The sequence below is a fragment of the Rhodococcus sp. ACS1 genome, from assembly GCF_002300155.1.
Lineage (GTDB): Bacteria > Actinomycetota > Actinomycetes > Mycobacteriales > Mycobacteriaceae > Rhodococcus_F > Rhodococcus_F koreensis.
Map to the genome: position 1 here is coordinate 1260217 of NZ_NSDZ01000005.1, position 114356 is coordinate 1374572.

A 114356-nucleotide genomic window follows, 5' to 3' on the forward strand; every position below is an offset into this window, starting at 1 on the left:
GGAACAGGTGGCGGACGAACTGCAGACGTGGTTCGAGCAGGGCGCGGCCGACGGTTTCAACATCATGCCGCCGTACCTGCCCGGCGGACTCGACGACTTCGTCGACCGGGTCGTCCCGATCCTGCAGCAGCGGGGACTGTTCCGCACGGAGTACACGGCGACCACCCTGCGTGGTCACTACGGTCTCGCGGACGTCGACAACCGGTTCGCGGGTGCGGTCGACGAAGCGAGCGCATGAGCGGCGAGACCGGTCTGAAGCCTCTCGTCACCACCGTCTTCGTCCCAGCAGCGATCTTCGGCATCGGCCAGGGGGCCGCCGCCCCGGTCATGGCGCTGACGGCCCGCGAACTGGGTGCGTCGGTTGCCGTGTCCGGGCTGATCGTCGCGGTCGTCGGGCTCGGCGCCGTCCTCGGCGACCTGCCCGCGGGCCGGATCGTGGCGAGGTTCGGGGAACGGCGGTCCATCATCGGCGGCAGTGCCGTCGGCGCCACCGGAGTGCTGGTCTGTCTCCTCGCGCAGTCACCCTGGATGCTCGGTGTGGGCGCACTGCTGACCGGGCTCGCGAACGCCGTGTGGGGGCTGGCCCGCCAGAGCTATCTGGCCGATGCCGTGCCGATCGGGTTGCGGGCCCGGGCGATGTCGTCGTTCGCGGCGATGTGGCGGCTCGGCTTCTTCGTGGGCCCGCTGCTTGGTGCCGCCGTGATCCTGGTGGTCGGCGCGCGGGGCGGGTTCATGGTGCAGTTCGTCGGCGTCGTGCTGTCCGGGTGGCTGATGTCGCGGGTCCCCGACCCGCCGCGCCGCAGTGCAGCCGCCGTGGGCGGGCACGCGACGCTGCCGTCGATCCTGCGTCGCCACCGGAAACTGCTGGCCACACTCGGAGCCGGGTCGCTCATGATGGGCGCGGCCCGCGCCTCCCGGGAGGCGGTGCTCCCGCTGTGGGCCGCCCACCTCGGACTCGACGCCGCCCAGGTCAGCCTCGTCTTCGGTGTCGGTGCCGCCGTGGACCTGCTGTGCTCGTATCCGGCCGGACATTTCATGGACCGCTACGGCCGCAGGTTCATCGCGGTGCCGTCGCTGCTGGTGATCGGCGCGTCCTACCTGGCGTTGCCGTTCTCGCACGACCTGTGGTCGATCGGGACCGTCGCCGTCGTGATGGGAATCGGCAACGGCCTCGGCAACGGCGTCATCATGACGCTCGGCGCCGACATCGCGCCACCGGCCACCCGCGCCGAATTCCTCGCAGCGTGGCGGCTCACCCACGACACCGGGATGTTCGCAGGACCGTTCGGGGTCGGCGCGCTCGCCGCGGTGGTCCCGCTCGGCGCCGCCGTCGCCGCGATCGGGGGAGCGGCGCTGGTCGGCGCCGGACTCCTGTTCCGGTTCATCCCGATCTATTCCCCCTGGCCACCGCCGCCCGCGGCGGAGCCGGATTCCTCACCGCTCGAAAAACAGGAAGCATAGGTACATTCGTTTCATGCGCTTCGGATTGTTCGTTCCTCAAGGTTGGCGTCTGGATCTCGTCGGAATCGATCCCGCGGATCAATGGTCGGTGATGCGCGACTTCGCGTTGCGCGCCGACCAGGGTTCCTCCTGGGATTCACTGTGGGTCTACGACCACTTCCACACCGTCCCGGCACCGACCGAGGAGGCCACGCACGAGGCGTGGACCCTCATGTCCGCGTTCGCGGCCGTCACGTCGCGGGTGCGTCTCGGCCAGATGTGTACGGCGATGAGCTACCGCAACCCCGCCTACCTCGCCAAGGTCGCCGCCACCACCGACCTCATCTCCGGCGGACGCATCGAGATGGGCATCGGAGGCGGCTGGTACGAGCACGAATGGCAGGCATACGGGTACGGATTCCCCTCCGCCGGTACGCGTCTCGGCCGCCTCGACGAGGGCGTGCAGATCATGCGCCAGGCCTGGACCAGCGGCACCGCGACCCTCGAAGGCAAGCACTACCAGGTCGACGGCGCCATCGTCCGCCCACTTCCGCTGCAGGACGGCGGCATTCCGCTGTGGATCGCCGGCGGCGGCGAGAAGGTGACGTTGAAGATCGCGGCAAAGTACGCGCAATACACCAACTTCGACGGCACACCCGACGGATTCGCACAGAAGTCCGAGATCCTGCGCAAGCACTGCGACACCGTCGGCACCGACTTCGACGCCATCACCCGCTCGGCCAACTACAACGTCGCGATCGGCACCACCGAGGCGGAGGTCGAGCAGCGGTTGCTCACCCTGAAGGACCGGCTCACCCCCCACGTCGGCGCCGACGCCGCCGAGGGTGCGCTCGGAGCATTCCGCGGCATGCCCGGCGTGGGAACGCCGGAACAGATCGTCGAGAAACTGTCGGCGCTGAAGGAACTCGGCATGTCCTACGGCATCTTCTACTTCCCCGAAGCCGCCTACGACACCTCGGGCATCGAACTCTTCGAGAAGGAGGTCCTGCCGGCGCTGCGCTGATGGCCGGCCCGTCGGCCGGACGTGCTGATGGCCGGCCCGTCGGCCGGACGTGTTGATCAGCAGACCGCCGCACCGGGCATAGAGTGGCGGGCATGCTCGTCGTCACCCTCGCCGCCGACAACGTGTGGCTGACCCCGCCGGTCGTCACCGACATCGACGCGATCTGCTCGGCGTGCGGCGACGCGTCGATCGCCGAGTGGACGACGATGCCCGCCCCGTACGCACGCTCGGACGCCGAGCAGTTCGTCCGGCAGACGGTGCCGACCGGCTGGGCCGACCGCAGCCCCACCTGGGCGCTGCGCGAACGCGAGAACGGCCCGGTGCTGGGGATGATCGGCCTGATGGCGCGGGACATGACGGCAGCGGAGATCGGATACTGGCTGTCACCGTCCGCCCGCTCGCGGGGACTGATGACGACCGCGGTGAACCTGGTGTGCGATTTCGCGTTTCGGACGGACGGGATGGGCCTCGAACGCATCGAATGGCGTGCCTTCGTCGGCAACCTGGATTCGGCGGCCGTCGCCCGCCGGGTGGGCTTCCGGTTCGAGGGACTCCAGCGCGCAGGACTGGTGCAGCGCGGCGTCCGGCGCGATTCGTGGGCGGCCGCCCTGCTGGCCGGCGACCCGCGACAACCGGCAGACGACTGGCCCGGCTAGCGGCCGGTCAGCGCAAACTCTCCGGAAGGTCGTGCTCGGACACCGTGACCCGCTGGTCGGGGCTGGTCCGGATCTGCTCCGACTCGGCGATCCGGCTCTGCAGGAAATCCCACTCGACCTGATCGATCGCGTCCTCCGCGCGGGACCGCACGGCCGCGTCGCGGGTGCCCCACGCGATCGGCATCGGGCTGACCATCTCCCAGGTGTCGGACATGCTGTGCGTGCTGCGGTCGTTCAGCAGTGCGACGGACGGCACCCGGTCACCCACCCGCTGCTTCTGGCCGGTGCGGATCGGAACGTTGCGGGTGACGAGCGCGTACGACGGGTGGACCGCGGACGGCTTCGCGACGTCGATCAGCGACAGCAGGGTCAGCGCGCGGGGGTGGACCTCCGAGACGACGGCGGGCACCAGCGGGCTCTTCGCGTACAGGTCCTCGATGCTGCCGACCTTCTTCGGCACCCAGAACGCCACCCACACGGACGTCAGCGCGGCGATCGCCACGACGGCCCCCAGGATGATCGACCAGGGGTGGGCGAGCAGGATCAGACCGACAGCGGCGGCCGCGAACAGCAGCGCCACCACGATCGCCGACACCTGCAGGCGTCGCATGTCGGCGAACGTCTGATTGACGGACTTCGCGTAGGGCCGATCGACGGTGAACTCGAAATGTCGCACGGCCCCAGCTTAGAGGCCCGGCTCCGGCGGCAGGCGGTTACCCGATGGCCGGGCCCAGCAGGTCGTCGGCGTCGGTGATCCGGTACGCGTAACCCTGCTCGGCGAGGAACCGCTGCCGGTGGGCGGCGTACTCGGCGTCGAGCGTGTCCCGCGCCACCACCGAGTAGAAGTGGGCCTGGCCGCCGTCGTGCTTCGGTCGCAGCAGGCGGCCCAGCCGCTGAGCCTCCTCTTGACGGGACCCGAACGTACCCGAAACCTGCACGGCGACAGACGCTTCCGGAAGGTCGATCGAGAAGTTCGCGACCTTGCTGACGACCAGCGTCTGGATTTCGCCCGCCCGGAAACGGTCGAACAGTTCCTCCCGCTCCTTGTTCTTGGTCGACCCCTTGATGACCGGGGCGTTCAACGCCTCACCCAGTTCGTCGAGCTGGTCGAGGTACGCGCCGATGATCAACGTCGGTGCGTCGGTGTGCCGCTCCAGGATCGACTTCACCACCGCGATCTTGGTGTGCGCGGTGGAACACAGCTTGTACCGCTCGTCCGGTTCGGCGACGGCGTAGGACATCCGTTCGGCGTCCGTCAGTGTCACCCGCACCTCGACGCAGTCGGCGGGAGCGATCCACCCCTGCGCCTCGATGTCCTTCCACGGCGCGTCGTACCGCTTGGGCCCGATCAGCGAGAACACGTCGCCCTCGCGGCCGTCCTCGCGCACCAGGGTGGCGGTGAGGCCGAGGCGCCGGCGGGACTGCAGGTCGGCGGTCATGCGGAACACCGGGGCGGGTAGCAGGTGCACCTCGTCGTAGATCACGAGACCCCAGTCGCGGGAATCGAAGAGTTCGAGATGCTTGTATTCGCCCTTGGTGCGCCGGGTGATCACCTGGTACGTGGCGATGGTGACCGGACGGATCTCCTTGCGCTCGCCGGAGTACTCGCCGATTTCCTCCTCGGTGAGTGACGTGCGCGCGATCAGCTCACGCTTCCACTGCCGTCCCGCGACTGTGTTCGTCACCAGGATCAACGTGGTCGCCTTCGCCTTGGCCATCGCCGCCGCACCGACCATCGTCTTACCCGCACCGCAGGGCAGGACGACGACGCCGGACCCGCCGGCCCAGAACGAGTCGGCGGCCATCTCCTGATAGTCGCGCAGGTGCCACTGGCCGTCCGCGGACCCGGGGGAGGTGCCGTCGAAGTCCAGATCGATGGCGTGCGCCTCGCCGTCGACGTATCCGGCGAGGTCCTCCGCCGGCCAGCCGACCTTGAGCAGCAACTGCTTGAGGCGGCCGCGCTCGCTCGGGTGCACCACCACCGTGTCGTCGTCGACGCGGGCGCCGAGCATCGGGGCGATCTTCTTGTGCCGGGTCACCTCGGTGAGGACCGCGCGGTCCAGGCTGACCAGCGTCAGACCGTGGGCCGGGTTCTTCACCAGCTGCAGGCGCCCGTACCGGGCCATCGTGTCGACGATGTCGACCAGCAGCGGCTGCGGCACCGCGTACCGGGAGAAGTTGACGAGGGCATCGACCACCTGCTCGGCGTCGTGCCCGGCGGCGCGCGCGTTCCACAGCGCCAGCGGCGTGATGCGGTACGTGTGGACGTGTTCGGGCGCGCGCTCGAGTTCCGCGAACGGCGCGATCGCCTGGCGGGCGTCGTTCGCGCGTTCGTGATCGACCTCCAACAGCAGGGTCTTGTCGGATTGGACGATCAACGGTCCGTCGGTCACGGAAGCCTCCTCGAAAATGCGGTGCCGGATGTAGCCAGCCTGTCCATTGTCCTGATCCGGGCGGCGGCGCGCCACGTCGCGGCCCCCGGCAGGGCCGATACCTGCACATCCGGGGCGGTCGGGGCCTAAATTGAGGGGCAGCCGGATGGATCGACCCAGAGACGAGGCTCGCGATGACCCAGCCCCCCGACGACCCGAACCGCCCCGATCCGAGCGTCCCCGGCGAACCGCCGAACAACCCGCAGCAACCGTACCCGCAGGGTGGGCCGCAGCAGCCGTACCCGCAGGGTCAGTACCCGCAGCAGCCCTATCAGCAGGGGCAGTACGCCCAGCAGCCCGGCCAGTATCCGCCGGGCCAGTACGGGCAGCAGCCCGGCCAGTACCCGCCCGGTCAGTACCCACCGCAGCCGAAGAAGTCGCGGAAAGGGTTGTTCATCACTCTCGGCGTCCTCGCCGTCGTGATCCTCGCCGCCGTCGCCGCGTTCGGTGTGTACGCGGTGAAGAGCGCCGACGAGAACGCCCTCGACGTCGGCGACTGCCTGTTCTTCGAGTCCGCGTCGACCACCGCGGCCGACACCTCGCACGAGAAGCGGGACTGCTCCGACAGCGAGGCCACGTACGAGGTGGCGCAGAAGAACGACGGCGACGTCCAGTGCGGGGAGGACTACTTCTCCTACACCCTCGTCGGCGAGGACAAGGACGTGCAGACCACGCTGTGCCTCGTCCCGAACATGATCGAGGACTCCTGCTACCTGCTCGAGGACGACGGCCGGATCGTGCCGTCCGACTGCTCCGACATGCAGACCGTCAAGGTCGTGAGACGCGCGGACGGCCAGGACGACGAAACCCTGTGCAACGAGTTCGACACCGCATTTCCCATCGCCTTCTCCGAACCCCAGCGCACGTACTGCATCGAGGTCAATCTGGGTGGCTAGCGCCCCGTGAGTACTTGTTGACCGCGGGACGTTGAGAAGTACTCACGGGGAGTTAAATTCACGGGAATCGAGTCCGTTGAACTGCACGTTCCCCTTCGCTAGCGTTCGAGGTCAGGCCACATCACTGCGCGCGGCGAAGGGGGAACGATGGCGCGAACGCAGCCCGTCACCCGGCGCGGCGCCGGACGTTCCGGCGCCAGCGCGGGCACGGTGCTGCGCACGGTCCTCGACAGCGGGCCGATCGCACGCAGCACCATCGCCCGCGTCACCGGGCTCTCACCCGCGACGGTGACCACGGCCAGCGCGCAGCTCGTCGACCACGGCCTGTTGCGGGAACTGCCGGAGATCGCCGGTCCCACCGGACTGGGACGGCCACACGTGCCGGTGGACGTCGACGACAGCCGGTACGTCGTGTACGGCATCCATCTGGCCATCACGCACGTGACCACCGCGTTGCTCGACCTGCGCGGGCGGGTGCTGGCACGGTCCCGCGATCCGCACTACGGGCTGGGACCGGCCGAGATCCTGCGGAACGCCGTGACGACCCTGGAGGCGCTGGCCGTCCAGCACGGTGAGTCTTCGGTTCCGATCGGTGTCGGTTTCGCGGCGGGCGGCTGGATCGACTCCGAATCGGGTGTGGTGCGCGAGCATCCGATCCCGGGATGGAACGGGTACCCGGTCCGCGCGGATCTCGAGCACCGCACGGGTCTGGACGTCCGGATGGATTCGCACGCGCGCGCTCTCATCGACGCGGAGGTGTTGTTCGGGGAGCCGAGGGCGCGGGAGAGTGTGGTGCAACTCTTCGTCGGGAACGTGGTGGACGCCGCGTTCGCGACCGGCGGCGTGGTCCACCACGGCCCTCGCGCGGCGGCGGGCGCGGTGGCGCACGTGCCCGTCGAGAACAGTGTCGAGGAGTGCGCCTGCGGGCGCACCGGATGTGTGCAGGCCACCCTGTCGGATCTGGTGCTGGTGCGCAGGGCGATGGAGCTGGGCATCATCGAGCGGCCGATCTTCCGCGATCTCCTCGACGCGGGCCGTAACAGGCACCCGGAGGCGCTGGCACTGTTCACGGAACGCGCGCACGGCGTCGGGGTGGTGGCGGCGCGTCTGCTGGATCTGTTCAATCCGGAGGTCCTCATCGTCTGCGACCAGAGTGTGAGCGGGATTCCCGGGTGTCTGGACACGGTCCGGCGTGCGGTCGCGGAGTCGTCGGCGACGTGTGACGATCCGTCGTGGTCCGTGCTGTCCACCAGCTTTCCGGGACGGGCGCTGCCGGTGTCCGCCGGTGCCGTGATCCTCGCGGAGCTCTACCGCGCGCCGCTCACCAGCTTCGTGCGCCCACTGGCCGGAATTTCGTGACGTGTATCACAGCATCGGAGTTAATTCGGTGGGAAGCAATGTTGACGGGGATTGCGCTGGATCGCAAGGATATTGGTGTGAACACCTCTACGGCGGACAGCGTGCGTACCACCTCGTGTCGCCCCGGGTCCTGTTGTCGCCGCACGCGACCGGGTCGCGTCTGACGTTTCCGGCCTGACACCGGCGGACGCCCCGAAACACCGTTCCGTTCTTCCTTTCTCGCTCCTGCACGGCACCCGACCTTCTGCGTCCGGGGTGCCCATCGGAGACCACATCCTTCGAAGGATCAATCATGTCCAGTTCACTCGTGTCTTCCGCCGGGTACCGGCGCCTCGCGCGCGCCGCCTTCGCCGGCGTCGTGGCGCTCGGGCTCGCGTCCTGCTCCTCCGGTTCCTCCGGCGGGCTCGCGCTCGATGATGCTGTGCCCGATCAGGTTCCGGAGGGAACCTCGCTCAGTGTGTCGATCAAGACCACCCGGCTGCAGCTCGAGGCGACCGACCAGATCGCCGATCTCCCGTTCACCGTGTCGGACTGGCCGGACGTCAGTGCCGGTCCCGACGTGATCCAGGCCTTCCGCGGCAACGCGGTCGACCTGGCCACCAACGCCGCGATCCCGCCGATCCAGGCGCACGCCACGGGGCTGGACGCGAAGATCGTCGCGGTCCGGGAGAAGGAACAGCCGCAGTACGTGCTGGCCACCGCCCCCGGCTCGGACATCGCGGCACTGCCGGACCTGCGGGGCAAGAAGATCGCGTTCTCGCCCGGGCAGGCGCAGGGTGTGGTGATCCTGCGAACGCTGAAGGCGCAGGGCCTGACCACGAAAGACGTCCAGCTCGTCGAGCTGCCCAGCCCGCAGTTCCTCACCGCGCTGCAGTCGAAGCAGGTGGACGTCGCGCCGCTGTCGGAGCCGACGGTGACGAAGTACCTGAACCAGTACGGTCCGGACGGAGCGAAGGCGTTGCAGACCGACGCCGTGGACGCGCTCACCGTGCTCTGGGCGCCGGTGGAGGTCCTGCAGGATCCGGCCAAGGCTGCGGCGATCAAGGCGTTCATTCCGTTCTGGGCGCGCGGGGAGATCTGGGCGTGGGAGAACCAGGACGCGTGGATCCAGAAGTACTACGTGGAGAGCGAACAGGTGTCGGCCGAGGACGGCAAGCGCATCGTCGCCTCCGTCGGGCAGCGGCCGTCGTACCCGGTCAACTGGGACGCGGCCGTCGAGTGGACGCAGGACACCGTCCAATTGCTCTCCGACGCCGGGTACTTCAGCGAGTTCGACGCCAACGAGCTGTTCGACCGCCGATTCGAAAACATCGCCGCCGACGCCGTGCCGGCCGAGTACCGAGGCGGTGTGCAGCGATGACCAGTATTCTCTCCGCGCCCGCAGCAGCACCGGCGCGCACGACCGCCGCCGGTGCCGACAGGTCCGGGTCCGGCGCCGCCGAGCGGCCGATCCGGCGACTCGGCCTGCGCAAGGGTTTCCCGTTCTCCAGGCTGGCCGGGGTGCTGCTCCTCCTCGCGGTGTGGGCGGTGGGCAGCGTGGCGGGCCTCATCGACCCGCGGAAGCTGTCCGCGCCGTGGACGGTGGTGACCACGGCCGTCGACCTGATCTCCACCGGCATCCTGCAGGAGCACATCGCCGCGTCGTTGAGTCGCGCCGCCGTCGGGTTCGCGTTCGGCGTGGTGATCGGGACTGCGCTGGCCGTCGTCGCCGGACTGACGCGTTCCGGTGACGCCCTGATCGACGGGCCGATCCAGCTCAAACGGGCCATCCCGACGCTCGGCCTGATCCCGCTGCTGATCCTCTGGCTCGGCATCGGCGAGACGTTCAAGATCGTGATCATCGCGCTCGGTGTCGTCGTCCACATGTACATCCAGACCCACAACTCGCTGACGTCGATCGACAACCGGTACGTCGAACTCGCCGAGGTCCTCGGGCTGTCCCGGGCCACGTTCATCCGCAAGGTGGTGCTGCCGGGTGCGATGCCGGGATTCTTTCTCGGACTGCGTCTCTCGGTGACCGGTGCCTGGCTCACCCTCATCGTCGTCGAGGGAATCAACGCGGTGACCGGTCTGGGGAAGATGATGTACAACGCGCAGAACTACGGCCAGTCCGACGTGATTCTGGTGGGGCTCGCCGTCTACGGCATCTTCGGTCTGCTGTCCGACGCCGTCCTCCGCTACATCGAAAGGCGGTCGCTGTCATGGCGCAAGACGCTCGCAGGCTAGAACCCGCCGCCGTGCAGGTGCGGTCCCTCGTTCGCGGATTCGGCGACAAGACCGTCCTCGACCACCTGGACCTCGACATTCCCGAAGGCCAGTTCGTGGCCCTGCTCGGCAAGAGCGGGTCCGGCAAGAGCACACTGCTGCGCGCGCTCGCGGGCCTCGACTACGACGTCGAGGGCCGCGGCGGAACGCTCACCGTGCCCGCGGAAGTGTCGGTGGCTTTCCAGGACTCACGGCTGCTGCCGTGGCTGCGGGTGCTCGACAACGTGACGCTCGGGCTGGGCCGCACCGGCACGAGCAGGGGCGCCTCCGCCCTCGCGGAGGTGGGGCTCGCCGGCCGCGAGAAGGCATGGCCCAGTGAATTGTCCGGCGGTGAACAGCAGCGGGTGGCGCTGGCGCGGGCGCTGGTCCGCGAGCCTCAGCTGTTCCTCGCGGACGAGCCGTTCGGCGCCCTCGACGCGCTGACCCGGATCAAGATGCACGCGCTGCTGCAGGAGTTGATCCGCCGCCACCGCCCGACCGTCCTGCTCGTCACCCACGACGTCGACGAGGCGATCGCGCTCGCCGACCGGGTGCTCGTCCTCGACCGCGGGCAGATCGTCGTCGACGAGATCGTCGACATTCCGAGGCCGAGAGCGCTCGGCGACAGCAAGTTCCACGAGTTTCGCAATACGCTGCTCGGCGCCCTCGGCGTCGAGGTAGCGGCACAGTGAGGAGTTACACCATGAGTTCGTCACCACAGCGCCGGCTGCATCTCAACGCATTCCTGATGGCGATCGGGCACCACGAGGCGTCCTGGCGCCTGCCCGAGAGCGACCCGAACGCCAACCTCGACATCAAGCACTACATCTCGCTGGCGCAGACTGCCGAACGCGGAAAGTTCGACTCGGTGTTCCTCGCCGACAGCCCGGTGCTGTTCAGCAATCCGGAACGCAGGCCGAGCGGCAAGCTGGAGCCGACCATCATCCTCACCGCGATCTCCGCGGCCACCGAGAAGATCGGCCTGATCGCGACCGCGTCGACCAGTTACAACGAGCCGTACAACCTGGCGCGGCGGTTCGCGTCCCTCGACTTCGTCAGCAGCGGCCGCGCCGGCTGGAACATCGTCACCACCGCCGGCGCCGACGCCGCGCAGAACTTCGGGCTCGACGACACCCCCGCACACCGCAGCCGCTACGAGCGGGCCGCGGAATTCGTCGAGGTGTCCACCAAGTTGTGGGACAGCTGGGAGGACGACGCCATCGTCGCGGACAAGGACGTCGCGATCCACGCCGACTCCGCCAAGGTCCACGTCATCGAGCATGAGGGCCGGTTCTTCAAGGTGCGGGGACCGCTCAACGTGCCGCGGTCGCCGCAGGGATACCCGCTGCTCGTGCAGGCGGGATCGTCCGAGGACGGAAAGGATTTCGCCGCCCGCTACTCGGAGGCCATCTTCACCGCCCAGCCCACCCTGGACGAAGGGAAGGCGTTCTACGCCGACGTCAAGGACCGCGTCGCGGCAGTGGGAAGGGATCCGGAGCAGGTGCTGATCCTGCCCGGCATCGTGCCGGTCATCGCGGACACCGAAGAGGAGGCCCGTGAACTCGAGGCCGAGCTGGAGCGGCTGATCTCGCCGGAATACGCCCGGAAGCAGTTGGCGCAGCGGTTCAATCTCGAACCCGAGCAACTCCCGCTCGACGAGGAACTGCCCGACAACCTGCCGTCCGAGGACGAGATCGAGGGCGCGAAGAGCCGGTACACGCTGATCGTGGACCTTGCCCGCCGGGAGAAGCTCACCGTCAGGCAACTGATCGGGCGACTCGGTGGCGGTCGCGGTCACCGCACGTTCGCGGGCACCCCACTCCAGGTGGCCGACACGATCGAGCACTGGTTCCGCAACGGCGCCGCCGACGGGTTCAACATCATGCCCGCCGTCCTGCCGTCCGGGCTGGAGAAGTTCGTCGACTCCGTGGTCCCGATCCTGCAGGAACGCGGACTGTTCCGCACGGACTACACCGAGACCACGCTGCGGGGGCACTACGGTCTGCCGCGGCCCGCGAATCAGTTTGCGGTCGAGAAGGATTCCACGCTGGTGTCTGCGCAGTGACGACGGGAGCTCCGGAGAACACCGGCTGGCTGCGGTATCTGTTCGGTTACTGTCTGCGCCAGCGCCGCAATCTCGTTCTCGCGTACGGCGCGGCGGCGGTGGCGGCCGCGGCCACCGCCACCATCCCGCTGGCCGTCCGGCACGTGGTCGACAACGCCGCGGTCGACACGAATCACGCGCTGGCGCCCTGGATCGCGGTGCTCGTCGTCCTCGCGGCCATCCGCTTCGCCGCCGCCTACACGCGGCGGTACCGCTCCGGGCAGCTGTCCCTCGGCGTGCAGTACGACCTGCGGGGCGACGCCTTCCGATCCCTGCTGCGGCTGGACGGCGTCAAACAGGACGGGCTGCAGACGGGGCAGGTGGTGAGCCGGTCGATCTCGGACATCACGCTGATCCAGATGCTCCTGCAGTTGCTGCCGCACATGGCGGGGAACCTGCTGATGTTCGTGATCTCGCTGGCCGTGATGGCCGTGCTGTCGCCGATCCTCACCCTCGTCGCCCTCGCCGTGCTGCCCGCGCTGTGGTTCATCTCCCTGCGCAGCCGCGTCGACCTGTTCCCCGCCAACTGGCATGCGCAGGAACAGGCGGCCGTCGTGGCGGGCGGGGTGGAAGCCGCCGTCACCGGGGTGCGCGTCGTCAAGGGATTCGGCCAGGAAGATCGCGAACTCGAAGACCTCGAGAAGCGGGCGGGTGAGCTGTTCCGGTCCCGGCTGCGTGTCGCTCGGCTGACCAGCCGGTACAACCCGGCACTGCAGGCGGTCCCGATGCTCGGGCAGGCCCTGGTGCTTGCCCTCGGTGGGTGGCTGGCTCTGCACGGCACACTGTCGCTGGGCACGTTCGTCGCCTTCACCACGTACCTGGCGGCGTTCGCTTCGCCCGTCCGTCAACTCGCCACCCTGCTGACCGTGAGCCAGCAGGGGCGCGCGAGCGTCGAACGCGTCCGCGAGGTGATCGACAACGCGCCGGCCGTGACCACCGCGCCCGGCGCCGTGGACCTGCCGGACGGGCCTCTCGCGGTGGAATTCGACGACGTCGCTTTCGGCTACGACCCGTCGAACCGGCTGCTCGACGGACTGTCGCTGCGAATCGCACCCGGCGAAACCGTGGCGGTGGTCGGAGCCGCCGGATCGGGCAAATCGACTCTGGCCATGCTCGTTCCGCGGCTCTACGACGTCGATGCGGGTGCGGTCTCCGTCGGGGGGATCGACACCCGCAGGCTGTCGCTCGAATCGCTGCGCTCCGCGCTCGGCGTCGTCTTCGAAGACAGCTACCTGATGTCCGAGACCATTCGCGCGAACGTCTCGTACGGCAGGCCGGACGTCGACGAGGCAACGGTGCGTGAGGCACTGCGCGTGGTGCAGGCGGAGGAATTCGTCGACGCGCTGCCGGACGGCCTCGACACCGTCGTGGGGGAGCAGGGGGTGACGTTGTCGGGTGGTCAGCGGCAGCGCATCGCGCTCGCCCGGGCACTGGTCACCGATCCGCGGATCCTGGTGCTCGACGACGCGACCTCGGCGGTCGACGCCCGGGTCGAGGCCGCCGTCCATCACGAACTGCGCGTCGCCACCCGGGAGCGGACCACACTGATCATCGCGCACCGCCGGTCGACGCTCGCCCTGGCCGACCGCATCGCGGTGCTGGCGGACGGCCGCATCGTCGACGTGGGGACGAGCGCCGAACTCGACGAACGCTGCCCGCTGTTCCGTGCGCTGCTGTCGAGTGCGGACGACGTCGCCACCCCGGACCCGTCGCCGCCGCTGCCGGACGTCGACGGCGTCACCGCCGAACTGTGGCGCCGGGAGGACGGAGACGAGGCGTCCGGGGTGTTCGACGCCAGGGCCGCAGCGGCTTTCGCGACCGCGGCGGCCGGTGCCAGTGGACCCTCGCGCGGCGGCGCGGCAGGGGGAATCCTGTCGTCGGCACCACCCGGACCCGACGTGATGGCCCGGCTCGACGACCTGCCACCGCTCACCGGAGACCCGGACGTCGCCGCTGACGAGGCCCGGGCCGCCGACCCCGCGTTCGGGCTCGGCTCACTGCTGCGGCCCCTCCTGCTGCCACTGGTCGCGGGACTGGTGCTGGTCGGATTGGACGCCGTCGCGCAGATCGCGGTGCCGGTCCTGGTCCGTACCGGCGTGGATCGGGGAGTGCTGCAGGGCGCCCGCGACCTGCTGCTGCTCGCGGCGGCCGCGACCGTGGTCGTGGTGCTGCTCGACTGGGCCGTCAACGTCGCCCAGACCCGGGTGACCGGACGTACCGGTGAACGGCTGCTGTACACGTTGCGGGTCAAGACGTTCGCACAACTGCAGCGGCTCGGTCTGCAGTACTACGAGCGGGAACTGGCCGGCCGGATCATGACCCGCATGACCACCGACGTCGACAGCCTGTCCAACTTCCTGCAGACGGGTCTGGCCACCGCGGTCGTCAGCGGGCTGACCATCTCCGGTGTGCTGGTGGCACTGCTGGTGATCGACGCGGAACTGGCCCTCGTGCTGGTACTCGTGGTGCCCGTCCTCGTCGCGGCCACCGTCGTGTTCCGCCGGAAGTCGGTGCCCGCCTACGCCGAGGCCCGCGACCGCGTCGGAATCGTCAACGCCTACCTACAGGAGAACGTGACGAACATCCGCGTCACACAGGCATTTCGGCGCGAGGACTACAACGCGGCCCAGTTCGCCCGGCGGGCCTGGGACTTCCGGGAGTCGCGGCTCCGGGCCCAGCGATACATGGCGTTGTACTTCCCGTTCGTCGAATTCCTGTCCGTGGTCGCGACCGGGCTCGTGCTCGCGGCGGGGACCGCGCGGATCCATACCGGAACCCTCACCGTCGGCACACTGATCGCGTTCGTGCTGTACGTCGAACTGTTCTTCGCTCCCGTGCAACAGCTTTCGCAGGTGTTCGACGGCTACCAGCAGGCGGTCATCGGGCTGGGACGGCTGCGGGGGCTGATGCGGACGCCGACCACCACACCGCAGGCAGGCGAACCGATCGTCCTCGACCGCATCAGCGGTGGCATCGTGTTCGACGACGTCCACTTCGCGTACGAATCCGGCAAGGGTGAGGCGCTGCGAGGGGTGGAGCTTCACATCGAACCGGGCGAGACGATCGCCCTCGTCGGCCAGACCGGCGCGGGAAAGTCGACGGTGCTCAAGTTGCTCGCCCGCTTCTACGACCCCACCGCGGGGGCGGTGCGCGTCGACGGCATCGACACCCGCGCCCTGGACCTCGCGTCGTTCCGGCAGCGACTCGGCGTCGTCCCGCAGGAGCCGCATCTGTTCGGCGCCACCGTCCGCGACGCCGTCGCCTACGGGCGCCCCGACGCGACGGACGCGGAGGTCGAGGCCGCCAGCAGGGCCGTCGGCGCCCACGACATGGTGTCCGGGCTGGCCCTCGGATACCTGCAACCGATCGGGGAACACGGGCGCAACCTGTCGGCCGGACAACGCCAGTTGCTGGCACTGGCCCGCGCCGAACTGGTGGACCCCGACATCCTGCTGCTCGACGAAGCCACCGCCTCACTGGACCTGGCCACGGAGGACCGGGTGCGCCGCGCGACCGAGAACCTGTCCAGGCGGCGCACCACCGTCGTCGTGGCGCACCGGCTGAGCACCGCCGCGCGAGCCGACCGGGTGGTGGTCCTCGACGGCGGCCGGGTCGCGGAAGTCGGAACGCACGACGAGTTGCTGGACCGGGGCGGCGTCTACCGGGAACTCTGGGAGGCTTATGCGGCTTCGCCACCCGTGAGTACTTATTAACCGCGGGACGTTATGAAGTACTCACGGGGCGGAGGCCACGACCGGGGGATGCTCCGCCACGCAGAAGAGATTGCCCTCCGGGTCGGCCAGCGTCGTCCACTGCACGTGGGGGTGCTCGTCGAGGACGTCCCACCGGTGCGTTGCCCCGAGCGCCAGTAGCCGCTCGACCTCGCGTTGCCGTGAACCCCACGGAACGGTGAGGTCCAGGTGGATGGCTTGGCGCTCGGGACGGGCGCCGGTGAGCGGCTGGAAGAACATCGCGAACCCGTCCGGGTCGGCCGGTGGCAGATAGACGCTGTCACCGCCCGGGAGCGGCGTGGCACCGGTGACACCGGCCCAGAACGCGGCGAGCGCTGCGGGGTGCGCGGCCTCGAGATTGATTGCTCCGAGACTGATCTGATGTTTCTCCACGTCCGCGATACTAGGTGGTACCTGTGGGGCCCGCTCAGGCGCCGATCGACGCCTTCATCATCGGCAGCATCGCCCACAGCTGGTCCTGCCAGTAGCCCCAGCTGTGGGTTCCCGTCGCCGGGAAGTCGTAGTGCGCGGGGATTCCGAGGGTGTCGAGTCGCACCTGGAAGGCCCGGTTCTGGGCCAGCGCGATGGCCTCCAGACCCATGCCGGTGCCGACGTTGAAGACATCGATCGCGGACTGCGGCTGATCGTGCGGGCCGGGAAGGCCGGCGCCCGCCGAGATCCACATCGGAAGCCCGCGCATGAGGGGTGCCGCGACGAACGGGTCGTTCCGCAGCCAGGCGGGATCCCACGGCGGGCCCCACATGCAGTCGGCGTTGTAGCCGCCGGCGTCGAGCATCGCGATACGGATCGCCTCACGCATGCCCGGCGCCGACAGGTTCAGATACCCCGACATCGACCCGGCGAACGTGAACTGGTCGCGATGGTAGGCGGCGAGGATCAGCGACGCGTTGCCACCCATCGACAGTCCGGCGATGGCGTTGCTGGTGCGGCTGATGCCGTAGTTGTTCGCCAGGAAGTCGGGCAGGTTCTGGGTGAGAAACGACTCCCACTTGTACGTGTACGGCTGGTTGTTGGTGTTGCTGGGTGCGTACCAGTCCGTGTAGAAGCTGGACTGCCCGCCGACCGGTTCGACGACGGTGATGCCGTGATCGGACAGCCACGCTGCGTTGGTCTCGTGTTCCCAGCCGCTGACGTCGTCGGTCGCGCGGAGGCCGTCGAGGAGGTAGAGGGCCTTGTTGCTGCCGTTGTTCGCGAGCCACATGCGGATCTTGATCTGCCCGACCCCGCCGGGTGCGTCGACCCAGTGTTCGCGCAGCCGGCTGTACGGGTCCGCGGACGCCGTCCCGCCGCCGACGAGGACGAACGCGAGAGGCAGGATCACCACCGCAATCATCAGCCGGACGACGCCTCGTAACCAACCGTGTAACGGCTTCGTTGCTGTGACACTCATGGTTCTGCCTCCTGGTAAGTCGTCCCCGGCCAGGTACATACCAGCAACACGGTATTGCGCGGCCCGGAATTCCTCGGCGTTTGCGCAGAATCGTTATGCGACCTGTGAGTACTTGTTAACGTCCCGCGGTTAACAAGTACTCACGGGTCAGTCGACGCGGGCGACCGACGTGATGCGGTGGAGGGTGAACCGGCGGACCGCGCCGCTCGCCGGATCGAAGGCGTCGAGTTGGCCGCCGCCGACGCTGACGGGATCGACGATGCGGTGCGTCGCCACGCCCTGCGCGTCGACGTAACCGATCGTCACGCTGGAGCGTTCGCGCGCCGCGGCGTTGAGCAGGGCGATGGTCGCGGCGCTGCTGGCCCGCGACCCGTCGGACCGGATGCTGCCGGAACCCTTGGCCGACGCCGCCAGGTCACCGGCGCGCAGCGTCCGGACGACCGCGTCGAGCTGGGCGTCCGTCGCGACGGCCGGGAGGCGGCTCGCGGGCGCCTTGCGCCGGGTCAGGACGCGGGCGCCGCGTGGGCGCAGATCGACGAGGGCACCGGACGAGTCCTCGCCTGCCGGCGCGAACCCGGCGGCCCGCAATTCGCCCAGCACTTCCCGCAGCGGCGCCTGCGACACCGCCACCGTCGGCGCCAGCGCGCGCAGGGCCAGGGCGGCGGCCACCGGCGACGCCAGGACCTCCGCGAGCAGCGTCGGGTCCTCGCAGCGGACGAACGACGCCGCGACACCGGCCCGGAGCCGGCCGTGCCGCCGCGCGACGTCGTCGATCAGATACGACAGCGACTGCGGGACGGGCGTGCGCGACCGGGTTGCGAAGAGGCTGTGCAGTTCCGCCGCCGTCATCCCGACGTCGAGGGCGCGCCGGACGCTGTCCTCGCTGATCCGGTACATCGACGCCGCACCGGCGGACTCGATGTCCGCGACGAGGGTGATCTGCTCCAGCAGGTCGGGGGTCAGCGGTCCCGGGGCGACGACGGTGAGGTCGGCCTGGACGAGAACATGGTCGACGGGTTCGGGCAGTGACGCGTGCATCTCGGCCTCGGCGTCGCCGCCGTGGAGCAGCGCACGTCCGGGGGAGCTGAGCGCGCCGCGGGCGACGAGTCCGAGTGTCGCGGCTTCCTCGAGGGTGCGTTCCACCGCGTGGACCCGCAGCCGGGCGCCCCAGCGGGGGCGACGCCAGGCCAGGAGGCGACTGACCTCGGCGGGGTCGGCCGAGTGCCCGCTGCCCAGTTCGGCCAGCAGCCCCAGGATCGCCTGCCGGTCCCGCGGCGCGGACGGCGCGCGCACTTCCTCGGACAGCGCGGCGACCGGTTTGTCGTTGGCGTCGCGCATGCCGATGAACCACGCCATGCGCGGCAGTTCCAGCCACGCCGCGGCCAGGGCGTGCCACCGCCGGGCGACCGGGGAGGTCAGCCAGTTGTCGACCGCGGTGGTCGGGGCCCAGTAGTTCTCCCCGGTGTCGGACGTCGGCGCCGGGTCCGGGGTGCCGCTCGCGATCAGTCCCGCGGCCGACAACAGTTCGACGAGCAGGCTCAGCCGGTTCTCGTCGATGCCGGACGTCTTGGCGATCCGTCGCAGTTCCCGGACCCCGAGACCACCCGCCCGCAGAGCCGGTGCCGGGATCTCGCCGAGCGCCTTGACGACGTCCTCGCAGTGGCGGACCAGTTCGAGAGCCTCACCCGCGGCGGCGGCGTTGATGTCGGCCGGCTTGTGTTTGCGGCCCGTCACACCGGGTGCGGCCAGCGAGGTGGGGTCGAAGACGGCCTCCCCACGCAGGACCTGCCGCACCTGGAACGGCAATTCGACGGTCTCGTCGTCGATCCACCGCAGCAGCCCGGCGGCGAGGAGCCGCTGAACGGGACGGTCGGGGGGTGTCCCGGGAGCCGCGTCCCGGGTCCGCCCGATCGAACTCGACTTCGCCAGGGTCTCGAGGATGTCCCGTTCGGCGGTCTGCAGTCCCGCCAGCGCCGCCGTGATCCCGGCCTCGTCGAGCGTCTCGACGGGTTCGGCGCTGCGTCCGACGCGCCACGGGATGGTGGCCACGACGGCGGGAACGATTCGCAGCGTCGTCTTGTCGCCCCAGACGATCCCGACGGACCGCAGGCCGTCGAGGGTGGCGTCGACGGTCTTCTTCGTCGCCCGCGACCCCACCGCCTCCTGCAGGGTGGCCCGGGGCACGGGCACCTCGTCGGCGCGCTCGAGCGCCAGGAGTTCGAGGACACCGAAGTCCAGGGACGTGAGGTTGTCGGCCGCCCGGGCGACCGAGGCCCGTTGCTCGGCGCGGCCGGCGAGGACGACGATCGTGGCCGGCGGCGGGACCGCGAGATCGGGGCGCCTGCGGAGCAGATCCGTCAGTTCTGCGTCGCTGCGCGCGGCCAGCCAGTCCGCGAGCGTCGCGGCGCCGCGGGGGGAGACTGCGGTGCCGTTGGTGCTCGCGGTGGTGTCGTCGGTGTCGGTCATCGACTATCAGATTAGAGACCTGGGCTGTACGTCGCCGAATGCTCCTGTCAAAATGGCACCGTGGCTAACAATTCGAAGAAGCAGTATGTGGATCCAGGGTGGCCCGAAACCGCCGATGGAGATCACGCCGTGACCGAACTGTCGTCGACCCGTGCGGGCGGATTGTCCCCGTTCGGCGAGGACACCGAGTTCCCGTTGCCGGCGGAGTCGTTGCCGTACGCGCACCCGCACACGGTGATCAACCGCTGACCATGCGACAGAAGAGGGGCCCTGCACCGGATCGGTGCAGGGCCCCTCTTCTGTGAGTTGCGGGGATTACTGCGGGAGCAGTCCCTTGTTCGCGTCGATGAGCTGCAGGATCTGGGGATCGATCGCGATGCCCTGGGCTTTGACGGCCTCGATCGCGCTGTCGACGGCGCCGGCGTACTGCGAGGTGCCGCTGGTGCTGGGGACGCCGCCCGTGATGTCGGGGAGGGCAGGCGCCGCGGGCGCCTCGGGCACGGTGGCGGGGGCGGTGCGCTGGGTGGGTGCGCTGCTCAGGCCGAGGCTCGAGGAGCAGGACGGCCATGCGCCCCAGCCCTGGGAGTCGAGGACCTTCTCGGCGACGACGATCTGCTGTTCACGCGAGGCCTGGTTGGCGGTGGCTGCGTACTGGGTTCCACCGTGTGCGTTCCAGGTGCTCGGGGAGAACTGGAGTCCGCCCTGGAAGCCGTTTCCGGTGTTGATGCCCCAGTTTCCGCCGGACTCGCACTGCGCGAGGCGGTCCCAGTCGGAGTCGGGTGCCGCGTTCGCGGTGCCCGAGAAGGCTGCTCCGGCGACGCCCATGATGGCGCCGGTGACGGCGACCTTGGCGACGGTGCGGCCGGTGGTGGTGGGCTTGCGATGGCGTCCGCTCATAGTGGTAGAGATCCTCTCCACACGCGCCTGCGAGGTCAGCTGTCGGGTTCGGGCTGAGAGGTCGCCCGGCCTCGCCTCTCCTGGCTGGAGAGGGTCTGGCTTCACCCCAAGGTCCGACTGTGCGAGGCACATTCGGACCGGTGTCCGTCTGGAAACTTGCGTTCCCTGGAGGACTTTGGGTCCCCCGTCCTCGTCCCTGGAATGCTTCGTCGGGACTCCGGTACCCGCGGGACGAGGTTTGGCGCGGCGGGCCGGACGTGGCCGATGTTTCATCGGCCGGTGACGACGGTAACGGGCCGAGGCCGCAGTGTCACCATTTGATAACGCGGAGTGTCTTCGCCTGTTGCGGGGCCTCATTGGGCGCGCCGGGACTCTTCCCAGCTAGTGGCGACGAGACGTGCGTATCGCCGTCCCGTTGCCCTTCCGTTACCAGGTCGTTATGTGAGGAAGCTCACATCACTGCGGTGCGTCGACGATGTCCTTGCCGAGGGGCATCAGCGAGATGGGAATCATCTTGATGTTCGCGACGGCGAGCGGGATCCCGATGATCGTGATCGCCATGGCGATTGCCGTCACGACGTGCCCGATCGCGAGCCACAGACCAGCGATGATGAACCAGATGACGTTGCCGATCAGCGAGGCCACACCGGCCGTCGGCTTGTCGATCACGGTCTTCCCGAACGGCCACAGCGCGTAGACGCCGACGCGGAACGACGCGATGCCGAACGGGATCGTGATGATCAGGATGAAGCACAGGATTCCGGCGACGAAGTACCCCAGCGCCAGCCACAGACCGCCGAAGACCAGCCAGATGATGTTGAGCAGAATTCTCATGATCGTCCCCTCGGTGGTTGGGAATGCCTCGGTGATCGGGTGTGTCAGCGCGAGCGTCTGCCCTGCCTCAGTGCCGCCACGATTCCGAGCAGGAATCCGATCGGGCAGGCGAGGGCGATGAGGTAGAGAACGAGACCCGGTTCGGAATCGGAGAGCACCGGCGTCAGGAAGATCGCCACGATCGCGACGAAGCCGATCGCGAAGAGAGCGAGCGCGACCCGCAGGAGTCCGTCGCCCCTCCGGGGTGTGTGAGGAGTGCTCGAAGGAGTCGATTCGTGGGCCACACCAGCAACGATAGTGCCTGGAAACCCGAATGCCGGAGGGGGTGTCTGCAAGGTAGACTGTGGGCACTGCGCGTCCCGCACCAGAGGTGGGGCGCGCTGTTTTGCATACCAAGTGCAACAAATACCAAGTGCAACCAACTGCACTCCAAGTGATGAGCGGGTGAACGCGGTGCCGACCGGCAAGGTGAAGTGGTACGACGTCGAAAAGGGCTTCGGCTTTCTGTCGCAGGAGGAGGGGGAGGACGTCTATGTGCGTTCGTCCGCTCTTCCCGAGGGCGTCGAGGGCCTCAAGGCCGGTCAGCGTGTGGAGTTCGGCATGGCCGCCGGTCGACGCGGACCCCAGGCGCTGAGCCTGAAGGTGCTCGACCCTGCGCCGTCGCTGCGTCAGAACGCCGCGCGCAAGGAGCCGTCCGCCAAGAAGCACACGCCGGACGAACTGCACGGCATGGTCGAGGACATGATCACGCTGCTCGAGGCGAAGGTCCAGCCGGACCTGCGCAAGGGCAAGTACCCCGACCGCAAGACCGCCCAGCGCATCTCCGAGGTGGTCCGCGCCGTCGCACGCGAACTCGACAGCTGATTTCTCCGACGAGAAGGGCCCCGCGCTGTGACAGCGCGGGGCCCTTTTTCGTGAGCGTGTCGTTCTAGGCGGTCTTGATCGACCAGGCGGCCCGGGCCTGCGTGAGCCCCTGCTCGTCGACGACGGCGGACGGCAGCTGGATCTCGACGCCGGCCAGTTGCAGGTCTTCCGAGGAGGGCACGGTCACGGCGCGGGTCTCACCGGCGCGGTGCGCCTGTTCCTGGACGAGGAGCTGGCCCGAAGGATCCTGGTACACGATGAGCATGCGCCACGGCGCGTCGACGATCTCCTGCGGCAACGACAGCTGCAGCGACGAGCCGGGGGGTACGTCGAGTTCGGCGATGTCGCCGGTCTCGCAGTCCTCGAGGTACAGGTTGCAGTACCCGAGCGGGGCGACCTGCTCGGCCCGGTCGTGCGCGAAGGCCGTGATCTCGGGCAGGCGGGGCGAGGAGTTGCGGACCAGTGTGTAGACGACTCCGACGAAGGCCACCAGGACCACTATCAGGCCCACTGCAATCAGTGCCAGGATCTTCTTGGTTCGCGCCTGCATTCTCACTTACTTCACATTTCCCGTCGATCGGTCGGCCCGGTGGGTCGAGTGGTGCTCGGTGGTCACTTCTTGTTCGGCCAGGTCGGGGCGTTTTCCTCCGAGCCCGGGCAGGAGGGTGCTGCCGCGGTACGTGAGGACGGTCTGGACGAGCCCCACGGTCATGACGGCGGAGACCACCGAGAACCCGATCCAGTATTCGGTGGGCAGCAGGACACCCAGCGCCCCGCCCACGACCCAGCTCAGCTGTAGAACGGTCTCCGAACGTCCGAAACCGGACGCGATCGACTCCTCGGGCAGGTCGTGCTGCAGTGACGCGTCCAGCGACACCTTGGCCAGGGCGCTGGCCGCCGAGGCGACGAGCGTGGCGAGGGCGGCGGTCAGGAGATTGTCGGTGATCGCCGCGAGGACGGCGATGATCCACACGGCGCCCGTGCAGCGCAGCACGATGAGGGCCGGGCGGCCCAGCTTGATCCGGGCGCCCGCGGCGTTGCCCGCGAAGTTGCCGATACCGGCGGCCGCGCCGACCAGGCCGAGCATGGCGGCCTGCACCAGCGGCTCGTGGTCGGTCTTCGACTTCGCGACGAACGCGATGTACAGGGTGAGGAACCCGGTGAGCACGCGGATGGTGCTGTTGCCCCACAACCCGGTGATGACCGCGCGGCCCAGCGGTTGCCTGCGTTTGCCGGTCTTCGCGGTGGCCGGGGCCTCGGGCTGCAGCACGCGGGTGCGTCCGATCACCTCGGTCGGGTGCTCGTCGCCGTGGTAGGTGAGGGTCGCGGGGACCTCGCCTTCGGTGACCTCGACCCACGATGGGATCCGCATGGAGAGGTACGCGCCGAGGGCGGTGATGACGGCCGCCAGCCACAGCGCGCCGACGGAACCGGTGGCCATGGCGAGACCACCCGCGAGGGCGCCCGCGCCGATGGTTCCGCCGAGGAGCCCGAACACGGTGAGCCGGGAGTTGACGCGCACGAGGTCGATCTCCGGCGGCAGCACCCGTGGGGTGACCGCACTCTTGAGCACCGAGAACGACTTGCTGAGCACCATCATTCCGAGCGCCGCCGGATACAGCACCCAGCTGTCGAAGTTGAAGACGAGAACGATCGCCAGCATCGTCCGGAGTCCGAACGACGTGGCCAGTGCGACGCGGCGGCCGTGCTGGAGTCGGTCGAGCATCGGACCGATCAGGGGAGCGATGACGGCGAACGGGGCGATCGTGATCAGCAGGTACAGCGCGACCTTCGTCTTGTCCTCGCCCGTCGCGGCCGAGAAGAACAGCGTGTTCGCCAGCGCGACGGCGATGGCCGCGTCGGTCGCGTTGTTGGCCATCACCGCGTAGGTGAGCGCGGTGAGCCCCGACTTGTCCGCACCGTCCGCCTTGGCGGCACGGTGGAACGTCGCGATGCCCTTGTTGGTGAGTTCCCGGCTGCGCATCGCCGCCACCCGGGTGACGGTGAGCTTGCGCGGCATCGGTGGCGCCTTGGGGGCGTCCGCCCGCTCCTCGTCGGATCGGGGACGCTGCCCGCCGCCGACCGGATGCAGGGGCGGCAGCGGCGTGCGCCGCCCTCCGGGGCGTGCCGCGGGCGGGTATTTGTCGTAGCCGGGATGAGCGGGGGGCCCGGGATTCTCGTCAGGAGCCCGACCGCCGTCAGGCTCGTAGGGTTCGCGCGGTCCGGTCACTCCCTAATTCTGTCCTAGTCGGGAGACCTGCGACCACAGCAACCCCGGGCAATGCTGGTCAGATCGGCCTGTCAGGGAACGAACCGCACCTCGAACATGGCCGGCCAGTACTTTCCGGTGACGAGGAACCGGTCCGTTCCCGGGATCTGGGCGATGCCGTTGAGGACGTCGACGTCCCGAGGGCCGGGCGGAAGCGCGTCGCGGACGGCGGAGGCGTCGATCTCCGCGCTGACCCGCCCGTCCGACGGATCGATGCGGACGAGGGTGTCGGTGGTCCAGACGTTCGCGTAGATCGCGCCGTCGTCGGCGCATTCGAGTTCGTTGAGCCGGGAGACGGGGTTTCCGTCCTGCACCGCCTGCACGGTGCGCCGGGGCTCGAACGTGACCGGGTCGCGGAACGTGAGGGTGGGGGAGCCGTCGCTCGTGACCAGCGCGCCGGGCATTGCGCAGATGCCCCACCCCTCGCCGTCGAACGGGACCCGCCGCTGTTCGGCGAGCGTCGCGCGATCCCGGACGACGGCGACCCCGTCCCGCCACGTCAGCTGCCAGATCGTGTCACCGCTCACCGTGATGCCCTCGCCGAACAGCGGAGACGGCAGTTCGGCGCGCACCCGGACGGTGCCGCTGTCGAGGTCGGTGGCCTGCACCCAGGATTCGCCGGGGCGGCCGGTGCCCTCGAGCAGTTCGGTGCCGTCGATCTCGAGTCCCTGGGTGAACGCATTCGGGTCGTGGTCGGCGGTGCGGACGATCTCCGCGCGAAGGTCCGCGCCGGGCGCGCCCGACGCCACGGGGCTCTGCGGGGAGCATGCGGCGACCATCCACGCCACCGCGAGCAGGGCTGGGACGAGGTGCCTCCGGCCGGTCATCGGACCAGCATGACAGCCCAGGTGGGCACGCACTTGCGGTGGTGCGGCAAACTGGTGGTGTGAGTGTTGCTTCTTCCGACGAGCGCGCAGTGGCGCGTCCCGTACTGACCGACGCCGTCGAGCTCGCCCGGACCGCAGTGGTCGAACTGCAGGAAGGGGGAGTCGGCGACTATCTGGGCGTCACGTCCGAGGACGAGTGCGCCGCGACTCACCGTTTCGTTGCGGACCTTCCTGGCTACCGGGGCTGGCAGTGGGCGGTGGTGGTGGCCGCCGATCCCGAGTCGGACCGTGCCACCGTCAGCGAACTCGCCCTCCTCCCCGGACCCGATGCGCTGGTCGCACCCGACTGGATCCCGTGGGACCAGCGGATTCGCCCCGGAGACCTGTCCGCGGGCGATCTGCTGGCACCGCCGGCCGGTGACCCCCGCCTCGTGCCCGGCTATGTCGCGACGGGTGACCCCGAGATCGACGACGCCGCCCGCGAACTGGGCCTGGGCCGCAAGCAGGTGTTGAGCCTCGAGGGTCGCCTCGACGCCGCCCAGCGCTGGCACGACGGCGACTACGGCCCCGATTCCGAGATGGCCAAGGCTGCGCCGTCGACGTGCGGGCTGTGCGGTTTCTACCTCCCGCTCGCCGGGTCCCTGCACGGGGAGTTCGGCGTGTGCGGCAACGAGATGGCCGCCGACGGGCACGTCGTCGACGTGACGTACGGGTGCGGCGCCCACTCCGACACCCTGCTGCCCACGGGCGCCGGTTCGCCGCAGTACGACGCGTACGACGACGGCGCCGTCGAGGTCGTCGAGCGGTCCGCAACCGAGACGGGGGCCGGCACCGAGCCCGAGGCTGCCGCGGTCACCGAGGCCGAGGAATCCGCATCGACCAGCTAGCCGATCCTTTCGGCACCGCCGCCCTGAGGGATTCGACGCTCCTCGCGTGGCGCACGTCGCCCACCCGCCTGCGGGAGGACGCCGCGGCCGAATCCGATCTGGCCCGCGCCGGCTACCGCGACCGGCTCCTCACCGAGCTGGCGCAGAACGCGGCCGACGCCGCGGCCCGAGCCGAAGTGCCCGGAGAGCTGTCCGTGCACCTCGACGGACGGGTCCTCAGCGTGTCCAACACGGGCACACCGCTGGACGAGCCGGGAGTGCAGGCGCTGGTCGCGCTGCGGGCGTCGAACAAGTCCGGGGCCACCGTCGGCCGTTACGGCGTTGGCTTCACGGCGGTGCTGTCGGTGAGCGACGAGGTCGAACTGCGGTCGACGTCCGGTTCGGTGCTGTTCTCCGCGGACCGCACCAGGGCGGAACTGCGGGACCTCGACGGCGCCGACCCCGGCGCGGGTGTGCCTGCCCTCCGGCTGGCGTGGCCCACCCAGAACCGCCCGGCCGCCGGTGCGGAGTCGGAAGTCGTGCTCACGCTGCGCGAGGACGTGGACGCCGAGTCGCTGCTCGCCTACATGGCCCGCGAAGCCCCCGACCTTCTGCTCGAACTCCCGGCGCTCGTCTCGATCACCGTGGGCGACAAGCAGTTCCGCCGACGCGAACGACCACTCGATTCCGGGTTGACCGAGGTCGCGATCGGCGACGACCGCTGGTGGCAGTACGAGTCCGGGCGGGCCCGCTGGCTCGTCCCGGTCCGGGACGGCGTCGTCGCACCCGTGACCGAGGATGTGCTGCGCGCCCCCACCCGGTCGGACGAGGAACTGTCGGTACCGGCGATCCTCCTCGCCGACATCGCCATGCAACCCGACCGCAGGCGCATCCTGCCCGGCGCCGCGATCGCCGAGTTGGCCACCGGATACGCCGAGTTCGTGGCCGCGGTGCCGCCCGATCAGCGACTGTCGCTGGTCCCCGTCCCCGCGTTCGCACGCAGCGAGGTGGACTCGGCGTTGCGCGACCACCTCGTCGCCGAACTCCGCGAGCACCCCTGGCTGCCGACCGTCGACGGCAAGGACAAGGCCCCGGGCCGGGCGTCGGTGGTTCCCGGGCTGACCGAGGAACTCGCGGAACTGCTCGCCGAGATCGTCGACGGCCTGGTCGTCCCGGATCTGTCCGGCCCCCGCTGGGCGCCTGCGCTCGCCGCCGTCGACGCCCACCGCCTCGGCCTGGCCCGCCTCACCGAACTGCTCAGCGGCGTCGAACGGGCACCGTCCTGGTGGCAGCGCCTGTACGCGGCGCTCGAACCGCTGGCCGTCGACGCCCTCGCGGCGGAGGAACTGGCGTCGATCCCGGTTCCGCTGTCCGACGGCCGCACGGTGACCGGCCCGCGAACGGTGTTGCTGGGTCACGACATCGACGAAGTGCTGGGTGTCGACTGGACGAGGCTCGTCCACCCCGACGCCGCGCACCCGCTGCTGTCGCGGCTCGGCGCGAAGACGGCCACGGCCGTCGACCTGCTCTCGGATCCGGCGTTGCGCGCCGAGATCGAGGACCTCGATCCCGACGACGCGGCGGCTGCCGAGGAACTGTCGGCCGCGGTGCTCGCGCTCGCAGGCCGCGTCGACCCGGGCGTCCTGCCGTCGTGGCTCGGCCTGCTGCCCCTGCCGGACGTCGACGGGGAGTTGCGCGGTGCGGACGAATTGCTGTTGCCCGGCGCGCCACTCGCCGAGGTCCTGGTGGACGACTCGCCGTTCGCGTGCGTGGACTCCGCGTTCGCGGAGCGGGTAGGGGAGGACGCTCTCCGCGCCGTGGGTGTCGGCTGGGGCTTCACCGTGCTGCGCGCCGAACTCCCCACCGGACCCGACCACGACCTCGACGACGAGGACCGCTGGTGGGACACGCTCGACGACGACCCCGACGTGATGGGGGCGGTGCGCGACCTGGATCTGGTGGACGAGAACCGCTGGCCGCAGGCGCTGACGATGCTCGCCCGGGACCCGGCGACGCGTCCGTTGCTCGCCGACCGCGCCGGGTACACGGCCTGGTGGCTGCGTCACAACGCCGAGTCGGACGGCCAGGTGCTCGGTCTGCTCCGCGACCCCGCCGACGAGACGTTCGCCGGACTGCTCGACCCCGTCGAGCACCCGGAATCCGCCGTGTTCGCCGCCGCACTGGCCCCCGCGACGGTCGACTCTCCGGAACTCGCGCAGCTACTCCTGGACCGGCTGGCCGACCCGGATCGCGAACCGTCCCCGGCGGTGATCGCGCGGGCCCACAGCCTGCTCGCGGCGGCCGCGGCCGGGCACCTCCTCGACCTCGAGGACCTTCACCTGCCCGAACACGTGCGCGGACTGACGGGCGCCCTGGTCGACCCCGCCGACGCGCTGGTGCTGGACGAACCGTGGCTGGCCGCCGCGGTGCCGCGCGAGCGCCTGGTGGTCGGGAGCCTGGACACCGCCGAGTCCCTCGCCGATCTGCTGGACGTCCCGCTCGCCTCCACCGCGATCCGCGGCACCGTCACCGGCTCCGGACGGGAATCCACGTGGGATCGCGAACCCGCCGCAGTCCTCGCCTTCGCCGCACTCGGCCGCGACCTGCCCCGCGGGCCCGTCGTCGTCCATCCCCGGCTCACGGTGAAGCTCACGGGTGCCGTCGACGCCGAGATCGCGGTTCCGTGGTGGGTGGACGAGCAGGGCACCACCCATTGTTCCGAGTCGTGGGCCGAGGGCACGTGGGGCGCCGCCGGTGTCGTTTGACCAGAGCATCCTCGACAGCGCGGTCGAGGAGCGCACACCCTGGCTTGTCGACGTCGTCACCGTCATCACGCACAGCGGCGGAACGGTCGCCGCCTGGATCGTGTCCACCGTCCTGACAGTGGCCCTCCTGCTGCAGGACCGTCGTCGGGAAGCCGTCCTCGTCGCCGGCGCGATGCTGTCCGGTCTGGCCGTGATGACCGCGCTCAAGAATCTGTTCGAGCGGCAGCGTCCCCCACTGCCGGATCGGCTGGTGGAGATCTCGTCGTTCTCGTTCCCGTCCGGTCACGCGATGATGACCGCGATTCTCGCAAGCGTGCTCGTTGCCGTCGTGCTCCGGGACGTGCTGGTGCGGCACGTCCGGATCACGCTCGTATTCCTGCTGGTGCTGTACCCGCTGGCGGTGGGGCTGTCGCGCGTCTACCTCGGCGCGCACTGGATGACCGACGTCCTCGCCGGGTGGGCCTTCGGCGCGCTGTGGGCGGCATTCTGGATCCTGCTGACCCGCACCCGGCCCCGCCGCAGCCAGGCCTAGGACTGCATCACTCGAGCAGTCCCTGCTGCATCACTCGAGCAGTCCCTGCTGTGCCCCGCGGCTGCCGCGCCGCGCGGCCCGCCGCTGCAACGCGAACAATCCGTACCCGAGGAATCCGACGACGACACCGGCTATACACGTCGGAAGCGCATCCGACCACCGGTCGCCCGTGACGATCACCACGACCATCGCGACCGCCCACAGAGTGGTTCCCAGAATCAGCGCAGGTCGCGGGTCGGCGAGGCGCTGAGTGAGGGGTCGGCGATCTGCGGTTTCGTTCACCGAATGAACGCTACCCTCGCCGTGGTGCCCTAATCTCCAAGGGCGACGCGCGACTTCTGGCGATGGGGACTGAACAATGGGTGCTGCTCCGAAACTGCTCGACAACTACTTCAAGATCACCGAGCGTGGTTCGACGGTAGGCGCGGAGATTCGCGGCGGTGTGGTGACGTTCGTCGCGATGGCGTACATCGTGGTGCTGAACCCGCTCATCCTCGGCAGCTTCTCCCCGGACGACGCCGTCGCCAAGACGGACGTCCTCGGCAACATCCTCCCCGTGAACCAGGTGGCCGCGGTCACAGCCCTGGTGGCGGGACTGATGAGCATCGTGTTCGGGGTCGTCGCCAACTACCCCTTCGCGATCGCGGCGGGCCTCGGCATCAACAGTCTCCTCGCCGTCACCATCGCGCCGCAGGTCACCTGGCCCGAGGCGATGGGTCTCGTCGTGATCGACGGTGTCATCATCGTCGTGTTGGCGCTCACCGGTTTCCGGACGGCCGTCTTCAATGCCATTCCCGCCGAGCTGAAATCCGCCATCGCCGCCGGTATCGGCATGTTCATCGCGTTCATCGGTCTCGTCGACGCCGGGTTCGTGCGGCGCATCCCGGACGTCGCGGGCACCACCGTCCCCGTCGGCCTGGGCATCAACGGATCGATCTCGTCCTGGCCGACCGTGACGTTCGTGTTCGGTGTGCTGCTGATGGGTGTCCTGGTGGTGCGCAAGGTGCGCGGCGGTCTGCTGATCGGCATCGTCGTCACCACCGTGCTGGCCGCGATCGTCGAGGCCGTCGCCGGCGTCGGACCGTCGCTGGGCGTGAACCCCTACGGCTGGAACCTCAGCGTTCCGGCCGCTCCCGATGTGCTGGCGGAACTTCCGGATCTCAGCCTCGTCGGCGACGTCAGCATCTTCGGGGCGTTCACCCGCATCGGCGTGCTCGCGGCCAGCCTGCTGGTGTTCACGCTCGTGCTCGCCAACTTCTTCGACGCCATGGGCACGATGACCGGGCTCGGCAAGGAGGCAGGCCTGACCGACGAGGACGGCAACCTTCCCAACATCGGACGGGCCCTCGTCGTGGAGGGCACCGGCGCGATCGTCGGCGGCGGGGCCTCCGCGTCGTCCAACACGGTCTTCGTGGAATCCGCTTCGGGTATCGCCGAGGGCGCCCGCACCGGACTCGCGAATGTGGTGACGGGACTGCTGTTCCTGGCCGCGATGTTCCTGACCCCGCTGTATTCGGTGGTGCCGATCGAGGCGGCCGCGCCCGCGCTGGTCGTCGTCGGCGCGATGATGATCGGCCAGGTCCGGGACATCGACTTCACGAAGTTCTCGATCGCGTTGCCCGCGTTCCTCACCATCATCGTCATGCCGTTCACGTACTCGATCGCCAACGGCATCGGCGTCGGATTCGTCTCGTGGGTCGTGCTCAATGCTGCGAGCGGTGGTATCAAGAAGATTCACCCGTTGATGTGGGTGGTGGCGCTTCTGTTCGTGGCCTACTTCGCGGTCGGTCCGATCACCGACGCAGTAACGTAAACGGCGGCCGATCGGTCCCGTATTGTCATTCCCGTGACCACGGATACGCGAGCACTCGCCAGCGACCTCTCCCTGGCTGTCGTGCGCCTCACGCGTCACCTGCGTGGGCGCCGCGTCGACGCCCAGGTATCGCTGACCCAGCTGTCGGCACTGGCCACCCTCGCCCGCGACGGCGCCATGACGCCGGGCAATCTCGCGGCGCGCGAGAAGGTGCAGCCGCCGTCGATGACCAGGGTCATCGCGTCCTTGGTCGAACTGGGACTGGTCGAGCGGGCACCGCATCCCACCGACGGACGCCAGATCATCGTCACGCTGTCGGACGCCGGTCACGCGCTGATCGCCGACGAGACGCACGCCCGCGAGGCGTGGATGAACGAGCGGCTGTCCGGGCTCGACGAGGCGCAGCTGAAGACTCTCCGCGACGCGGTCGGCATCATCACGTCCATCGTCGCCGACTCGGAGTGAACCGCCGCGGCTGATCGGCAGCTGCCCAGCAGTACAACGGCATTCGGCTCCCCGGAACGTGGGTAGGTATCCGTTCCCGCGATATCGCGGAGCAAATCATCTGCCGGAGAACGCAATCGGAATCCCCGGCGGTCCGGCCACCGAGGCGCGCACAGGGGCAGGTCGAAGGCGTTCCGGTGGCGGGAGCAAGATGGAAGGGTGCCGCCCGAACCCGAAACCACCGCCCCAGACCAGCCGAAGACCGGCATGTTCGCCGCTCTCCGCACCCGGAACTACCGGTTGTGGGCGTCGGGACAGATCGTCTCCCTCGTCGGCACGTGGATGCAGCGGGTGGCGCAGGACTGGCTGGTCCTGACGTTGTCGAACGGCAACGCCCTCGCGGTCGGGATCGTGATGGCACTGCAGTTCGGCCCGACCCTGTTCCTGTCCGTGTGGGGCGGCGTCCTCGCCGACCGGTACGACAAGCGGCGCATCCTCATCGCGACACAGGTGTCGATGGCGTTGTGCGCGCTGGTGCTCGGCCTGCTCGACGTCGGCGGACTGGTCGCCCTGTGGCACGTCTATCTCATCGCGTTCCTGATGGGCTGCGCGTCCGCGATCGACGCGCCGGCGCGGCAGTCGTTCACGATCGAGATGGTCGGCAAGGACTCGCTGCCCAACGCCATCGCGCTGAACTCCATGACGTTCAACACGGCCCGCATCATCGGCCCGGCGATCTCCGGTGTGCTCATCACCCTCATCGGCACGGGCTGGGTGTTCCTGCTCAACGTGGGCACGTTCACCGGTGTGCTGATCGCACTGCTGATGATGAACGCCCGCGACCTGTTCACGGCACCCCAGGCGGAACGCGGGAAGGGGCAGGTCCGGGAGGGTTTCCGCTACGTGTGGAGTCGCGCCGACCTGCGGGTGCTGATGGTGGCGATCTTCATGGTGTCCACGTTCGGTCTGAACTTCCCGATCAGTCTCGCCGTTCTCGCCCGCAACACGTTCGATCGCGGTGCGGACGCCTACGGACTGCTGTCGACCACGCTCGCCGTGGGCACGCTGGCCGGCGCCACGATCGCCGCGAAACGCACGACCCCGCCCCGGCTGCGCACGTTCCTCGGGGCCGCCGCCGCATTCGGGGCGTTCGAGATCCTGGTCGGGGTGATGCCCACCTATGCGCTGGTGGCGATCATGCTCGTCCCGACCGGTGCGTTGACCCTGACGTTCACGACGGCGGCGATGAACATCCTGCAGATGTCCGTGCCGTCCGAGATGCGCGGCCGGGTGATGGGTATCTACATGCTCTGTTTCCTCGGCGGCACCCCGCTGGGCAGTCCCGTTCTGGGGTGGCTGGCCGACGTCCTCGACCCCCGCGCACCGCTCGTGATCGGCGGCGCGATCTCCCTGGTCAGCGGCATCGGCGCGGCTCTGTACCTGATGCGGCACCAGCGGGTGTGGATCACGGTGCGCAGACCGGACGCCGGCCGCCACCTCCCGGTGATCGAACTGCGCAACGTGCTCGAACCGCGCCCCGTCGTGGTCTGCGACGCCACCGAACAGGCCGTGGAGGCCAGCCGCGACCCGCGGTCCTGACGGCCCGGGCCGTTCAGACGCCGACCGCCGTCGCCACGGCCCGCCGGGTCAGCACTCTCGCGAGGTGGGTGCGGTACTCGGCGTCGGCGTTGCCGTCGGTGACGGGGTCGGTGCCCTCGGCGGCGTGCTCGGCCGCCGCCCGGATCGACTCCGGGTCCGCGGCCTTGCCGACGAGCGCGTCCTCGACGCCGCGAGCGCGCACCGGAACCGACCCCATGTTGGTCAGCGCCACCCGCGCCTGCCGGATCGTGCCGCCGTCCACCTGGATCGTCGCGGCCACCCCCACGATCGACCAGGCCTCCGCCACCGTGTTGAACTTCTCGTACCGCGCCTCCCAGCCGGTGTGCTTCGGGATCCGCACGTCCACGAGGATCTCGTCCGGTCGCAACGTGGTGGTGTAGTAACCCTCGAAGAAATCGGCGACCGGAATGGTCCGTCTGCCCGCGGGGCCCACCACGGTGAGGGTGGCGTCGAGGGCCAGCGCGGGTCCGCACAGGTCACCCGCCGGATCGGCATGCGCGAGAGCGCCGCCCAGCGTGCCGCGGTGCCGGATCTGCGGATCGGCGACGGTGCGGCTCGCCTCGACGAGCAGCAGCGCGTGCTCCTGGACGAGCGGGTTGCGGATCACGTCGTAGTACGTGGTCATTGCGCCGATCACGATGCTGTCTCCGTCCTCGCGCACGCCGCGCAACTCGCCGATTCGTCCCAGGTCGACGAGGGTGCTCGGCGAGGACAATCGCAGCCGCAGGACCGGCAGCAGACTCTGCCCGCCGGCGAGGATCTTGGCGTCCTCGCCGGCCTCGGCGAGCGCGGCCACCGCCTGGTCGACGGAGGTCGGGGCGACGTAATCGAAGCTCGACGGAATCATCGGGCACCTCCCTGGGCGGTGTGGACGGCACGCCAGACCCGCATCGGCGTCAAGGGCATCTCGATGTCACGCACCCCGAACTGCCGGACCGCGTCGAGGGCGGCGTTGACGACGGCCGGGGTGGACGCGATCGTCCCCGCCTCGCCGACCCCCTTGACGCCCAGCGGGTTACCGGTGGCGGGGGTCTCGGTGCGGCCCGTGGTGAACGACGGCAGATCCGCTGCCGACGGAACCGAGTACTCGGCGAACGAACCCGACAGCAGGGTGCCGGACTCGTCGTACACCGCCTCCTCGTACAGGGCTTGCGCGATGCCCTGCGCGAGCCCGCCGTGCACCTGCCCCTCCACGATCAGCGGGTTGACCACGTGCCCGATGTCGTCGACGCACACGTAAGAGCGGATGCGGACCTTCCCGGTCTCGGTGTCGACCTCCACCGCGCACAGGTGCGTGCCGTGCGGGAACGAGAAGTTCTCCGGGTCGTACGCCGCCTCGGAGTCCAGGTTCGGCTCCACACCGTCGGGTAGATCGTGCGCGGCGAACACCGCGAGCGCGACGTCGGCGATGCCGACCGCCTTCTCGGTGCCCTTCACCCGGAACCGGCCCTCGGTGAACTCGAGATCGTCCTCGGCGCATTCCATCAGGTGCGCCGCGATGGGTCTGGCCTTGGCGATCACCTTCTCGGCGGCTTTCACCACCGCGATCGCACCGACCGCCAGCGACCGGGATCCGTAAGTGTCCATCCCACGCGGCGACGTCTGGGTGTCGCCGTGCAGCACCTCGACGTCCTCGAACGGAACCCCGAGCTGATCCGCGACCACCTGGCTCCACGCGGTCTCGTGGCCCTGGCCGTGGGCGGAGGAACCGGTGACCACCTCGACCTTGCCGGTGGGCAGCATCCGGATCGCCGCGTGTTCCCACCCGCCGGCCCCGTAGGCCAGCGCGCCGAGCGTGCGCGACGGCGCCAGACCGCACATCTCGGTGAACGTGGACACCCCGATGCCCAGTTGCACCGGGTCCTTCCGCTCGCGGCGCTCCGCCTGTTCGCGGCGCAGCCCGTCGTAGTCGAACAACTCCCGTGCCTGCGCGGTGGCGGCCTCGTAGTTGCCGGAGTCGTACGTCAGGCCCGCGACGGTGTCGAACGGGAACTCCTCGTGGGTGATCCAGTTCTTCGCCCGCAATTCCAGTGGGTCGAGCGACAACTCGGTCGCGAGTTCGTCCATCATCCGTTCGATCGCGAACGTCGCCTCCGGTCGCCCCGCCCCGCGGTACGCGTCGGTGGGCACCTTGTTCGTGAACACGTTGGTGCACGTGAAGTGATACGCCGGGAACTTGTAGATGCCGTTGAACATGAACGCGCCCAGGATCGGCACCCCCGACGTCACCAGCCGCAGGTACGCGCCCATGTCGGCGAGCAGTTCCACCTTCATGCCGGTGACGGTGCCGTCGCGGCGGGCGGCCAGCGTCAGCTTCTGGATCTGGTCGCGACCGTGATGGGCCGCGAGCATCGATTCGCTGCGGGACTCGGTGTACTTGACCGGCTTGCCGAGTCGCCGCGCGACGAGAAGCGCGATGACTTCCTCGGGCGTCACCTGCAGTTTGCCGCCGAAACCGCCGCCGACGTCCGGTGCGACGACGCGCAGTTTGTGCTCCGGGATGTCGAGCGTCATCGCGAGCATGAGCCGCAGGATGTGGGGGATCTGCGTGGCCGACCACATGGTGATCTGGGCGCCGGTCGGGTCGACCACCACCGAGCGGGGTTCCATGAACGCCGGGATGAGCCGCTGCTGCCGGAACGTGCGTTCGACGAGTACCTCGGCGTCGCGGATCGCTTGCTCCACGTCGCCGCCGGTGCCGGCCTCCGCGGAATCGAACGTCCAGATGGCGCTGACGTTCGTCTCGAGATCGGGGTGCACGAGTTCGGCGCCGTCGGCGGCCGCGGACGCGAGGTCCAGCACGACCGGCAGGTCGTCGTACTCGACGTCGATCGCCTCGAGTGCGTCGTGCGCCTCGTAGGCGCTGCGCGCCACCACGACCGCGACGGCCTCGCCTGCGAAGTTCACCCGGTCGACCGCCACAGACGGGGCGGGCGGCGACTTCATGTCCGGGGTGATCGGCCAGGCGCACGGCAGGCTGCCCTGCTCGTCGGCGAGGTCGGCGCCGGTGAAGACCGCGACGATGCCGGGCATCTCGCGGGCGGCGGAGGCGTCCACACCGGTGATGCGGGCGTGCGCGAACGGGCTGCGCAGGATCGCCAGGTGCTGCATGCCGGGCAGCACCAGGTTGTCGGTCCATCGAGTGCGACCCGTGATCAGGTGTTCGTCTTCCTTGCGTGTGCGGGCCTTGCCGATTTCCGGTTCGGCGGTGGCGGTCATCGCACACCTCCCTGCGCGGTGTCGGTCTTCGCGTCCTTCGGTGTCTCGGCGGTGCTGCCGCCGCGCAACCGCTGCGCCGCGTCCTGGACCGCGCTGACGATGTTCTGGTATCCGGTGCAGCGGCACAGGTTGCCTTCCAACCCCAGCCGCACCGTCCGCTCGTCCGGGTCGGGTTCCTCGGCGAGCAGGTCGAGGGTCTGCATGATCATGCCGGGTGTGCAGTAGCCGCACTGCAGGGCGTGGTTGTCGCGAAACGCCTGCTGTACGGGGTGCAATTTCCCGTTGCGGGACAGGCCCTCGATGGTGAGGATGTCGCCGCCGTCGGCCTGCACGGCGAGCACCGAGCAGGACTTGACGCTGTGACCGTTCAGATGAACGGTGCACGCCCCGCAGTTCCCGGTGTCGCAGCCGATGACGGTGCCGACCTTGCCGAGCCGGTCCCGAAGATAATGGACGAGGAGTAGTCGTGGTTCCACGTCGTCCGTGTATGCCGTTCCGTCGACGGTGACGGTGATGCGCATCGCGCCTCCAAAGCCGAGAGCCTCAGGTGATACGTCCTACTCTGCGCCGACCGGGCCCGAACAACACCCGGAATCGGGGAACCGCTTCCGGATCGGTCACGTCCGGCGCGCCACCTCGAGCAGTTCCTGCAGCGTCGCGAGACTGTGGCCGGCGAGGAGCCGGTCGATATACGGCAGCGCGGCGACGATCCCGGACTGCACCGGTTCGTACCCGTCCGCGCCGGCGTGCGGATTCACCCACAGCACGGCGTGGGCAAGCCGGCGCAGCTGAGCCATCTGCTCCGCGAGCAGGGTCGGGTCGCCGCGCTCCCAGCCGTCGGAGAAGATCACCACGACGGCGCCGCGGGCCACGCCGCGGCGCCCCCAGCGGTCCAGGAATGCGCGCAGCGTCTCGCCGAGGCGGGTGCCGCCCGCCCAGTCGGGCACGGCCCGGCTCGCGGCGGCCAGTGCCACTTCCGGGTCGCGGACCCGCAGCGCCCGGGACAGCCGGGTCATCCGGGTGCCCAGCGAGAACACCTCGGTGCCCGCCGGATTGCTCCGCGCGACGACGTGACCGAACCGCAGGAGCGCGTCGGCGTACGGGCTCATCGATCCGGACACGTCGATCAGCAGTACCATCCGGCGCGGCCGGGTGGCCTTGCGGTGGTGGCTCGGCCGCACCGCTTCGCCGCCCGCCGCGAGCATGCCCCGCACCGTCCGGCGCGGATCGACGGCGCCCCGGCGGGCGGGACGCATCCGGATGGCCGGGCGGGTCGGGGGCCGCGGGCGCAGGGTGGCGATCAACTCGGCGAGGTGCGCGCGCTCGGCCGCGGTGAGGTCGGCGATGTCCCGGTGGCGCAACACCTCGGCGTCGTCGGCCGCGACCCGCAGCCGCGGCGCGTCCCCACCGGCGTCGCCGCCGTCCGTCGAAGTCAGGGCGGCGGACCTGGCCCGGCGCGGCTGCTCCCCGGACCGCGGCGTGTGCAGCGGGACGGTACCGCCGAACCAGCCCTCGAACGCCGAGTCGTACCGCGGGATGTCGTCGGGACCGCGGCACAGGGTCGCGCGCCCCGCCCAGTACACCTGACTCGGATCGCTTACATCCACCTGGCGGAGGGCCCGGATGAACGCGGCGACGGCGTCCGACGCGACCGGCAGTCCCGCCGCCGCGAGGGCGTGCGAGAACCCGGCGAACCCCACCAGCGGGTCGCCGGCGTCCGGGGTCGCGGGCACGGTGCTCACCCCGCCAGGAGCCGGTCCAGTCCCGCCCGGGCCACGCGTTCGAGGTCCTCGCGGTACTTGAGGACGGCGCCGAGCGTCGCGGCTGCGGTTTCCGCGTCCAGCACGTCCCGATCGAGTTCCTGCAGTGCGCGCGCCCAGTCCAGCGACTCGGCCACCCCCGGCGGCTTGAGCAGTTCCATCTCACGCAGGGAGTGGACGGCGTGCGCGACCTGGCCGGCGAGTTCGGCCCCGATGCCGGGGATGCGGCGGCGCAGGATCTCGACCTCCCGCGCCAGATCCGGGTGTTCGAGCCAGTGGTACAGGCAGCGGCGTTTGAGGGCGTCGTGCACCTCGCGGGTGCGGTTGGACGTGAGCACCACCAGCGGCGGTGTCGCTGCCCGCACCTCGCCGAGTTCGGGGATGGTGACGGCGTTCTCGTCGAGGACCTGCAGCAGGAACGCCTCGAACTCGTCGTCGGCGCGGTCGATCTCGTCGACGAGCAACACACACGGGGCTTCGGTGAGGGCCCGCAGCAGGGGGCGCGCCAGCAGGAACCGCTCGGTGTACAGGGAGCGTTCGACGGCGTCGGCCTCGAGGGATCCGTCGCTCGCCGCCTCCAGCGTCCGCAGGTGCAGCAGCTGCCGCGGGAAGTCCCAGTCGTAGAGCGCCTGCGCGGCGTCGATTCCCTCATGGCACTGCAGCCGGATCAGCGGCAGGCCGAACGCCTCCGACAGCGCGGCCGCGAGCGACGTCTTGCCGGTGCCGGGTTCGCCCTCGCAGAACAGGGGCCGTCCCATACGTATCGCGAGGAACGCGGCCATCGCGACGCCGTCGTCGGCGAGGTACCCGGTGGCGCCCAGCGCCCGCGCCAGTTCCGCGGGCGAACCGACCGTCGGCGTGGAATCACTCACGTCCGCGAGCCTAGATCAGTGCCCACGCCCCGGTACCCGACTCGGGCAACGGTGCACGCCGTCAACCATCCGGCTCCACTCGGCCGCGGTCCTCGCTCAACCGCCGGAACATCGCGGTGGCGCCGAATCTCGCGGCCACCCGCTCGGCGAGTCCCGGCGCGATCTGCGCCAGGGCGAGCAGGGGGCGGATCGGTGCTCCGCTCTCGACGACCTCGGGCAGGTCCCGCCGAATCGCCCGGATCACGGTGGCGGCGACCTTGTCGGTGCTGGTCTCGCCGGCCATCCGGCCGGCCCTGATTCCGCGTTCGGTCATCCGCTGGTACATGCCGTCGCCCGCGATGAACCCGGGGCACACGACGGAGAAGCCGACCGGTGCGCCCGCATATTCCGCGCGCAGCGACTGGGTGAGACCGATCAGGCCGGCCTTCGTCGCGGCGTACGGCGCGCAGTACGCCGGACCGATCTTCGCTGCCAGCGACGACACGAACACCACGTGACCGCGACCGCGGTCGAGCATCCCGGGAAGCGCCCGGCGAGTGAGAAGCAGTGGTGCGGTGAGGTTTACGTCGACCATGGCGGTGAGCTCGGCGTGGTCGAGCCGGGTGAACGCCGAGACGTTCTCCACTCCGGCGTTGTTCACCAGGACGTCGAGGGGGCCGACCGCCGCCTCGGCGCGCTCGATCAGCGCATCGAGCAGGTCCAGTCGATTCAGGTCTCCGGGCACGGCCTCGGCGCGCACACCGAGCGCACGCAGTTCCACCACGAGTTCCGCGAGTCGGTCCTCACGCCGGCCGGACACGGCGACGGCGACACCCTCGCGCGCCAGGGCCCGGGCGACGACGCGACCGAGACCGCCGGAGGCGCCGGTCACCAGAGCCGTGCGTCCGTGCAGGTGCTTCATTCCTTCGAGCTTTCGCGCCCCGCGGAGGGGAGTCAACGCTGTGACGCCGCGCATACGGCAATATGGACCGGTGGTTCACGTCATCGACATAACAGATCCGGCCGATACCAGGCTGGACGACTTCCGCGATCTCAACTCCTCGGACCGGCGGCCCGATCTCCCCGAGGGTAAGGGCCTGGTGATCGCGGAGGGTGTGCTGGTGGCGCAGCGACTGCTGGCGTCCCGGTTCGACCCGATCGCGCTGCTCGGCGTCGATCGGCGGCTGGAGGAACTGGCCGACGACCTCGACGGCGTGGACGTGCCGTTCTATCGGACGACGGCGGACGTCATGGCCGAGGTTGTCGGGTTCCACCTCAACCGGGGTGTGCTCGCGGCGGCGCGTCGCCCGGCACCCCTCGAACTGGCGGATGTGCTCGAGCACTCCCAGACGGTCGCGGTGCTCGAGGGTGTGAACGATCACGAGAACCTGGGCGCGATGTTCCGCAACGCCGCGGGGCTCGGCGTCGACGCCGTGGTGTTCGGCAAGGGGTGTGCCGACCCGCTGTACCGCCGGGCGGTCCGGGTGTCGATGGGGCACGTCCTCCGGGTTCCGTTCGCGCACGTGACGAAGTGGCCGCACGATCTGGAAGCGTTGCGGGAGCGGGGGTTCCAGCTGATCTCGCTGACCCCGAACCCTGAGGCGGTGACGCTGGCGGAGGCGATGACAGGGGAGAAGGTGGCGCTGCTGCTGGGCGCGGAAGGGCCGGGCCTCACCGAACACGCCATGCGCGCCACGGACATTCGTGCCCGCATCCCGATGGCACCCGGAACGGACTCACTCAATGTCGCGACGGCGGCGGCGATGGCGTTCTACGAGCGCGTCCGCACGGGCCGGTGAGAATCCTGGACCCTCATTCCCCGTATCCGCCGCCGACGGGAACACCGTGGTTCACCGGACTTCTCGTGGCAGCGTTCGCCGCGGCGGTGGTGGCCGTCGCGATCATGGCGTTCGGCTCGCAGCTCGCCCGGATCAATCCCGCGCTCGCGGTGTTCCTCGAACTCGTCGTGGTGGCCGGGGTCGCGCCGTCGGTGTGGCGACTGCGCCGGGCACCGGTGTGGCGGTGGCTGGTGTACGGCGCCGCGGCCGGAGTTCTCGCGGGCTGGTCGGCGCTGCTCGTCGGTGCCGCCTGACTCCCGCGGGCGTCAGAAGCCGAAGTAGCGGCGGAGCAGTCCGCCCTTGCGGGCGGCCGGCGGCGGAGCGGGCGTGGTAACGGGTTCGGGGGCGGGGTGTTCCACCTCGGCGGGTTGTTTTACCTCGGCGGGAGGCTCGACCGCCGGACCTTCGCCGGGCGGGTGGACGGTGAAACCGAGTACGGTGATCTTTTTCGGGTCGATCTCGGTGCCCTGGGGGGCGCCCGTGTACCGGAAGTTCAGCCATTCCCGGTTGGCACCCTCGGCGAACTGCTGCGGGTGGAACGGCAGCGACTGTGGGTCGGGCAGCACGCCCGGCGGATGTTCGAGCGGGAAGTCGCCCGCCCAGAACGGTCTCTCCCACACCAGGGGGATGCCGAGGTCCTCGTGAATGTGGACCGGCGTGGCGCTGAACGCGCGGGTGAGGTGCCCGTCCTCCCACATCGCGAACGAGCCCCACGCGATGTCGGGCTTGGATGCGATGTAGTACGTCTTCGCGGATTCGGTGGGCCGGACGCGTGTTCCGGGCAGGGTCGACGGCCGGGGAACGGCCAGATCGGGCCCGCACACGACGGTGATGCCGGGGTAGGAACCGATGTGCACGGTCCCCGCGGCGTCGAGTCGCGCGGCCTCGGCCAGCGGAACCGGGCCGGTGGGGGTGGCCGCCAGGTCGGGATAGAGGCGGGCGGCGAGTCGCCGCGCCGCAGCGAGGTCAGGCTCGGGGTGATGTCTCAGAACAGCCGCAGGGTCGGGGACGTCGACGTACCAGATCGTTGATACCTTGGCCCCCACGGTCATCCCCCTCTTCCGAAGTCTTCCTGAAAGAGTACGACCCCGACCGGGTTCCCGGCCTGCTTACCGCGCCGACGGTCAGCGTCCGCTGCTGCGGACACCGAGCAGGACGTCGTCCCAAGAGGGGAGTGCGGGTTTGCCGCGCTTGTCCTTGTTGTTCGTCTGGTGCGGGGCGATCTTGGGTGCGGCCGGCTCCTCGGGCGAAGCGGGCTCGTCCTCGGGCTCCTCGGTGACGTCGGCCTCGATGATCTCCTCGGGCTCGATCGTCGGCACCTCCACCTCGGTGGGGAACTCGGCGAGTTCGAGCTGTTCCGGTTCGTCGGACGCCACCGGCGCCAATCCGCGCAGCGGACGGCCGAAGTCGGGGTCGATCAGGTCGAAGGCGGTGTCGTCGAGGGCGACGATGGTGCCACCGTGCGCGTCCGGTTGATACCGCCAGTGCGCCGCGTTGGTGGTCCGCCCGGCCTGCCACTGCAGCTGGGCGACCCAGTGATTGTCCTCGTCGCGCCACGCGTCCCACGCGGCGTCGTCGATGTTGTGTCCCCGCGCGCGGAACGCCTGCGTGACGATCTCGGCGAGAGTGGGAACGGCGGGGCCGTTGTCGCGCACCGGGTGTCCGCCCTGCGCCATCTCGGCCGCACGGGAACGTTCGAGCAGAACGGGATACGCGAAGCGCTCCACCTTCGCCAGGGGGATACCGGCCTCGTCGGCAACCTGTTCGACGGAGGCGCCGGCACGGATGCGGGCCTGGATTTCGCGGGGCCTGAGCTGACTGTCCATTTCGATCTCAATCTGGCCGAGTCGAGCGATGTCCCCGCGGGATGCAGCGCGGAGTTTGTCATCGGCGGGAAGCCGGAATTTTTCGCCGGTACTGGCATCTGCGCACACGACGTGCGAACCATCGGGCTCGAGACCGATCACTCGAAGCTCTCGCACGTTGACCTCCTTATCGCGCCGGCTCGCGACTCTGCGCCCCGGCAACTGTAATTCATTCGTGACAGCCCGCGCGGCAGGACACGCGCGGGTAAATCCCGTTCCGGCGTCGGGTGCGCGCTACGCTTCCTCGTTTCCCGATCGATCCGTCCTGCGGGGTGCGCGCTGCCTCGTGCGGGTGACCTGGACGGGGGCGATCACGCTGGAGAACTCCGTCGGGATCGGCCTCCAGGACCTCGCCGCGGCGCGCATACTGATCGACACAGCCCGGCAACGGGGCGTCGGAACAGAAGTGGATCTGAGTCGATGAGCCAGAGCGATGTCGACGACGTGGACCTTGCCCACCTGCGGCGGGCTATCGAACTCGCCGACGAGACGGGGGACGCGGGCAACAGGCCGTTCGGTGCGGTCGCGGTCGGCGCCGACGGTCACGTGATCAGTGAGGGCGCCAACTCCGTGGCGACGTCCGCCGACGTCACCGAGCACGCGGAACTCGACGCGATCACCACCGCCTGCGGTGAAGGCCGAACGGGCGACCTGGTCGGCGCCACCATGTACGCGAGTGGTGAGCCGTGCCCGATGTGCAGTGCGGCGATGGTGTGGGCCGGGATCACGCGGGTGGTCTACGCGGCCTCGTCCGCGGACTTCTCCCGGATTCTCCCCGACGGACCGCGGTTCACGCTGGGCTGCGCCGACGTGCTCGATGCGGCGAGCGTCGAGATCCAGGTGAGCGGGCCGCATCTCGGCGACGAGGCGCTCGCGCCGTTCCACCGCTTCCTCGACACGGACTGACCCCGAGACGCCGTCAGCCCCCGGCACTTCGGTGCCGGGGGCTGACGGGTGCAGGTGCCGGGTCTCAGCCGAGCTGCGAGACGACCCAGTCGATGCTCTTCGTGAGCTGCGAGACGTCCTCGGGATCGATCGCCGGGAACATGCCGACACGCAGCTGGTTGCGGCCCAGCTTGCGGTACGGCTCGGTGTCGACGACGCCGTTGGCCCGCAGGATCTTCGCCACCTGGGCGGCGTCGATCTTGTCGTCGAAGTCGATGGTGCCGACGACCTGCGAGCGGTGCGCGGGATCGGTGACGAACGGTGTGGCGTACTCGCTGGCCTCGGCCCACTGGTACAGGCGCGAGGACGAATCGGCGGTACGCGACGTGGCCCAGTCGAGACCGCCGTTGCCGTTCAGCCACTCGATCTGGTTGGCGAGCAGCAGCAGCGTCGCGACCGCGGGCGTGTTGTATGTCTGGTCCTTGGAGCTGTTGTCCACGGCGATGGGCAGCGACAGGAAGTCGGGGGTCCAGCGACCCGAATCCTTGATCTCCGCGACCCGCTCGAGCGCCTTCGGGCTCATCAGCGCGATCCACAGGCCACCGTCGGCGGCGAAGCACTTCTGCGGCGCGAAGTAGTACACGTCGGCGTCGGCGACGTTCACCGGCAGGCCGCCGGCGCCGGACGTGGCGTCGATGGCGATGAGCGCGTTCTCCGAGCCCGCGGGACGCGAGACGGGGATCGCGACACCCGTGGACGTCTCGTTGTGCGCCCAGCCGATGAGGTCGACGGACGGATCGGAGACCGGTTCGGGCGCGCTGCCGGGGTCGGCGGAGACGACGATCGGGTCACCGATGAACGGGTTGTTCTTCGCGACCGACGCGAACTTGGAGCTGAACTCGCCGTTCGTGAGGTGCAGCGACTTCTCCCGGATCAGGCCGAATGCCGCCGCATCCCAGAACGCGGTGGTGCCACCGTTGCCGAGCACCACCTCGTAACCCTCGGGCAGGGAGAACAGATCGGCGAGGCCGGACCGCACGCTGGCGACGACGTCCTTCACGGGCTTCTGGCGGTGGCTGGTGCCGAACACCGAGGCGCCCACCTCGACCAGCGACTGCAGCTGTTCGGGGCGAACCTTGGACGGTCCGCAGCCGAACCGTCCGTCGGCGGGCAGGAGGTCTGCGGGGATGATCGGTGTGGAGGTCATCGCTACTTTCTATTCCTTACTGATTCAGGCGGGGAAGACGGTCAGCTGGTGTGGGCGATCTGGTCCCAGCCCTCGACGGACTCGGGGGTGCGGGGTGCGGGCCCGGTGTAGATGGCGGCGGGGCGGACGAGCTTGCCGAGGCGTTTCTGCTCGAGGATGTGGGCGCACCAGCCGGCGGTGCGGCCGCAGGTGAACATCGCGGGCATCATGTGCGCCGGGACCTCGGCGAAGTCGAGGATGACCGCGGCCCAGAATTCGACGTTCGTCTCGATGGCCCGGTCGGGGCGGCGTTCGCGCAGTTCCGCGAGGGCGGCCTGCTCGAGGGCGGCGGCCGCCTCGTAGCGGGGTGCGTTCAGGCGCTTGGCGGTGGCGCGCAGCACCCGGGCGCGGGGGTCTTCGGCGCGGTAGACGCGGTGCCCGAAGCCCATCAGCTTTTCCTTGCGGTCGAGGATTCCCTTGACCAGGGCGCGGGCGTCGCCGGACTTCTCGGTGTCCTCGATCATCGGCAGGACGCGGGCGGGGGCGCCGCCGTGCAGCGGGCCGGACATGGCGCCGATGGCCCCGGACAGGGAGGCGGCGACGTCGGCGCCGGTGGAGGCGATGACGCGGGCGGTGAACGTGGAGGCGTTCATGCCGTGTTCGGCGGCGGAGACCCAGTAGGCGTCGATGGCGGCGACGTGGGCGGGGTCGGGGTCGCCCTTCCAGCGGACCATGAACCGTTCGGTGACGGTTTTCGCCTCGTCGATCCGTCTCTGCGGGACGGCGGGCTGGTAGATGCCGCGGGCGGATTGGGCGACGTAGGACAGGGCCATGACGGAGGCGCGGGCGAGTTGTTCGCGGGCGGTGTCGTCGTCGATGTCGAGGAGGGGCTGGTATCCCCAGATGGGGGCGAGCATGGCGAGGCCGGCCTGGACGTCGACGCGGACGTCGCCGGTGTGCACGGGGAGGGGGAAGGGTTCGGCCGGGGGCAGTCCGGGGCCGAAGCGGCCGTCGACGAGCAGGGCCCACACGTTGCCGAAGGTGACGTGCTTGGAGACGAGTTCTTCGATGTCGACGCCGCGGTAGCGCAGGGCGCCGCCGTCCTTGTCGGGTTCGGCGATGTCGCTGGTGAACGCGACCACGCCTTCCAGTCCGCTGACGAAATCGTCCGGTATTGCCGCGCTAGCTGACATAGCTCGTGGACTCTCCTCGTTCGAGTGCCCCCGGTCAGAGCGGCACTGTCTCGGCGTTCGACAATTGCGCTGGGCGTGCATGCGGGATGGGCAGGCACCCTCGTCCGCGCAATCGACTTGCCGTCCCCGGGCATCGCACGATCGCGGCTGCAATCCGAGGGGACGGGTTCGGTCCCCAAAACTTTAGCCGGTGTCACCGGAGAGTTGATCAGTGCATACCCGGGAGTAGCGTTCTCGGCTGTGTCTCCAGATGCAGAACACCCGAAACCGGTGAACAAGGACCTCGCGGCCATGCGCGTCGGTTACGCACACCAGGGCGCCGACGGAGCGTATATCGACTCCGATCTGGACGCCGACCAGCTGAGCGACGGCTGGCTTCCCCTGATGCGCGGGTGGCTCGAGGACGCTGTGGAGTCCGGGGTTCCCGAACCCAACGCGATGACCCTCGGAACCGTCGACGAGCACGGACACCCGTGCACCCGCACCGTCCTCTGCAAGGGACTGAGTGCCGACGGTGTGCTGTTCTTCACCAACTACGATTCGGACAAGGGCCGCCAGCTGGAGTCGGTGCCGTACGCGTCGGTGACGTTCACCTGGGTGCCCGTCGCCCGGCAGATCACCGTCCGCGGCCCGGTCGAGCGCGTGAGTGCCGAGGTCACGGACGAGTACTGGCACAGCAGGCCCCGCGGATCCCGGCTGGGGGCGTGGGCGTCCGAGCAGTCGCGGCCGATCGGTTCGCGGGCCGAACTGGACGCCGCGCTGCTGCACGCGGCGGAGCGTTTCCCCGTCGACGTCGACATCCCGGTGCGGCCGGACTGGGGCGGAATCCTGATCCGCCCCGCTGTCGTGGAGTTCTGGCAGGGCCGCGCCAACCGGATGCACAACCGCATCCGGACGTCGCTGGTCGACGGCTCGTGGACGGTGGAGCGGCTGCAGCCGTGACGACCGGGGAATAGTGAGCATGGGAAACGAGCTAAGGGAAGAATGACCGACACCGTCACCGAGAAGAGGAAGCGGCGGCTGCTCGCCGACACGGCGCCGCTGCAGAACCGGGACTACCGGCGCCTGTGGGCGGCCGGGATCGTGACGGTGATCGGCGGACAGCTCAGCGTCGTCGCCGTGCCGCAGCAGGTGTACGAGATCACCCGTAGCTCGGCGTACGTGGGACTGACCGGTGTCTTCGCACTGGTACCGCTGGTCGTGTTCGGACTGTGGGGCGGCGCGCTCGCCGACGTCATGGACCGGCGGAAACTGCTGACGATCACCACCGTCGGACTCGGTGTCACGGCGGTGCTTTTCTGGGTGCAGGCGGCGCTCGGCCTGAACAACGTGTGGCTGGTGCTCGGACTGCTGGGTCTGCAGCAGGCATTCTTCGCGGTCAACCAGCCGACCCGCAGCGCGATCATCCCGCGGCTCATCCCGGTGGAACAGCTGCCCGCGGCCAACTCGCTCAACATGACGGTCATGCAGTTCGGCGCCATCGCCGGACCGTTGCTCGCCGGGGTCATGATTCCGGTGGTCGGGCTGTCGACGCTGTATCTCGTCGATTCGATCGCCCTCCTGGCCACCCTGTGGGCGGTACTCCGGCTGCCGGCCATCCCGCCGACGGGGGAGTCCCGGCGCGCCGGGCTGCGCGAGGTGTTCGACGGGTTCGCTTACCTCGCCACCCAGAAGGTGCTGCTCGCGTCGTTCGTCGTCGACATCATCGCGATGGTGTTCGGTATGCCGCGGGCGTTGTTCCCGCAGATCGCGCACGACACGTTCGGCGACCCGGCCTCCGGCGGTGTGGCGCTCGGCCTGCTGTTCGCGGCGATGTCCGTCGGTGCGGTGGCCGGCGGCGTGTTCTCCGGCTGGCTGCCGAGGGTCCGGCGTCAGGGCCGCGCCGTGATCGTGTGCATCGCGCTGTGGGGTCTGGCGATGGTGGGCTTCGGCGTCGTCGTGGGACTCGCCTCACCCGGCGGCAGTCCCGCCCTGTTGTGGATCGCTCTGGCGTTCCTCGCGTTCGGCGGCGCCGTCGACATGGTCTCCGCGGCGTTCCGCAGCACCATGCTCCAGCAGGTCGCCACGGACGAGATGCGCGGACGACTCCAGGGCGTCTTCATCGTCGTCGTCGCCGGGGGTCCGCGGATCGGCGACGTCCTGCACGGCGCAGCGGCCGCGGCGGTCGGAACGAGCGTCGCCGCGGCCGGTGGCGGCGTCCTCGTCGTCATCGGCGTGGTGATCGCCGCGCTCGCGTTCCCGGCGCTGATGCGGTACAAGGTCACGCGCTAGGTTCCCGTGCGCCATCACATATCTCGTGCAGATCTCGTGCACACTGAAATGCATGGGTGAATCGCAGTCGTCGAAGACGGACAGGCCTGCCGCGGCTGGATTCGAGATCCGGGGCGGCGGCTACCGGGCCGGTATCGCGGCCACCGGTGCCGGACTCCGGCTACTCGAACGGGACGGTCCGGACGGGCCGACGGCGCTCACCGAGACGTGGGACCTCGGCACCCGGCCCCCGCTGTCGGCCGGGCTGATCCTCGCGCCGTGGCCCAACCGGATCCGCGACGGCCGGTTCGCCTTCGACGGCATCGACCATCAGCTCGAGATCACGGAGCCGGGGTTCGCCAACGCGAGCCACGGATTCGTCCGTCGCCGGGACTGGCGTGTCGTCAATCACGCCGACGACCGCATCGAGTTGTCGATCGACGTCGGCCTCCACAAGGGGTGGCCGTACCCGCTGCGGCTCACCGTCGACTACGTCCTGGGCGACGACGGCCTGACCGTGACGCACACCGCCACCAACACGGGGGCCATCCCGGCGCCGTTCGGGATGGGTTTCCACTCTTACGTCCGCGCCGGCGACTTTCCCCTCGACGAGTGCACGCTGCGCCTGTCGGCAGGCACCCGGCTGCCGCTCGACGAGCGGATGCTGCCCAGCGGCGGTTCGCAGGCCGTCGCGGGCACCGACTACGACTTCACCAGCCCTCGGACGCTGGCGGGTGTGGCCCTCGACACCCCGTTCAGCGCACTGGATGTGGACGTGGACGGCAGGTCGCGGCACGAATTGCGCGCACCGGACGGCACCGGAACGGTCCTGTGGGCGGCCCGGGAGTTCGGTTGGCTGCAGGCGTTCGTCGCGGATCCCGACGCGGGCAAGTCGTACCCGGGCCGCGGCCGGGCGCTGGCCCTGGAACCGATGACGTGCCCGCCGGATGCGTTCAACTCCGGAATCGATCAGTTGGTGCTCGCTCCGGGACAGCAGTGGACCGGTGTGTGGGGCATGTCGGCGCGGGGGTCGTAGCGGTTCGATTTTCGACCGCCGGGTGCCCACTTGGTGAGACGGTGTAACACCGGTCGCGGTCCGGCCGATACGTCCGGCGGGGGTTCTTCCGTCGCGGCCGACGGTCTTTGTGCCAGCCTCTGTACTTCCCTCACTGCACCGGGTGCCACGGCGTGCGTTCTTCGCCGTCCTCGGCATCGGTGCAGGTAACGAGGCCAGTCCAGTCCCGGGCAACTGGCCCTCACGGATTCCGCTCCCGCGCCGTGCGGGCAAATCGGACACTCGACCAACCCGTTCGCCGACCCTTCCCCGAGGTCGCCACGCATCCCGCGGGGAGGCCGCGTCACGGCCCCTGAGCGGACCCGCCTTCGGCAGGCAGGCCAGAGTGGGGCTAGTTTCTACCTGAATGAAGTTGTTACTCATTGGTTTGAGCTTGAGAGGGATGCTTCGTGCCTGACAATGACACAAAGCCCACGCTTACCTACCCTGGTGGTGAGCACACGATGTCCATTGCCAGGGCAACCGAGGGCAATGACGGTATCGAACTGGGCAAGCTGCTCGCCAGCACCGGGTACACCACCCTGGACCCGGGTTTCGTCAATACCGCCTCCACCAGCTCCGCGATCACCTATATCGACGGTGAGAAGGGGATCCTCCGTTACCGCGGATACCCGATCGAACAGCTGGCGGAGAAGTCGACTTTCATCGAGGTCAGCTACCTGCTGATCTACGGTGAGCTGCCCACTCCGGCGCAGCTGGAGTCGTTCACCGACCGGATCCGGCGCCACACGCTGCTGCACGAGGACCTGAAGAGGTTCTTCGACGGGTTCCCCCGGAACGCGCACCCGATGCCGGTGCTGTCCAGCGCCGTCAACGCGCTGTCCGCCTACTACCAGGACTCCCTGGACCCGGCCGACCCGGAACAGGTCGAACTGTCGACCATCCGTCTTCTCGCGAAGCTGCCGACCATCGCCGCCTACGCGTACAAGAAGTCCGTCGGGCAGCCGTTCCTGTACCCGGACAACTCCCTGAACCTCGTCGAGAACTTCCTCCGGATGACGTTCGGCTTCCCCGCGGAGCCCTACGAGATCGATCCCGAGATCGCCAAGGCACTCGACATGCTGCTGATCCTGCACGCCGACCACGAGCAGAACTGCTCGACGTCGACGGTCCGCCTGGTCGGCTCCTCCGACGCCAACCTGTTCACCTCGATTTCCGGTGGCATCAACGCACTCTGGGGCCCGCTGCACGGCGGCGCCAACCAGGCGGTGCTGGAGATGCTCGACGAGATCAAGGCCAGCGGCAGCAACGCAGGCGACTTCGTCCGCAAGGTCAAGAACAAGGAAGACGGCGTGAAGCTCATGGGCTTCGGGCACCGCGTCTACCGCAACTACGACCCGCGCGCCGCGATCGTCAAGCAGACGGCACACACCATCCTCGACAAGCTCGGCGGCGACGACGAACTGCTCGAGATCGCGATGGCCCTCGAAGAGGCGGCGCTGACCGACGACTACTTCGTCGAGCGCAAGCTGTACCCGAACGTCGACTTCTACACGGGTCTGATCTACCGCGCCATGGGCTTCCCGACGCGCATGTTCACCGTTCTGTTCGCCATGGGCCGCTTGCCCGGGTGGATTGCACACTGGCGCGAGATGCACGAAGATCCCGCTACGAAGATCGGCCGTCCGCGCCAGATCTACACCGGCTACACCGAGCGTGACTACAAGGACGTCACAGGTCGCTGATCGCGAACACCTGTGCCGAACCATAGAGCCCTCATCGAGGAGGACACATGACCAAGCCCGAGATCGAGTTCCAAGAGGGACCCGCCCCGACCGACCTGGTCGTCAAGGACGTGGTCGTCGGAGAGGGCGCCGAGGCCGTCCCCGGTGGCACCGTCGAGGTGCACTACGTCGGCGTCGAGTTCGAGTCCGGCGAGGAGTTCGACTCCTCCTGGAGCCGCGGCGAGTCCATCCAGTTCCCGCTGCGTGGCCTCATCAAGGGCTGGCAGGACGGCATCCCCGGCATGAAGGTGGGCGGACGTCGTCAGCTCACCATCCCGCCGGAGCTCGCCTACGGTCCCGCCGGCGCCGGACACCAGCTGTCCGGCAAGACGCTGGTGTTCATGATCGACCTGCTGGACGTGAAGGAATAGTCTCCACGGTCCGAAGGCCCCGCATCACCTCACGGTGAGGCGGGGCTTTCCGCTTTCCGGGTCGTGTCGGTGTGCAATTCCACGACGAGCCGTGCGCCGCCGAGCGGGCTGACCTCGAAACGTGCGCTGCCGTTGTGCAATGCGGCCTGCTGGGCGACGAGCGCGAGGCCCAGGCCCGATCCGCTCTTCGTCGCGTTGGAACCGCGGTGGAACCGTTCGAACACGGCGGTCCGCTCGGCCTCGGGCACCCCGGAACCGTTGTCGTCGACGACGACGGTGGTGATGCCGTCGGCCGCTCTCAGTGTGATCGTCACCGCGGTGGCGCCGCCGTGCCGGACCGCGTTCTTGATGGCGTTGTCCAGGGTGAGGCGCAGTCCGCCGGGCATGCCGCGGACCGTCACCGGGGCCGCGTAGACGGTCACCTGCAGGCCGGGGTTGTGACGCATCGCCTCCTCCGCGGCGAGGTCGCTGATGTCGACGAGGTCGCAATCCACGAAGTCCTTGTCGGTGGACAGCTCGCCCCGGGCGAGGCGCTCGAGGTCGGACAGCGTCGACTCCACCCGCCCCTGCGCCCGGGCGAGGTCGTGAAGGATCTCGTCCCTCTGCGGCTGAGTCAGGTCGTGGGTGGCGAGGACCTCGAGGTCGGTGCGCATCGCGGTGAGCGGCGTGCGCAGTTCGTGCGCCGACACGGCGGCGAAATCGCGGGCGGTGGCGAGTGCGGCGGTGGTCGCGGCCTGCGCCTCGGCGACGTCGCGCAGCATCGACTCGGCGGCGGACGCCAGTTCGTCGGCCTCCCGCACCCCCGAGGACGTGGGTGTCAGTTTCGGTTCGCGGCGCACGATGCGGCCGGTCAGGTCGACCAGGGGTCGCACCGCACGACCGCCGAACAGCCACCCGAGGCCGCTGGCGGCGGCGACGGCGAGGACCCCCACGAGGGCCACCTGCCGTTGCTGCTCGGACGTCACGTCCTGCGCTTCGGCGTACGGCACGGCCAGGGAGATCCGGGTGCCGAGGAGCGGCACGGTGGCGGTGTACGCCCGGTACTGCGTGTCACCGACCTCGACGGTCTGTGTGCCCGGATCGAGTTCGGGCAGCTGGGTGGGGGTGCTGACCAGCACGGTGTTGCCGTCGGCCGAACGGATCGTGATCGCGAACGCGCCCTTGTCGCCGAGCGCCCCGAGGAACAGCCCGGCGGTGGCGGCGTTGGGCACGAGGACATCCGACGCCGTCTCCAGCCGCCGGTCGAGCTGCGACAGGTTGTTCCGGTTGATCGCCAGCGACACCAGGATGCCGAGCGCGACGACGATGATCGTCGCGCCGAGCGCCGTCGCGGCGGCCACACGGGTCCGGAGGGAGAACGACCGTTTCACGACGGTTCCCGCAGCACGAACCCCACTCCGCGGACCGTGTGCAGGAGGCGCGGCTGACCACCGACCTCGAACTTGCGCCGCAGGTAGCCGACGAAGACGTCGACCACGTTGGTGTCGGCGACGAAGTCGTACCCCCACACCAGTTCGAGGAGCCGCTCGCGGCTCAGCACGATGCCGACGTTGCGGGCGAGAATCTCGAGCAGTTCGAATTCCCGCTTGGTCAGCGTCACCTCCTCGCCCGCCATGAAGACCCGGCGTGCGGACATGCGGATCTCGAGCGCACCGATCCGGATCGGCGGGGTCGCGGGCGAGTCGGTGGGCGCGGCGGTGGTCGTTCCGTGCCGGCGCAGCATCGCCCGGATCCGCGCGATCAGTTCGGCGAGGACGAACGGCTTGACCAGGTAGTCGTCGGCGCCCGACTCCAGACCGGAGATGCGGTCGTCGACGGTGTCGCGGGCGCTGAGCACACAGATCGGGATGTCGTTGCTCATCGCGCGCAGCGCGGTCACCACGCCGGTGCCGTCGATGACCGGCATGTTCATGTCGAGGACCATCGCGTCCGGGCGCTGCTCGCTGACCACCCGCAGTGCGTCGGCGCCGTCGACGGCGGTGAGGACGGTGAATCCGGACAGGCGCAGGCCGCGTTCGAGGGACGTCCGCACGTCCTCGTCGTCGTCGACCACGAGGACACTGGCTGAGTCTGTGACGGTCACCCCTGCATTGTGCCGTGGGCGCGACCACAGAGCGTGCGGATGGCAGTTGTGAGAGCGTGTCTCGTCCGTACACTCGTTGAGGATGTTTCCTTCGCTGCAGGCCTTCGAACTGACCGAAACCAACCGTGACTGGCTGATTCACCGGCCGGCCGAGATCGCGACCTACGTCGTCCTGGCGCTCGTACTGCGATTCGCGTTGCACCGGATGATCGACCGGATGACGCGTCCCCGGGAGCCCTCGGACAAACCGGCCATGCTCCGTCCCCTGCGGGAACGCGCCCCGCGCGGTGTCAAGGAAGCCATGGTCAACGAGCGTCGCGCGCAACGCGCCCGGACCATCGGGTCGGTGCTCAAATCGACTGTGTCGATCGTGGTGCTCATCTGGGTGGTGCTCCAGGTGCTCGCCGTCCTCGGCGTCAACGTCGCGCCGTTCATCGCGTCCGCCGGTGTGATCGGTGTCGCACTCGGTTTCGGTGCGCAGAACCTCGTCCGGGACTTCCTGTCGGGCATCTTCATGCTGCTCGAGGATCAGTACGGGGTCGGCGACGTCGTCGACCTCGGCGAGGCCGTGGGAACGGTCGAGACGGTGGGTCTGCGGGTCACCACGATCCGCGACGTCAACGGCACCCTCTGGTACTGCCGCAACGGTGAGATCGTGCGGGTCGGCAACATGAGTCAGGGGTACGCGGTCGCGGTGGTCGATCTGCCGATCGCGCACGCCGCCAACGTGCAACGGGCGTGCGAGGTGGCGCTGGAGGCCGTCACCGAGGCGGCCAAGGGCGACGCGATCGCGGCGGACGTGCTCGAACCCCCGGAACTGCTGGGCGTGAACTCGGTGACCGCGGAATCGGTCACGCTGCGGATCACCGCGCGAACCAAGCCCGGCAGGCAGTGGGCGGTGCAGCGGACGTTCGCCCGCGCGGCGTTGTCGGCGTTCACGCACTACGACATCGACGCCCCGTACCTGTCGGTGCTGTCTTCGGCTCGCTCCACCAACTGAGCGGCCCGCATTTCGTTACCGTGGCAGACATGGACACCGCACTCGTCTGGTTCCGCCGCGACCTCCGGCTCGGTGACCTGCCGACGCTCCACACGGTCGCCGAGTCGGGGGCGCGTGCGCTCGGCCTGTTCGTTCTCGACGACCGGTTGCTGACCACGTCGGGCGGCGCCCGCCGGGACTTCCTGTTCCGCAGCCTCGCCGCACTGGACGACCGGCTCGACGGCCGGCTGCTGGTGGTGAAAGGCGATCCCGTCGACGTGGTTCCGCGGGTGGCGAAGAAGGTCGCGGCCGGAGAAGTGCATGTCAGCGCCGACTACGGACCCTACGGTCGCGAGCGGGATGCCGCCGTCGCCGAGCACGTCGATCTGGTGGCCACCGGTTCGCCGTACGCCGTGGCGCCCGGCCGGGTGACCAAGGCGGACGGGGAATCGTACCGTGTGTTCACCCCGTACTTCCGGCAGTGGCTCGAGCACGGGTGGCGCGCGCCGATCGACACCGGGCCCGCGACGGTGGAGTGGATGGACCCGGACGACGTGAAGACGCGGCGGGTGACGATCCCCGAACCCGAATCCGACGGGTACGCCGCCGGTGAGGCGGCGGCTCTGGAACGGTGGGCGGAGTTCTGCGAGGACGACCTCGCCGGGTACGAGGACGCGCGGGATCGTCCCGGGCTCGACGCGACCAGCCGGATGTCGGTGTACCTGAAGTACGGCAACATTCATCCGCGGACGATGCTCCGCGATCTCGCCCGCCGCCGCAGCAAGAGTGCCGAGCAGTACCGGCGGCAGCTCGCGTGGCGGGACTTCTACGCCGACATCCTCTTCCAGCGCCCCGACAGCGCACGGGGAAACTACGACCGCCGCTTCGACCACATCCGCTACGACAGCGGGCCCGACGCCGAGGAGGCGTACACGGCGTGGTGCGAGGGCCGGACGGGATTCCCGATCGTCGATGCCGGGATGCGTCAGCTGAAAGCCGAAGGCTGGATGCACAACCGGGTGCGGATGATCGTCGCATCGTTCTTCGTCAAGGATCTGCACCTGCCGTGGTGGCGGGGCGCCCGCTTCTTCATGAACCAGCTCGTCGACGGCGATCTGGCGAACAACCAGCACGGCTGGCAGTGGACGGCGGGGTCGGGGACGGACGCGTCGCCGTACTTCCGGGTGTTCAACCCGACGACCCAGGGTGAGAAGTTCGACCCCGACGGCGAATACGTGCGGCGGTGGGTGCCCGAACTGCGCGGCATCTCCGGGAAGGCCGTCCACGCCCTGAAAGACGGCCGCCCCGAGGACTATCCGCCGCCGATCGTCGACCACGCCCACGAACGGCAGGAGGCCCTGGCCCGCTATGGCGAGATCAAGACCCCGTGAGTACTTGTTAACCGCGGGCGGTTAAGAAGTACTCACGGGCGCTTTGCGCAGGAGGGCCGCCGCGGCGAGGACGATGACGAGTCCGCCGTAGATGCGGGTGGTGTCGACGAGTCCGACCTGCCCGACGAGGTATCCGGCGACCAGCGCCGGAAGGCTGTTGGCGAGGTAGGCGATCACGTAGATGCTCGACAGCAGCCCTGCCCGCTCGTGCGGTTCGGCGAGCGGCATGACGGTGCGGATGGTGCCCTGGAAGCCCGCGCCGAACCCGATGCCCGCCACCGCGGTTCCCGCGAGAATCAAGGGTGCCGAGGATGTTTCGGCGCCGACCAGGGTGACGGCGACGCCGGCGACGAGGGCCGACGCTCCGACTGCGAGGATGCGCCGTGCCGCGACGTTGCGCAGCAGGAACACCGCGAGTGCGCCGGTCCCGGTGAGCGTCGCGACCATGACTGCGCCGATCAGCGACGTGTGCACGTCGAGCGCGTTGCGGGCGAGTGACGGTCCGAGCGACAGGTAGAAGCCGCCGAGTGCCCACACGGCGATCAGGCAGGGGCCCGTGGCGACGAGCATTCTCCGTGCGGTGGCCGGGACCGCGAGCGCCGGCCGCATCGACGCCAGCGCACCCTTCTGCCGGACCGCCGTCTCGGGTGCGGCCCAGATGCCGAGGATCTCGGCGACGAACAGCGCGAGGAGCACCAGGAACACGGTGCTGGTTGGCCGGGGAAGGTGCTCGCTGATGAGGCTCGATCCGATGGCGCCCAGCGCGAGACCGGCGGTGGGCGCGATGCTGTTGACGGTGGCGCCGCGTCCCGGTGTGCGTTCGAGGTCGAGGAGGGTGGAGCCGAGGGCGCTGATCGCGGCGCCGGTCGCGAATCCCTGCACCACCCGGGCGAGCAGCAGCAGTCCGATGCCTTCGGCGGTCGCGAACATGATCATCGAGACGGCCTCGAACGCGAGCGCCGTGATCAGCACGGGGCGCCGGCCGACGTAGTCCGACAGGGACCCCACGGTGAGCAGTGCGAGCAGCAGGCTCAGGGCGTAGATGCCGAAGACAAGCGTCGACTGCAGCGAGGAGAAGCCCCAGTTCGACTGGTACAGCTCGTACAGCGGTGTCGGGGCGGCGGACGCGCCGAGCAGGGTGGCGATCACGACCGCGACGAGCGTGAATGCGGCACGGCGGCGCAGCGCGGGCCGAGAGGTCGGTGGTGCTTCGGGTGCCAGGGTCGGCATGGGCTACTCCCGGAGAACGTTAAAGCAAAAGGTTTGCGTTAACGAACGCTACGCCGCAGCCATTCTTAATGCAACATCTTTGCGTTAGCATGGGGTCATGAGTCCGGCTCCAGGTCCACGCCCCGGCGGGCGCAGCGCCCGCATCCAGCAGGCGGTGCACGCGTCCACCCGCAAGCTCCTCGACGAGCGCGACCGAGCAGACATCACGGTCCCGATGATCGCCGCCGACGCCGGGATCACTCCGTCGACCATCTACCGGCGTTGGGGTGACATCACCGAGGTGTTCGCGGACGTCGCGATCGAGCGACTGCGTCCCGATACACCTCCGCGCGAAACCGGCAGTGTGCGAGGCGACCTCGTCGCCTGGGCGCAGGAGTACCTCGAGGAGATGTCCTCGCCGGTGGGGCGGGCGGCGCTGCGCGACGTCGTGATGAGCGGCGAGACCAATCCGCTCCAGTGCGCGACGTTCTGCCGCACCCAGATCGAGACGATCGTCGGACGCGGGGAGCCGGTCGCCTCGGGTGTCCAGGGCGCGGTCGAGCACGTGATCGACCACGTGGTGGCGCCGATCATCTACCGCATCCTGTTCGACCTCGACCCACTCGAAACGGACCGCGTCGAGGTGCTGGTGGATCAGGCACTCGACGCGGCCGTCCGGGTCTGAGTGGTCAGCCGCCCAACTGCTTCTTCAGCGCGTCGAGGACGGCGACGTCCTCGATGGTGGAGGGCACCGTGTACTCCTCGTGGTCGGCGATCTGCCGCATCGTCTTGCGCAGGATCTTGCCGGAGCGGGTCTTGGGCAGCGCCTGCACGACCGTCACGTCGCGGAACGTGGCGACGGCCCCGATCTGTTCACGCACCATTGCGACCAGTTCGGTGCGGAGTGTCTCGGGGTCGATGTCGACGCCGGCCTTGAGCACCACGTAGCCGCTGGGCCGCTGGCCCTTGAGTTCGTCGCGGATCCCGACCACCGCGCACTCGGCCACCGCGGAGTGTCCCGCGACCACGGCCTCCATGCTTCCGGTCGAAAGGCGATGTCCGGCAACGTTGATGACGTCGTCGCTGCGCCCGAGGACGAACACGTACCCGTCCTCGTCGATGTACCCGGAGTCGCCGGTGAGGTAGTAGCCCTCGAAGGTGGCGAGATACGACTTCACGTACCGCTCCGGGTCGCGCCACAACCCGGCCAGGGTCCCCGGAGGCAGCGGCAGGCCGATCACGATGTTGCCCTCGGCCCCGGCCGGAACCACGTTTCCCTCGCCGTCGACGACCTGCACCCGGTACCCGGGAACCGGGACGGTGGGGGATCCGGCCTTCAGCGGCATCGGTTCGAGCCCGCGCAGGTTGGAACAGATCGCCCAGCCCGTCTCGGTCTGCCACCAGTGGTCGACGACGGGACGGCCCAGGACGCGGGTCGCCCACGCGTACGTGTCGGGGTCGAGGCGCTCGCCCGCCGCGAACAGCGTCTTCAGTGAGGAGATGTCGTACTTCTCGATCTCCTTCGCGTCGGGATCGGCCTTGCGCACCGCGCGGATCGCGGTCGGTGCCGTGAACAGGGCCGACACCCCGTGATCGGAGATCACCCGCCAGAACGCCCCCGCGTCCGGGGTCCCGACCGGTTTGCCCTCGTAGAGCACGGACGTGGCACCGGCGAGGAGCGGCCCGTAGACGATGTACGAGTGGCCGACCACCCAGCCGACGTCGGACGCGGTCCACCACACGTCACCCGGGCCGATGTCGTAGATGTTGCGCATCGACCACGTGAGCGCGACCGCGTGTCCGCCGTTGTCGCGGATCACGCCCTTCGGCTTCCCGGTGGTGCCGGACGTGTACAGGATGTACAGCGGGTCGGTCGCGGCCACCGGAACCGGCTCCGCGGGTGCGGCATCCACCACCAGTGCGTCCCAGTCGAACCACGCCGCGTCGCCGCCCTGGTAGTCGGCGGCCGAACCGGGGACCTGCTCGCGGTCCTTGACGATCACCGTGTGCGGAGGGGTGGCGGACAACTCCAGCGCCTTCGCCACCATCGGGAGGTATTCGACGGTGCGCCCCGGTTCGAGGCCGCCCGACGCCGTCACCAGGACCACCGGTCCGGCGTCGTCGATGCGGGTCGCGAGTTCCTTCGCGGCGAAACCCCCGAACACCACCGAGTGCACGGCGCCGATGCGGGCGCAGGCCAGCATCGCGATCGCCGCTTCGGGGATCATCGGCATGTAGACGATCACCCGGTCCCCGGCCACCACGCCCTGGTCCTTCAGGACGCCGGCAAACCGGGACGCCTCGTCGAGAAGTTCTGCGTAGGTATAGGTGCGGGACGCGTCGGGGACCATCGCCGAGTCGTAGATCAACGCAGCCCGGTCCCCGTCGCCGTCGCGCACGTGCCGGTCCAGGGCGTTGAAGCAGGTGTTCAGCGAGGCGTCCGGGAACCACCGGTACATCGGGGCGGCCGAATCGTCGAGTGCCCGCGTCGGCGGCTGCTCCCACTCCACGGCACCGGCGGCGGCCAGCCAGAACTCCTCGGGACTGTCGGCGCTCCGGCGGTAGACCTCGGCGTAGCTCTGGCCATGGTTGTCGCTCGAAGGCGCAGTTCCCGGGGAACTCATCGATGCACGTCCTCTCGTCGTCCTGTGACCCGAAACACCCTATGCGACGTCGGGTGCGCCCGGTCAGACGCCGAGGGAACCGGCGATCATCGGCCAGGAGTTGTGCAGGTCGTCCTGCCAGTAGCCCCACGAGTGGGTGCCGGTGGGCCGGAAGTCGTACGTGGCCGGGATTCCCAGCGCGTTCAGCCTGTCGGCCAGCTGATGGGTGCACTCGTTGGTACCCGCCTCGATGATGCCGCCGATGATCACCTGATTGGCGAGGACGCCCACATCTCCGTTGATGTCCGGGCCGTTGAGGTTCTCGTGGATGCCGGGCAGCCCGGTGGCATTGCTGATGTACAGGTCGATGCCGCGCAGCTTCTCGGCGTTGACGACGGGGTCGTTGGCCACCCAGGCGGGGTCGTCGGGCGGTCCCCACATGTTCTCGACATCTCCGCCGCGGAAGCTGACGACGAAGGTGACGTAGTCCCGGCCCGGTTTGGTGCTCGTCTGGGCGCACCCGCTGAACGCGCCGACGGCGCGATACAGCGAGGGGGCGGCCTCGGCCAGGCTCAGGACGGATGTGCCCGACATCGACAGACCCGCGATCGCATTCTCGCCGTTCGCTCCGAGTGCGGCGTCGACGATCGGGGGAAGTTCCTCGGTGAGAAAAGTCGTCCACTTGTTCACGCCGAGGACGGGATCGGGCTTCTCCCAGTCGGTGTAGTAGCTGTACGCCCCGCCGACGGGAGTGACGACGTTGACGTTCTTGTCGGCGAAGAAGCTGACCACGTCCGTCCGCGCCTGCCACGTCGCCGAATCCTCGCCGCCACCGGCACCGTTGAGCAGGTACAGGGTCGGCCGGGGAACGCTCGTGTCGGCGGGGCGGATGACCTCGAGGAGGATCACCTTCTCCATTGCCGCCGAGTAGACGAACATGTTCAGCTGGCGGTCGTCGATCTCCTCGATGTGGTCGAGGACCGAACCGTCCGCCGAGGCCGGCTTGTCGGCGGGAAGGGCCCGCCACACGTCCGCAGACGCCGTCGCCATCTGACCGAACATGGCAGACGAGGCAATGACGGCGACCGCCAGGAGTGCCCGACAGTGTCCGATCGCGCTCATAGCCGCTCCTCGTGCTTGACTGCGGTGCCCGACAACCGTCCGCTGATACCCGGAAACATTCCCCCTTCACGGTAACCGGCAAACATTCCCCGGGGCGGCTGAACGGACACCGGACTTCGCGTCGCCGTCCCCCTATCGTGGACGCATGACGCTGCTCGCCGAAGACCTGCTGTTGCTGCTGCTCGACGACGCTTCGGGCAAGCCCGTCGTCGACGCGACGAGGTTGCCGCGCGTCCTCGCAGGCGCCGTTCTCCTGGAACTGGCCCTCGGCGACGTCGTCACGCCCGCCGAACCCGGTGAGGACGTGAAGAAGGGGCGCCTCGTGGTCCGGGACGGCGCGTGGCCGCAGGATCCGCTGCTCGCGCGGGCAGTCGATCTCATCGGTACGTCGAAGCCGCTGAAACCGGAAGCAGCGATCGAGAAGCTCACCAAGAATCTGCGCGAAGAACTCGCCGAGCGCATCGTCGCCGCGGGATGGGTCCGCGAGGAGAAGAGCAAGGTGCTCGGCATCTTTTCCGCCACGCGGTGGCCCGAGGTCGACGGCAGCCACGAACGTGCGGTGCGGAACGAACTGAGCGCCGCGCTCCTCGACGGGGTCACGCCCACTCCGCGCACCGCCGCACTGGTCTCGCTCCTCTCCGCCGTCGACGCCGCCCCGAAGCTGTTCCCGGACGCCGACCGTCGCGCTGTGAAGAAGCGGGCGAAGGACATCGCCGAAGGCGACTGGGCAGGCAGGGCCGTGCGCGCATCCGTCGACGCCCTCAATGCCGCCATCATCGTCGCCGCCACCGTCCCCGTCATCGTGGCAGGGAGTGGCTAGGGGCGGGTTCCGTCGGGGTATTCTGGAGCGCAAGGGTTTTCGCTAGTGTAGAACACATGTGGCGCTCCTGAGGTTTGTGTGGGCGTCATTTCTACTGTTCAGGGTGGGTTGTTGGACGCAGTGTTCGGCGAGTTGCCGGTGAAATGAGGGACGCGCACGTGTTGGGTCTCTAGATTTCGGGGTTCCTACACCAACCTCAACCAAGAGGACCGCTGCACGTGCGCGTCAGTACTGCATTTAACCGTCTGCTTCAAATCCCCGGTGCATCGGTGTCGGATGTGTCGATCACCGACGACTCCGTCGAGGTCACTGTCAGGCTCGCAGCACGCCGTGTGAAGTGCCCATGCGGCTACACGAGCGCCGCTGCCTACCACGCGCCGCGGCGCTGGCGCCATCTCGACTTCGGCCGCCACAAGGTGTGGTTGAAGTATCCGATCCGACGGATCGAGTGCCCGACGTGCGGCGTCCGGACCGAGGACATTTCCGTGGGCGCGTCCGACAGCACGGCATACACGCGACTTCGAGGACATGGTGCTGTGGTTGGTCACCCGCACCGATCGGACCTCGGTGTCGACCTTGATGCGCTGTGCATGGCGGACGGTCACCTCCATCGTCACGCGGGCAGTCGATGCGTTGATCGACTCGCGCAGGCTCGAGAATTTGTATCGAATCGGAGTCGACGAAATCTGCTACCGGCATCCGCACAAGTACCTCACCATCGTCGGCGATCACGACACCGGCAAGGTCGTCTACATCACCGAGGGCCGAGGCCGAGACTCGTTTTCGGAGTTCTTCGAGCAACAGTCGGCGAAGGAGCGCGACAAGGTGCAGGTGGTGTCGATGGACGGCTCTCCCGCCTTCCGTGCCGCCGCAGAGGATCATGTCCCGCGGGCTCGTCAGTGTATGGACCCCTTTCATGTCGTCGACGCGGCGCACGCACGCGACATCGCCGCCGACGCGGACGTCGAACCGGTGCGGGTTCCGAACTCTGAAACCCCGACCACGTACCGTCCCGGCACCGTGCTCGACACGTGGATGCGGGTGCTGGCCGGCGGATGCGAATGGCTGCACTGCGATGTGGCCGCCTGGAACACGGACCTCGATCATCATCGGCCGTTCGACCATTCCGATCCTGCCGCCGGAGGTCCGACGGCGGCGGGGAACCTCACCGCCTACTGTCGAAATCATCACCGGCTCAAACATTCCGGTCACTGGCAGGTGAACGCCGACGGCGGGATCGAGTTGGTCGCGCCCACCGGTCACCGATACCGTCCGAGGTCCGCCGGAATCCTGGGCGCACGCGGGCGTGATCGCATCGTTGACCCCGCCACCCGCCGTCGCACCCGTGCGCAGAACGATGCCGCACGGATCCGGGCCGAGCGCCGCCGACGGCACGCGACCGACGAGCCCGCACCGTTCTGACCGGCGGTGATTGCGGGCTTACCGCCTGTGCGCCGAAAAGGGTTACCGTGGACTATAGGTGGTTAGCAAGAGTAAAAAACTGTCAATGCGATTGCTACGGTTCGGGCTCGGTTCGCCACCTCGCAACTGACCATGCGCGCCGAAGGAAGAGCGCCAGCGACAGCCGGAGGAACAAATGTGCGGAATCGCCGGATGGATCTCGTTCGACCGCGATCTACGCGTCGAACAGTCCACCGTGGATGCCATGGCGGAGACGATGAACTGCCGGGGGCCGGACGATCGCGGTACGTGGGTCGTCGAACATGCCGCGCTCGGGCATCGACGGCTCGCGATCATCGACCTGCCGGGCGGGCATCAGCCGATGAGTGTGGACACCCCCGGCGGGACCGTGGCGATGGTCTACTCCGGGGAGGTGTACAACTTCGGTGAACTGCGCGAGGAGCTGTACGGGCGCGGTCACCGGTTCGCCACGGACTCCGACACCGAGGTGGTGCTCCATGGATATCTGGAGTGGGGAGAGTCTGTCGCGGAGCGGCTCAACGGCATGTACGCGTTCGCCGTCTGGGATTCGCGGACCGACACCCTGGTGATGATCCGCGACCGCATGGGCATCAAGCCGTTCTACTACTACGAGACCCCCGACGGTGTGCTGTTCGGTTCGGAACCCAAAGCGATCCTTGCCAATCCGATCGCCGAGCCGACCGTCACGATGGACGGGATCCGGGAGCTGTTCGCGTTCGTGAAGACGCCGGGCCACGCCGTGTGGGAGGGCATGCGTGAGGTGGAGCCCGGCACGGTGGTCACCGTCTCGCATGCGGGACTGCGGACGCACCGGTACTGGACCCTGCAGACCCGCCCACACACCGACGACCGGGACACGTCCGTCGCGCACGTCCGCGAACTGCTCGACGACATCGTGCGCAGGCAACTGGTCGCGGACGTGCCGCGCTGCACGCTGCTGTCCGGTGGGCTCGACTCCTCGGCGATGACGGGCATCGCCGCCGGGCAACTCGCCGAGGTGGGGGAGAGGGTCCGCACGTTCGCCGTCGACTTCGTCGGGCAGACCGAACATTTCGTCGCAGACGAACTGCGGGGCACCCCGGACACTCCGTACGTGCACGACGTGGCCCGCAGGTCCGGGACCACGCACCAGGACATCGTCCTCGACTCCGACGACCTGGCGGATCCCGCGGTGCGCGCGAAGGTCATCCGGGCACGCGACATTCCGATGGGCCTCGGCGACATGGACGCGTCGCTGTATTTGCTGTTCAAGGCGATCCGTCAGCACTCCACCGTGGCGCTGTCCGGTGAGTCGGCCGACGAGGTGTTCGGCGGCTACAAGCAGTTCTTCGCCCCGAAGGCGCAACAGGCGAACACCTTCCCGTGGCTCGTGCAGTTCGCCGAGCACTTCGGCGACGAGAGCAACATCTTCACCCCGGACGTGACGGCGGGGCTGCGCATGGACGACTACGTGCAGGACTCGTACGACGCGGCGATATCCGGGATCGACCGGCTGGACGGCGAATCCGACTTCGAATGGCGGATGCGCAAGATCTGCTACCTGCATCTGACACGGTTCGTCCGGGTCCTCCTCGACCGCAAGGACCGCGCGAGCATGGCCGTCGGACTCGAGGTGCGGGTGCCGTTCTGCGATCACCGGCTCGTCGAGTACGTGTACAACACGCCGTGGTCGATGAAGACGTTCGACGGCAAGGAGAAGTCGCTGCTGCGGGCCGCGACCAGGGATGTGCTGCCGCAGTCGGTGATCGACCGGGTGAAGTCGCCGTACCCGTCCACCCAGGACCCGAAGTACGCGGTGGCGTTGCAGCAGCACGGCAAAGATCTGCTCGGCGACCCCTCGCACCCGGTGTTCGGTCTGGTCAGTGCGGACTGGCTGTCGCGGGCGGTGTCCGTCGACACCCCGCAGATCACTCAGGTGTCGCGTCGCGGACTCGAGCGCACCCTCGACCTCGCACTGTGGATGGACATGTACAACCCGACGATCAAACTGTCTTAGCCGAGGCCGAGGTTCCGGTAGCGGGCGAGCCGGGCCGCGAAGCGTTCGCTCTCCGGAACCCCGGTCAGGGCGCGGAGTTCCCGGGAGATGGCCTCGCCGACCCGCTTGGAGAAGTCGACGGCCTCGTCGGCGGCGTCCGGGTGCTCGGGAATGATGGCGTCGATGACGCCGTCCCGCAGCAGGTCGAGGGAACGGATGCCCTGGGCGGCGGCCATCTCGGGTGCGTGGGTGGTGTCGCGGTGCACGATGGCGCTGGCACCTTCGGGAGGCAGCGGGGCCAGCCACCCGTTCTGCGCGGCGAGCACACGGTCGGCCGGGAGGAAGGCCAGCGCCCCGCCGCCCGTGCCCTGACCGAGCAGAACGGACACGGTCGGAGTCTTCAACGTCACGAGGTCGGAGATGCAGCGCGCGATCTCGGGAGCCAATCCACGCTCCTCCGCCTCCTGCGACAACGCCGCACCGAGGGTGTCGATCACCAGGACGAGGGGGATCTGCAACTCCTCGGCCAACCGCATGCCGCGGCGTGCCTCGCGGAGGGCGGCGGGCCCCATCGTGTTCAGCGCCGACTGGCCGGCGCGGTCCTGGCCCAGCAACACGCACGGCGCGCCGCGGAAACGGGCCAGCGACAACAGCACCGTCCCCTCGGTCTCGCCCTGACCGGTGCCGCTGAGGGGAACCTGCTCGGTGGCCGCGTGCCGCAGCAGGTGGCGGATGCCGGGCCGGTCGGAGCGCCGCGACAACATCACCGACTGCCACGCGGGCACGTCGGGGATGTCGACGGCCGGCACCGGTTCGACGTCGGCGGCCGGCGTCGGCGCATCGATCAGCACCCGCAACGCCCGATGAACGAGCCGGCGCAGGCGTGTGGCGGGGACGACGCCGTCGATGACGCCGTTGCGGTACAGGTTCTCGGACGTCTGCACGCCTTCGGGGAACTTCTCGCCGTACAGCGCCTCGTAGACGCGGGGTCCGAGGAACCCGACGAGCGCACCGGGTTCGGCCACCGTGATGTGCCCGAGCGAACCCCAGGACGCGAACACGCCGCCGGTGGTCGGGTTCCGCAGATACACCAGATAGGGGAGGTGGGCGGCCTTGTGGGTGGCGACGGCCGCCGCGATCTTCACCATCTGCACGAAGGCGACGGTGCCCTCCTGCATGCGGGTGCCGCCCGACGTCGGGGAGGCGAGCAGGGGGAGGCCCTCGCGGGTGGCGCGTTCGATGGCGGAGACGATCCGCTCGGCGGCGGCCACGCCGATCGAACCGGCCAGGAACGCGAACTCGCAGGCGATGACGGCGACCGGGCGACCGCGGACGGTGCCGACGCCGGTGATCACCGATTCGTCGACGCCCGACTTCTCGGCGGCCTTCTGCAGGTCTGCCTGGTACTTCTCGTTCGGCCGCGCGTCGACGGGCGTGGTGTCCCAGGAGACGAAGCTGCCTGCGTCCAGTACCAACTCGAGCACGTCGTGGGCGGAGATCTTGGCGGCCATGGACCTGAGAGTAACGGTCGGGCCGGGGCGGTAGATGTCTGCTACGACGGGTGACGGTCGCAAGCGCGGGTGGAACAAGGCAAAAAACGCCGGTACGGCTGTCGCGGTGTCTAGAGTCAGGTGAGTTGACGCAGGCCGGGTACGAGAACGACGACACATTCCCCGAGTGGAGCAGTCATATGGACCTCAACACCATCACCGATGTCGTGCGGCGCCCACCCGACCGGCCGGGTGCGCAGTGGCGGGACGGCGACGCGTGGCTGGCCGGGGGAACGTGGTTGTTCTCGGAGCCACAACCCGGCCTGAGCAGGCTCGTCGATCTGACGGCGCTCGGCTGGGATTCGCTGGTGCCGGGCGATGCGGGTCTGGAGATCGGGGCGACGTGCACGGTGCGTGAACTGTATGCCTTTGCGCCGCCGGGCGACTGGCTCGCCGACTCGCTGTTCGCAACGAGTTGTGAGGCGTTCCTGGCGTCGTTCAAGGTCTGGAATTCGGCGACGGTGGGCGGCAACATCTGCATGTCGCTGCCCGCGGGCCCGATGATCACGATGGCCGTCGCACTCGAGGCGACGTACACCCTGTGGGCGGCCGACGGGTCCGAGCGCACCGTGGACGCCGCCGACTTCGTCACGGGCAACCACGAGAACATTCTCTCGCCGGGTGAGATCCTGCGGCGCATCGACATCCCGGCCGGCGCCCTGCGCAAGCGTCACGCGCACCGCCGCTTCACGCTGACACACCTGGGCCGGTCGACACTGTTCATGATCGGCACCCGGTCGCCCGATGCCGACGACCTGCTGCTCACGATCACGGCGGGCACCACGCGTCCGATCCGGTTCGCGTTCGACGCCGTGCCCGGCGCCGAGACGCTGCAGCAGAGCATCGACGCTTTGCCCGAGGACGTGTGGTTCGACGACCCCAACGGCACCCCCGACCATCGTCGTCACCTCGCGAAGCATTACGCCGAGGAGATCCGGACCGAACTCGCGGCAGGAGGTCGGCGATGACGTACACCGTCAACGGCAGGACGTTCGACGAGGAGCCGAATCCCGGACAGTGCCTGCGGACGTTCGTGCGTTCGCTCGGTCATCACGGCGTCAAGAAGGGTTGCGACGCAGGCGATTGCGGAGCGTGCACGGTGTGGCTCGACGGCGATCCGGTGCACAGTTGCATCACACCCGCGTTCCGGGCCGAGGGACGCGAGGTGACCACCATCGAGGGCCTCGGTTCACCGGACGACCTGCATCCGTTGCAGCGGCAGTTCCGGGACGCCCCCGGGTTCCAGTGCGGATTCTGCACCGCGGGGATGATCATGACCTCGGCGACGTTCACCGACGCGCAGAAAGCCGACCTGCCCCGCGCACTGAAGGGCAATCTGTGCCGCTGCACCGGCTACCGCGCGATCGAGGACGCGGTGAACGGTGTCGCCGCGATCGAGGTCGCCGAACCGGGCCGGGCCGTCGGCACCAGCGTCGGGGCGCCCGCGGCCACCGACGTCGTCACGGGCCGCGCCCGATTCACGATGGACACCGACATCGAGGGCCTGCTGCACATGAAGGTGCTGCATTCGCCGCACGCCCATGCCCGCATCGTCTCGATCGACACGGCGGCGGCGCTCGCCGTCCCCGGAGTGCACCGCGTGTACACGTGGGAGGACGTGCCCCGGAAGCTGTACACGACCGCGATCCACACCGATCACCTCGTCGACCCCGACGACACGTACATCCTCGACGACACGGTCCGCTTCGTCGGACAGCGTGTGGTCGCGGTGGTGGCGGACACGGTCGGCGCCGCGGAGGAGGGCTGCCGCAGAGTGGTCGTCGAGTACGACGTGCTGCCCGCGGTGTTCGACCCGGAGGAGGCGATGGCCGACGGCGCACCGCAACTGCACGGTTCGGATGATCCGTTCGTCCAGGACCCCGTGCGCAACATTCTGCTCGAGCTGCACGGTGAGGTGGGGGACATCGAGGCCGGGTTTGCCGAGGCCGACGTGATCCACGAGGGCACGTACTTCACGCCGCGTGTGCAGCATGCGCATCTCGAGACGCACGGGTCGATCGCCTGGATGGAGGACGGCCGCCTGCACGTGCGCACGAGTTCGCAGTCGCCGTCGATCGCGAAGGTCAAGCTGGCTCACCTGTTCGACCTGCGTCCCGACCAGCTGCGGGTGTTCTGCGAGCGGGTCGGTGGCGCGTTCGGCGGCAAGCAGGAGGTGATCACGGAGGATCTGGTTGCGCTCGCCACCCTCGACACGGGCCGGCCGGTCTCCCTCGAGTTCACCCGGGAAGAAGAGTTCACGACGGCGTCGCCGCGGCACCCGATGAAGCTGACGGTCAAGCTCGGCGCCCGATCCGACGGCACGCTCACGGCGTTCCAGGTGCGCAACGTGTCGAACACGGGCGCGTACGGCAACCACGGGGGCGAGACGTTGTTCGCCGCCGGGGCAGCGATCTCGACGTACCGGTGCCTCAACAAGAAGTTCGACGCGTACTCCGTCTACACGAACACCGTGCCCAGCGGGGCGCTGCGCGGGTACGGCATGACGCAGCCCGCGTTCGCGGTCGAGTCCGCCATCACCGAGTTGGCGGTCGCGCTCGGCATCGACGCCGTCGAGTTGCGGCGCCGCAACATCGTCCGCCCCGGCGACTCACTGGTGGCGATCGAGGACGGGCCCGACGACGTCGTGTTCGGGGAGGACGGGCTCGGGCAGTGCATCGACCTCGTGGACGCCGCATTGGGACGGACCGGGAACGGGCAGGTGCTGGGCGAGGATTGGCTCGTCGGCGTGGGCACCGCGTGTGGCCTTCACGAGACCGCGCCCCCGACCGAGCACATCTCCGAGGCGTGGGCGACGCTCGGCGAGGACGGCGTGTACGAACTCGCCGTCGGCACCGTCGAATTCGGTGAGGGGACGTCGACGGCGCACGTGCAGATCGCGGCCACCCAGCTCGGCACGACGCCGTCGCGGGTGCGTCTCGTGCAGTCCGACACCGACCGCACGGGTTTCGACACGGGGGCATTCGCCAGTGCGGGGCTCTTCGTCGCGGGCAACGCCGTGTCGCAGGCGTCGGAAGCGCTGCGCACCCGCATCCTGGCGTTCGCCGCCGCGCACACCGGGGTCGATGTCGCGTCCTGCTCGATGGACGACGACGGGGTACTCTGCGACGGCACACGCGTGCCGTTGACCGAACTCCTCGACGCCGCCCGCCCCCGCGGCATCCGGTTCACGGAGGCGCGCAAGGCGTACGGGTCGCCGCGCAGCGTCGTCTCCAACGCCCACGGTTTCCGCATCGCCGTCCATCGGGTGACGGGCGAGATCCGCATCCTCGACAGCGTCCAGGCCACGGACGCCGGGGTCATCATCAACCCGGTGCAAGTGCGCGGCCAGATCGAGGGCGGCGTCGCCCAGGGCATCGGATTCGTGTTGACCGAGAACTTCCACGTCGACGACAACGGTGTGATGACCAACCCCAACCTGCGCAACTACCGCATCCCCACCTTCGCCGACGTCCCCCGGACCGAAGTGCTGCTGGTCGATTCTTCGGACTCCGTCGGGCCGATGCGTGCGAAGGGAATGGCGGAGTGCTGCATCAACCCGGTGGCGCCTGCACTGGCCAACGCGCTGGAAGACGCGACGGGCGTGCGCTTCCGCGAGTTGCCGCTCACCCCCGAGCGCATCTACAGCCGTATCGGCGAGAACCGATCGGTTCCGACGACCTGAGCCGTGAGGAGAGGGCGATAGACACCGAGAAGCCCACCGAGAAAGTCGCCGGCAACGCCGCGACGGTCATCATCGGCCAGAAGGTGCGTGCCGGTTCCGAGGAGGCCTTCGAGGCCTGGCAGCGGGACATGAACGCGGCCGCGTCCCGCTACCCCGGTTTTCTGGGCGCCGAGATCTCCGCACCCACCGCCGTGCAACCCGACTGGGTGGTGGTCTACCGCTTCGATTCCGTCGCCCACGTGCAGGCGTGGATCAACAGCGCCACCCGGCAGGACCGGCTGGACGCGGGGCAGCCGTACTTCGACGGCCCCGCCACCCAGCAGGTCATCACCGGTGGCGGCGTGCGGGAAGCGGATCCGCTCGTGACGGTCGTCGTGACGCACCGTGTCCGCCCCGAACACGTCGACGACTTCCTCGCCTGGCAGGACCGACTGCGCCTGGAGGAGAGCAGGTTCGACGGCTTCCGCGGGAGCGAACTGTTCCGCCCCGTCGAAGGTGTCCAGGACGAGTGGACCGCGCTGTACCGCTACGACAACGCCGCCGACCTCGACACGTGGCTCACCTCGGCGACACGTCAGGAGCTGCTCGCGGAGGGCGAGAAGTTCCACGACTTCGAACTGCGCACCATCGACAACTCGTTCGGCAGCTGGTTCGCGTTCGACGAGAACGGCCACGAGGCGCCGCCGCCGTCCGAGACCAAGACCTCGATCGCGGTGTGGGTCGGCCTCTATCCCACGGTCGTGATCCTCACCCTCGCGCTGTCGCCGCTGAAGATGCCGCTGTGGCTCGGCCTGCTCGTCGGAAACCTGCTGTCCAGCTTCATCATGAGCTTCGTGACGATGCCGTACTACGTGAACCGGATCCTGGGGCACTGGCTGCGGCCGGCCCAAGGCGTTCCCGAAGCGAGGACGAACCGTCGAGGGCTCGCCGTCGTCGCCGGGGCTATGGTGTTCTGGGTCGTCGTCTTCTATCTGGTGACCACCCAGTTCTGGACCCTGCCCTGACACCGAGAGAAACGGGTGCCACATGTCAGCCTCGGAAATCCGAGTGAGCCGAACGATCGACGCGCCCGCGAGCGCGGTCTGGAATGTCCTCACCGACCTGGACAACGCGGAGTCGGTTCTGAGCGGCGTGGAGAAGCTCGAGCGGCTGGACTCGACGAAATACGAGGTCGGCACGCGGTGGCGTGAGACCCGGGTGCTGTTCGGCAAGTCCTCGTCCGAGGAGATGTGGGTCGCGGAGATCGACCCGGAGAAGCGCACCGTGGTGAAGGCGTCGTCCCGCGGCGCCGACTACACGACGGTGTTCACCCTGACGCCTGCCGGCGACGGCACCACCCTGACGTTTCACTTCTCGGCGGAAGCAACCGGTATGGGTGCCTTTTCGCGATTCCTGATGAAGGTGTTCGGCTCCTTCGCGCTGAAGGCCACCACCAAGATGATCCGTCAGGATCTCGACGACATCGCGGCCGCCGCCGAGAAGCGGACCGCCTGACACCGGCACCTACCGGCCGCCGAGCGGCACGGAACCAGGCGCTGCGGGCAGCGCGGGCAGGGCGCCCAACGGGAGTGGTACCAGCGTCGTGGCCTGGGGGTCGGGGCGGCCCAGCCCGAACTTGCGCACCTCGGCCCCGCCCGGCCCGGCGCCGCTGACGAGCAGGTCGGCGCCCGTGGTGGTGCTGGTCGTGGCGACCTGCACGCCCGTGCCCGGAGTGCCGCCGGCGAACGGTGCGAACGACGCGATCTGGGTGAACACGACGTCGCCGGAGTGGTGGTCCGGGCTCTCGAGATACATGCCCGGCTCACCGTCGAGGCGTGACCCACTCGACCACACCCGGACGGTGCCGTCGCCGCCCAGCATGCCGGTGACGATGCTCTTCGCCCCGCCCTCGGCGCCGGCCACCCACCCCGTCGAGAGGGAGACACCGCCCAGGTAGTTCTCGTCGAAGGCCAGGAACTCCGACGTCGTCCTCGGTCCGCCGGTGTGGCCGGCGTGCTCGTCCGCGGTGCCGTCGGCCTGCGCCGCGGCGGTGGGCTCGAACAGGTCGTACCGGAACGTCTTCACGCGAGGCGCTTCTCCCGGCCCCGGGGCGGTGACGATGCTCGCCCGGCCCGAGGCGGTGTCGACCAGGCCGGTGGCGACGGTCACCCCGGACTGCGAACCGGGGTAGGGGGTGAAGCTCGAGAAGACCGCGGGTGCCGCGCCCTTCTCCGTGGGCAGGGTGGACGAGAACACCTTCACCTGCGTCTCGGTGCCGGGCCCGGTGCCGGCGATGATGTTGTCGGCCAGCGCGTTTCCGTCGATGTCCGCGCCCGCGACGTTCACGCCCCCGCGGAAGCAGGCGTCGAACGGGGCGAACCTGGTCAGCTCGGCGGTGAACGGGCCGGAGCCGACATCGTTGCCGTCGTACGCGACGACCTCCGGTGCCACGCCCGCACCGGTCCCGGCGACGAGGTCGAGGATCATGTCGCCGTTGACGTCGGCCATCGCCACCGTCGGGGTGCCCTCGAACGCCGGGAACGGGGTGACCGCGGCGATCACCCTGTCGCCGTTGCCGTCGTGGACCTGCACGGTGGCGGGGGTGCCCGCCGAACCCGGCACCGCCACCGCGTACGTCGACACCTCGGGGATCACGTTGACGGTGGCCATCAGCCCGTTGTCCTCGTGGTTGAGGCGGTGGCAGTGGATCACGAAAGTGCCGGTGTACTCGGTGAATTTGGTGCGCAGCGTCACCGATGCGGGCACCAGCGGATTCTCGTTCGCGTCCGTGACGGGCGCGGGCACGTTGACGTTGTCCTCACCCCACGGCTGCACCCCGGTCCTGGTGCCCGCGATCGGATCGACGATTTCCATCACCTGGAAGTCGTTGACGTGGATGTGCATCGGATGCTCGTCGTTGTTGAGGTTCGTGATCGACCATTCCTCGACCGAATTGAGGCGCGGCTGGATCAACGGGATGTTCGGGAACGTGTTGTCGTCGAACTCGTACGTGAACGCCTTCGGGTCGCTGTTGCTGGCCTTCTCGTTGCCGAACCCGCCCGACACCGTGAGCGTGCGCTTCACGTCGGGTGTCATCACCGACGTGTCCACGAACGACGTATAGGCGTCGAGGTTCTGGCCGGGCTCGAACGGTGTGGTCCGGCCTTCGCCGCTGTCGGGGGTGACGTGCACGAGAGTCTGGGTGGGGAAGGTGAAGAAGCCGTCGGCGTAGCTGATGACCGACGGGTCGACGGTCACCGTGCCCAGTTCGGCCGGCGGGTTGCCGGTGCCGTTGTTCGTGTAGAGCACGCCGGGATTGGTGACGGGTTTCGCGCCGTCCAGCGGCGGCATGTCGAGCACCAGATCGCCGGTGTCCGGCATCGTCACGGCGATCGCGTACCGCGACCCCGGCGGAATGACGAGCCGGGTTCCGTCACCGCCGACCGGCCGCTGCACCTGGGTGAAGGGGTTGCCGTCCTGGCCGACGATCGAGAACTGGGGATGCTCGCCCGTCGCGGTCTCGGTGAGCCGCAGCGGCATGTACGCGAAGTCGCTGATGTTGGCCAGCACCCAGATCTCCGTCTGGCCCGGCTTCAGCTTCAACTCCGGCTGGAACTGCCCGTTGATCGTGTACTGCACGTCGCGCTCGTTGTCGGGTAGCGAGGGATCGGCGGGCACGTTCGTCGAATCACTGCGGAAACTCTGCAGATTGCCCGGCACGAACTGGTTCTGACCGCGGTGATTCGCCGGGGACAGCGGACCGGCATACCAGTTGGTGACGTACTGGGCCCCCTCCGTCGTGTCGGCGAAGTTCACCGGGGCGAGGCTCGGCGAGTACGTGCCGTCGGCCAGCTGGGATCCCTCCGGGGGCTTCAGCGTGCTCACGAACTGAGGCCAGTTCGGGTCGTTCAGCTGGTGGCCGTTGCCTTTACGGTCGAAGACGAAGTTGTACTGCAGCGCCATGTCGCGGATGGGAACGTCGTTCTGCGTCACCAGGGGAAGGTTGCCGTCGGGCCTGCCGATCTCCAGCAGTCCCGCGAGCCCCGCGTACGTCTGCTGCGCGGTCATCGTGTGACGGTGGCTGTGGTACCAGTACATGCCGTTCGGCATGTCCTTCGGCACCGCGTAGTCGTAGACGTTGCCCATCCCGGCGGGGATGTCGAGCAGCACGTTGTCGGCGTTGCCGTCCGGGCTCACGTGCAACCCGTGGGTGTGCAGGTTCAGCGGCGCGGACTCGAGGGCCGGCGGATAGATCGGGACCTCCCCGCCCGCCGGCGTGAACGCGGGGTCGTAGAAGTCCTCGATCGTCAGGTTCCGGAGATCGTTGTCGTAGTGGATGATCAGGCGCTCACCCGGATCGACGCGCAACGTCGGTGCCGGGTAGACGTCGTCGCCCGTGGTCGAGCCGTTCGAACTGGTGCCCTGCAGAACCTCGTACCCGAAGACCAGGAAGTTGGACACCGGTTCCGAGACGGTGTCGAGGTCGACCGTGCCCTGATGGGCCGACAGCCGGACCTCGAGCACCCCGTTCTCGCTCGACAGCTTGACCGGCTCCGTGTAGGCGACCGGGGTGCCGTCGGGGCCGGCGTTGCCACCGCCCGCAGTGGTCGGCTCGTCGGACGTGCATGCCGTCAGCATCAACGTCACGCACGCGACCACGGCGACGGCGATGGCGACGATCGGCTTCCGGCGACGGACGACCATGGTGTTCCCCGTTCCACGACGGCAGCTGAGCAGCATCGATCGACGATTCGAAGACTACCCGGGGAACTTGGGCGGGCACCGGGAATTCACGACCTCCCCAGCGCCTCCCTCCACGACACGACCTTGCCGATCCGCAGGATCGAGCGCTGGTAGATCTTCGCGGCCAGCACGCTGAGCGCGGCGGTCACCGCGAGCATCAGGGCGATGGTGACGACCACCTGGACCGGGGACGCCACGCCGGCGGCGATGCGCAGCGGCATCAGGATCGCCGAGAACGGCGGAATCCAACTGAGGACGTTGCTCAGGGTGCCGTCCGGGTTGCTCACCGACGAGAAGGCGCTGAAGAACATGATGACGATCAGCACCATCAGCGGTGACGCGGTGGCGTTGACATCCTCCTGCCGCGACACCATCGAACCGGCCGCGGCATAGAGGACGGCGAAGAACGCGAATCCGAGCACGAACCAGCCGAGCGTTCCGGCCAGCACCCCGAGCGCCGTCCCGGTCACGGTGAGCACGCCCGTCGCGAGTCCGGCCGCGACCCCGGCCACACCGTAGGCGGTCAACTGGACGAGTCCGACCGCGCCGATGCCGATCACCTTGCCCCACAGCAGTTGCAGCGGTCGCAGCGTCGACAGGAGCAGTTCCACGACGCGGCTCGACTTCTCCTCGACCACACCCATCGCCACGTACATGCCGAACATCATGATCTGCATGTACAGCAGGACGACCACGGCGACGGAGAGGGCCACGCGCTGACCCTTCTCCGGGTCGGGCGGGTCGAGAGCGTCGACGGTGACGACCGCCCCGCCGGTCGCGGCGGCGAGTTCCGCGGGGTCCACACCCTGCGCGGCGAGGGCGCCGGCCTGAGCCTGCTGCATCACGGCCGCGTCGATCACGGTGCGAAGCCCGGAGCTCAGCTCGGATTCGGTGACGGCCGTGACCGATCCGCCGGTGCCGGGAATCAGCGCGACGTCGAGGTCACCGCTGCCCACCTGGTCCCGTGCGGCCTGTTCGTCGGCCGCCGGGACGACGTCGACCGGGGTGCCGGTCGCGTCACCGGTGGCGACGAGAACGGCCGCGAGCGACTGGTCGCCGACGAGACCGACGGTGGCCCGGTCTTCGTCGCCGCCCGAGAACAGCGAATACGCGACGATGCCGCCCACGATGGCCAGCAGGATGATCACGTTGCTGATGACGAAGCTCTTCTTCGCCACCTGGGTCAGGAATTCGCGGCGGGCGACGAGGCCGATCGCGCGGGCGGGACTCACGGGGGCGCTCATGCGGTGACCACCTCTCGGAACAGATCGGTCAGAGTGGGCCTGTGCAGCGAGAACTCGTGCACCGGACCGGTTTTCAGGGCGGTGTGCAGGACCAGCTGATCGTCCACGTGGTCGTCGAGCGACAGCAGCGTGCGGCCGTCGAGGTGACTGATCGTGGTGACCCCGTCGAGGTGATGGGCCCACCCGACCGGCGCCTCCGGCGCGTGGACTTCGAGTCGGGCGTTGCCGCCGCCGCGCAGTTCGTCGACGGTGCCGACGGCACGCATCCGGCCGTGGCTGATGATGCCCACGCGGTGGCACAGGCGCTGGACGAGTTCGAGCTGATGGCTCGAGAAAATCACCGGCACTCCGGTGTTCGCCTTCTCCACCAGTACGTCGCTCATGACGTCCACCGCGACGGGGTCGAGCCCGGAGAAGGGTTCGTCGAGAACCAGCACCGCGGGGTCGTGGACCAGCGCGGCGGCCAGTTGGACGCGTTGCTGATTGCCGAGCGAGAGTGCGTCGACGGTGTCGCCGACACGGTCCGCGATGCCGAGGCGCTCGGTCCAGCGGGCGACGGCGTCCCGCGCCGCGGAGCGGGAGATGCCGTGCAACTCGGCGAGGTAGGCGAGTTGCTTGCCCACCTTCATCTTCGGGTACAGCCCGCGTTCCTCCGGCATGTAGCCGATGGTGCGCCGCACGTCCAGGTCGACCGGTTTGCCGCCCAGCCGGACCTCGCCGGAATCGGCGGACAGGACGCCCAGCGCGATGCGCATGGTGGTGGTCTTGCCCGCGCCGTTGCTGCCGACGAAACCGAAGATCTCACCGGGGCGGACCTCGAAGGACAGGTCGTCGAGTGCGACGACGTCACCGTACCGTTTGGAGATGCCGTCGATCGTGAGGGTGTGAGACATGGGTCCTTCCCATCTGGAGGCGGATGTTCCTACGAGGCCGGGTCGTCGGGCTCGAGGTCGGGTCGGGTCCAGCCGAGGATCATGGCCGGCGTGCAACCCCCGACCATCAGCGCGGTGACGACGAGCAGTCCCGCGGCGTACGGCACGTTGCTGTGATCGACGTCCAGCGCACCGACGAAGATCAGGTACATCGCCGGAAGCAGCGTCAGCAGCTGGGTGACCGTGAGTCCGATCGAGCGGGCACTGTTGCGCTGCTGGATCTCCCACTCGTCGAGAGCGTCGCGCGGCGCGTCCCCCTGCCGTCCGGACACGATCTGGAGCATCGTCCACAGCGGGAAGAACAACAGGCACGCGGGCAGCCAGAGCAGCGGACCGACCGTCATGTCGACATGACACACGATCCCGACGGCGGTCATGAACACAAACGTCACCGCGAGGGCGACCACCAGGATTCGCCTGCGGCTGCGCGTCCGCCACTGCGGCAGCCAGGTGCGGTAACGGCTTTCGTTCTGGAGGAATCTGCGCGTCCGGAACCCCTGGTACCTCTCGATCAGATTGGTCTCAGGCATGGGAACTCTCCCCGCTTCCTGTCGTGGACGGCGGTCGGTCGGTGCGGTACAGCTCGGTGGACAGGGGCCCGAACTCGGTGCGGGAGAAGATGGCCTCCACCGGCAGTTCGAACACCCATGAGATACGGAACGCCAGGTCGAGGCTGGGGTAGTGGTCGCCCCGTTCGAGTGCGCCGACGGTCTGGGGGTTGACGTCGATGAGTCCCGCCAGCTGAGCCCGGCTCATCCCGCGTTCGGCGCGCAGGACGCCGATGCGGTTGTAGATGGGCAGGGAGTCCCCGCGCCGTACTGGGCTCATGCAACAAAGTGTTGTGAAAACCCAACAGTTTGTCAACCGTGGGCAACAGGCCCGGGCGCCGAAATGACAGGTTGACCCTGGGGAATTGAGTGGCAGAGTAGAGGCGATTCGCGCAGGACGGCAGGAAAGGACAGGATTACAGACGTGACGTACACCATCGCGGAGCCCTGTGTCGACGTTCTGGACAAGGCATGCATCGAAGAATGTCCCGTCGACTGCATCTACGAAGGCGGTCGGATGCTCTACATCCACCCCGACGAATGCGTCGACTGCGGTGCCTGTGAGCCCGTCTGCCCCGTCGAGGCGATCTTCTACGAGGACGACGTCCCGGACCAGTGGGTCGAGTACACCAAGGCGAACGCCGACTTCTTCGACGACCTCGGATCGCCCGGTGGCGCCGCGAAGCTCGGGAAGGTCGACTACGACCCGCCGTTCGTCAAGGCGCTGCCGCCCATGGCCGAGGGCGACTGACTACTCCTCGGACAGCCGGCCGCCGTCCATCCGCCAGCGGCGGGTGCTGCGCGTCGAATCCAGCATCCGCCGGTCGTGGGTGACGAGCAGCAGCGTGCCGTCGAAGTTCTCCATCGCCTGCTCGAGCTGTTCGATCGCCGGGAGGTCCAGGTGGTTGGTGGGCTCGTCGAGCACCAGCAGGTTCACGCCCCGCGCCTGCAGCAGGGCGAGGGCGGCGCGGGTGCGTTCGCCGGGCGACAGCGACGCCGCGGGCCGCAGCACGTGGTGTCCCTTGAGGCCGAACTTCGCGAGCAGCGTCCGCACGTCGGCATCCGGCCAGTCCGGGACCTGCGCCGCGAACGCGTCGGACACCTTCTCGGCGCCCTCGAACAGGCCGCGGGCCTGATCGATCTCGCCGATCGCCACACCCGAACCGAGTGAGGCGGTGCCCGCGTCCAGGGCGACCTTGCCGAGCAGCACCTTCAGCAGGGTCGTCTTCCCGGAACCGTTGGCGCCGGTGACGATGATCCGGTCACCCCAGTCCACCTGAGTGGTGACCGGGCCGAACGTGAACTCGCGGTCCCCGCCCCACGCGACGGTGGCGCCGTTCGCCGTCGCCACGACCGAACCGCTGCGCGGGGCGGCGGCGATCTCCATCCGCAGTTCCCACTCCTTGCGCGGCTCCTCGACCACCTCGAGCCGCTCGATCCGGCGTTGCGTCTGGCGGGCCTTCGCGGCCTGCTTCTCGGTGGACTCGGTGCGCAGCCCCTTGCCGATCTTGTCGTTGTCCTTCGCCTTGCGGCGCGCGTTCCGGACTCCGTGCTCCATCCAGTTCCGCTGCATCTGCGCGCGGTCCTCGAGATCCGAACGGGTTCCGGCGTACTCCTCGTACGCCTCCCGGGCATGCCTGCGTGCGATCTCCCGTTCGGCGAGATACGAGTCGTAGCTGCCGTCGTAGACCGCGATCTGCTGCTGCGCGAGGTCGAGTTCCACGATGCCGGTCACGGTGCGCGCCAGGAATTCTCGATCATGACTCACCACCACCATGGCTGCCCGGCTCTCGGCGACGAAACGCTCGAGCTGTTCGAGCCCCACGAGGTCGAGGTCGTTGGTCGGCTCGTCGAGCAGCAGCACGTCGTACCGGGACAGCAGCAGCGACGCCACCCCGGCGCGCGCGGCCTGCCCACCGGACAGCGACGTCATGTGCGCGTCGAGCGGCACCCCCAGCCCGAGTTCGCTCACGACCTTCTCCGCGCGCTCGGCGAGGTCGGCGCCGCCCAGTGCCAGCCAGCGTTCGAGGGCGGGGGAGTAGAGATCCTCGTCCGACTCGCCGAGTGTTTCGGCGGCCGCGTTCATGGTGTGCTCGGCCTCGGTGACCCCGGTCCTGCGGCCGAGGAAGTCGAGGACCGTCTCGCCGACGATTCGATCGGGCTCCTGGGCGAGGTAGCCGACGGCGGCGTCGGGCGGGCTCAGCACGATGCTGCCCTCCACGTCCGCCGAGCCGACCCCGGCGAGCGTGGTCAGCAGCGTCGACTTGCCGGCACCGTTCGCCCCTACCAGTCCGGTCACGTCGCCCGGGGCGACGGTCAGGTCGAGGCCGGCGAAGAGGGTGCGCTCACCGCGCGAAGCCGACAGTCCGCTGATGCGCAGTGTTGCAGTCACCTGGAGATTATCCCCCCCACCCGTGAGTACTTCTTAACCGCGGGCGGTTAAGAAGTACTCACGGGCGCGTCAGCGCTTGACGAGGCGGAACCAGCGCGGGTCGGCCTTCTTGAGTGGTCCCGGCATGCCGGTCGTGTCGGCGTCGACGTCCGACACGAGTTTCCACTTCTCGAACGTGCGCTCCACGTCGGAGCGGGACACACCCCGCGGCAGCGGGCCGCGATGTCCCGGCCCGAACGCGAACATCAACAGCGTGGCGTGCGGTTCGGTCACCGTCGTGACGTTCTCGGCGTACGCGACCCGGGCGTGGTCGCTGAGCCCGTGGTAGCACCCCACGTCCAGGATCAGGTGGTACCCGCGACCGACGGCGTGCTCGAGGTCGGTGGCGTCCGCGTGCATGAACCGCACGTCGACGCCCGCCTTCCGTGCCTTGGACCGCGCCTTGTCGAGGGCCAGCTGGACGGTGTCGATTCCCGTCACCTGCCACCCCCGCCGGGCCATTTCGATGGCGTGGTCACCGGTGCCGCATCCGATGTCGAGGACCTCGCCCGGTGGTGCGTCGAAGGGATCGATCAACGTCTCGATCTGGTTCCCGAAGACCCGGCCCGCCTTCACCCAGGGCGTGATCTTGAACCGATAGGCCAATGTGTATCCGAGGCCCATGTCCGCCCCTTTCACCGGGCGCGTCACCACCTGAACGCCGATGCCGTCGGATTACCCGGTGATACCGAAACGACACGCGAAAGTCCACATTCTGAGACGCCGGGAACATCCGGTCCGGGTGCCCGGTTGGACAGTCCCATGGGTTTCAACAATGCACAGAGTCCTGTACCTACGGTCACGCTCAACGACGGGAACAGCATTCCTGCGCTCGGCTTCGGCGTGTGGCAGGTGCCCGACGACGAGAGTTACGCCGCGGTCACCGAGGCACTGAAGGCCGGGTACCGCAGCATCGACACCGCCAAGATCTACGAGAACGAGACCGGAGTGGGCCGCGCGCTCGCGGACTCCGGCATCGCCCGTGACGAGTTGTTCGTCACCACCAAGCTGTGGAACGACGACCAGGGTTACGACTCCACGCTCCGCGCGTTCGACGACAGCCTGAACCGGCTCGGCCTCGACTACGTCGACCTGTACCTCATCCACTGGCCGGTGCCGTCCGCGGACCGCTACGTCGACACATTCAGGGCCTTCCAGAAGATCAAGGCCGACGGGCGTGCGCGGTCGATCGGTGTCTCCAACTTCACCCCGCAGACCCTCGACCGTCTGATCGCCGAGACCGGCGAGGTGCCCGCGGTCAACCAGGTGGAGCTGCATCCGCGGTTCAACCAGGCCGACCTGCGTGCCTTCCACACCGGTAAGGGCATCGCGACCGAGGCGTGGAGCCCGCTGGGGCAGGGCACCGTCCTCGAGGACGAGTCCATCGCGAAGATCGCTGCCGCGCACGGTAAGACGACCGCGCAGGTGATCATCCGCTGGCACCTGCAGATCGGCAACGTCGTCATCCCCAAGTCGGTGACGCCGGAGCGCATCGCCGCCAACTTCGACGTCTTCGACTTCGAGTTGACCCCCGACGAGATCAACACGATCGGTTCGCTGACCCGGACCGACGGCCGCATCGGGCCCGACCCGGACGCGTTCGGCGCGTAGCACCCGTGCGCCTTTCTGGTAGCTGGAGCAACCAGAAAGGCGCACGAGCGCGAAGCGCCTAGAGCTGGAAGTCCGCGAAGTCGAAGCCCGGGGTGACGACGCAACTGACGAGGGTCGGTTGGTCGCCCTCGGGTTTCGCGCGCTGCCAGTGCCGCGGCGGGACGAGCAGTTGCGGTTGCTGACCCGCCGCGACGTCCGCGCCGAGGATCAGCGCGTCGGGGGCCGCGGGTTCGCTTCCGTCGCCGCCGAGTTCGAGCCGCAGGGGGCTGCCCCGGTGGTACAGCCAGATCTCGGCGCTGCGCACGCTGTGCCATGCCGACTGCTGTCCGGGCATGAGCAGGAACAGGATCGCGGTACCCGCCGACCGCGGCCCCGGATAGTCGTCCGGCAGGCTCGCCTCCGGGATGGTGACGGCGCTGCGCCACGTCTCGCGGTACCAGCCGCCTTCGGGGTGCGGGGCAAGGTCGAGGGTTCGGGCCCACTCCGGTAATTCCGTCATGGCCGCCATTGTGCCGCCCGGCGCAGCGTCCGGGGGTGGGGTTGTACCACCCCTGAGGTGTCTTATCTCGAGGGCCGGGAGCAGCGAGAGTCGTAGGTGTTCAGAAAGCGGGGGCACGACATCCCGTACACCATCGACGACAGGAGACAACATGCTCGGAATCATGCTCGGATTGGGCGGAGCCGCAATCGGACTCGGAATCGGCGTCATGGCCCTCGGGGTCGGCCTGCTCCTCAGTGACGCGACGATCAAGCACGATGTCGGCGAACTCCCGGACTGACTCCGTGTGGGTCGACACCAGTCGGGGGCGGGTGCGGGCGCGAACAGCGGCCCGTACCCGCCACCCGTTGGCGTGGTTTCACTCCGTTCTGACCCGCAAGCGCGGGGTTGCCGTCCAGGCGCCGCCTGCCAGTGCGAGCGAGGTGCTCGACCGCCTCGCCGAGATGCCGGTCAGCGTCTGGACCTACGGTTTCGATCACGAGTCGGTGCGGCACCTGGGCCCGATGGCGCAGGATTTCGCCACCGCGTTCGGGCTCGGTTCCAACGACCGTCGCATCGCCATGGTCGACGCGAACGGGGTGTGCATGGCGAGCATCCAGGCCCTGTACCGGCGGGTCATCGCGCTCGAAGCGGAAGTGGAGCGCCTGCGGGCGTAGCCGCCCCGCCCCCGTCCCCGCCGGCTGCCGCCGCGCGGCGTCCGCCCGGCCGCCACCAGTTGGCGTCACCCAGCAGGTACATGGTCGCGGGCACCAGCACCATCCGCACGATCGTCGCGTCGATGAGGACCGCGGTCGCGAGACCGACGCCCATCATCTTCACGGTGACGTCGCCGTCGAGCGCGAACCCGGCGAACACCGCGACCATGATCGCCGCCGCGCTCGTGATGACCCGGCCCGTCGACGCCAGTCCCTCGACGACGCTGCGGTGCGAGTCGCCCGTGGCGAGCCAGCGTTCACGGACCCGGGAGAGCAGGAACACCTCGTAGTCCATCGACAGTCCGAACAGGATGGTGAACATGAGGATCGGCACCCAACTCGACACCGGAAGCGCATGGGGGAGCCCGAGCAGCTGTGCACCCCAACCCCATTGGAACACCATCACCATGACGCCATAGGCCGCGGCCACCGACAGCAGGTTCATGGCGGCCGCCTTCACCGCGACCACCGGCGCGCGGAACACGAACGTGAGCAGCACCACCGACAGGGCGACGACGAATGCGATCACCAGCCACAGCCGTTCGGCGAGGCGGGCCGAGATGTCGGCGAACACGGCGGTGAGTCCGGTGACGTGGACGCCGTCGGCGGCGTCGGACCGGATCCTATCGAGCAGTTCGGTGCTGCGGGGATCGCTGGGACCGGTGGTCGGCTGCACCGAGACGAGTGCGGCCGTCGAATCGGCGTTCATCAGGACGGGCGTCACGGACGCCACCCCGGGTTCGGCCGCGAGGTCACGCACGATCGACGGAAGCTCGGCTGCCGGAACCTTGTTCAGGTCGACCGCCACCATCAGCGGCCCGTTGGCGCCGGGCCCGAACTCGGAGTCGATCAGGTCGTAGGCCTGACGGATCGTGTTGGCGGCCGGTGCGCTGCCCGCGTCCTGCGGCCACGTACGCATGCCCAGCACCGGCGCGGCCAGGAGCAGCAGCACGCCGAGCGCCGTCAGCGCCCACAGCCACGGGCGGCGGCTCACCCGGATCGCCCACCGTTCGGTCAGCGGCGACGTCGTGCGACGTTCGGCCCGGGCACGGGACCGTGTGCCGAGCACCCGCGTGCCCGCCAGCCCGCACAGTGCGGGCACCAGCGTGACGGAGGTGAGCATGACGATGCCGACCATCGCGAACGTGGCGTAGCCGAACGACGCGTACATCGGCAGCCCGGACAGCCGCAACCCGAACAGGGAGACGAGGACCGTGGTCCCGGCGAAGATCACCGATGTCCCGGCCGTGGAGTTGGCGGCCGCGACGGCGTCTCGGACCGGCATCCCGGACCGCAGGCCCTCGGTGTACCGGGTGACGAGCAGCAGCGCGTAGTCGATTCCGACGCCGATGCCGACCATCGTCGCGATGGTCGGTGCGATGGTGCTGATGCCGGTGAATCCGGCCATGATCGTGATGAGGCCGGACCCGATGCCCACCCCGACGAGCGCGACGGCCAGGGGCAGTCCCGCGGCCACCACGGAACCGAACGCGAACACCAGGATGATCAGCGCCAGGATCATTCCCACCGCCTCGGCGGTGCCCGACGGCTTGGAGATGTTCTCGGGCACCTGTCCGCCCAGTTCCACCTCCAGTCCCTGCGCCCGGGTGCCGGCGACCGCGGCCTCGAGTGCGTCGACGCCCTCGCTGCCCTGGAAGTCCGTGACCGGGATGCGGTAGTTGAGGCTGATCACCGCCGTGTCGGAATCCTGGGACAGGCGGGGCAGCGACACGGCACTCACCCCGTTCACGTCCGCCAGCCTGCTGCCGAGATCGGTCAGGACCCCGGGGGCGAGCGGGCCCGTGTCGGAGTGCACGACCACCCGGGCGTCCGCCCCCGACATCTCCGGGAACCGTTCGCTCAGCAGATTCGTCCCCTCCTGCGACGGCAGACCGGGCACGTTGTAGTCGTCGTGGTTGGTACCGCCGAACGCGGACGCGGCGGCGAACACCAGGACGAGCAGCGTCAGCCACGCGGCGATCACCCGCCAGGGACGGGTCGCGGCGGCCGCGCCGACGCGGGCGAGCAGGGAACTCATGGGGAAGCCTCCAGGAAAGCCGGATGGTTCGGTCACCTCCGACTGTGCGCCCGGCCGCTAGTGACCCACTTGGAACTCGCTTGGCTGGGTGGTCACCCGGGTGCGGGCGGCGTCGATCCAGGCCGGGCAGCCGCAGCGTTCGGCCAGTGCGAGCGCCGCGGCGTAGTGCGTGCGTGCCGCCCCGGTCCTGCCGAGGAGCATCTCGAGGTCGCCGAGGATGGTATCGACGGGCCCGACCGCGAACGCCGCCGTGTCGCCGCCCCCGATCTGGCCGCTGTAGGGGCTCAGTTCCGCGTGCACCGCCGCCGCCTCGTCCCGCTCGCCAAGCCCGGCGACGACGACGCCGCGCAGCGACATCATGAGGGAATGGAAGAAGTCGCGGCGGACGGGGCGGAGGTGGCGCCTGACCTGACGCGCCTGCTCCGGTTTGCCGTTGCCGAGAAGGGCGAGGGCGTGCAGATCGGCGAGCACGTCCGTCGCTGCACTGTCGACCGTCGCGATCACGGCCTCGAATTCGCCGGCCCGGCCCTCGGTGAGCCGCAGCGTGAACACCGCGAGGGCGAAGACGCTGTCCGCGTCGAGTCCGGCCCGGACCATCAACTCGTGGCCCCGCTCGTAGTGGCGTTCCGCCGCGGCCAGGTCGCCGGTGAGGTGCGCGACCATCCCGCGGTTCATCTGGCGGGTCGCCTGCGCCTGCTGGAACCGGTACCGGTCCGCCAGTGCCGACTGCAGGCCCATGTGATGTTCGATCGCCGGGATGTCACCGTTGCCGGACGCGATCTCGGCCAGCAGGTGATGGCCGAGCATGGTGAACACCGGTAGCTGCGTCCGGTCGCCGATCCGGAGCAGTTCGTCGCCGATGACGTCGTCGCCGAGTGTGCTGGTCGGCGAGCCGGTGCCGGCGTGGACGGCGCAGAGCACCAGCCCGAGAAGCACCGGATCGTCCAGGTCGCGGGCGAGGACCTCGGCCTCCCGGACCGCGGACCCGGTGCGCTCGTGATCCTCCGCCCCGATCTCGTGGACCAGCGTGACCAGCAGCCGGCACCGCACCGCCGGCTCCGGTTCCTCGTCCCCCAGCAGCGTCTCGATCAGGTCCACGACGGCCGTGTCCACTTCGCCGTAGCGCCGGTTGATCCACGGCGTCGGGGTGTCGACGAACGCGAGCACCCGGATCGCCAGATCGGTGCGGCCCGCGTCCCGGGCGAGCTCGAGGGCCCGCTTCCGCGAACGGGCCCCGTCCAGTCCGATGCCGGCGGCGAGTTGGGTGCGGCTGAGCTCGGTGAGGATGTCGACGCGCTCGTCCACGGACGCGGCGGCGTCGGGCGGCAACCGGTCGGCCGCGCGGAGGGCGTCGTTCAGGAAGCCGATCTCGGCGTCGTGGGCGTAGCGGTCGGCCGCCTGCGCCGCGGCCGCGACATTGTGGTCGAGGGCCTGCCGTGCGGTCGCGGCGGACAGCGCCTCGGTGAAATGGTGCGCGAGCGCCGCGACGTCGTGGGGTCGCAACTCCTCTAGTGCGGACCCGACCCGGGCGTGCCAGCGGCTCCTGCGCAGGCGGGTGAGGTCGGAGTAGAGCGTGTCGCGGACGAGGGCGTGCGTGAAGCGGACGGTCCCGGCGCGCGGCTCGCCGAGCAGTCCGGCGATCACGCCCGATTCGAGTGCGTCGAACACGGCGTCCTCGCCGACTTCGGCGGCTCGGGTGAGGACGTCGACGTCGGATTCGCGGCCCACCACCGCGGCCAGTCGCAGGACGGACACAGTCAGTTCGGGGAGGCGGGCGATCCGCCTGCGGAGAACGTCCCGGACCCCCTCGGGCACCTCCGACGTGGCCACCAGTTCACCTTCACTGTCCAGGAGCCGGGCGCTTTCCTGCAGGTAGAACGGGTTTCCGCCGGTCCGGTCGGCGAGCGCGCGGAGGATATCGGGGTCGGGGTCGCGGCCCGACACGTGCCGGATCAGCTCCGCCGACTCCTCGGGTCCGAGTCCGCCGAGGCGGATGCGCGTGGGTTGCAGCGACGCGAGGTCGGCGAAGCAGTTCTCCAGGTTCGCGTCGATCTCGTCCGGGCGGAACGCGAGGATCAGCAGGATCGGCGACCGCTGCTGGGCGAGCCGCACGAGGATCGACAGGGTGTCCTCGTCGCCGCGGTGGACATCGTCGAGGACGACGGCGAGCGGGCCGTGATCGCGGACGGTCCCGAGGTAGTCGGCGACGGCACGGTGCAGCAGGAACCGTCCGCTCGGGTCGTCCGGCCGCGCCGCGTGCGAACGGTCGTCGGCGAGCAGGGGCGCCAGCGCGTCCGCCTCGGCACCGGGGTCGACCGTCTCGTGCAGTGCCCGCAGGATTTCCACCCACGCCCAGGCGGGCGGGGCGCCGTCCACCTCGGGGCAGCGCCCCACCGCCACCTGCCACCCGGCGGCGTGCAGGGTGCGACGGAACCGGCGCAGCAGGGACGACTTCCCCGATCCGGCGTCGCCGCCGAGGAGGACCACGGGGGTGCCGGGATCGCTCATCAGGTCGGTCAGGGTCGCCAATTCCGCGGCGCGGCCGAGGAACCAGGGGGCCGGGGCGGTGTCGACGGGCACCGTGGCGGGAGCGGGTGCCGGTGCCGGTGCGGACGGGACGGTGCCCGTGAGGATCCGGCGTTCGAGTTCCGTCAGACCGGGACCGGGGTCGAGGCCGAGTTCGTTCGCCAGCCTGCCGCGGGCCTCCCGCAACGCGGCCAGGGCGTCGGCCTGTCGCCCGCTGCGGTGCAGCGCCAGGGCGAGCAACCGCCACCCCTCTTCCCGGAGCGGATGGTCCCGGGTGAGGGACTGCGCGTCGAGTACCGCGCCCGCGGCGTCGCCGGACGCGACGGCGGCGGCCACCGCCCGTTCGCGCGCCACCACCCGCAGTTCCTCGAGCCGGGCGATCTCGGCGAGCGCCCAGTGCTCACCGGCTACCTCGGCGAACGCCGGCCCCCGCCACAGGCCCAGCGCCCGCTCCAGGTCGGCCCGCCCGGTGCCCGCGGCGGAGCGGACCAGGCTCTCGAACTCCCACGCGTCGACCGCGGACGAGGGCAGGGTGAGCGCATAACCGGGGGCTCGGCTCACCAGGACGGTCGAGTCCGCCCGCGGCGCGCGGCGCGGCTCCAGCGCCCGCCGCAGATTCGAAATGTAAGCCTGAAGTGCGCCGACGGCCCGCGCCGGGGGAGCGCCGTGCCAGAGGTCGTCGACGAGCCTATCCACCGGAACCACCTCGCCGCGCGCGACGAGCAGCAGGGCGAGCACGGCCCGCTGGCGGGGGCCGCCGAGGTCGACTGCCCCCGATTCGTCCTCCGCCTCGAGCGTCCCGAGTACTCGAATCCGCACCATCGTGCCAAGCGTAAGCACTAGTGGCCTCCAAGTGCTCTCCAAGACGCCGAACCGACCCTTGATCGCATGACGACTCCGACTGCTCACACGACCCGCCCCGACACCCGCGAGATGGTGGTGGTCCACAACTGCTTCCGCCGCCAGTTCGCCGCGCTGCCCGCGCTCGTCCGCCGGGTTCCCGCCGGCGACGCCGCCCGGGCCGGGGAGGTGGTGGCGTTCTTCGAGGAACTCGCCACCGCCCTCCACCACCATCATTCGAGTGAGGACGACCTGCTGTGGCCGAAGCTGCTCGACCGCGCGCCCACCGACGCGGCGCTGGTACTGCGGATGGAGGAGCAGCACGAACGCATCTCCGAACTGCTGTCGCTGGCGCAGTCGCAGGGCGCCGCGTTCACGGTGGATGCGGTGGACGGCGAACCGCTGGCGAAGACGCTGACCGCGCTGTCCGCGGCGCTGGGCGAGCACCTGGACGAGGAGGAGCGGCACATCCTCCCGTTGGCGGAGCAGTTCATGACGCTCGCCGAGTGGCAGGAGATGGGTGACCGCGGCCGCGCGTCGATCCCCAAGGACCGGCTGCTGGTGTTCCTCGGTTTCATCCTTCAGGGGGCGACACCCGAGGAGCGTCGAATGTTCCTGTCGGAGATGCCTTTCGCGGCCAGGATGGCATGGTCGATCCTGGGGCGGCGGGCGTTCCGCAAGGACTACCGGCGCATCTACCGCACCGAACCGGCGGCCTTCTGACGCCGGATCACCCTGCGCCGCAACCGGCCCCGGCTGGTCCGTTCCCAGAAGCTCGGCGGTGTGCGTTCGGGATCCATCAGTTCGTTCTCGGCCAGCGGGCTGTCCTCGTCCTCGACCGTGTCCGGCTCGAACTTCTCCAGGGTCCGGCCGCCGCCGCGCAGCGCCTCGACCGTGCCCAGGAGCGACGACGTCTCGGTCAGCGTGTCCTCGAACAGCCCGGCCGGGACACCGAGGTGCTCGCAGACGAGCTGACGGCGAATGCCGAGGATGGTCGCCCGCAGTTCGTCCCCGTTCGCCGTGTCCGCGGTGACCTCGACCGCGAGATCGCATTCGGAGTCGAATCCCATCGACCGGTTGTTGAGGTTCGACGAACCCACCCGCAGGAGACGGTCGTCCATCACCAGCACCTTGGCGTGGACGTAGATCGGTTCACCGCCCGCCGTGACGGGGTAGTAGACGCCCAGCCGGTTCCCGGTGTCGGCCCGCCAGAGCAGGTGCAGCAACCGGCGGCGGGCGCCGTCCATCGCCTTCTGCTCGAGCCAGCCGTCGGCGTTGCGCGGCAGCACCAGCACGATCTCCGGCCCGTCCGGTTCGCGGAGTCGCGCGGCGATCGCCTCGGCGAGGGTGCGCGACGCCAGGTACTGACTCTCGATGTACAGCGACCGCTCGGCGCCGGCGATCGCGGCCAGGTACAGGGCCTCGATCTCCCGGACCTCGTCCCGGTCGTCCAGCTCCGGCAGCGTGCGTGCGACGCCCACGTCGACGGCCCGCATCGTCGGCTCCAGCCCCTCCGGCCACGGCGTCCGTCCCGCGATCTCGTCGACCGCCGCCAGATCCTGCCCCGTAGCCGCCTTCCACCGGGTGCGGGCCAGTTCGCCGATGGCCTTCGCCGCGTCCCCGTCGACGGCGGTCGTCGCGTCGTGCCACGGCCCGTACCGCTTGCCGTTCGGCTGCGTCCGGTAATGGTTGCGGTCCCGATGTTCGGGGGTGTCCCACCGGTCGACGGTCATGTCGATGCCGCCGCAGAACGCGAGCGCGTCGTCGATGACGACGATCTTCTGGTGGTGCGCCGAACCGATCGGGTGGGCGGCATCGAGTTCGAAGTGCAGGCGGCGGTCCGTCACCCAGTTGACCACGAAGATCGGGGTCATCCCGCGTCCGATCGCGGTGAAGGCCCCGATATTCCATTTGAGCAGGTAGATGTCGAGATCCGGACGTTCGCGCGTCAGCCAGGCCAGGAACCGGCCGAGCTGATTGGGCCCGTCGAGCGTCTTCTCGTCCGGTTCGAACTCGATCCGCGTGTCGAAGTCCCAGCCGATGAGGATGATCCGCCTGCGCGCCTGCAGCATCGCGGACTTGGCGTGACGGAAGTAGTCCGCCGCGTCGACGATGCACGCGAGACGATCGGCGCGGGCAACCTGCCAGCAAGTGTCGCCGGGAGTCAGGATCGGGCTGTCGTCACTCATGTCTCTTCTGCTCTCCGGTCTCGTGCGTCCCGCTTCCCCGCGAGTGGACGATTCACAGTACTGTGCCGCCCCCGCGCAGCTACCGTTGAGAGGTGCGGAGATGGTGGCGCATCGTGGCGTTGCTCGCACTGGTCAGCGTGCTGTGGGCACCAACTGTCGGTGCGGATCCCCTGCGGGCCGGATCGAGCCCCGGCACCGTCGTCGCCTCGTCCGAGTTGCCTGCCGAACTCTGGCTCCGCGGAACCGGAAGTGCGTACCGGATGACGTACCTGACCACCGACCGTCACGGCATCACCCCCTGCACCGGGATGGTGTTCGTGCCGCCCGGGACGCCGCCCGCCGGGGGATGGCCCGTCATCGCGTGGGCACACGGAACCGTGGGGGACTCCGACGCCGACGCACCCTCGGTGACGGGCGTCGACCCGCAATCCTCGGAGTACGTGAGCAGCTGGCTGCAACTCGGCTACGCCGTGGCCGCCACCGACTACGTGGGCCTGGGCACTCCCGGGGTGCCGCCCTACCTCGACGGGAAGGTCGCAGGCCGCAGCGTGATCGACGCCGTGCGCGCCGCGCGGGAGGTCGACGCCGACCTCTCCGCCACGTGGATGGCCGTCGGACTGTCCCAGGGCGGTCAGGCCGCGGTGTTCGCCGCACACGCAGCCACGTCGTACGCGCCGGAACTCGACTACCGCGGGGCCGTCGCGAACGGGGTGCCGTCGAACATCGAGACGGTGTCGACCTGGAGCGGTCCCGCGTTTCCGCCGCAGGGCCTCGCCGGTCTCACCGTGTACATGTCGTACCTGATCGCCGGGGTCCGGGACGCGTACCCGGAACTGGACGTCGACAGCTATCTGACCCCGGTCGGGAAGCAGTTCGTGGACGCGGCCCCCGAGGTGCCGTTCCGGCAGTTCGCGGCCATGACCGGGAGCGTGTCGGTGGCGCAGATGCTGTCGCGGGCGCTCGACGTGCCCGCGCTACAGGACGCGTTGCGCGAATACCTCGAGGTCCCGGTCGCGGGGTACGACCGTCCGCTGCTGCTCGTGCAGGGGGTCACCGACGCGTCGGTGCCGCTGCCGCTGACGGAGAAACTTGTCTCCGAGATGCGCACGGCCGGGACGACTCTCGACTACCGGGTGTACTCGGGTGGTCACTTCGGCAGCATGTACCAGGCGGGACCCGACCAGGCCTCGTTCGTCGCCTCGCTGATCAAGTAGGGGCGGGCAACCCGAGGTGCCGGGTGAGTTCGCGGGCCGCGGCCTGCCCGGCCCGGTTCGCGCCGATCGTGGACGACGACGGTCCGTAGCCCACCAGATGGATCCGCGGATCCGACGCCACCTGGGTGGCCAGGCGTCCGGTCATCGTGATGCCGCCTCCCGGACCGCGCAGCCGCAGCGGTGCGAGGTGATCGAGTGAACTGCGGAAACCGGTGCACCACAGGATCACATCGACCTTTTCCTCGTGGCCGTCGGCCCAGCGGACACCGTCCTCGGTGATCTCGCTGAACATCGGCTGCCGCGCCAGCACCCCGCGTTCGCGGGCGGCACGGATCGCGGGCGTCACGGGCAGCCCCGTCACCGACACCACCGAGCCCGGCGGCAGCCCGCGGCGAACCCGGTCCTCGACCAGAGCGACTGCGGCGCGGCCGATCTCGGGCGTGAACGGCTCGTCCCGGAACTCCGGCGGGCGGCGCGTCACCCACGTCGTGGTGGTGACCCGGGAGATCTCGTCGAGCAACTGCACCGCCGAGATGCCGCCGCCGACGACGAGGACATGCTGCCCCGCGAAGTCCTGCGCCGAGGAGTAGTCCCTGGTGTGCACCTGGCTGCCGGTGAACGACTCCGCGCCGGGGTAGCGGGGAATGAAGGGGCGCTCCCACGTTCCCGTCGCGTTGATCAGACCGCGGGCCGACACCACGCCGCTGTCGGTCTCGATCCGCAGACGCTCGCCGCGGGCGCACACCACCCGGGTGTGCACAGGACGGTGCACCGGCAACTCGAACTGTTTCTCGTACGTCGCGAAGTACTGGGGAACCGCGCTCGACGCGTGCACCAGCGCGGCCTCGGGGTCGTGCGGGTCCACGCCGACCGTCTCGGCGAAGCCGAGCCCGGGCAGGTCGTGAACACCGTTGACGGTGCTCAGCGTCAGGGACGGCCACCGGAACTGCCACGCGCCGCCGGGCCCCGGGGCGTGATCGAGCACGACGAAACCGGACTCCGGTTCCACTCCGAACCTGCGCAGATAGTAGGCGGCGGACAGCCCCGCCTGCCCCGCGCCGATCACGGCGACGTCCACTTCACTGTTCATGTCGGTCCTCACCTCCATCCTCACAACTACCGGAGAGGCTCGTGTGTTCCGGTCGATTCGACTGTGGTTGGGTGACGGATGTCCAGTCGGGTGGGCGGGGAGAAAATTGTCAGTGGACAGCAATCACGAAGAAAGCGAGTGGACATGATCGGGACGAGTCGTGACGGCGACGTCTTCACCCTCGAACTGCAACGACCCGACCGTCGCAATGCGTTGAACACCGAGATCTGCGAACTGCTGCGCGAGGAGACGGAGAAGTCCGTCACCGACGGCGCGCGGGTGATCGTCCTCACAGGGCAGGGCAGCGCGTTCTGCGCGGGCGCCGACCTGTCGGGCGACGTGTACGCCGACGGGTTCACCGACACCCTGCTCGAGATGCTGCACACCATCGACTCGGTCCCCGTCCCCGTCATCGCCGCGATCAACGGTCCCGCGATCGGCGCGGGCAGCCAGCTGGCGCTCGCCGCGGACCTGCGGGTGGTCGCACCCGAGGCGCGCTTCGCCATCCCCGCCGCCAAGCTCGGGATCTCCGTGGACCGGTGGACCGTGCACCGGCTGGCCGCCCTGATCGGCGGCGGACCGGCACGAACGATCCTGCTCGGCGCGGAAGAGGTCGGGGCCGACGAGGCGCTGGCGCACGGCCTCGCCAACAAGCGCGGCGACCTCGCCGTCGCGCAGCAGTGGGCGCACTCGATCGCACGCCTGGCGCCGCTGTCGCTGCAACACCTCAAGATGGTGCTCAACGACGACGGCACCCAGAGTCCGCCGCCGCCCGAGCAGCTCGCGGCGTTGCATGCGGCGTGGAAGAGCTACGACGCGCAGGAGGCGCGGGCCGCCCGCGCCGAGAAGCGTCCCCCGGTGTTCCGCGGTCAGTAGCCGTCGGCCGCACCTTTCCCGCACGCGTGGTTACAGTTGTCGGGGTGAAAGCGAAGAACGCCGTGACGACTGTTCTGGCCACCGCCGCCCTCGGGTGGCTGACACGCGCCGCGTGGGGCCTTCCGTCTCAGATGGGCGCGTCGCGTGCCAAGGTGCGCCCGTACGCCGCGACGTCGCCGCGGTACCGCGACCGTCAGTTCCACAACACCGATCCGAGCAGCATGATGCTGCCCGGTTCGGAGACGGGGATTCTCAAGGCGCTGATCACGCGGGGCAAGGCGGGACGCCCGCGCAGGCCGATCCCGCTCGCGACGCCCCTCGCGCCCGTCGAGGCGGCCGACGTCGCCGTCACCTGGTACGGCCATTCGAGTGTGCTCGTCGAGGTCGACGGCTACCGGGTGCTGGCCGACCCGGTGTGGAGCAATCGGGTGTCGCCGTCCGCGCTTCTCGGTCCGTCCCGCATGCACCCGACCCCGGTGCCGCTGGCCGACCTGCCCGTCCTCGACGCCATCGTCATCTCGCACGACCACTACGACCACCTCGACATGGCAACCGTGCAGCAACTCGCCGCCACCCAGAAGGCGCCGTTCGTCGTTCCGGTCGGGCTCGGTGCGCACCTGCGTCAGTGGCGGGTGCCGGAGGAGAGGATCGTGGAACTCGACTGGGACGAGTCGACGACACTCGGTGAACTCACACTCACGTGCACCGAGGCCCGGCACTTCTCCGGCCGGGGCCTGGTGCGCAACACCACCCAGTGGGCGTCGTGGGTGCTCGCAGGCCCGAGCCGGAAAGTGTTCTTCGGCGGCGACAGCGGATACACGACGCGGTTCGCCGACCTGGGCCGCCGGTACGGACCGTTCGATCTCACGCTGCTGCCCGTCGGCGCCTACGACACCAGGTGGGCGGACATCCACATGAACCCCGAGGAGGCGGTGCAGACGCACGCCGACCTCAACGCCGGCGACGCGACCCGTGGACTGCTGGTGCCGGTGCACTGGGCCACGTTCAACCTCGCGTTCCACACCTGGTCCGAGCCGATCGTCCGGCTGCTCGCGGCCGCGCAGGAGGCGGGCACCCCGGTGGCCGTGCCGATGCCCGGGCAGCGCGTCGACGCACTGAAGCCGGCCGCCCAGACCCCGTGGTGGACCGCACTCGGCTGAGTCCGGCGCGCATCCCCTCGGAGCCGAGCGTCGTTGCGTAGCCTTTGACCATGGCATACGACGAAACCGGCACCGACAGCGTTGCAGTCGTCGCGGTGGAGGGGCTGACGGCCGCCCAGGTTGCGGAGCGGGTGGCGGCCGGCAAGACCAACGACGTCCCGGATCGGGCCAGCCGGTCGGTGCGCGACATCGTGCGCGCCAACGTGTTCACCCGGATCAACGCGATCCTCGGGGTGCTGCTGATCATCGTGCTGGCCACCGGTTCGATCATCGACGGCATGTTCGGCCTGCTGATCATCGCCAACAGCGGGATCGGCATCATCCAGGAAGTGCGGGCCAAACGGACCCTCGACAAGCTGGCGATCGTCAGCCAGACCAAACCGGTGGTGCGCCGCGACGGCGTCGCCGTCGCGATGGCACCGCGGGAGGTCGTGCTCGACGACATCATCGAACTCGGCGCCGGCGACCAGATCGTCGTCGACGGGGTCGTGGTGGAGGCGGCGTCCCTCGACATCGACGAGTCCCTCCTCACCGGTGAGGCCGACCCCGTGCACAAGGACATCGGTCAGCAGGTGCTGTCGGGGAGTTTCGTCGCGTCGGGCAGCGGCTGTTACCGGGCCACGAAGGTCGGAAGCGACGCGTACGCCGCCAAACTCGCGGACGAGGCCAGCAAGTTCACGCTCGTGCACTCGGAGTTGCGCAGCGGCATCGACAAGATCCTGAAGTTCATCACGTACCTGATGATTCCGGCGGGTCTGCTGATCATCTACAACCAGTTGTTCTCGAGCGGCGAGTCGATCCGGCCGGCGCTGAGCGGGATGGTGGCCGCGCTGGTCCCGATGGTGCCCGAGGGGCTGGTGCTGATGACGTCGATCGCGTTCGCGGTCGGGGTGGTCCGGCTCGGTCAGCGGCAGTGCCTCGTGCAGGAGTTGCCCGCCATCGAAGGCCTCGCCCGCGTCGACGTGGTGTGCGCCGACAAGACCGGCACTCTCACCGAGAACGGCATGCGGCTGTCCGAACTGCGCTGCGCCGACCCGTCCGACGCCGAACCGTCCCGCGCGGCGCTCGCCGCGATGGCGGCGTCCGACCCGCGGCCGAACGCCAGTGTCCTCGCCATCGCGGAAGCCTTCCCCGACGCCCCCGGCTGGGGCGACGCCACCGCGGAGGCCCCGTTCTCCTCGGCCAAGAAGTGGAGCGGCCAGTCGTACGGTGCCCACGGCAACTGGGTCCTGGGCGCACCGGATGTGCTGCTCGACCCCGGCAGCGACATGGCCCGGCAGGCCGAGGAAGTCGGCTCCTCGGGACTGCGGGTGCTCCTGCTCGGCAGTTGCGACGTCCCGGTGGACCACCCCGCGGCGCCGGGTGCGATCACGCCGCGCGCGCTGGTGATCCTGGAACAGCGCGTGCGTCCCGACGCTCGCGGCACCCTCGAGTACTTCGCGAGCCAGAACGTCACCGTGAAGGTCATCTCCGGTGACAACGCCGTGTCGGTCGGCGCCGTGGCCGGGTCGCTCGGACTGCCCGGCGGCGACCGTCCCGTCGACGCCCGCGAACTGCCCGCCGACCGCGACGCCCTCGCCGAGACCCTGGAAACGGCGACGACGTTCGGCCGGGTGCGCCCAGACCAGAAGCGGGAGATGGTGGGGGCGCTGCAGTCTCGCGGTCACACCGTCGCGATGACGGGCGACGGCGTCAACGACGTGCTGGCCCTCAAAGATGCCGACATCGGGGTGTCGATGGGCTCGGGCAGCCCCGCCACCCGCGCGGTCGCGCAGATCGTGTTGCTGGACAACAAGTTCGCCACCCTGCCGTACGTGGTGGGCGAGGGCCGCCGGGTGATCGGCAACATCGAACGCGTCTCGAACCTGTTCCTCACCAAGACCGTGTACTCGGTGTTGCTGGCGTTCCTCATCGGACTCACCGGTGTGCTGTCGCAGATCTTCCATTTCGAGCCGGTGCCGTATCCGTTCCTGCCGCGGCACGTCACGATCGCCGCCTGGTTCACCATCGGCATTCCCGCGTTCATCCTGTCGCTGGCCCCGAACAACGAGCGGGCGCGCTCCGGGTTCGTGCCGCGTGTGATGCGTCTCGCCGTGCCGTCCGGTGTGATCATCGGTGTCACGACGTTCATTTCGTACCTTCTCGTGTACGCGGGCCCGGATCAGACGGAGACGCAGAAGATTCAGGCAGGCACGTCGGCGCTCATCACCCTCATCATGATCGCCCTGTGGGTGCTGGCCGTCGTCGCCCGGCCGTACGTGTGGTGGAAGCTGGTGCTGATCTTCGGATCCGTAGCGGGATACCTCATCCTGTTCGCGTTGCCGTTCACGCGGGAGTTCTTCAAACTCGATCCGACCAACGTCGCCGCCACCACCTCCGCTCTCGTGTGCGGGCTCGTGGGAGTGGTTCTCGTCGAAATCGGATGGTGGGTCACGGGCCGGCTGCACGGTGAGCACCGCCGCCTCTTCGCGGCCCCGGAAGATCTTCCGGGCGTGCACTGACCGGAGTACCGCTCGCGACGATCCGAACGGTTGGCGTCGCCGAGTCAATGCTGTGAGACTGGGTGCACGGCGGGTGATCGAACTCGCGCGGACACTGCGTGCGCATGCACAAGGAGGAAGAACGATGAGTTTCGTCGACACACTGAAGGGCCTGCTGGGCAAGGGGAAGGAAGCCGCTTCGCAGAACGCGGACAAGGTTCACGGCGCCATCGACAAGGCCGCCGACGTCGCGGACAGCAAGACCGGGGGCAAGTACAGCGACAAGATCGACAAGGCCGCCGACGCGGCGAAGAAGGCTGTTCCCCCGAAGGAGTGAACCCTTCCCAGACACACCCGTGCGGGCCCCGGTTCTCGGACCGGGGCCCGCACGGGTCTTCGGAGATGACCCGCGCATCGTGGGCGGGCGCGGCAGAATCGGTGTCGTGAACGGCGTCCTCGTGCTCCTCGTCATCATCGCGGCCATCGCCGTGACGAGTTTCGCGAAGCGCCGCGATCTGCAGGCGCCGCTGGTGCTCGTGACCATCGGGTCGGTGGCGTCGTTCATCCCCGGGATGCCGCGGCTCGAACTGGACCCGGACGCCATCCTCGGTGTGGTGCTGCCGCCGCTGCTGTATTCCGCGGCGCTGAAGTTCTCGGTGGCCACGTTCCGGCGCCACCTTGCACCGATTCTCCGGCTGGGGATCTTCACCGTTCTCGTGACCGCCGTCGGGGTGGCCTTCTTCGCCAACTGGCTGGTCCCCGAATTCACGCTCGGCGCGGCGCTGGTCCTCGGCGCCGTCGTCGCGCCGACGGACGCGGTCAGTGCCGTCGCGGTCGGCCGCAGGCTCGGCCTGCCGAACCGGGTGATTGCGATCCTCACCGGCGAGGGGCTCGTCAACGACGCGACCGCGCTGACCCTGTTCACCGTCGCCGTCTCCGCAGTCGTCGGGGCGACGATCCCGGTCCCTCCCGTGGTGTTCTTCGGCTACGAGGTGGTCGGCGGGGTGCTCATCGGACTGGTACTAGCGAAGATCGTCGAGTGGGTGCGTCACCGCATGTACGACTCACCGCTGGAAACGGTGCTGGGGCTGATGCTCCCGTTCGTCGCGTATCTCGTCGCCGAGGAGGTACACGCGTCCGGTGTGCTGTCGGTGGTCGCCGCGGGGTTCCTGATGGGGCACAAGGCCACCGACGCCTCCGTGGCCACCCGAATCCAGGAGCGGTCGCTGTGGGAGAGCGTCGACCTCCTGCTCGAGATGTTCGTGTTCGCCTACATGGGACTGCAACTGAAGTTCGTCATCGACGACGTCCGCGACCAGGGCCTACCGGTGCACCACGTCTTCTTCTACGGCTTCGCGGTCCTCGCCGTGGTCATGGCGATCCGGCCGGCGTGGATCCTGCTGCACTGGCTCCGCCGCCGGCTCGGGCTGGCGATCACAGCGCCGGGCGGCTCGGTGGAACTGGGGTGGCGGGAGAGCGTCGTCGTGTCCTGGGCGGGAATGCGCGGGGTGGTCACGCTCGCCGCCGCGTCCGGTGTGCCCGTGGTGATCGCGAGCGGGCAGCCGTTCCCGGGACGCGAGGTGATCCAGGCGATCGCGTTCGTCGTGGCCGTCGGCACACTGCTGATCCAGGGCGCCACCATGCCGCTGCTGATCCGGACCCTCGATCTTGCGGATCCCGACGAACGCAGGCGTGAGGAGGAACAGGTGACGCTGGCCCGCGCGATCTCACGTGACGCGGGCGAACGGGCGCTCGTCGAATTCGCCGCGAACCCGCCCGCGGGAGTCGACCGCGCGTCGGTCACCGACATCCTCGACCGGGTGCGGCGGTCGATGCGGGCCCGTCTGCAGGCCGAGGAGGCGGAGGACGCCGCCGAGAAGCAGCGGGCAGGCGCACTGTTCGACCACTACCGCCGCGCCGCCCTGCGCGCGCAGCGGGAGGCGCTCATCGCCGCCCGCGATGCGGGCACACTCGACGACGAAGTGATGCGTAGCGTGTTGGAAGGCCTCGATGTGGAGGAGGCCGCAGCCGAGGAGCGGGTGCGGAGACGTCGCGAATGAGGTGCGAGGTGGGTGTGCGTCCGGTGCGAACCGCCGTGGTCGCGCTGGCCGGTGCCCTGGCGCTGACTGTTCCCCTGACGCTGACCGCCTGCGCCACGGACGCGGCCTCCCCGGCCTCGCCCCCCACGACGTCGGTGGCCGCACCCACTTCTCCGTCCGTTTCCCCGGCGCCGACGGGCGACCAGCGGGGCGCGCTGATCAGCCGGCAGCCGGTGCCCGACATCGATCCGGCGATCACCGCACTCGGTGCCACGGCCACCCGCGTCGTCTACCGGTCGACGTCCGGCGTCGACGGCGGCGGCGCGGAGGTGGTGGGCACGGTCTTCACTCCCGGCGGCCCCGCACCGGACGGTGGCAGGCCCGTCGTGACGGTCGGGCACGGCACCACGGGCGTCACCGACGAATGCGCCCCCTCGTCCTCGCCGACGCTGCTGGGCACCACGAACCTCGTCCGCCCGCTGCTGCAGCGGGGGTACGTCGTGACCGTCACCGACTATCAAGGTCTCGGCACCGACGGCCCGCACCCCTACCTCGAACCGGACACCGCCGCCTACGACCTGATCGACGCGGTCCGGGCGGCGCGCAACGTGGTGCCGGACGCGTCGGCGCGCTGGGCGGCGCTCGGAGTGTCGCAGGGCGGGCAGGCGTCGTGGTCGGCGGCCGAGCACGCCGGCGACTACGGCGACGGCCTCGAATTCGTCGGCGCGGCGAACCTGTCACCCGCTGCCGACCTGTCGGGGATCGTCGCCGACGGGACCGTCGAACCACTGTCGTTGCCGCAGAAGATGTTCCTGCCGTACCTCCTCGAGGGACTGAAGGTGATCCACCCGGAGCTGAACCCGGACGACTACATGCGCGGCGCCCTCGCCGCCAGCCCCGACGTCACGCTGTCGTGCGTCGCCGCGAAACTCCAGGAGAAGTGGACGGTGGCGACCCAGCTCACCCCGGCCGACACGGGCCCGCGGACGGCGGCCGACGCCGAGCGCATGCGCGGGTGGCTGCAGGACATCGCGCTGCCGAGGACCGGTGCGGGCGGCCCGATGCTCGTCGTGGTGGGGGATCGGGACAACCTCATTCTGCCGCAATGGACTTCGCAGGCCGTCGACAACGCGTGCACGCTCGGCGACGTCGTCGAGTTCGACACCCGGCCCGGGGAGGGCCACGCGGACGGGCGATCCGTCCCCGGGGCGGTGCAGTGGATCGCCGACCGCTTCGCCGGCGTGCCCGCACCGGACACGTGCGCCGAGGGAGGAACACCGTGACCGCCCGACTGGACGCCGGCGAATGACGGGATCCGTCGTCGCCGTGGTGGCGTTGCTCGTCCTCGTTCCTCTCGTCACGTTCACCGCCGTGTGGCTGCGCGCTCGGCGCGAGTTGACGACACCCACCGAGCGGGCCGTCCACACGACCCTGCATACCGCGTCGCTGGCGGCGCGCCCGTTGCGGCGGGGGCTCGACGAGACGTCGGCGGACGAGGCCGCCCCGCATCTGCGTCAGCTGACCGGGGCGCAGGCGCTGGGTGTCTTCGACGCCGCCGGTGACCTGCTCGCGTGGAGCGGACCGCACGAGGCCATGACCGAACAACTACGCGACGCGGCGGCCCGCGCCGTCGACGGGGAACGCCGGGTGCTCGTCGCCTACGGCGGCCTCGTCCGGGGCACCGGCGACAATGCGGTGCGGGCGCTGATCGCCCAGCCGCTGCTCATCGAGGCCACCGGGGTGGTCGGCGTGCTCGGCATCGTCACCACCGAAGACCCCGGACCGGGCATGCTCGGCGCCGTCACCGAGGTCGCCCGGTACGCGTGCAGCCAGATCGAACTCGCCGACCTCGACGCGTCCCGCGCCCGCCTCGACCGCGCCGAGGTGCGGGCGCTCCGCGCGCAGATCAGCCCCCATTTCATCTACAACGCGTTGAACACGGTGGCGTCGTTCGTCCGCACCGACCCCGACCGCGCCCGGGAACTGATCCTCGAATTCGCCGACTTCACCCGGTACTCGTTCCGGTCGGCGGGCGAGTTCACGCTGCTGGCCGACGAACTGCGCAACATCGACCGGTACCTCACCCTCGAGCGCGCCCGGTTCGGCGACGCCCTCGCCGTGAAACTGCAGGTGGCACCCGAGGTGCTGAACGTGGTGCTGCCGTTCCTCGCCCTGCAACCGCTGGTCGAGAACGCGGTGCGGCACGGCATCGCCGCCAAACCGGACGGCGGCACCGTCAGCATCGTCGCCGCCGACGAGGGCACCGACTGCGTGATCAGCGTCGAGGACGACGGCGTCGGCATGGACCCGGAACTGCTGCGGTCGGGGTCGCTGGACGCGGTGGCCGAGTCGTCCGGGGTCAAGGAGGCGGCGCACGTCGGGCTCGCCAACGTCGACGACCGCCTGCGCGCCGCGTTCGGCAACGACTACGGACTGGTGGTCGAGACCGCGCCCGGCGCGGGCACCAAGGTGAGCATGCGCGTCCCGAAGTTCCGGCGGGGGATCTCGACGTGAGCGGGAAGCGTCCGTGCGACGATTGCTGTCGTTGTGAACCACACTGACGACAGGTCTCCGGACGCACCCCTCACCGTGCTGGCCGTCGACGACGAGAAACCCGCCCTCGACGAGCTGGCGTTCCTGCTGCGCGCCCAGGACGCCGTCGGCGACATCCGGACCGCGGGCGACGCCACCACGGCGTTGCGAATCCTCCGGGACGGCGACATCGACGCCGTCTTCCTCGACATCAACATGCCCGGACTCGACGGTCTCGAGCTGGCCGGGATCCTCGCGAACTTCGCGTCGCCGCCGCAGGTGGTGTTCGTGACCGCCCACGACGACCGGGCCGTCGCCGCCTTCGACCTCGGCGCCGTGGACTACCTCCTCAAACCGTTGCGCGAGGAGCGGCTGGCGGAGTCCGTGCGCCGCATCGTCGAGGGGCGTCGCAGGCGCATCGACGCCGGGCCTCCCGCTCCCACCGACGAGGTGATCCCCGTCGAACTCGGCGGCATCACCACCCTCGTGCACCGGTCCTCCGTCGAATGGGTCGAAGCGGACGGCGACTACGCGCGCCTGCACACCGCGGACGGCTCCCACCTCGTCCGCATCCCCATCTCGGCGCTGGAGACACGGTGGGCGGACGCCGGGTTCCTGCGGGTGCACCGCTCGTACCTCGTCGCGCTGCCGCGGGTCACGGGGATCCGGACCGTCGGCACGGGTCTGGTCGTGTGCCTCCGCGCCCACGGCGACCACCCGCCCGTCGAACTGCCGGTCAGCCGCAGGCACACCCGGATGCTCAAGGACCGGCTGGTCCGGGCGCCGAAACAGACGTGGACCGCGCGATGAGCTCGCCCGAGCGGGTGCGGGTCGTCCTCGCCCAGCGTCGCGGCGCGCGCATCGTCCGCACCCGCGTCGAGGTGCAGGAACAGACGGCGGTCGGGGACGCGATGATCCGCGGGCTCGTCCGCACCCAGCTCGTGCTCGCGATCCGGCTGGCGCTCCTCGCGGCGTGCCTGCTGTGCGCGGTGCCGCTCGTGATGTTCCTGTTCCCGGCGTTGTCGAACGTGTCGGTGCTGGGAATCCGGCTGCCGTGGGTGGTGCTCGGCGCGCTCGTGTACCCGGTGCTGCTCACCACCGGCTGGATCTACGTGCGGCAGGCCGAGCGCAACGAGCAGGAATTCACCGACCTGGTGGACGACTGAGCGTCCCGTGCCCACCGACCAACCCATTCCCTGGCTGACCCTGGCAGGTCTCGCGGCCGCCGCGGTCGCGACGGTGGCCATCGGCATCTACGGAGTGCGGTTGGCGCGCACCACCTCCGACTTCCTCGTCGCGTCCCGCAGCGTCGGACCGCGGTGGAACGCCGCCGCCATATCCGGCGAGTACCTGTCCGCCGCATCCTTTCTCGGCGTCGCAGGCCTGATCGCGAAATACGGCGCGGACGCCCTCTGGTACCCGATCGGATTCACCGCCGGCTACCTCGGGCTGCTGCTGTTCGTCGCCGCACCGCTGCGACGGTCCGGCGCCTACACGGTGCCCGACTTCGCCGAGTTCCGGCTCGGGTCGCGCCGGCTCCGCACCCTGTCGATGCTCGTCGTCGCCGCCGTCTGCGCCCTGTACCTCGTCCCGCAACTCCAGGGCGCAGGACTGACGCTGAACATCCTGCTCGGTGTGCCCAGCTGGGTCGGGGCCGTCGTCGTCGGGGTCATCGTCATCGCCAACGTCGTCGGCGGCGGCATGCGGTCCATCACGTTCGTCCAGGCCTTCCAGTACTGGCTGAAACTCACCGCGGTCGCGATCCCGGCGCTGGTGCTGTCGGTGTACTTCTTCGCCGACCACCACGAACTGGGCGCCGCCGCACCGCCCACCGTCAGCGAACAGACCACCGTCGACATCACCACCGACGTCGTCGTGCAGGTGTCCGAACCGGTGACCGTCGGCGGGTCGGGGACGATCGACGGCGTCGCGGCGACCGGCGACATCCGGCTCGAACCGGGCGAACACCACCTCGGCGAGGGCACCACGATGACCCTCGAAGCCGGGGCACCCGTTCCCGTGGTCGCGGGCGCACCCGCCGACAACTCCGACTGGATCGCCCCCGGCTGGGGATTCGGCGGCGACCACCCCATGTACCAGGTGTACTCGCTGATCCTCGCCACCTTCCTCGGCACCCTCGGGCTGCCGCACGTGCTGGTCCGGTTCTACACCAACCCCGACGGGCGGGCCGCCCGGCTGACGTCGCTGGCCGTGGTCGGGTTGCTCGGCGTCTTCTACCTGTTCCCGACACTGCTCGGGGTGTTCGCGCGGCTGTACGTGCCGCAACTGCTCATCACCGGCACGTCCGACGCCGCGGTCCTGCTGCTGCCCGGCTCCGTCTTCTCCGGGTGGGCCGGGCAACTCCTCGCCGCGCTGGTCGCGTCCGGTGCGATCGCCGCGTTCCTGTCCACGTCGTCCGGCCTGCTCGTCAGCATCGCCGGGGTACTGAGCACCGACGTCCTGCGCGGCCGGATCCGGGACTTCCGGATCGCCGCCGTCCTCGCCGGGGCGGTGCCGCTGGCGCTGTCGCTGGCGGTGACGTCGCTGGACCTGTCGCGCACCGTGGGGCTGGTGTTCGCGGTCGCGGCGTCGACCCTCTGCCCGCTGCTCGTCCTCGGCATCTGGTGGCGTGGACTCACCGCCGTCGGGGCCGGTGCCGGGATGGTGACGGGCGGGCTCGTCGCCGGGTGCGCGGCCGGAGTGTCGGTTTTCGGCGGTCTCACCGTCGACGCCTGGAACGGCTGGCCCGCCGCGATGGTCGCCTACCCGGCGGCGGTCAGCGTCCCGCTGGCCTTCGTCACGATGGTGCTGGTCAGCAAGGTGACGAAGCGTCAGATACCCGTCGACCTCAGTCGGATCTTCACCCGCATGCACGCCCCCGAGCGGCTCGATGTGGGCTCCGACCGCGAGAGGGAGCTCCGCTCCCCGTGAGCCTTTTTGGTAGCTCCCGCAACCAGAAAGGCGCACGGGCGGCGGAGCCGCTTGTCGCGGTCGGGTGACCGCTCGCCGCACAGTCCGGCAGCTCGCCGTGTGACAGCCGCCACAGCCTGTTTCTGTGACTCACCTCTCACTAACGTCGGCACCCAGTTCACTTCACACGACCAAGGAGTCTGCAGTGACCACAGCCGACCTCAGTGAGGGCGCACCGCAGAAGCGGCGCACCCCTGATGCGCAAGCCTTCGTAGACATGCAGGCGAGCCCGGAGTTCCAGGAGTTGCGACACCGTCTGCGCAGTTTCGTCTTCCCGATGACGGCATTCTTCCTCGCCTGGTACGCGGCCTACGTCCTGCTGGCCACGTACGCCCCCGAGTTCATGGCCACCAAGGTGATCGGCAACGTCAACCTCGGCATCATCCTCGGTCTCGGCCAGTTCGTGACCACGTTCGTGATCACCGCGCTGTACGTGAAGTTCGCCAACCGGGAACTCGATCCCCGCTCCGCCGCGATCCGCGAAGAGCTGGAAGGACCGCTCAAGTGATCACCACACTCGCCGCAGCCACCGACGTCGGCAACCCGCTCCTCAACATCGCCATCTTCGTGGCGTTCGTCGTGATCACGATGACCATCGTGATCCGCGCGAGCCGCACCACCAAGAAGGCCTCGGACTTCTACACCGGCGGCGGCCAGTTCTCCGGACCGCAGAACGGCTTCGCCATCGCCGGCGACTACCTGTCGGCGGCGTCGTTCCTCGGCATCGCCGGCGCCATCGCGGTGTACGGCTACGACGGCTTCCTGTACTCCGTCGGCTTCCTCGTCGCGTGGCTGGTGGCCCTGCTGCTGGTCGCGGAACTGCTGCGCAACACCGGCCGATTCACGATGGCCGACGTGCTGAGCTTCCGGCTCAAGCAGCGTCCGGTACGGATGGCGGCGGCGCTGTCCACTCTGGTGGTCTCGCTGTTCTACCTGCTTGCGCAGATGGCGGGCGCGGGCGGGCTCGTCGCGCTGCTGCTGAACATCGACGGCAAGGTCGGTCAGGCAATCGTCGTCGCGGTCGTCGGTGTGCTGATGATCGTCTACGTACTGGTCGGTGGCATGAAGGGCACCACCTACGTGCAGATGGTCAAGGCGGTGCTGCTGGTCGCGGGCGCAGGCGTCATGTTCTTCCTCGTCCTGTTCGCGGTGCGCGGCAACTTCTCCCAGCTGCTCGCCGACGCCCAGGCGACGGTCGCCGGCTCCACGAACGAGGCGATCGCAGGTCGCGACATCCTCGCGCCCGGCGCCAAATACGGCATCAGTTCGATGAGCAAGCTCGACTTCATCTCGCTCGGCATCGCGCTGGTCCTCGGCACCGCCGGCCTGCCGCACGTCCTGATGCGGTTCTACACCGTCCCCACCGCCAAGGAAGCCCGCCGCTCGGTCACCTGGGCGATCGGACTGATCGGCGCGTTCTACCTGTTCACGCTCGTCCTCGGCTACGGCGCCGCCAAGATGGTCGGCCCCGACGTCATCCTCGCCGCACCCGGCAAGGAGAACGCGGCGGCACCGCTGCTCGCGTTCGAACTGGGCGGCACCATCTTCCTCGCGATCATCTCCGCGGTGGCGTTCGCGACCATCCTCGCGGTGGTGGCGGGGCTGGCGATCACGGCGTCCGCGTCGTTCGCCCACGACATCTACGCCAGCGTCATCAAGCGCGGACATGCGTCGGAGGAGTCCCAGGTGCGGGTCTCCCGGATCACGGTCGTCGTGATCGGCCTCGTGTCGATCGTCCTCGGCATCCTCGCCATGGGCCAGAACATCGCATTCCTGGTGGCGCTCGCCTTCGCGGTGGCCGCGTCGGCCAACCTGCCGACGCTGCTGTACTCGCTGTTCTGGAAGAAGTTCAACACCACCGGCGCCCTGTTCAGCATCTACGGCGGCCTGATCAGCTGCCTCCTGCTGATCGTGTTCTCCCCGGCCGTGTCCGGTAAGCCGTCGTCGATGTTCCCGACCGCCGACTTCGACTTCTTCCCGCTCGCCAACCCGGGCATCGTCTCCATCCCGCTGGCGTTCGTGCTCGGCATCGCCGGTACCTACATCGGTCGCGGCAAGGCGGAGGATCCCGCCAAGCAGGCCGAGATGGAGGTCCGCTCGCTCACCGGTGTCGGTGTGGAGAAGGCCGTCTCGCACTAGGGCCTTCGGCCCCGTGAGTACTTGTTAACCGCCCGCGGTTAACAAGTACTCACGGGCCGTTAGGCTGCCCCAATGGCGAAACTCACGGTCAAGACCGACGTTCCCCTCAGCCCCCAGGACACCTGGGACAAGGCCTCGAATCTGCGGGACTTCGACAAGTGGTTCGTGGTCCACGACGGCTGGCGCGGCGAACTGCCCGAGACACTCACGGCCGGAACCGAGATCAGTTCCGTCGTCACGGTCAAGGGGCTCCGCAACCGCGTGAAGTGGACGATCAAGGAGTACGACGCCCCTCACCGCATCGTTCTGAAGGGTGACGGCAAGGGTGGCGTGAAGCTCGGACTGGTGCTCGACGTCCAGGCGAAGGGCGGCGCGTCGGAGGTGGCGTTCACCATCGAACTCGGTGGTGCACCGCTGTTCGGACCGATCGGCTCGGGTGTCGCGAAGGCGTTGAAGGGCGACATCGAGAAGTCCCTGCAGACATTCGTCGAGCTGTACGCCTGATCAATCGAGGACGTGCGCGCCGCCGGTGTCGGTGATCCACTCGGCGGCAAGGGCGTCCAGCGTCCCGTCGGCGTAGAGCGAATCGACGGCCGCCGAGACGCACGCGGTGAGCGGACTGTTCTTCTCCAGTACGAGGCCGAAGAATTCGGTGACGGCGTTCGGGCGCGGGAACTGCCCGACGAGGACACTGTCCTTCACTTCGTTGGCGGTGATCTGAAATCCGGTCGGGATGTCCACCACGAGCGCGTCGATGGTGCCCGCGGCCAGGGCGGCCTTGGCGTCGTCGGTGGTGGTGAAACTGACCGGCGCCTGGCGGGGCTGCACGGTCTGGGTGATGGCGTCGAAACTCGTGGATCCCACCTGCGCCCCGAGGCGGAACGGCGCGAGGTCGGCCAGCGACTTGGCTCGCGCCGCGGGAGAGTTCTTCAGCGCCAGCACCGACTGCGTGACGGCGTAATAGGGCGAACTGAAATCGACCGTCTCACGCCGGGTGTCGACGATCGTGAACTGGTCGATCGCGAAATCGAAGTTCTTCTCGCCGGGCGCCAGCGCGTCGTTGAACCCGACGGTCTCGAACTGCACCTGGTCCGGACTGTATCCGAGCTTTTCGACCACTTCCCGCGCCACGGCGCCCTCGTAGCCCTTGCCGTTGGACGGGTCGCCGTCGACGAACCACGGCCGGTACGACGGGCTGTCGGTGGCGATGGTGACGACGCCGTCGTGCGTGGTGACCCCGCTCCCCGGGGCGCAGTCGCCGACCGCCCGGGTGGACGGAAGTTTGGTGAACGCTTCGGGAATCGACGTGGCTTCGGCCCGGGCGTCGACCTCCGACGGGGTGTCGGTGGAGCAGGATCCGGCGAGCAATGTCAGTGCAGCGGATATGGCGGCGACGGCTGTCTTGGGTCCTCGGTGCACCCCGTCATCTTGCCTGCCGGGTAGCGATCCGGCCAGCGAAGCGGCCGCGCGGCGCGCAATATGTATGTATTGGCGGAGGGAGGTGCGCGTGGTCACGGCGGGAACTCGGCAACTGACGGTCGACGGACATCGCCTGTCCCTGACCAACCTCGGCAAGGTCCTCTACCCGGAGTCGGGCACGACGAAGGGCGAGGTCATCGACTATTACACGCGGATCGCGCCCGCCATGCTCCCACACGTCGTCGACCGTCCCGCCACCCGCAAACGCTGGCCCAACGGGGTGGACAGCGAGCCGTTCTTCGAGAAGAACCTCGCGGCCTCCGCACCGGGGTGGCTGGAGCGCCGCGCACTCGCGCACTCGGACCGTTCCGTGCACTACCCGCTCCTGAACTCGGTCGCCGCCCTCGTGTGGGCGGGACAGCAGGCCGCACTCGAACTGCACGTCCCGCAGTGGCGGTTCGACGGCTCACATCGGGGTCCCGCCACCCGGATCGTCTTCGATCTCGACCCCGGCCCCGGGGTGGGACTCGCTGAATGTGCGGAGGTGGCACGCGCGGTGCGCGACCTGGTCGCGAACCTCGGATGGACCGCGTACCCGGTCACCAGCGGCAGCAAGGGCATTCACCTGTACGTGCCGCTCGACCGGAAGCTGGACGGTTCGGGCGCGTCGACCGTCGCGAAGCAGGTGGCGACGGGACTCGAGAAGCTGCGGCCCGAACTCGTCACCGCCACCATGGCGAAGGCGGTGCGCGCGGGAAAGGTGTTCGTCGACTGGAGTCAGAACAATCCGTCCAAGACCACCATCGCGCCGTATTCGCTGCGGGGGCGCTCCCAGCCGTACGTCGCGGCGCCGCGGAGCTGGGACGAACTCGACGCCCCCGACCTACGGCAGCTGCGGTTCGAGGAGGTGCTCGAACGGTGGGAGTCGGACGGCGACCTGCTCGCCGGACTCGATCCGCCGCTCGAGGACGACGCCGCCCTCGCCGAGTACCGCCGCAAGCGTGATCCCGGACGGACACCGGAGCCGATGCCGGACACGGTGCGGCCGGGGGAGGGCAACAGTTTCGTCATCCAGGAACACCACGCCCGGCGCCTCCACTACGACCTGCGACTCGAACGGGACGGGGTTCTCGTGTCGTGGGCGGTGCCGAAGAACGTGCCGACGACGACGGGGGAGAATCGCCTGGCCGTGCACACCGAGAACCACCCGCTCGAATACCTCACGTTCTCCGGGAGCATCCCGAAGGGCGAGTACGGGGGCGGCCAGATGACGATCTGGGACACGGGGACGTACGACACCGAGAAGTGGCGGGACGACGAGGTGATCGTCCAGTTGCACGGTGAGCAGGTGGAGGGCCGGTTCGCGCTGATCCGCACGAAGGGCGACCAGTGGCTGATACACCTGATGAAGGACCAGACCCCGGGCGGGTCGCGGTCGTCGGAGCTGCCGCGCGGGTTGTCGCCGATGCTCGCGAGCCCCGGCACCCTCGACGGCCTCGACGCCGACGAGTGGGCGTTCGAGGGGAAGTGGGACGGCATCAGGGTGATCGCCGAGATCAGTGGCGGCGAGCTGAAGATGACGAGCCGCGCGGGCAACGACAAGACCCAGGACTATGCGCAATTGGGTTGGCTGGCAGACTCTCTCGAAGACCACGAGGTGGTACTCGACGGCGAAGTGGTCGCGTTCGACGAGCGGGGTGTCGCGAACTTCGGTCTGCTGCAGCAGGGCAACGAGCCGCACTTCCTCGCGTTCGACGTGCTGTACCTCGACGGAGTGTCGTTGCTGCGCAAGAAGTACACCGATCGGCGCCGCGTCCTCGAAGCGCTGGCGGCCAAGGTGGACGACCTGGTGGTTCCGCCACAACTGCACGGGTCCGCGCAGGAAGCCCTGGACGAGAGCCGCGGCAAGGGGTGGGAAGGTGTGGTGGCCAAACGCCGCGAATCCGTGTACCTGCCGGGCAAGCGGGGGTCGAGCTGGATCAAGGTGAAGAACTGGCGCACACAGGAAGCCGTGATCGGCGGGTGGCGCCGCGGTCAGGGCGGGCGGTCCAGCGGGATCGGCTCGGTGCTGCTCGGCGTCCCCGAAGACGACGGGCTGCGCTACATCGGGCGCGTCGGGACCGGGTTCAGCGAACGGGATCTGCAGGAACTCGCCTCCACCCTGGGACCGCTCGAAACCGACACCAGCCCGTTTGTCGAAGACCTGCCCACCGCCGACCGCAAGGGTGCCGTGTGGGTGACCCCCACCCTCGTCGCGGAGGTGCGGTTCATGGATTGGACCGGCTCGCGAAGACTGCGGCACCCCAGCTGGCGTGGGCTCAGGGACGACAAGTCACCCGGAGACGTCGAGGTGGAGTCCTAATACCGCCAGGGGGCCGGCTCGAACGGGTCCACCGCCGCGGTGTCGAACGATCCGGGCGATTCCTGCGTCGGGGTGTTCAGCGCCGGGGGAGTGAAGACCGGGAGGGGTGTGGACTCCGTGTCCACGTCACGGTGCTGTTCGGTGACACTCACGTCGGCGGCCGGAGGCGCAGTTCCGCCTGCCACCGCGATCCCGGCCGCGCCGACGACGGAGAGGACGAACGCCGCGCCTGCGCCGATCGCGATGCGGGTCTGGATGTGGGACATGGTGTGAAATTCCTCCGGTGATCTAGGGACCAACGACGGTTCCGCCGTCGACGGGGCCGACTCCGCCGGGCGACTGCGGGGCAGCGGGCGGGGCAGGCTTCGGGCCGCCGCCGACGGGGAACGGATCGGTTTCGGGTTCGAGCACGCCCGGCTCGACCTGGCCAGGACCTTCGAACGGACCCTTCGGCGGGCGAACGGGGTCGACCACGACGGGCGGATCGACGACCACGGGCGGGTCTGCGACGACGGGCGGGTCTGCGACGACGGGCGGCTGGGCGATGGGCTGCTGGGCAACCGGCGGCTGGGCGATCGGTGCTCGGACGATGGGCGGTGCCGCCACGACGGGCGGAACGACACCCGGTCCCGGTGCGAGCGTTTCGGTGTCGGCCGAATCGCCGGGCTCCGCCGAGTACCCGGGGTCCATTGGTTCTACGGAGTAGCCGGGGTCTGCGACGACGATCCGACTCGGGGCCGGTGCGATCGCCGGAGCCGGTTGCTGCTGCGAGACGGCGCCCTCCGAGCTCGGGGTCGGAGCCCCCTCGGTATGTCCACCGGCAAGAACGATCACTGCGGCTCCTGCGACGGAGAACGTGAGGGCGGCGGTTGCGCCGATCGCGATGCGGGCTGCGGTGTGGACGATGGGGTACCTCCGATGGATTGGGGTGTCTAGCTGGGCCGATAGACCAACCTTGCGCCGGACGGGAGACTCTCGACAGGCACCCCAGGGTGCGCATCTCTCACCCCGCCGCGGAACCGCGGGCAAACCTGCACAGAATCTTCACAGGCTCTGACCGGGATCCACACGTGCGCGCAATACAGTCGGGGAATGAGCCAGCGAAGAGTGCTCGTCGTCGACGACGAGGCGACGATCTGCGAGGCGGTCGCGGCGCGGTTGCGTGCGGAAGGCTTCGATGTCGTGACGGCGTCCGACGGTCCTGTCGCTGTCGCGGTGTGTGAGGCCTCGTCGCCCGACGTGCTGGTGCTGGACGTGATGCTGCCGGGTTTCGACGGTCTCGAGGTCTGCCGGCGCGTCCAGGCGTCGCGGCCCGTGCCGGTGCTGATGCTCACCGCGCGCGCCGACGAGACCGACATGCTGATCGGGCTCGGCGTGGGCGCCGACGACTACCTGAGCAAACCGTTCAGCATGCGGGTGCTGGTGGCGCGGGTGCACGCACTGCTGCGACGGGCCGATCGCGCCCACGAGACCGTGCCCGCCGAACCGGCTGGACTGGCGGTCGGCGACCTCGAGGTGGACCTCGTCGAGCGTCGCGTCCGGCGCGGAGCCGACGAAATTCATCTGACACGAACAGAATTCGACCTGCTCGCCTATTTCGCTTCCCGGCCGCGGGCGGCGATTGCCCGGGAATCGCTTCTCGCCGAGGTATGGGGGTGGGGCGACGGCGCGGGTAGCCGGACCGTCGACAGTCACGTGAAGGCACTGCGCCGAAAACTCGGCGGCGACCTGATCCGCACAGTGCACGGCGTCGGCTACGCACTGGACGTGCAGCGATGACAGCGGGCCGGATCCTGGACAGGATGCCCCGACCTCTCGACCCGCTGCGATCGTTCAAGGTGAAGACCGGTCTTCTCGTCGTCGCCGCGCTGTTCTTCGCTTCACTGACGTTCTGGGTCACCGCCCGCTGGCCGTTCCGGTACGCACTCGTCCTGGCGTTGCTGGTGTCGTTGGCCGTGACCCAGATCCTCGCGCACGGCATGACGTCTCCGCTCCGGTCGATGACGGCCGCCGCCCGTGCGATGGCGACCGGCGACTATTCGCGCCGCGTGCGGTCGACGTCGCGGGACGAGATCGGGGAACTGGCCCGCGCGTTCAACCAGATGGCCGAGGATCTCGAGGCCGCCGACCGGTATCGCCGCGAACTGATCGGCAACGTCTCGCACGAACTGCGCACCCCGATCTCCGCTCTGCAGGCACTGCTCGAGAACGTCGTCGACGGGGTGGAGGAGCCCGACCCGGCCCGGATGCGGGTGGCGCTCGATCAGACCGAGCGGCTCGGCCGCCTCGTCGCCGAATTGCTGGACCTGTCGAGGGTGGAAGGCGGTGCGGTGCAACTCGAGCGGGAGATCTTCCCGGTCCGCGAGTTCCTCGACGACGTGGTGCGGCAGTCGGAGGACCCCCGGCGGGTGACCGTCGACGTGCAGCCGCCCCACCTGCGCGCCGACGCCGATACCGCGCGACTGCACCAGGTGGTGGCGAACCTGGTGGACAACGCGTTCCGGCACGGCCCCGCCAGGACCGAGGTGGTGGTCCGTGCCCGGCCGGACGCCGGCCGCGTGGTTCTCGAAGTGGAGGACGACGGCCCCGGCATCGCACCCGGCGAGCGGTCCCGGGTGTTCGAGCGGTTCACCCGCGGCGGCTCCACCGACGGCGGGACCGGACTCGGCCTCGCCATCGCCCGCTGGGCGGTGGATCTCCACGACGGCCACATCGAGGTTCTCGACACGGCCGAGGGCTGCTGCATCCGGGTGAGTCTGCCCGCCGCCTGACCACAGCTTCACAACCGGGACGCGACGTCCCGCGATGACGCCTGCCTTCATCCGGCAGCGACAACCAGGGAGGGAATTATGACCATCGCACCCCCGCAACCCGCAGCGCCCACCCGACGCGACTTCTGGCCGAGACGGGCCTGGCGCCGCGATCGGACGTCGATGGCGCCGCGCCCGACCGTTCTCGCGGCAGTGGCGACGGGCGTCGTCGCGGCCCTGACCCTGCAGGTCACGGTGGTCGGTCTCGGGTACGTCCTGACCGGTGGCGCGGTGGCCGCCGCCGTGTTCGCGACGCGCAGAACGATGCCGACGGCCGTGCAGGCCGCCGCGATCCCCGGCGCCCTCGCATTGCTGGCGGTGCTCAGTGTGCGCGGTGCCGGGTGGCTCGCCGCGGTCTGTGTGGCGCTGAGTTGGGGGGTCGGGTCGTTCGCCCTCGTCGGCGGACGCACGTGGACGGGGCT

105 protein-coding genes and 1 riboswitch (2 of these 106 only partly in view) are annotated in these 114356 nt (G+C 69.3%); of the genes, 61 read left to right on the forward strand and 44 right to left on the reverse strand.

Annotated features, from left to right (window positions below; genetic code table 11):
• The 4 genes from CJ179_RS26560 to CJ179_RS26575 form a co-directional block, all read left to right on the forward strand.
• Positions 1–238, forward strand: the 3' portion of a protein-coding gene (locus CJ179_RS26560) for an LLM class flavin-dependent oxidoreductase (RefSeq protein WP_095863364.1). It extends 1106 nt beyond the left edge of the window; the window shows 238 of its 1344 coding nt (coding positions 1107–1344); its start codon lies off the left edge, out of view; it ends in the stop codon at positions 236–238.
• The gene (locus tag CJ179_RS26565) at positions 235–1461 is read left to right on the forward strand and encodes an MFS transporter (protein ID WP_072944862.1); all 1227 of its coding nucleotides are present in this window, start codon (positions 235–237) and stop codon (positions 1459–1461) included. The genes CJ179_RS26560 and CJ179_RS26565 overlap by 4 nt, the downstream gene beginning before the upstream one ends.
• Before the next feature lie 13 nt (positions 1462–1474).
• Positions 1475–2464, forward strand: a complete 990-nt coding sequence (locus CJ179_RS26570; protein WP_072944860.1) for an LLM class F420-dependent oxidoreductase — start codon at positions 1475–1477, stop codon at positions 2462–2464.
• A 92-nt stretch (positions 2465–2556) separates the two neighbouring features.
• Positions 2557–3120 carry a GNAT family N-acetyltransferase gene (locus CJ179_RS26575; RefSeq protein ID WP_095863365.1) on the forward strand — a complete coding sequence of 188 codons (564 nt, stop codon included), beginning with the start codon at positions 2557–2559 and terminating at the stop codon, positions 3118–3120.
• 7 nt (positions 3121–3127) lie between these two features.
• Here the strand turns inward: CJ179_RS26575 and CJ179_RS26580 are convergent, their stop codons facing one another.
• Positions 3128–3796, reverse strand: coding sequence for a DUF3239 domain-containing protein (locus CJ179_RS26580; protein ID WP_072944858.1), 669 nt, complete (start codon positions 3794–3796; stop codon positions 3128–3130).
• A gap of 37 nt (positions 3797–3833) precedes the next feature.
• Entirely contained in the window at positions 3834–5513 is a 1680-nt protein-coding gene (locus CJ179_RS26585) for a DNA repair helicase XPB (protein WP_005244182.1), read from the reverse strand.
• 173 nt (positions 5514–5686) lie between these two features.
• Here CJ179_RS26585 and CJ179_RS26590 point away from each other — a divergent pair, with 173 nt between their 5' ends.
• The 7 genes from CJ179_RS26590 (at position 5687) to CJ179_RS26620 (ending at position 15868) form a co-directional block, all read left to right on the forward strand.
• Positions 5687–6448, forward strand: coding sequence for a hypothetical protein (locus CJ179_RS26590; protein ID WP_095863366.1), 762 nt, complete (start codon positions 5687–5689; stop codon positions 6446–6448).
• A gap of 147 nt (positions 6449–6595) precedes the next feature.
• Positions 6596–7807 carry an ROK family transcriptional regulator gene (locus tag CJ179_RS26595; RefSeq protein WP_095863367.1) on the forward strand — a complete coding sequence of 404 codons (1212 nt, stop codon included), beginning with the start codon at positions 6596–6598 and terminating at the stop codon, positions 7805–7807.
• A 292-nt stretch (positions 7808–8099) separates the two neighbouring features.
• Positions 8100–9167: a PhnD/SsuA/transferrin family substrate-binding protein gene (locus CJ179_RS26600; RefSeq protein WP_095863368.1), complete on the forward strand. Its 1068-nt coding sequence runs from the start codon at positions 8100–8102 to the stop codon at positions 9165–9167.
• Positions 9164–10033 carry an ABC transporter permease gene (locus tag CJ179_RS26605; RefSeq protein WP_072944850.1) on the forward strand — a complete coding sequence of 290 codons (870 nt, stop codon included), beginning with the start codon at positions 9164–9166 and terminating at the stop codon, positions 10031–10033. Before CJ179_RS26600 ends, CJ179_RS26605 begins: the two co-directional genes overlap by 4 nt.
• The gene (locus CJ179_RS26610; RefSeq protein ID WP_072944848.1) at positions 10009–10743 is read left to right on the forward strand and encodes an ABC transporter ATP-binding protein; all 735 of its coding nucleotides are present in this window, start codon (positions 10009–10011) and stop codon (positions 10741–10743) included. Before CJ179_RS26605 ends, CJ179_RS26610 begins: the two co-directional genes overlap by 25 nt.
• 11 nt (positions 10744–10754) lie before the next feature.
• A complete protein-coding gene (locus CJ179_RS26615; protein ID WP_095863369.1) occupies positions 10755–12116 on the forward strand; it encodes an LLM class flavin-dependent oxidoreductase in 1362 nt (453 codons plus the stop codon).
• The gene (locus CJ179_RS26620; RefSeq protein ID WP_095863370.1) at positions 12113–15868 is read left to right on the forward strand and encodes an ABC transporter ATP-binding protein; all 3756 of its coding nucleotides are present in this window, start codon (positions 12113–12115) and stop codon (positions 15866–15868) included. The genes CJ179_RS26615 and CJ179_RS26620 overlap by 4 nt, the downstream gene beginning before the upstream one ends.
• A 21-nt stretch (positions 15869–15889) precedes the next feature.
• Here the strand turns inward: CJ179_RS26620 and CJ179_RS26625 are convergent, their stop codons facing one another.
• The 3 genes from CJ179_RS26625 to CJ179_RS26635 all read right to left on the reverse strand — a co-directional run bounded on the left by CJ179_RS26625 (position 15890) and on the right by CJ179_RS26635 (position 19763).
• Complete coding sequence (locus CJ179_RS26625; RefSeq protein ID WP_072944843.1) at positions 15890–16279, reverse strand: VOC family protein; 390 nt, start codon at positions 16277–16279, stop codon at positions 15890–15892.
• A gap of 34 nt (positions 16280–16313) precedes the next feature.
• Complete coding sequence (locus tag CJ179_RS26630) at positions 16314–17297, reverse strand: alpha/beta hydrolase family protein (protein WP_179377645.1); 984 nt, start codon at positions 17295–17297, stop codon at positions 16314–16316.
• Positions 17298–17444: 147 nt separating this feature from the next.
• Positions 17445–19763: a helicase-associated domain-containing protein gene (locus tag CJ179_RS26635; protein WP_095863372.1), complete on the reverse strand. Its 2319-nt coding sequence runs from the start codon at positions 19761–19763 to the stop codon at positions 17445–17447.
• Positions 19764–19823: 60 nt separating this feature from the next.
• On the opposite strand from CJ179_RS26635, the gene CJ179_RS26640 reads away from it, so the two are divergent.
• Positions 19824–20012, forward strand: coding sequence for a hypothetical protein (locus tag CJ179_RS26640; protein WP_015888783.1), 189 nt, complete (start codon positions 19824–19826; stop codon positions 20010–20012).
• A 66-nt stretch (positions 20013–20078) separates the two neighbouring features.
• On the opposite strand, the gene CJ179_RS26645 is transcribed toward CJ179_RS26640, so the two are convergent.
• From CJ179_RS26645 to CJ179_RS26655, 3 genes are all read right to left on the reverse strand, one after another.
• On the reverse strand, positions 20079–20660 hold the full coding sequence (locus CJ179_RS26645) for a transglycosylase family protein (RefSeq protein ID WP_072944838.1): 582 nt from the start codon (positions 20658–20660) through the stop codon (positions 20079–20081).
• Positions 20661–20668: 8 nt separating this feature from the next.
• Positions 20669–20882: riboswitch (cyclic di-AMP (ydaO/yuaA leader) on the reverse strand.
• Positions 20883–21116: 234 nt separating this feature from the next.
• Positions 21117–21494 carry a YccF domain-containing protein gene (locus CJ179_RS26650; protein WP_072944836.1) on the reverse strand — a complete coding sequence of 126 codons (378 nt, stop codon included), beginning with the start codon at positions 21492–21494 and terminating at the stop codon, positions 21117–21119.
• Between the two features lie 44 nt (positions 21495–21538).
• Positions 21539–21778: a hypothetical protein gene (locus tag CJ179_RS26655; protein ID WP_072944834.1), complete on the reverse strand. Its 240-nt coding sequence runs from the start codon at positions 21776–21778 to the stop codon at positions 21539–21541.
• A gap of 169 nt (positions 21779–21947) precedes the next feature.
• Here CJ179_RS26655 and CJ179_RS26660 point away from each other — a divergent pair, with 169 nt between their 5' ends.
• Positions 21948–22358 (forward strand): cold-shock protein, encoded by a 411-nt coding sequence (locus tag CJ179_RS26660; protein ID WP_005255275.1) that lies wholly within the window; start codon positions 21948–21950, stop codon positions 22356–22358.
• Between the two features lie 64 nt (positions 22359–22422).
• Here the strand turns inward: CJ179_RS26660 and CJ179_RS26665 are convergent, their stop codons facing one another.
• The 3 genes from CJ179_RS26665 to CJ179_RS26675 form a co-directional block, all read right to left on the reverse strand.
• A complete protein-coding gene (locus CJ179_RS26665; RefSeq protein ID WP_095863373.1) occupies positions 22423–22908 on the reverse strand; it encodes a DUF2771 domain-containing protein in 486 nt (161 codons plus the stop codon).
• Positions 22909–22914: 6 nt separating this feature from the next.
• On the reverse strand, positions 22915–24588 hold the full coding sequence (locus CJ179_RS26670; RefSeq protein ID WP_072944831.1) for an MFS transporter: 1674 nt from the start codon (positions 24586–24588) through the stop codon (positions 22915–22917).
• A gap of 71 nt (positions 24589–24659) precedes the next feature.
• Entirely contained in the window at positions 24660–25454 is a 795-nt protein-coding gene (locus CJ179_RS26675) for a glutaminyl-peptide cyclotransferase (protein ID WP_072944829.1), read from the reverse strand.
• Positions 25455–25492: 38 nt separating this feature from the next.
• Here CJ179_RS26675 and CJ179_RS26680 point away from each other — a divergent pair, with 38 nt between their 5' ends.
• On the forward strand, positions 25493–26341 hold the full coding sequence (locus CJ179_RS26680; RefSeq protein WP_083395619.1) for a DUF3027 domain-containing protein: 849 nt from the start codon (positions 25493–25495) through the stop codon (positions 26339–26341).
• Here CJ179_RS26680 and CJ179_RS52170 read toward each other — a convergent pair.
• Entirely contained in the window at positions 26338–26541 is a 204-nt protein-coding gene (locus CJ179_RS52170; protein ID WP_072944825.1) for a hypothetical protein, read from the reverse strand. The genes CJ179_RS26680 and CJ179_RS52170 overlap by 4 nt on opposite strands.
• Between CJ179_RS52170 and CJ179_RS26690 the strand changes: the two genes are divergently transcribed.
• Together CJ179_RS26690 and CJ179_RS26695 are read left to right on the forward strand one after the other, a co-directional pair.
• Positions 26518–29085: an ATP-binding protein gene (locus CJ179_RS26690; RefSeq protein ID WP_095863374.1), complete on the forward strand. Its 2568-nt coding sequence runs from the start codon at positions 26518–26520 to the stop codon at positions 29083–29085. The two genes, CJ179_RS52170 and CJ179_RS26690, sit on opposite strands and share 24 nt — an antisense overlap.
• Positions 29075–29617, forward strand: coding sequence for a phosphatase PAP2 family protein (locus tag CJ179_RS26695; RefSeq protein ID WP_072944822.1), 543 nt, complete (start codon positions 29075–29077; stop codon positions 29615–29617). The genes CJ179_RS26690 and CJ179_RS26695 overlap by 11 nt, the downstream gene beginning before the upstream one ends.
• Positions 29618–29647: 30 nt before the next feature.
• On the opposite strand, the gene CJ179_RS26700 is transcribed toward CJ179_RS26695, so the two are convergent.
• Positions 29648–29899: a DUF2530 domain-containing protein gene (locus CJ179_RS26700; protein WP_072944820.1), complete on the reverse strand. Its 252-nt coding sequence runs from the start codon at positions 29897–29899 to the stop codon at positions 29648–29650.
• 76 nt (positions 29900–29975) lie between these two features.
• Between CJ179_RS26700 and CJ179_RS26705 the strand changes: the two genes are divergently transcribed.
• From CJ179_RS26705 to CJ179_RS26715, 3 genes are all read left to right on the forward strand, one after another.
• Complete coding sequence (locus CJ179_RS26705; RefSeq protein ID WP_095863375.1) at positions 29976–31430, forward strand: NCS2 family permease; 1455 nt, start codon at positions 29976–29978, stop codon at positions 31428–31430.
• A gap of 33 nt (positions 31431–31463) precedes the next feature.
• Positions 31464–31895, forward strand: coding sequence for a MarR family winged helix-turn-helix transcriptional regulator (locus CJ179_RS26710; RefSeq protein ID WP_005244136.1), 432 nt, complete (start codon positions 31464–31466; stop codon positions 31893–31895).
• 246 nt (positions 31896–32141) lie between these two features.
• Positions 32142–33473 carry an MFS transporter gene (locus tag CJ179_RS26715; protein WP_095863626.1) on the forward strand — a complete coding sequence of 444 codons (1332 nt, stop codon included), beginning with the start codon at positions 32142–32144 and terminating at the stop codon, positions 33471–33473.
• 13 nt (positions 33474–33486) lie between these two features.
• Here the strand turns inward: CJ179_RS26715 and CJ179_RS26720 are convergent, their stop codons facing one another.
• The 6 genes from CJ179_RS26720 to CJ179_RS26745 form a co-directional block, all read right to left on the reverse strand.
• Positions 33487–34341: a xanthine dehydrogenase family protein subunit M gene (locus CJ179_RS26720; RefSeq protein ID WP_095863376.1), complete on the reverse strand. Its 855-nt coding sequence runs from the start codon at positions 34339–34341 to the stop codon at positions 33487–33489.
• Entirely contained in the window at positions 34338–36713 is a 2376-nt protein-coding gene (locus CJ179_RS26725; protein WP_095863377.1) for a xanthine dehydrogenase family protein molybdopterin-binding subunit, read from the reverse strand. Before CJ179_RS26725 ends, CJ179_RS26720 begins: the two co-directional genes overlap by 4 nt.
• Entirely contained in the window at positions 36710–37234 is a 525-nt protein-coding gene (locus tag CJ179_RS26730) for a (2Fe-2S)-binding protein (protein WP_072944810.1), read from the reverse strand. Before CJ179_RS26730 ends, CJ179_RS26725 begins: the two co-directional genes overlap by 4 nt.
• Before the next feature lie 96 nt (positions 37235–37330).
• Complete coding sequence (locus CJ179_RS26735; protein ID WP_095863627.1) at positions 37331–38446, reverse strand: VWA domain-containing protein; 1116 nt, start codon at positions 38444–38446, stop codon at positions 37331–37333.
• A 5-nt stretch (positions 38447–38451) separates the two neighbouring features.
• Positions 38452–39345 (reverse strand): MoxR family ATPase, encoded by an 894-nt coding sequence (locus CJ179_RS26740; protein WP_072944809.1) that lies wholly within the window; start codon positions 39343–39345, stop codon positions 38452–38454.
• A 61-nt stretch (positions 39346–39406) separates the two neighbouring features.
• On the reverse strand, positions 39407–40246 hold the full coding sequence (locus CJ179_RS26745) for an SDR family oxidoreductase (protein WP_095863378.1): 840 nt from the start codon (positions 40244–40246) through the stop codon (positions 39407–39409).
• Positions 40247–40316: 70 nt separating this feature from the next.
• Here CJ179_RS26745 and CJ179_RS26750 point away from each other — a divergent pair, with 70 nt between their 5' ends.
• Together CJ179_RS26750 and CJ179_RS26755 are read left to right on the forward strand one after the other, a co-directional pair.
• Positions 40317–41123 (forward strand): RNA methyltransferase, encoded by an 807-nt coding sequence (locus tag CJ179_RS26750; protein ID WP_095863379.1) that lies wholly within the window; start codon positions 40317–40319, stop codon positions 41121–41123.
• A gap of 2 nt (positions 41124–41125) precedes the next feature.
• A complete protein-coding gene (locus tag CJ179_RS26755) occupies positions 41126–41416 on the forward strand; it encodes a DUF2537 domain-containing protein (protein WP_095863628.1) in 291 nt (96 codons plus the stop codon).
• A gap of 12 nt (positions 41417–41428) precedes the next feature.
• Here the strand turns inward: CJ179_RS26755 and CJ179_RS26760 are convergent, their stop codons facing one another.
• Both CJ179_RS26760 and sepH read right to left on the reverse strand, forming a co-directional pair.
• Positions 41429–42214: a hypothetical protein gene (locus CJ179_RS26760; RefSeq protein ID WP_083395617.1), complete on the reverse strand. Its 786-nt coding sequence runs from the start codon at positions 42212–42214 to the stop codon at positions 41429–41431.
• A 72-nt stretch (positions 42215–42286) separates the two neighbouring features.
• The gene (gene sepH / locus CJ179_RS26765) at positions 42287–43144 is read right to left on the reverse strand and encodes a septation protein SepH (RefSeq protein WP_072944804.1); all 858 of its coding nucleotides are present in this window, start codon (positions 43142–43144) and stop codon (positions 42287–42289) included.
• A gap of 58 nt (positions 43145–43202) precedes the next feature.
• Here sepH and CJ179_RS52830 point away from each other — a divergent pair, with 58 nt between their 5' ends.
• A complete protein-coding gene (locus CJ179_RS52830; protein WP_257015774.1) occupies positions 43203–43451 on the forward strand; it encodes a hypothetical protein in 249 nt (82 codons plus the stop codon).
• Positions 43448–43933: a nucleoside deaminase gene (locus CJ179_RS26775; protein ID WP_015888807.1), complete on the forward strand. Its 486-nt coding sequence runs from the start codon at positions 43448–43450 to the stop codon at positions 43931–43933. Before CJ179_RS52830 ends, CJ179_RS26775 begins: the two co-directional genes overlap by 4 nt.
• Before the next feature lie 64 nt (positions 43934–43997).
• On the opposite strand, the gene serC is transcribed toward CJ179_RS26775, so the two are convergent.
• Both serC and CJ179_RS26785 read right to left on the reverse strand, forming a co-directional pair.
• Positions 43998–45119: a phosphoserine transaminase gene (gene serC, locus CJ179_RS26780; RefSeq protein ID WP_095863380.1), complete on the reverse strand. Its 1122-nt coding sequence runs from the start codon at positions 45117–45119 to the stop codon at positions 43998–44000.
• Positions 45120–45160: 41 nt separating this feature from the next.
• The gene (locus CJ179_RS26785) at positions 45161–46291 is read right to left on the reverse strand and encodes a citrate synthase 2 (RefSeq protein WP_005244097.1); all 1131 of its coding nucleotides are present in this window, start codon (positions 46289–46291) and stop codon (positions 45161–45163) included.
• A 270-nt stretch (positions 46292–46561) separates the two neighbouring features.
• On the opposite strand from CJ179_RS26785, the gene pdxH reads away from it, so the two are divergent.
• The 5 genes from pdxH (at position 46562) to CJ179_RS26810 (ending at position 51711) form a co-directional block, all read left to right on the forward strand.
• Entirely contained in the window at positions 46562–47233 is a 672-nt protein-coding gene (pdxH, locus tag CJ179_RS26790; protein ID WP_083395616.1) for a pyridoxamine 5'-phosphate oxidase, read from the forward strand.
• A 42-nt stretch (positions 47234–47275) separates the two neighbouring features.
• The gene (locus CJ179_RS26795) at positions 47276–48562 is read left to right on the forward strand and encodes an MFS transporter (protein ID WP_072944798.1); all 1287 of its coding nucleotides are present in this window, start codon (positions 47276–47278) and stop codon (positions 48560–48562) included.
• Between the two features lie 52 nt (positions 48563–48614).
• Positions 48615–49577: an aldose 1-epimerase family protein gene (locus CJ179_RS26800; RefSeq protein WP_072944797.1), complete on the forward strand. Its 963-nt coding sequence runs from the start codon at positions 48615–48617 to the stop codon at positions 49575–49577.
• A 428-nt stretch (positions 49578–50005) separates the two neighbouring features.
• Positions 50006–51301, forward strand: a complete 1296-nt coding sequence (locus tag CJ179_RS26805; protein ID WP_072944795.1) for a citrate synthase — start codon at positions 50006–50008, stop codon at positions 51299–51301.
• Positions 51302–51348: 47 nt separating this feature from the next.
• Positions 51349–51711, forward strand: a complete 363-nt coding sequence (locus CJ179_RS26810) for an FKBP-type peptidyl-prolyl cis-trans isomerase (protein ID WP_072944793.1) — start codon at positions 51349–51351, stop codon at positions 51709–51711.
• Between the two features lie 29 nt (positions 51712–51740).
• On the opposite strand, the gene CJ179_RS26815 is transcribed toward CJ179_RS26810, so the two are convergent.
• Together CJ179_RS26815 and CJ179_RS26820 are read right to left on the reverse strand one after the other, a co-directional pair.
• Positions 51741–53081 (reverse strand): HAMP domain-containing sensor histidine kinase, encoded by a 1341-nt coding sequence (locus tag CJ179_RS26815; protein WP_095863381.1) that lies wholly within the window; start codon positions 53079–53081, stop codon positions 51741–51743.
• Positions 53078–53794, reverse strand: a complete 717-nt coding sequence (locus CJ179_RS26820) for a response regulator transcription factor (protein WP_095863382.1) — start codon at positions 53792–53794, stop codon at positions 53078–53080. Before CJ179_RS26820 ends, CJ179_RS26815 begins: the two co-directional genes overlap by 4 nt.
• Before the next feature lie 82 nt (positions 53795–53876).
• On the opposite strand from CJ179_RS26820, the gene CJ179_RS26825 reads away from it, so the two are divergent.
• Positions 53877–54794, forward strand: coding sequence for a mechanosensitive ion channel family protein (locus CJ179_RS26825; protein WP_072944788.1), 918 nt, complete (start codon positions 53877–53879; stop codon positions 54792–54794).
• Positions 54795–54823: 29 nt separating this feature from the next.
• On the forward strand, positions 54824–56164 hold the full coding sequence (locus CJ179_RS26830; RefSeq protein ID WP_095863383.1) for a deoxyribodipyrimidine photo-lyase: 1341 nt from the start codon (positions 54824–54826) through the stop codon (positions 56162–56164).
• Positions 56165–56185: 21 nt separating this feature from the next.
• Here the strand turns inward: CJ179_RS26830 and CJ179_RS26835 are convergent, their stop codons facing one another.
• On the reverse strand, positions 56186–57394 hold the full coding sequence (locus tag CJ179_RS26835; protein WP_072944784.1) for an MFS transporter: 1209 nt from the start codon (positions 57392–57394) through the stop codon (positions 56186–56188).
• Positions 57395–57491: 97 nt separating this feature from the next.
• On the opposite strand from CJ179_RS26835, the gene CJ179_RS26840 reads away from it, so the two are divergent.
• The gene (locus tag CJ179_RS26840; RefSeq protein ID WP_095863384.1) at positions 57492–58058 is read left to right on the forward strand and encodes a TetR/AcrR family transcriptional regulator; all 567 of its coding nucleotides are present in this window, start codon (positions 57492–57494) and stop codon (positions 58056–58058) included.
• Positions 58059–58062: 4 nt separating this feature from the next.
• Here CJ179_RS26840 and CJ179_RS26845 read toward each other — a convergent pair whose 3' ends face one another.
• Both CJ179_RS26845 and CJ179_RS26850 read right to left on the reverse strand, forming a co-directional pair.
• Entirely contained in the window at positions 58063–59997 is a 1935-nt protein-coding gene (locus CJ179_RS26845; protein WP_095863385.1) for a propionyl-CoA synthetase, read from the reverse strand.
• A 63-nt stretch (positions 59998–60060) separates the two neighbouring features.
• Positions 60061–61098, reverse strand: a complete 1038-nt coding sequence (locus CJ179_RS26850) for an alpha/beta hydrolase family protein (RefSeq protein WP_095863386.1) — start codon at positions 61096–61098, stop codon at positions 60061–60063.
• Between the two features lie 145 nt (positions 61099–61243).
• Between CJ179_RS26850 and CJ179_RS26855 the strand changes: the two genes are divergently transcribed.
• From CJ179_RS26855 to asnB, 3 genes are all read left to right on the forward strand, one after another.
• Positions 61244–61918: a GPP34 family phosphoprotein gene (locus CJ179_RS26855; protein ID WP_095863387.1), complete on the forward strand. Its 675-nt coding sequence runs from the start codon at positions 61244–61246 to the stop codon at positions 61916–61918.
• A gap of 528 nt (positions 61919–62446) precedes the next feature.
• Positions 62447–63340, forward strand: coding sequence for a transposase (locus CJ179_RS52835; protein WP_244163636.1), 894 nt, complete (start codon positions 62447–62449; stop codon positions 63338–63340).
• A gap of 175 nt (positions 63341–63515) precedes the next feature.
• Positions 63516–65357: an asparagine synthase (glutamine-hydrolyzing) gene (asnB, locus tag CJ179_RS26865; RefSeq protein WP_095863388.1), complete on the forward strand. Its 1842-nt coding sequence runs from the start codon at positions 63516–63518 to the stop codon at positions 65355–65357.
• On the opposite strand, the gene CJ179_RS26870 is transcribed toward asnB, so the two are convergent.
• Entirely contained in the window at positions 65354–66847 is a 1494-nt protein-coding gene (locus CJ179_RS26870; RefSeq protein WP_095863389.1) for a carboxyl transferase domain-containing protein, read from the reverse strand. The genes asnB and CJ179_RS26870 overlap by 4 nt on opposite strands.
• 179 nt (positions 66848–67026) lie before the next feature.
• Between CJ179_RS26870 and CJ179_RS26875 the strand changes: the two genes are divergently transcribed.
• Genes CJ179_RS26875 through CJ179_RS26890 form a run of 4 tightly spaced genes read left to right on the forward strand, consistent with a single transcriptional unit; the run spans position 67027 to position 72062 of the window.
• On the forward strand, positions 67027–67854 hold the full coding sequence (locus CJ179_RS26875) for a xanthine dehydrogenase family protein subunit M (RefSeq protein ID WP_072944770.1): 828 nt from the start codon (positions 67027–67029) through the stop codon (positions 67852–67854).
• Positions 67851–70568: a molybdopterin-dependent oxidoreductase gene (locus CJ179_RS26880; RefSeq protein ID WP_072944769.1), complete on the forward strand. Its 2718-nt coding sequence runs from the start codon at positions 67851–67853 to the stop codon at positions 70566–70568. Before CJ179_RS26875 ends, CJ179_RS26880 begins: the two co-directional genes overlap by 4 nt.
• A gap of 17 nt (positions 70569–70585) precedes the next feature.
• Positions 70586–71572 carry an antibiotic biosynthesis monooxygenase gene (locus CJ179_RS26885; RefSeq protein ID WP_072944767.1) on the forward strand — a complete coding sequence of 329 codons (987 nt, stop codon included), beginning with the start codon at positions 70586–70588 and terminating at the stop codon, positions 71570–71572.
• A gap of 22 nt (positions 71573–71594) precedes the next feature.
• Complete coding sequence (locus CJ179_RS26890; RefSeq protein ID WP_072944765.1) at positions 71595–72062, forward strand: SRPBCC family protein; 468 nt, start codon at positions 71595–71597, stop codon at positions 72060–72062.
• Positions 72063–72071: 9 nt separating this feature from the next.
• Here CJ179_RS26890 and CJ179_RS26895 read toward each other — a convergent pair whose 3' ends face one another.
• The 5 genes from CJ179_RS26895 to CJ179_RS26915 all read right to left on the reverse strand — a co-directional run bounded on the left by CJ179_RS26895 (position 72072) and on the right by CJ179_RS26915 (position 78294).
• Entirely contained in the window at positions 72072–75251 is a 3180-nt protein-coding gene (locus CJ179_RS26895; protein WP_095863390.1) for a multicopper oxidase family protein, read from the reverse strand.
• A gap of 86 nt (positions 75252–75337) precedes the next feature.
• Complete coding sequence (locus tag CJ179_RS26900; protein ID WP_095863391.1) at positions 75338–76534, reverse strand: ABC transporter permease; 1197 nt, start codon at positions 76532–76534, stop codon at positions 75338–75340.
• The gene (locus CJ179_RS26905; protein WP_095863392.1) at positions 76531–77427 is read right to left on the reverse strand and encodes an ABC transporter ATP-binding protein; all 897 of its coding nucleotides are present in this window, start codon (positions 77425–77427) and stop codon (positions 76531–76533) included. The genes CJ179_RS26900 and CJ179_RS26905 overlap by 4 nt, the downstream gene beginning before the upstream one ends.
• 29 nt (positions 77428–77456) lie before the next feature.
• Positions 77457–77996 (reverse strand): hypothetical protein, encoded by a 540-nt coding sequence (locus CJ179_RS26910; protein ID WP_095863393.1) that lies wholly within the window; start codon positions 77994–77996, stop codon positions 77457–77459.
• Positions 77989–78294, reverse strand: a complete 306-nt coding sequence (locus CJ179_RS26915) for a helix-turn-helix transcriptional regulator (protein WP_072944757.1) — start codon at positions 78292–78294, stop codon at positions 77989–77991. The genes CJ179_RS26910 and CJ179_RS26915 overlap by 8 nt, the downstream gene beginning before the upstream one ends.
• Before the next feature lie 144 nt (positions 78295–78438).
• On the opposite strand from CJ179_RS26915, the gene fdxA reads away from it, so the two are divergent.
• Positions 78439–78765 carry a ferredoxin gene (gene fdxA / locus CJ179_RS26920; protein ID WP_005244047.1) on the forward strand — a complete coding sequence of 109 codons (327 nt, stop codon included), beginning with the start codon at positions 78439–78441 and terminating at the stop codon, positions 78763–78765.
• Here the strand turns inward: fdxA and CJ179_RS26925 are convergent, their stop codons facing one another.
• Both CJ179_RS26925 and CJ179_RS26930 read right to left on the reverse strand, forming a co-directional pair.
• The gene (locus tag CJ179_RS26925; protein ID WP_095863394.1) at positions 78766–80406 is read right to left on the reverse strand and encodes an ABC-F family ATP-binding cassette domain-containing protein; all 1641 of its coding nucleotides are present in this window, start codon (positions 80404–80406) and stop codon (positions 78766–78768) included.
• Positions 80407–80475: 69 nt separating this feature from the next.
• Positions 80476–81069: a class I SAM-dependent methyltransferase gene (locus CJ179_RS26930; protein ID WP_072944753.1), complete on the reverse strand. Its 594-nt coding sequence runs from the start codon at positions 81067–81069 to the stop codon at positions 80476–80478.
• A 138-nt stretch (positions 81070–81207) separates the two neighbouring features.
• Here CJ179_RS26930 and CJ179_RS26935 point away from each other — a divergent pair, with 138 nt between their 5' ends.
• On the forward strand, positions 81208–82056 hold the full coding sequence (locus tag CJ179_RS26935) for an aldo/keto reductase (protein ID WP_072944751.1): 849 nt from the start codon (positions 81208–81210) through the stop codon (positions 82054–82056).
• 58 nt (positions 82057–82114) lie between these two features.
• Here the strand turns inward: CJ179_RS26935 and CJ179_RS26940 are convergent, their stop codons facing one another.
• Positions 82115–82555, reverse strand: a complete 441-nt coding sequence (locus CJ179_RS26940) for a cupin domain-containing protein (RefSeq protein WP_095863629.1) — start codon at positions 82553–82555, stop codon at positions 82115–82117.
• A 151-nt stretch (positions 82556–82706) separates the two neighbouring features.
• Between CJ179_RS26940 and CJ179_RS52840 the strand changes: the two genes are divergently transcribed.
• Positions 82707–82835 (forward strand): hypothetical protein, encoded by a 129-nt coding sequence (locus CJ179_RS52840; protein ID WP_009478066.1) that lies wholly within the window; start codon positions 82707–82709, stop codon positions 82833–82835.
• 4 nt (positions 82836–82839) lie between these two features.
• Complete coding sequence (locus tag CJ179_RS26945) at positions 82840–83211, forward strand: hypothetical protein (protein ID WP_072944749.1); 372 nt, start codon at positions 82840–82842, stop codon at positions 83209–83211.
• On the opposite strand, the gene CJ179_RS26950 is transcribed toward CJ179_RS26945, so the two are convergent.
• Together CJ179_RS26950 and CJ179_RS26955 are read right to left on the reverse strand one after the other, a co-directional pair.
• Positions 83171–85288 carry an MMPL family transporter gene (locus tag CJ179_RS26950; RefSeq protein ID WP_095863395.1) on the reverse strand — a complete coding sequence of 706 codons (2118 nt, stop codon included), beginning with the start codon at positions 85286–85288 and terminating at the stop codon, positions 83171–83173. The genes CJ179_RS26945 and CJ179_RS26950 overlap by 41 nt on opposite strands.
• A gap of 57 nt (positions 85289–85345) precedes the next feature.
• Positions 85346–88636, reverse strand: coding sequence for a BTAD domain-containing putative transcriptional regulator (locus tag CJ179_RS26955; RefSeq protein WP_095863396.1), 3291 nt, complete (start codon positions 88634–88636; stop codon positions 85346–85348).
• Between the two features lie 66 nt (positions 88637–88702).
• On the opposite strand from CJ179_RS26955, the gene CJ179_RS26960 reads away from it, so the two are divergent.
• Complete coding sequence (locus CJ179_RS26960) at positions 88703–89377, forward strand: hemerythrin domain-containing protein (protein ID WP_095863397.1); 675 nt, start codon at positions 88703–88705, stop codon at positions 89375–89377.
• Here the strand turns inward: CJ179_RS26960 and CJ179_RS26965 are convergent.
• Positions 89350–90843 (reverse strand): phospholipase D-like domain-containing protein, encoded by a 1494-nt coding sequence (locus CJ179_RS26965; protein ID WP_095863398.1) that lies wholly within the window; start codon positions 90841–90843, stop codon positions 89350–89352. The genes CJ179_RS26960 and CJ179_RS26965 overlap by 28 nt on opposite strands.
• A 113-nt stretch (positions 90844–90956) precedes the next feature.
• Here CJ179_RS26965 and CJ179_RS26970 point away from each other — a divergent pair, with 113 nt between their 5' ends.
• On the forward strand, positions 90957–92057 hold the full coding sequence (locus CJ179_RS26970; protein WP_095863399.1) for a lipase family protein: 1101 nt from the start codon (positions 90957–90959) through the stop codon (positions 92055–92057).
• Here CJ179_RS26970 and CJ179_RS26975 read toward each other — a convergent pair.
• The gene (locus tag CJ179_RS26975; protein WP_095863630.1) at positions 92050–93147 is read right to left on the reverse strand and encodes an NAD(P)-binding domain-containing protein; all 1098 of its coding nucleotides are present in this window, start codon (positions 93145–93147) and stop codon (positions 92050–92052) included. The genes CJ179_RS26970 and CJ179_RS26975 overlap by 8 nt on opposite strands.
• Positions 93148–93291: 144 nt before the next feature.
• On the opposite strand from CJ179_RS26975, the gene CJ179_RS26980 reads away from it, so the two are divergent.
• The 13 genes from CJ179_RS26980 to CJ179_RS27040 all read left to right on the forward strand — a co-directional run bounded on the left by CJ179_RS26980 (position 93292) and on the right by CJ179_RS27040 (position 107847).
• The gene (locus CJ179_RS26980) at positions 93292–94023 is read left to right on the forward strand and encodes an enoyl-CoA hydratase (protein ID WP_005244016.1); all 732 of its coding nucleotides are present in this window, start codon (positions 93292–93294) and stop codon (positions 94021–94023) included.
• 44 nt (positions 94024–94067) lie between these two features.
• Entirely contained in the window at positions 94068–95183 is a 1116-nt protein-coding gene (locus CJ179_RS26985; RefSeq protein WP_241031478.1) for an MBL fold metallo-hydrolase, read from the forward strand.
• Between the two features lie 50 nt (positions 95184–95233).
• Positions 95234–97684: an HAD-IC family P-type ATPase gene (locus CJ179_RS26990; protein WP_072944737.1), complete on the forward strand. Its 2451-nt coding sequence runs from the start codon at positions 95234–95236 to the stop codon at positions 97682–97684.
• 124 nt (positions 97685–97808) lie between these two features.
• A complete protein-coding gene (locus CJ179_RS26995) occupies positions 97809–98000 on the forward strand; it encodes an antitoxin (RefSeq protein WP_015888853.1) in 192 nt (63 codons plus the stop codon).
• Positions 98001–98106: 106 nt separating this feature from the next.
• Positions 98107–99723, forward strand: a complete 1617-nt coding sequence (locus tag CJ179_RS27000; RefSeq protein WP_072944891.1) for a Na+/H+ antiporter — start codon at positions 98107–98109, stop codon at positions 99721–99723.
• Positions 99720–100985, forward strand: a complete 1266-nt coding sequence (locus CJ179_RS27005; RefSeq protein ID WP_095863400.1) for a lipase family protein — start codon at positions 99720–99722, stop codon at positions 100983–100985. The genes CJ179_RS27000 and CJ179_RS27005 overlap by 4 nt, the downstream gene beginning before the upstream one ends.
• A gap of 22 nt (positions 100986–101007) precedes the next feature.
• Entirely contained in the window at positions 101008–102216 is a 1209-nt protein-coding gene (locus tag CJ179_RS27010; protein WP_095863401.1) for a sensor histidine kinase, read from the forward strand.
• A 33-nt stretch (positions 102217–102249) separates the two neighbouring features.
• Positions 102250–103044 carry a LytTR family DNA-binding domain-containing protein gene (locus tag CJ179_RS27015; RefSeq protein WP_072944731.1) on the forward strand — a complete coding sequence of 265 codons (795 nt, stop codon included), beginning with the start codon at positions 102250–102252 and terminating at the stop codon, positions 103042–103044.
• Positions 103041–103400 (forward strand): cofactor assembly of complex C subunit B, encoded by a 360-nt coding sequence (locus CJ179_RS27020; protein WP_072944889.1) that lies wholly within the window; start codon positions 103041–103043, stop codon positions 103398–103400. The genes CJ179_RS27015 and CJ179_RS27020 overlap by 4 nt, the downstream gene beginning before the upstream one ends.
• 7 nt (positions 103401–103407) lie before the next feature.
• On the forward strand, positions 103408–105165 hold the full coding sequence (locus tag CJ179_RS27025) for a cation acetate symporter (RefSeq protein ID WP_072944729.1): 1758 nt from the start codon (positions 103408–103410) through the stop codon (positions 105163–105165).
• A gap of 184 nt (positions 105166–105349) precedes the next feature.
• Positions 105350–105712 (forward strand): DUF485 domain-containing protein, encoded by a 363-nt coding sequence (locus tag CJ179_RS27030; RefSeq protein WP_072944727.1) that lies wholly within the window; start codon positions 105350–105352, stop codon positions 105710–105712.
• Positions 105709–107343 carry a cation acetate symporter gene (locus CJ179_RS27035; RefSeq protein WP_072944725.1) on the forward strand — a complete coding sequence of 545 codons (1635 nt, stop codon included), beginning with the start codon at positions 105709–105711 and terminating at the stop codon, positions 107341–107343. The genes CJ179_RS27030 and CJ179_RS27035 overlap by 4 nt, the downstream gene beginning before the upstream one ends.
• A gap of 72 nt (positions 107344–107415) precedes the next feature.
• Positions 107416–107847 carry an SRPBCC family protein gene (locus CJ179_RS27040; RefSeq protein ID WP_072944723.1) on the forward strand — a complete coding sequence of 144 codons (432 nt, stop codon included), beginning with the start codon at positions 107416–107418 and terminating at the stop codon, positions 107845–107847.
• On the opposite strand, the gene CJ179_RS27045 is transcribed toward CJ179_RS27040, so the two are convergent.
• Positions 107848–108762: a transporter substrate-binding domain-containing protein gene (locus CJ179_RS27045; RefSeq protein WP_095863402.1), complete on the reverse strand. Its 915-nt coding sequence runs from the start codon at positions 108760–108762 to the stop codon at positions 107848–107850.
• Positions 108763–108826: 64 nt separating this feature from the next.
• Here CJ179_RS27045 and CJ179_RS27050 point away from each other — a divergent pair, with 64 nt between their 5' ends.
• Positions 108827–111124 (forward strand): ATP-dependent DNA ligase, encoded by a 2298-nt coding sequence (locus CJ179_RS27050; protein WP_095863403.1) that lies wholly within the window; start codon positions 108827–108829, stop codon positions 111122–111124.
• Here the strand turns inward: CJ179_RS27050 and CJ179_RS27055 are convergent.
• Positions 111121–111390 carry a hypothetical protein gene (locus CJ179_RS27055; RefSeq protein WP_072944717.1) on the reverse strand — a complete coding sequence of 90 codons (270 nt, stop codon included), beginning with the start codon at positions 111388–111390 and terminating at the stop codon, positions 111121–111123. The two genes, CJ179_RS27050 and CJ179_RS27055, sit on opposite strands and share 4 nt — an antisense overlap.
• A gap of 22 nt (positions 111391–111412) precedes the next feature.
• Positions 111413–111958: a hypothetical protein gene (locus tag CJ179_RS27060; RefSeq protein WP_095863404.1), complete on the reverse strand. Its 546-nt coding sequence runs from the start codon at positions 111956–111958 to the stop codon at positions 111413–111415.
• Between the two features lie 258 nt (positions 111959–112216).
• Between CJ179_RS27060 and CJ179_RS27065 the strand changes: the two genes are divergently transcribed.
• The 3 genes from CJ179_RS27065 to CJ179_RS27075 all read left to right on the forward strand — a co-directional run.
• Entirely contained in the window at positions 112217–112903 is a 687-nt protein-coding gene (locus tag CJ179_RS27065) for a response regulator transcription factor (RefSeq protein WP_095863405.1), read from the forward strand.
• Positions 112900–113895 carry a HAMP domain-containing sensor histidine kinase gene (locus CJ179_RS27070; protein ID WP_095863406.1) on the forward strand — a complete coding sequence of 332 codons (996 nt, stop codon included), beginning with the start codon at positions 112900–112902 and terminating at the stop codon, positions 113893–113895. Before CJ179_RS27065 ends, CJ179_RS27070 begins: the two co-directional genes overlap by 4 nt.
• 78 nt (positions 113896–113973) lie before the next feature.
• Positions 113974–114356: the 5' portion of a DUF4153 domain-containing protein gene (locus CJ179_RS27075; RefSeq protein WP_095863407.1), read on the forward strand. Its footprint extends 1105 nt past the window's final position; 383 of the gene's 1488 nt are visible here — the first part of the coding sequence; the start codon lies at positions 113974–113976; its stop codon lies off the right edge, out of view.

What these genes read in the sequence shown, in the direction of transcription:
- CJ179_RS26565 (WP_072944862.1), top strand. Translation starts at nt 235, where the DNA reads ATGAGCGGCGAGACCGGTCTGAAGCCTCTCGTCACCACCGTCTTCGTC.
- CJ179_RS26570 (WP_072944860.1), top strand. Translation starts at nt 1,475, where the DNA reads ATGCGCTTCGGATTGTTCGTTCCTCAAGGTTGGCGTCTGGATCTCGTC.
- CJ179_RS26575 (WP_095863365.1), top strand. Translation starts at nt 2,557, where the DNA reads ATGCTCGTCGTCACCCTCGCCGCCGACAACGTGTGGCTGACCCCGCCG.
- CJ179_RS26590 (WP_095863366.1), top strand. Translation starts at nt 5,687, where the DNA reads ATGACCCAGCCCCCCGACGACCCGAACCGCCCCGATCCGAGCGTCCCC.
- CJ179_RS26595 (WP_095863367.1), top strand. Translation starts at nt 6,596, where the DNA reads ATGGCGCGAACGCAGCCCGTCACCCGGCGCGGCGCCGGACGTTCCGGC.
- CJ179_RS26600 (WP_095863368.1), top strand. Translation starts at nt 8,100, where the DNA reads ATGTCCAGTTCACTCGTGTCTTCCGCCGGGTACCGGCGCCTCGCGCGC.
- CJ179_RS26605 (WP_072944850.1), top strand. Translation starts at nt 9,164, where the DNA reads ATGACCAGTATTCTCTCCGCGCCCGCAGCAGCACCGGCGCGCACGACC.
- CJ179_RS26610 (WP_072944848.1), top strand. Translation starts at nt 10,009, where the DNA reads ATGGCGCAAGACGCTCGCAGGCTAGAACCCGCCGCCGTGCAGGTGCGG.
- CJ179_RS26615 (WP_095863369.1), top strand. Translation starts at nt 10,755, where the DNA reads ATGAGTTCGTCACCACAGCGCCGGCTGCATCTCAACGCATTCCTGATG.
- CJ179_RS26630 (WP_179377645.1), bottom strand. Translation starts at nt 17,297, where the DNA reads ATGAGTGTCACAGCAACGAAGCCGTTACACGGTTGGTTACGAGGCGTC.
- CJ179_RS26635 (WP_095863372.1), bottom strand. Translation starts at nt 19,763, where the DNA reads ATGACCGACACCGACGACACCACCGCGAGCACCAACGGCACCGCAGTC.
- CJ179_RS26645 (WP_072944838.1), bottom strand. Translation starts at nt 20,660, where the DNA reads ATGAGCGGACGCCATCGCAAGCCCACCACCACCGGCCGCACCGTCGCC.
- CJ179_RS26650 (WP_072944836.1), bottom strand. Translation starts at nt 21,494, where the DNA reads ATGAGAATTCTGCTCAACATCATCTGGCTGGTCTTCGGCGGTCTGTGG.
- CJ179_RS26665 (WP_095863373.1), bottom strand. Translation starts at nt 22,908, where the DNA reads ATGCAGGCGCGAACCAAGAAGATCCTGGCACTGATTGCAGTGGGCCTG.
- CJ179_RS26675 (WP_072944829.1), bottom strand. Translation starts at nt 25,454, where the DNA reads ATGACCGGCCGGAGGCACCTCGTCCCAGCCCTGCTCGCGGTGGCGTGG.
- CJ179_RS26705 (WP_095863375.1), top strand. Translation starts at nt 29,976, where the DNA reads ATGGGTGCTGCTCCGAAACTGCTCGACAACTACTTCAAGATCACCGAG.
- CJ179_RS26715 (WP_095863626.1), top strand. Translation starts at nt 32,142, where the DNA reads ATGTTCGCCGCTCTCCGCACCCGGAACTACCGGTTGTGGGCGTCGGGA.
- CJ179_RS26720 (WP_095863376.1), bottom strand. Translation starts at nt 34,341, where the DNA reads ATGATTCCGTCGAGCTTCGATTACGTCGCCCCGACCTCCGTCGACCAG.
- CJ179_RS26725 (WP_095863377.1), bottom strand. Translation starts at nt 36,713, where the DNA reads ATGACCGCCACCGCCGAACCGGAAATCGGCAAGGCCCGCACACGCAAG.
- CJ179_RS26730 (WP_072944810.1), bottom strand. Translation starts at nt 37,234, where the DNA reads ATGCGCATCACCGTCACCGTCGACGGAACGGCATACACGGACGACGTG.
- CJ179_RS26745 (WP_095863378.1), bottom strand. Translation starts at nt 40,246, where the DNA reads ATGAAGCACCTGCACGGACGCACGGCTCTGGTGACCGGCGCCTCCGGC.
- CJ179_RS26760 (WP_083395617.1), bottom strand. Translation starts at nt 42,214, where the DNA reads ATGACCGTGGGGGCCAAGGTATCAACGATCTGGTACGTCGACGTCCCC.
- CJ179_RS26775 (WP_015888807.1), top strand. Translation starts at nt 43,448, where the DNA reads ATGAGCCAGAGCGATGTCGACGACGTGGACCTTGCCCACCTGCGGCGG.
- serC (WP_095863380.1), bottom strand. Translation starts at nt 45,119, where the DNA reads ATGACCTCCACACCGATCATCCCCGCAGACCTCCTGCCCGCCGACGGA.
- CJ179_RS26785 (WP_005244097.1), bottom strand. Translation starts at nt 46,291, where the DNA reads ATGTCAGCTAGCGCGGCAATACCGGACGATTTCGTCAGCGGACTGGAA.
- CJ179_RS26795 (WP_072944798.1), top strand. Translation starts at nt 47,276, where the DNA reads ATGACCGACACCGTCACCGAGAAGAGGAAGCGGCGGCTGCTCGCCGAC.
- CJ179_RS26800 (WP_072944797.1), top strand. Translation starts at nt 48,615, where the DNA reads ATGGGTGAATCGCAGTCGTCGAAGACGGACAGGCCTGCCGCGGCTGGA.
- CJ179_RS26810 (WP_072944793.1), top strand. Translation starts at nt 51,349, where the DNA reads ATGACCAAGCCCGAGATCGAGTTCCAAGAGGGACCCGCCCCGACCGAC.
- CJ179_RS26825 (WP_072944788.1), top strand. Translation starts at nt 53,877, where the DNA reads ATGTTTCCTTCGCTGCAGGCCTTCGAACTGACCGAAACCAACCGTGAC.
- CJ179_RS26830 (WP_095863383.1), top strand. Translation starts at nt 54,824, where the DNA reads ATGGACACCGCACTCGTCTGGTTCCGCCGCGACCTCCGGCTCGGTGAC.
- CJ179_RS26835 (WP_072944784.1), bottom strand. Translation starts at nt 57,394, where the DNA reads ATGCCGACCCTGGCACCCGAAGCACCACCGACCTCTCGGCCCGCGCTG.
- CJ179_RS26840 (WP_095863384.1), top strand. Translation starts at nt 57,492, where the DNA reads ATGAGTCCGGCTCCAGGTCCACGCCCCGGCGGGCGCAGCGCCCGCATC.
- CJ179_RS26845 (WP_095863385.1), bottom strand. Translation starts at nt 59,997, where the DNA reads ATGAGTTCCCCGGGAACTGCGCCTTCGAGCGACAACCATGGCCAGAGC.
- CJ179_RS26850 (WP_095863386.1), bottom strand. Translation starts at nt 61,098, where the DNA reads ATGAGCGCGATCGGACACTGTCGGGCACTCCTGGCGGTCGCCGTCATT.
- CJ179_RS26855 (WP_095863387.1), top strand. Translation starts at nt 61,244, where the DNA reads ATGACGCTGCTCGCCGAAGACCTGCTGTTGCTGCTGCTCGACGACGCT.
- CJ179_RS52835 (WP_244163636.1), top strand. Translation starts at nt 62,447, where the DNA reads ATGGTGCTGTGGTTGGTCACCCGCACCGATCGGACCTCGGTGTCGACC.
- asnB (WP_095863388.1), top strand. Translation starts at nt 63,516, where the DNA reads ATGTGCGGAATCGCCGGATGGATCTCGTTCGACCGCGATCTACGCGTC.
- CJ179_RS26870 (WP_095863389.1), bottom strand. Translation starts at nt 66,847, where the DNA reads ATGGCCGCCAAGATCTCCGCCCACGACGTGCTCGAGTTGGTACTGGAC.
- CJ179_RS26875 (WP_072944770.1), top strand. Translation starts at nt 67,027, where the DNA reads ATGGACCTCAACACCATCACCGATGTCGTGCGGCGCCCACCCGACCGG.
- CJ179_RS26880 (WP_072944769.1), top strand. Translation starts at nt 67,851, where the DNA reads ATGACGTACACCGTCAACGGCAGGACGTTCGACGAGGAGCCGAATCCC.
- CJ179_RS26890 (WP_072944765.1), top strand. Translation starts at nt 71,595, where the DNA reads ATGTCAGCCTCGGAAATCCGAGTGAGCCGAACGATCGACGCGCCCGCG.
- CJ179_RS26895 (WP_095863390.1), bottom strand. Translation starts at nt 75,251, where the DNA reads ATGGTCGTCCGTCGCCGGAAGCCGATCGTCGCCATCGCCGTCGCCGTG.
- CJ179_RS26900 (WP_095863391.1), bottom strand. Translation starts at nt 76,534, where the DNA reads ATGAGCGCCCCCGTGAGTCCCGCCCGCGCGATCGGCCTCGTCGCCCGC.
- CJ179_RS26905 (WP_095863392.1), bottom strand. Translation starts at nt 77,427, where the DNA reads ATGTCTCACACCCTCACGATCGACGGCATCTCCAAACGGTACGGTGAC.
- CJ179_RS26910 (WP_095863393.1), bottom strand. Translation starts at nt 77,996, where the DNA reads ATGCCTGAGACCAATCTGATCGAGAGGTACCAGGGGTTCCGGACGCGC.
- CJ179_RS26915 (WP_072944757.1), bottom strand. Translation starts at nt 78,294, where the DNA reads ATGAGCCCAGTACGGCGCGGGGACTCCCTGCCCATCTACAACCGCATC.
- CJ179_RS26930 (WP_072944753.1), bottom strand. Translation starts at nt 81,069, where the DNA reads ATGGGCCTCGGATACACATTGGCCTATCGGTTCAAGATCACGCCCTGG.
- CJ179_RS26935 (WP_072944751.1), top strand. Translation starts at nt 81,208, where the DNA reads ATGGGTTTCAACAATGCACAGAGTCCTGTACCTACGGTCACGCTCAAC.
- CJ179_RS26940 (WP_095863629.1), bottom strand. Translation starts at nt 82,555, where the DNA reads ATGACGGAATTACCGGAGTGGGCCCGAACCCTCGACCTTGCCCCGCAC.
- CJ179_RS52840 (WP_009478066.1), top strand. Translation starts at nt 82,707, where the DNA reads ATGCTCGGAATCATGCTCGGATTGGGCGGAGCCGCAATCGGACTCGGA.
- CJ179_RS26950 (WP_095863395.1), bottom strand. Translation starts at nt 85,288, where the DNA reads ATGAGTTCCCTGCTCGCCCGCGTCGGCGCGGCCGCCGCGACCCGTCCC.
- CJ179_RS26955 (WP_095863396.1), bottom strand. Translation starts at nt 88,636, where the DNA reads ATGGTGCGGATTCGAGTACTCGGGACGCTCGAGGCGGAGGACGAATCG.
- CJ179_RS26960 (WP_095863397.1), top strand. Translation starts at nt 88,703, where the DNA reads ATGACGACTCCGACTGCTCACACGACCCGCCCCGACACCCGCGAGATG.
- CJ179_RS26965 (WP_095863398.1), bottom strand. Translation starts at nt 90,843, where the DNA reads ATGAGTGACGACAGCCCGATCCTGACTCCCGGCGACACTTGCTGGCAG.
- CJ179_RS26975 (WP_095863630.1), bottom strand. Translation starts at nt 93,147, where the DNA reads ATGAACAGTGAAGTGGACGTCGCCGTGATCGGCGCGGGGCAGGCGGGG.
- CJ179_RS26980 (WP_005244016.1), top strand. Translation starts at nt 93,292, where the DNA reads ATGATCGGGACGAGTCGTGACGGCGACGTCTTCACCCTCGAACTGCAA.
- CJ179_RS26990 (WP_072944737.1), top strand. Translation starts at nt 95,234, where the DNA reads ATGGCATACGACGAAACCGGCACCGACAGCGTTGCAGTCGTCGCGGTG.
- CJ179_RS26995 (WP_015888853.1), top strand. Translation starts at nt 97,809, where the DNA reads ATGAGTTTCGTCGACACACTGAAGGGCCTGCTGGGCAAGGGGAAGGAA.
- CJ179_RS27005 (WP_095863400.1), top strand. Translation starts at nt 99,720, where the DNA reads ATGAGGTGCGAGGTGGGTGTGCGTCCGGTGCGAACCGCCGTGGTCGCG.
- CJ179_RS27010 (WP_095863401.1), top strand. Translation starts at nt 101,008, where the DNA reads ATGACGGGATCCGTCGTCGCCGTGGTGGCGTTGCTCGTCCTCGTTCCT.
- CJ179_RS27020 (WP_072944889.1), top strand. Translation starts at nt 103,041, where the DNA reads ATGAGCTCGCCCGAGCGGGTGCGGGTCGTCCTCGCCCAGCGTCGCGGC.
- CJ179_RS27040 (WP_072944723.1), top strand. Translation starts at nt 107,416, where the DNA reads ATGGCGAAACTCACGGTCAAGACCGACGTTCCCCTCAGCCCCCAGGAC.
- CJ179_RS27050 (WP_095863403.1), top strand. Translation starts at nt 108,827, where the DNA reads ATGTATTGGCGGAGGGAGGTGCGCGTGGTCACGGCGGGAACTCGGCAA.
- CJ179_RS27055 (WP_072944717.1), bottom strand. Translation starts at nt 111,390, where the DNA reads ATGTCCCACATCCAGACCCGCATCGCGATCGGCGCAGGCGCGGCGTTC.
- CJ179_RS27065 (WP_095863405.1), top strand. Translation starts at nt 112,217, where the DNA reads ATGAGCCAGCGAAGAGTGCTCGTCGTCGACGACGAGGCGACGATCTGC.
- CJ179_RS27070 (WP_095863406.1), top strand. Translation starts at nt 112,900, where the DNA reads ATGACAGCGGGCCGGATCCTGGACAGGATGCCCCGACCTCTCGACCCG.